This is a genomic window from Pseudomonas sp. TH41 (genome assembly GCF_016650695.1).
Classification (GTDB): Bacteria; Pseudomonadota; Gammaproteobacteria; order Pseudomonadales; family Pseudomonadaceae; genus Aquipseudomonas.
In genome coordinates this window covers 1-115,343 of the sequence record NZ_JAEKFH010000001.1, presented here as the reverse complement: position 1 = coordinate 115,343, position 115,343 = coordinate 1, and the positions used below count along the sequence as shown (strand labels likewise).

The following is a 115,343-nucleotide window of genomic DNA, read 5'->3' as shown; positions in this document are numbered from 1 at the left end:
CAACATCACCACCAGGTAGATCCCCAGCACCGACAGGCCTTTGCCCGAACTCTGGATGCTCAGGGCCACGCCCAGCTGCAACAGGATCACGAAACCGATCGCCAGAATCCGCGCCTTGCGGGTGGGTTCGATGTGCTTGATCGAGTCGACGCAGGTCAGCGTGGTCAGTTTGGCGCTGTAGATGTTCATGGCGATCACCGGCAGGAACGCCAGGATCGTGATGACCACCACCGCGGTGCCGATCAACGGCGACACCGTGTTGCCGACTTGCCCGAGGGCCACCAGCACATCAGTGGAATGCAGGTGATCGGCCAGCCAGCCGCCCACGGAAATCATCCACGCACCGGACAACGACGCGCCCAGAAACACCACCGCGATCAGTTTGCCGCTGGAGGTGTTCTTCGGCAGGTAACGCGAATAGTCGGACACATACGGCGCGTAGGCGATGTTGTAACTCGCCGCCGCGGCGAACTGGGCGATGAAACCGGTCCAGTTGAATCCCAACGGCGCCGGAGCCACTTCACCGGCCGCGAGCACCGGCATTGCTGCATCGGGAACCCAGCCCATCACCACCGCCAACGTCACCAGTCCGTACAGTGGCAGCGACAGGTACAAGGCCCATTTGAAACTGCGGTGCATCCAGTCATGGCCGAGGATCGCCAAAATCGCTGCCGGTATCGTCACGGCCACAGCGATCACGGCGGGGTTGAAGCCGAAGAGCGTGTGCAGGCCCTGCATCATCAACACCAGGTTGACGATGTTGAACCCGGCGAACACAAACAGCGTCGCCAGCAGCACCAGGATCACGCCACGATAGCCGAACTGTGCACGCGACTGGATCATCTGCGGCAGGCCGAGGTGTGGGCCTTGCGAGCCATGAAAGGCCATGAACAGCGTGCCGAACATGATGCCCAGCGTGCCAGCGAGTGTGGTCCAGAGCGCCGTCAGGCCGACGCTCGGACCCACGAAGCCGATGGTCATGGTGAAGAAGGTGAAATTGCCGAGAAACCAGAACGGGCCTTGGCTCGACAGTTTGTCGGTGCGCTCGTTTTCCGGGATGAAATCAATCGAATGGCTTTCGACAACGGGTTTGTCATCGAGGACCGACACGCTCGGGGCGGACTTGGCGTTAGTGTTCATGATGGTCTCTTATTGTTGGAAGATCATGACGGGATAACTGCATCCTTTTGGGTGAGGCGCAAAACCTGTAGGAGCGAGCTTGCTCGCGATGGTGTGTCAGCTACAGGGGTGTCGACTGACACTCCATCGCGAGCAAGCTCGCTCCTACAAGGGGTTGAGTCAGCCATGACTCAGGGCAGCGTGATCCAGACTGCCTTGGTCTCGAGCAGGTAATCGAGCTGCTCCGCGCCCAGGTCCTTGCCGAATCCGGATTGCTTGTAGCCACCGAACGGCATCGACGGGTCGAGGGTGCCGTGGGCGTTGACGTAGACCGAACCCGCTCGCAGCCGTGGAATCAGGCTGTGCACCTTTCCAAGGTCATTGGAATAGAGTGCGGCCGCCAAGCCGTACGGCGAGTCATTGGCCAGTGCCAAGGCCTCCTCTTCATCATCGAACGGCGCGGTCACCAGCACCGGACCAAAGATCTCCTCCTGTACGATGCGCATGTCGTTGCGGCAATGGGCGAAGATGGTCGGCTCGACAAAGAAACCGGGGCCATCGACAGGCTGGCCGCCGTAGACCAGTTCGGCGCCTTCACGCTTGCCGGTTTCGATGTAGTCGGTCACTCGCTGCTTTTGCAACGCCGAGACCAGCGGGCCGATGAAGCAGTCCGGGTCCAGTCCGGGTGCCATTTTCAAGGTACTGGTGTAAGCGATCAGCTCACGGAGGAATTCGTCGTAGATACTCCGATGAACATAGGCACGAGTACCGGCATCGCACACCTGTCCCGAGTTGAAAAACACCCCGTTGGCGACGGCCTGGGCGGCGGCTGGCACGTCGGCATCGGCCAACACGATTACCGGTGATTTTCCTCCGAGTTCGAGGGTTAGTCGCTTCATTTCGTCCAGCGCGGCACGCCCGACGGTACGGCCGACCGGGGTAGAACCGGTGAAGGTCAGTTTGTCGATGCCGGGGTGCGTGGCCATGGCCGCGCCGACGACGCTGCCGCGCCCGGTGACGATGTTGATCACCCCGTCCGGGATGCCGGCTTCCTGCACCAGCTCAGCAAAACGCAGGGCCGACAGCGAGGTCAGTTCAGCCGGTTTGACCACCACCGTGCAGCCGGTCGCCAGCGCCGCGCCGAGCTTCCAGGCCATGGTTTGCAATGGGAAGTTCCAGGGCACGATGGCGCCGACCACCCCCACCGCTTCCTTGCGTGTATAGGCCAGGTAATTGCCCGGCAACGAGGGTTCGACGGTGCGCCCGTGAAGTTTCGTGGCCCAACCGGCGAAATATCGCAGCGTGTCGACGGTGCCCTGGATGTCGACATCCTTGGCGAAGGCCACCGACTTGCCCATGTCGATCGATTCGATTTCCGCCAGCTCAACGGCGTTGTGTTCAATCAGGTCGGCCAGGCGTTGCATCATCCGCTCACGTTCCGCCGGCTTGGCCTGGCGCCAGGCGCCACCGTCGAACTGTGCGCGGGCCGCTTGCACGGCGCGGTCAAGATCCTCGGTAGTCCCCATGGGAATGCGCGTGATCAGGCCCTCGGTCGACGGTTCGATGACCTCGGACGTCTGGCCGTCGCTGGCCTCGACCCAGGCGCCACCGATGAACATCTTCTGCGCTTTGCCGAGGAAGGTCTGGGTGGCTTCGGATATACCGAATTTCTGCAGATACTGCTTAACGATCGTGTCCATTTCTATGCTCTCTGTGCGGCGGTCAAATCACGCCGAAACCGTGGTGGTTTCGCTCATGGCGTGCCGCGCCTGAGCCCGCTCGTGGAAGATGAAACCAATGCTGTTGAGCAGCAGTTGCGCGGCCAGAATCGAGGTCATGCCGGAAGGGTCATATACAGGCGCGACCTCAACCAGGTCCATGCCGACGATGTTGCCTTTGCTGCGCTTGGCCAGGGCCTGGATGATCTCCAGCACTTCGTAATAGAGGAAGCCGCCATGGCTGGGCGTGCCCGTGCCGGGTGCGATGGACGGGTCGAAGCCGTCAATGTCGATGGTGATGTAGTAGTTGATGTTTTGCGGGATCAACGCCAGCACCCCCTCGACGCCAAGGCGACGAACATCGCGTACCGAGAGAATCTTCGAGCCCGCCGCATGGGCCGCTTCGTAGTCATCGCGATTGGAGGAAGACACGTTGCGGATGCCCATCTGGGTCATGCCGACGATGTGGTTCATTTCGGATGCGCGGCGCAGCGGATTGCCATGGCCATAGCGAACACCGTGACGTTCGTCGACGAAGTCCAGGTGCGCATCGAAGTGGATGATGTGGATCGGGCCGCGACCCTCGAAGGCCTTGATCACCGGCGCGTGAACCGAGTGATCGCCGCCGAGCACGACGGGCATGACGCCGGCATCGAGGATCTTGCGCACGGCATACTCGGTGTTCTCGTTACTGGTGACCATGTCGGTGTGCACGATGTCGGCGTCACCGACGTCGACCATGCGCACATCGGCCGCGGTCAGGTACATGACGTCATCTTCGTGGTCGTAGGCGCCGGCATGGCCGAAGGAAAACAGCGTCGATGCCTCGCGAATCCCGCGAGGCCCAAAACGTGCGCCGGAACGCCATTGGGTGCCCATGTCGTTGGGTACGCCAAGGATCGCCACGTCCGCATCCAGTGCATCCCAGTCGGTGCACACCGGGGATTTGCCAAAGGTGCAGTGCCCCACGAAGGGCAGGTTCAGGCGACCGGATTCATAACCATTGTTCGACATTTCAGGCCTCTCCAATTCTTGTTTTCGGCTCAGCGGACATGGAAGGTGACCGCCGTTGAAGTGACTATGGACGCAGGTTTTCGTGGAAAAAATGCTAAACATCAGATACTCATATCGGCATTACCGATGCATCCACACGCAGGAGGTCCAAGGTGATTCAGCTGCACGATGTCGATCTGAAACTGCTCAGGGTGTTTGCCACGATTGTCAGGTGTGGCGGCTTTTCTGCTGCGCAAGCGGCGTTGAATGCCGGCCAGTCGACCATCAGCGAACAAATGACCCATCTTGAAACCCGGCTCGGGGTCAAGCTCTGCCAACGCGGGCGCAGCGGGTTTCGCCTGACTGAGCAAGGCGTGGCCATCCATGAAGCCACTCAGCGCCTGCTCTCGGCGGTGGAGAATTTCTGTATGGACGCCGACGTGCTCAAGCAGCACATCAGCGGCAAGCTCAACCTCGGGATCATCGACACCACCATTACCGACCCGGACTCACCGATCCCGCGCACCACCCAGCGCTTCGTGTCCAGGGGGCATGACGTGCACCTGAACGTGTACGTCGGTACCCCCGCCGAGCTGGAAGAACGCGTACTCGACGGTCGACTGCACCTGGCCATCGGGCACTTCCCGATCTATGTTCCGGGCCTGTTGCACTCACCGCTGTACAAGGAGGCACTGGGGCTGTATTGCGGGCGGCGGCATCCGCTGCATGGCAGCAAGGCCGAGGGTGACGAACTGCTCGAAGAAATTTCCACCAGCCGAATTGTCGTCAGGGGTTACATGCAGCAGTACGACCTGGAACGCCTGGGTGTCAGCAAAGCCGCAGCCACCGTCGACAACATCGAAGCCCTGGCGATCCTGATCATCTCCGGTGCGTACCTGGGCTTTCTGCCCGCGCACTTTGCCGCGCAGTGGATCAAGACCGGCGAGATGCACCAATTGGCACCGGCCAGTTTGCAACTGATGTCTCCGTTCGATGTGATCACCCGGCGCGGCATTGCCCCGCCACCGATACTTGAGGCGTTTCTTGAGGACCTCGCCGCCAGTTCACGCAACACCGGCAACACCAGCAGCACCTGACAGACACGACACGTGCCGGTCATACTCATTCCGTTCGCCACCCTTGCAGGCCACTTATGCGCATCCACGTCACCTTCATCGACCGCGTCGGCATCACCCAGGAAGTGCTGGCCCTGCTCGGTGGGCGCAGTTTCAATCTGGATGCCGTGGAAATGGTTCCGCCGAACGTTTACATCGATGCGCCGACCCTCGGTGCCGATGTGCTGGAAGAACTGCGCGATGCGTTGCTCGGTGTGCGCGGCGTGCAAGCGGTGACGATGGTCGACATCCTCCCGGGGCAACGTAGACGCTTGCAACTGGATGCCTTGCTGGCGGCCAGTTCCGATCCGGTGCTGGCGGTGGATGGCCTGGGTCATGTGCTGCTGGCCAATCCGGCGCTGATCGCCCTGTGTGGTCGTGAACCGGCGGGTGAGCCGCTGAGCGCGTTGTTCGATAATCCTGACCTGCAACACACATTGATCGAACACAGTTTCCGTCTGCCCATGCATGAGGTCACCCTTGGCGGCCAGACCTTGCTGCTCGATGCCATGCCGATCACCGACGCCGGCGCTCTATTGACCCTCTATCAGCCAAGCCGTATCGGTGAACGTCTCTCGGCGCTGCACCACGACCACGCCGAAGGCTTCGATGCATTGCTCGGTGAGTCCCCGGCGATTCGTGCGCTCAAGTCCCGTGCCCAGCGCGTTGCCACGCTCGACGCGCCCTTACTGATTCAGGGTGAAACCGGCACCGGCAAAGAACTCGTGGCCCGCGCCTGCCACGCCATCAGCACACGGCGGGACGCCCCCTTTCTGGCCCTGAACTGCGCGGCATTGCCGGAGAGCCTCGCCGAGAGCGAGCTGTTCGGCTACGCCCCTGGCGCCTTCACCGGCGCGCAACGGGGCGGCAAACTCGGCCTCCTTGAACTGGCCGATCAGGGCTCGGTGTTCCTCGATGAAATCGGTGAAATGTCGCCATACCTGCAAGCCAAGTTGCTGCGCTTTTTGAGCGATGGTTGCTTCCGCCGGGTCGGGGGCGATCGTGAGGTCAAGGTCAATGTGCGGGTCCTCAGCGCGACCCACCGTGACCTGGAAAAAATGGTCGCTGAAGGCCACTTTCGCGAGGATCTTTTTTACCGCCTCAATGTGCTCAATCTGCAAGTGCCGCCGCTGCGCGAACGCGGTCATGACATCCTGTTGATGGCCCAACACTTCATGCAGCAAGCGTGTGCGCAGATCCAGCGGCCGGTCTGTCGTCTGGCGCCAAGCACCTTCCCTGCCCTGCTCGGCAACCGCTGGCCAGGCAACGTCCGCCAGCTGCAAAACGTGATCTTTCGCGCCGCCGCCATTTGTGAAAATCCGCTGGTCGACATCGACGACCTGGACATCGCCCGCACGGCCGTGGAGCGACAGAACGACGGTGAAGTCGGCAGCCTGGAGGAGGCCGTCGAAGGGTTTGAAAAAAACCTGCTGGAACAGCTCTACCGCAGCTACCCCTCCAGCCGTTTACTCGCCGCTCGCCTGCACACCTCGCACAGCGCGATTGCCATCCGACTGCGCAAGTACGGCATTCCCAACAAGCCGTAAGCCTCACTCGATTAACGGTTAACTGTAGGAGCTGCCGCAGGCTGCGATCTTTTGATCTTGATTTTCAGTATCCCAAAAAGATCAAGATCAAAAGATCGCAGCCTGCGGCAGCTCCTACACGTTGCGTTGCGGCACAATTTGTATGCAAATCGATACAGCGTATCGAAATCAAGACAAAACACCGTCACTCGCCTGGCCCGGACTTTTCCACCCTCGCACCCAATGCCTGTATTGATTTCAATACAGAAGCGACTCGCCAACTCTGCCTAAAACAATTTAAGTCTTTGATTAATATCAAATAAATAAATCTGGCACCGCCCTTGCTATCACCTCTGAAGCCACCAGAACAATAAGGAGTTGATATGAGCGAACTGCGTTTTACCACCGACCACGAATGGCTGCGTCTTGAGAGCAATGGCCTGATCACCGTAGGCATTACTCCTTTCGCCCAGCAAGCGCTGGGCGACGTGGTCTTCGTTCAAGTGCCCGAGTTGCGCGCATTCGATGCCGGCGATGAAGTGGCGGTGCTGGAATCGGTAAAGGCGGCCAGCGGCGTGTACATGCCCTTGGACGGCGAAGTGGTTGAAGTGAACTCGACGCTGGAAAGCTCCCCCGAATTGATCAACGAAGACGCGCTGGGAGAAGGCTGGTTTTTTCGCATGCGACCACGCGACGCCAGCGCAATGGCCACCCTGCTTGACCAGACCGCTTATGAGCACCTGATCAACACCGACGCCTGACCACCCGCAAACCACACCATCCCTGTAGGAGCTGCCGAGTGAAACGAGGCTGCGATCTTTTGATTTTTTAGAAGACAAGATCAAAAGATCGCAGCCTCGTTTCACTCGGCAGCTCCTACAGGGGTAACTAACAGAGGGCTTCACCATGTTCAGCAAGCATGACCAGATCAAAGGCTACGACGACGAATTGCTGGCGGCGATGAACGCCGAGGACGCGCGACAGGAGCACCATATCGAGCTGATCGCCTCGGAGAACTACACCAGCCAACGCGTCATGGAAGCGCAAGGCAGCGGCTTGACCAACAAGTATGCTGAAGGCTATCCGGGCAAACGCTATTACGGCGGCTGCGAGCACGTCGACGTGGTCGAACAACTGGCCATCGATCGCGCCAAACAATTGTTCGGCGCCGATTACGCCAACGTCCAGCCGCACTCCGGCAGCCAAGCCAATGCCGCAGTGTATCTGGCGTTGCTGCAGGCCGGTGACACCGTGCTGGGCATGAGCCTGGCCCACGGCGGCCACCTGACCCACGGCGCCAAAGTCAGCTTCTCCGGCAAGTTGTACAACGCCGTGCAATATGGCATCGACACCGCGACCGGGTTGATCGATTACGACGAAGTCGAACGCCTGGCCGTTGAGCACCAACCGAAGATGATCATCGCCGGTTTCTCCGCGTACTCGAAAACCCTGGACTTCCCGCGCTTCCGGCAGATCGCTGACAAAGTGGGCGCTTACCTGTTCGTCGACATGGCCCACGTCGCCGGGCTGGTGGCGACCGGTCTGTACCCGAACCCGCTGCCGTACGCCGACGTGGTCACCACCACGACTCACAAAACCCTGCGCGGCCCACGTGGCGGCCTGATCCTCGCCAGGGCCAATCCGGAACTGGAGAAAAAACTCAACGCAGCCGTATTCCCCGGTGGCCAGGGCGGTCCGTTGATGCACGTGATCGCCGCCAAAGCGGTGTGCTTCAAAGAGGCGCTGGAACCCGCCTTCAAGACCTATCAGGCGCAAGTGATCCGCAACGCCCAGGCGATGGCAAACGTGTTTATCGACCGTGGCTACGACGTGGTGTCAGGCGGAACCGACAACCACCTGTTCCTGGTCAGCCTGATTCGTCAGGGCCTCACCGGCAAAGACGCCGACGCTGCCCTCGGCCGTGCCGGGATCACCGTGAACAAGAACGCGGTGCCGAACGATCCACAATCGCCCTTCGTGACTTCTGGCCTGCGTATCGGCACGCCAGCCATCACCAGTCGTGGTTTCAAGGAAGCCCAGAGCATCGAACTGGCGGGCTGGATCTGCGACCTCCTCGATCACCTCGGCGACGCCGATGTCGAGGCACATGTCGCTAGACAGGCCGCTGCGATGTGCAGTGATTTCCCGGTTTACCGCGACTGATCCACAGCGCACAACACAATCCGTAGGAGCTGCCGCAGGCTGCGTTCGGCCCCGTAGCAGCTGTCGAGCTTGCGAGGCTGCGTTCGGCTGCGCAGCAGTCGTGAAATCAAGCGATGCGGTGTTTCAGAAAAACCTCGCTCTCAGGTTTTACGACTGCTGCGCAGCCGAACGCAGCCTCGCAAGCTCGACAGCTGCTACAGGGCCGGACGCAGGGTTCGATGCGCTGCCGACCCACAACCTCATGGAAGCGAAACGGGTTTGAAGCCATGATGTGGCATCCGCCCTTTCTGGAAGCCTCGCATGCGCCGCCTTCTGTGCAAAATCCTGTTTCTGAGCCTCGCTGCGCCGTGCCTCGCCGGCGCCGAGCCACGGCCTGAGCACATGGTGTATTTGCGCACGGTTGACCCGAGCATTGAGCAAGATATCCGCTATGCCAGCACCCACAATTTCACCGGACACGTCCTCGACGGGTACGCGGCGCCGGAGTGCCTGTTGTCGCTGGAGGCCGCCAAGGCACTGGCTCGGGTACAAACGGCACTGCGCACGCAAGGCTACGGATTGAAGGTGTTTGACTGCTATCGACCCAGCCGGGCTGTCGCGGACATGGGACGTTTTGCAACGGAACCGGGCGACCCACTCAAGGCCGAATTCTATCCGCGCCTGGACAAGAAAGACTTCTGGCGCCTGGGTTATGTAGCCCGGATTTCCAACCATTCCAAAGGCAGCACCGTTGATTTGACATTGACCGGCTCGGGCGCCCTCCCCGCCGAAACCTGGACACCTTCAGCCACACCAGTCGATTGCACGGCACCGTATGGCCAGCGTTGGCACGACGGTGCGCTGGATATGGGAACAGGCTTCGATTGCTTCGATGAGCCGGCGCACACCGACACTCCGACGATCAACGCGGTCGCCCGAAAAAATCGCCAGATGCTCAGCAGCGCCATGGAAAAGGAAGGGTTTGCCGGCTACTCGAAGGAGTGGTGGCATTTCACGTACTCACGGGATGAAACGTTGAAGAACGTCATGGACTTCCCGATCACTCCGCTCGCTTCCGGCGGTGTTCTCGACACCAGCAATCAGCTGATTGTGGTGACCAGCAAAAACTGGACGGACACTCAAGGAACCGCCCAGCGTTATGTACGCCAGGGCAACACGTTTCGAAAATACGAAGCCCCGTTTCCGGTGGTGTTAGGCAAGAGCGGGCTGGCCTGGGGCAAGGGGCTAAACCGCATGGACCCGAGCGAAGGGCCAATCAAACGTGAAGGCGACGCAAAGGCCCCCGCCGGGATCTTCAAACTCGGAACGGCCTTTGGCTACGACACGACGGCCGACACCCGACTGCCGTACCTTGCGCTGACACCCACCATCGAATGCGTGGATGACAGCCAGTCCAAACACTACAACCAGTTGGTCGACGGGGCGACTTTAGTAAAGGACTGGAACAGTTCCGAACACATGCGCAGCATGGATGAGCTGTATCGAAAAGGCATTGTCGTCGAACACAACACCCCGGCGTCTCCCGCCTCTGGCTCGTGCATTTTTCTCCATATTTGGCGTAGCCCGACGTCCCCGACACTGGGCTGCACCGCCATGAACCCGGCGGATATGGCTCGTCTGTTCAGTTGGCTGGACCCTCGCCAGTCCCCGTTATTGATTCAAATGCCCGAGGAGCAATACGAGCACTTTCGCGAACGCTGGAACCTCCCCGGACGTTGATACGTGAGCCGCGTCAGGCCTTTGAACTGCGCTCAACCGACACCGCAAGCGCTGAGTTCCTGGCCAGCAGGTAATAGAGAATCCCCGGCACCACCAGGCCGACGATCCAGGAAATATCAACACCGCCCAACTGCCCGACCATTGGCCCGGAGTAGAAGTGGGTATCGACAAAAGGCAGCTGGATCAACACGCCGATGACGTACACGCTGATCCCCAGCACATTCCATTTGCCATAGCGACCTGTCGGGTCGGACAACGCCGGGATGTCGTAGCGCTCCTTGTTGATGAAGTAGTAATCCACCAGGTTGATCGCGCTCCACGGAGTGAAAAAAGTCAGCAGGAACAGGATGAAGTACTTGAAGCTGTTCAGAAACGAGTACTGCCCCAGCAACGCCAGTGTGGTGGACGCCACGACAATCAACAGCACGAACAGCATGCGTTGCCGGGCGGTAATCTCAAGGCGACTGCGAAAGCCACTGATGATGGTGGCCACGCACATGAAGCTGCCATACGCGTTGAGCGTCGACACCGTGACCTTGCCAAACACCACGCTCAGGTACAGCAGCGACGCCATCAACCCGGTACTGCCCAGCCCGACGATGGTTGCCACCTCATGACCGCGAAAATTTGCGCCGGCCAACGCCGCAGCGAACACCCCCAGCACCATGGAAGCCTGGGCCCCCAGCACCGTGCCCAGACCGACGGCGGCAAAGGTCTTCCAGGATGATGTCTTGCTCGGCAGGTAGCGCGAATAGTCAGCCACGTAAGGGCCAAAGGCGATTTGCCAGGACGCGGACAACGACACGGCCAACAGAAACTCGCTCCAGCCAAAATGGCGATTGTCCAGCAACAGGCCGATATCGTTGAGCGTCATCAGACGGGTAAACAGGTACGCAAAGGCAATGATCCCCAGCACGCTGGCCACCCTTCCCACCAGGTGAATCACCCGATAGCCGAAGATCGTCAGAAACGCGATGCAAGCAGCAAAGATCAGAATCCCGGCACTGTCGCTGACCTGGATCAACTGCGCTATCGCCTGCCCCGACAGTACCGCGCCGGTGGCGCTGAAACCGAGGTACATCAGGCACACCAGCACAATCGGAATCGCCGCGCCATAAACCCCGAACTGCACCCGACTGGAGATCATCTGCGGCAGGCCCAGCTTCGGTCCTTGCGCTGCGTGCAAGGCAACCACCGTGCCGCCGAGCAACTGGCCGATCAGCAAGCCGATGAGGGACCAGAACACATCGCCGCCCAGTACCACCGCCAACGCGCCGGTGACAATTGCCGTGATCTGCAGGTTGGCGCCGAGCCACAGGGTGAACTGGCTGTAGAGACTGCCATGGCGCTCAGCCTCGGGAATGTAATCGATCGAGCGGGTCTCGATCAGGGGACTTCGTTGCTGACTATCGTTGGTCATAACGGTGCTTTCCTTGGAGGAACAGTTCTTGTTGTTCGAGGGTGAACTCAGAAATTCTTGGTGGCGCTGGCCACAACGGTGGCCGTGCACAGATCGCCATATCCGTACCAATCCGCACATTCGCTTTTCGACAGGTCGGTATCGATATAGCTGAGGCCCCAGGTCACGCCGACGAATTCACGGCTCACCTTGGCTTCCCACTCGTAATAGGACTCGCGGTTGTCGCCGCTGGCGGACCAGAACGCCGGGTCTTTCACATCGTTGCGCCCCACACGCAGGTCCAGGCCAACCTCGGCCGGCAGGGCGATTTTGTAGCTGAGGTAGGTGTAGAGGGTGTCCTGGTCTTCGCCAAAGGCGTTCGGCGTGTCCTTTGAGTAGTAGCCGCCGAGTTTCACGCCGTAAACATCAAGGATGGCGTAGACCTCACTCAGGTTGAATTGGCTTTCCTTGGGGTAGTCGTACTTGATGTAGCCCAGATCGAGACTGATTGCCTCCGTCGCCTGCCAGTAGTAACCCGCGTAGTACTCAAGTTCCTGCCGGGTCTTGAAGTCACCGCCGAAATCGACGTTCGAGGTCCAGGCGCCGACATACAGGCCGCTGCTGTGCATCAGCGTGGCACCGGCCTGAACCGCCGGATCGCCCAGGGTTTGCGAGATCCCGCGGCTTCGATAATCGCTGACAGCGGCCAGGCTCATGTCGAGGTTGAAGTCATCGTTGAGGGGCAGTGCTTGCGTGGTCAGGGGGGCCAATACAAAACTGGCCAGGGTGAACAGTGAACGTGCGTTCATACAACTCTCTTATTGTTATGGAGGTACGGGAAATGTCGGGCATGGCGATGCCGAGCCCCTCGCGGTACGAGGAGCCGGCTTTTTTTGGGGGGGCTGCGGTCGTGGTCGTCAGGACGCGGGCGCGTAAACCTCTTTGCCGGCGAAGAAGGTCTTCAGGACTTTGGTCTCGAACAGTTCATCGTCACTGACCTTGAACACGTCGCGGTCGAGGATGATCAGGTCAGCTTGTTTGCCTGCGGCCAACGAGCCAATTTGCTGCTCCAGTCGCAGGGCTTTGGCGGCATTGAGGGTGTAGGCGTAGAACATGGTCTGGCGATCAATGCTTTCCTTGGCATTCAGCACGCCCAGCGGTCCTTTGCGGGTGCTGGCCTGAGCAATGGCGTTCCATGGATTGGGGCTGGACACCGGCCAGTCACTGCCACCGGCGATGACCGCGCCGGCGTTATGCAGGGATCTGGCGGGGTACTGATAACCGTAGGCAAACGCGCTGATGTATGGCTTGACCAATTCCACCGTGTACGTCTCGCCGGTGGCCCACAGCAGCTGCATGGAGGCGATCACACCCAGCTGTTTGAAGCGTGGAAACTCCTTGGGATTGACCAGTTGCAAGTGGGCGATGCTGTGCGCCACCGGCGTTGGATTGAGCTTGCGCGCATAGGCAACACCATTAAGTGACTCCCGCACGGCTCGGTCGCCGACCGCGTGCATGTGCACGATCCAGTTGCGCTTCTCCGCCGCCACCACCAGCTCACCGAAGTGCGCCGGGTCGATCAGCAGTTGACCGTTTTTATGACTGTTCTTGAACGGCACGATCACCGCGGCGGTCTGCCCTGGAAACTCCAGAATACCGTCGGCAAACACCTTGATGCCGGGGAACGTCAGGTTGGGCACGCCCTCGAATTTTTTCATCACCTTGGCCAGGACTTCGAGGTCGGCCGGTTTGCTTTTCGGGTTGGTGATCAGCAGAGCGGCGACGTGGGCGCTGAGTTCGCCCTTCTCGGCCAGTTGGCGGTACAGCGGCAGCACGCCGTAGCTCTGTTCGGTTGCTTTGAAATCGAACAGCGAATCGCCGCTGCCGGCATTCGCCGCGGCGTCCATCCAGGCGGTGACACCGTATTGGTTGTTGACCTTCACTGCCTCGCGGGCAGCCTTCAGCATGGTTTCGTCGCTAGGCGCCGGAATCTGATTGCGGACCAGGTCCCAGCGCGACTCGGCAAAATAGCCATTGGGTGTGAAGTCGGCTTCATGCCCCACATAGCTTCGCTCCTTTTCCGGCAGGCTTTTGACCAGCGCTGCATCGATGTTCAAACGCTTGAGCATGGCGTTGTTGGCCCAACCGGTGTGACCGTCAATCCCGCTCAGCACCAGCGGTTGCTCGGTCCAGCGCCCCTGATTGAAGCGTTTTCCCAGTTCGCGGCTTTTGTCCCAATAGGCTGAACTGACCCCGGCAATGCTGATCACGTCACCGGCCCGTGCACGGCCTGCCTGATCCTGCTCGATGATCCATTGCTCCAGTTCCGGCAACGGTTTTTCTTCGTCCAGCAGATTGGCCCCCATGCTGTCGAAGGCCGCTACCACCGGGTGGCTATGGGTATCAATCATCCCCGGCATCAGCACTTTGCCGGCCAGGTCGATGCGTTGTGTCCGGGCGTCGGCCAAGGCGGTGATCTCGGCATCGCTGCCCACTTTGAGGATCTTGCCGTCTTGCACGGCCACCGCCTGCGCCAGGCCTTGATCGGGTTCGGCGGTGAAGACCTTGCCGTTGAACAGCACAAGGTCGGCGGCGGCCATGGCTTGCATCGAAGCAAGCACCAGTGCGGCGGCCAACAGGTTTGGAATAAATCGTTGCATCGGAACGCTCTCTTGTTTTTATTGGGCGGTTCGGGTGACGGATGCCTGGGCCGTTTGAAGGCCAACGAACGGTGCCTTGGCCCATACGACCTTGCCTCCGACCACGGTGAGCAGCACCTGATTTCGGCCCAGCTCGTCCTCGGGCACTTGCATGAAGTTTTTGTCGAGGACGATCAAGTCGGCGAACTTGCCCACTTCGACCGAACCGACCACGTTCTCCAACTTAAGCTGCTCGGCGGCGTTCAGGGTGATGCTGCGCAACACTTCGCTGCGCGACAGCGCCGGGTCGTTGTTCAGTCGCCCGGCATACTTGGGGCCATAGCTGTGCGGGTTCAGCGGATCGCCCGAACGGGTAACACCGATTTTCAGCGCCAGGAATTCATCCAGCGGGTCGACAGGCCAGTCACTGCCATACGCCACTCGACCACCGGCATTCGCGATGCTGCCCGAGGGTTCCATGCGGGAAAAACGCGCGGCCCCCAGATGATCGCTGGTGCCATCGACCGTGGACGGCGCCTGCTGGGCCCACTGGAAGGACATGGTGGCGGTCACATCAAGGGCCTTGAAGCGCGAATAGTCGGCAGGGTCCACCGACTCGGCGTGAGCGATGGCGGGACGGAATCCATTACCGGGCAGTTCCCGGCGCACATACTCGATGCTGTTCAGCGCATCACGCACCGCGCGTTCGCCGGTGGCGTGCAAGTGCGGGTCGAAGCCGGCCTGGACTGCGTCCAACAGTAACGGGTTGAGGACTTGCGGCGGGAAATACAGCTCGCCAACGTTCTTGCCCGGCGTCCACTTCGGCGCCTTATCAGTGCCGGAATTGTGCAGGTACGGCGTCAACATCGCCCCCGTGTCCGCCGGGGCATTGATGATGCCATCCATGAACAGTTTGACGTGGCGCATGCTCACACCGGGCGCGGGTTTAGCTTCGCCCTGGTCATAGGTGTTGGCCAGTGCCTTGGCCTCGGCGATGGTTTTCGCCGGGTCGGCAGCGGCGGCAGCCGGGTCCAGTTTGATCGCCAACAACGCCCGGGCAGTCAGCTCACCCGACTGCTGCAAGGTGGTGAAGGCTTTGCCATTCTCGGGGCCCGACAAGGCATCGAAGAAACTGGTGATGCCCTGCTGGCGCATGGCGTCGAGCGCCGCACGGGTCTGCGTCAGCTTCTCGGCATCGGTGGCGGGCGGCACCATGGCGGCCATGGTATCGGCAGCGCCGTCTTCGCAGATACCATTCGGGTTGCCGGCGCTGTCGCGCATGTACTTGCCGTCACCGGGATTGGCCGTGTGCTTGTTGATGCCGGCAACGGCCAGGCCACGAGAGTTGGTCAGCACGGTATGGAAATCGGTGGAACGGACCTGAATCGGGCGTTGGGTCTTGAGTGCGTCCAGCGTCGATTTGTCCGGGTCGCCGTCGAGTCCGTCCATGCCTATGCGATCCCAGCTGCCGACTTCGAGCCAGACGTCAGGACCTTTGTCCTTGTCGGCATCCAGGCAGGCCTGAATGGTTTCCTGGAACACCTTGCGCGTCATCGTCTGGTATTTCAGGTCGCACAGGGTCATGGCACGACCGCCGTCCCCCGGGTGCATGTGCGCATCGATGAAGCCCGGCATCAGCATGCGCCCTGCCAGGTCAATCTGCTGTGTCTGCGCGCCGATGTAGGCGGCAACGCCCTCATCGCTGCCGACGTAGACAATCTTGCCCCCGGTCACGGCGATCGCCTGCTGCACCGAATTCTTGCCATCGACGGTGTAGACATAACCGTTGCGCATCACCATGTCAGCGCCTGTCGAACCCTGCGTCTGGCACCCCACCAGCGCCACACCGGAAAATGCCGTTGTCGCTGCAACGGCGATAAATAGCCTGGACAATTTCAACTGCCTCACCCCTGTTTTTATAGTTTTTAAGTGGCCCGAACAGACCGCCGTGCAAGCCCTTGATATGCAGGGCATACCCTATAGGGCGCGGCGGTTGGATGGACCTCCGCAAATGAGGAGGGGTGAGGCAAATAGTTGTCGGAGTTTTGTGTTGGAGCACCCTGTTCGGATTTTAACGGGATGGTTGGATGCAGTTTTCCTGACGCTAGCTTTATCCGCGTCGGCCACGGGGGTTAAAAAACTGAGGATATCGCTGCTGAAGTTCAGCGCGTGTTAAATATTCCAATCCGTTTCTGATTTTATGAATCAGCATGCTAGGCATAACGCCAGGAATGCTGCCTGTCAGTCCGCTATCAATTCTCGCCAATATAAGGCTGGGGTTCTGACTATAAGAAGTAGAAGAAAGTCCTGGAGCTGCAACAGATAGATGGTTATGAATGTTGACTTCTGAATTCCGTTGGTACACCTCCCTTACTGCATCGTGGTAAGGATGGCGTGCATTGCGAAGTGAGTAGTCTAGTTCTGAGCCAGGTGTTGCATCGAATCGCCTCTGGTTTCTCGTGGGATACACTACTCTATGTCTAATGATGCGAGAACTGTATATATGTACTGCGACCTCAGGGGAATCACTATATCTACTTGAAGTGCTTACTATATGGGGTAGACTTTTAGGAATACCGGGATTTTGATTCGGAGCTGGAATCGTGGCAATTCCCAGTTCGTCAATTGCGGATGGTCTAACAAAATAGTTACGGATTATACGCCCTTCGACTGGAAGCGATAAGTTCTCTTTAGCCTTTGCCACCCACCCCGAGACCATGACTTTAACCCTGGATGGAAGTATGACGTTCCCAGTCGGATCGCTATTATTAATGGGATCCCCCGAACAATACGCATACGAATTCACCCCCCCTTCCCCAAACGGACTCAAACTGTCCGGACTGTTAAACCGCATCAACACCGGATTAAACGCCCGATACCCATTACCCAACAAATAATGCCCGGTCAATGGATCCGGCCGTTCGCCGTTAAAGCCCAGCAGACTGGTCAAACCGCTTTCAACGAGGTGGTGGCCGTAGGGAGAGTAAACGATAGCTTTCGGCGCGCTGCCGTTGACGGCAAGCAGAACCGAGCGCTGCTGATCAGTGGCCAGTAAGATGGCGTCTAGGGTGTCACCCTGACGACATTGTTGCGCCAACAACTGATCAGCGTGTTGGAACACTGAACGTTTGATCGCCCCCTGCACCTCAGTAGCCAGGCGATTATTGCAGTAGAAGCGCTGACATTCGGAGGGATCCGGCAACGCATGGCCGACCAACCGATCCAATGCGTCGTAACGGTATTGGCAAAGCAGTCTTTTTCGTAGGCCGGGCATGGGCTATTACTCTCAGCGACCAAGGACTGGGATGGGTTTGAGTATTGATGATTCGGTATGAAAGAGGTACTAGCAGAACTGATAGGTTAGCGACCTGGACCAAGCGGCTTTCCGTCCACGGTCACCTCATCGCGACGTGCCCCGTCCGCCAGCGAACTCGCCGAACGCAGCACAGAACCCAGCTCCACCTTGCTCTTCACACCCAACTGCAAATAGCAGTTGCGCAAATAGGTGCGCACTGTCGCTGGACTCAAGACCAGGATTTTGGCGATCTCTTTGTAGGAATGTCCCGCGGCGAACAGCATCGCAGCCGTGCGCTCTCGTGGCGCCAGCACCGCCCCGCGCGATTGCGCTTCGAGCGACAGGATGACGTGATCGGCGTTAGGACTCAGCGTCAATGCGCAGCGACCCAGGCGGATGACGCAGGGCGCCTTTGGCAGTTGCGCGATTACCTCGACCGGAAGCATTGAACCGCTCCACCCTGGCAACTCGTGCTGAATGGCCGCACACAACTTCGCCCCCACATACAGCAAACTGCCGTCCATGCGCGCGACCCCGAAGTCCGTCGCGCCGTTGCCCATGTCGATCCGGATCATGTCCTGCACCTGAAACCGCCACAACTGCAACAAGTGGTCGCAGAACGCCGAAAACAAATCGGACTCGCTGTCGTTGAATGCCAGTGCGTGCTCACCACGGTAAAGACAGACGAAGAACATCAAGCCACTTTCGGGCAATTCGAAGGTGATGCACATCACATGGTAAAGGTCGTGACGCCGTGCAAAGTCGTTGACCTCCTCGCAGGGGTCGGTGAACTCGCTGTCACGCACGACTTCCCCGAGTTGACTCAAGGTCTGATGAGAAAATCTGTCGCTGACCGCGACCTTGTGCCATTCGGAGGCAAACGACTCGGGCAGATTGATCCGCCCGTGCATCCAGCTTTTGGGAGGAACATTGGCGCCGGACGCGGACATCTCGCCCCACCAGGCTGAAGCGAAGGGCACCAGCTGGCTGAAGGCCTGCAGACCATCGGCAATGAATTGGGAAGCGCCGCGATCTCGAGCCAGCCTTCCCAAATGCAACACACAAAGATTGAACGCCTTCAGCGTCGCCATCGACGTCTTGACGTCGACTTCGTTCCCCTCCTCCATCGCGCTGATCCTGTTTGCTACATGGCGTATTATTTCGACGATGCCATGGTGCAGCGTTGGCGTCCAGTCCGCTGCTCTCGCAAAACACTCACACGACCAATGCGCCGCCAAGCATCCCTCGGCGGCGCTTAGGGTCACTCGCCCAACCGCAACAGAAAGTCCTGAACATAGGGCACAACCGAAATCCCGGCGTGGGCAGTATTCGGCACGATGTCCTGTTGCACACGAATGTCGTGGGCCTCAAGGTTGCGTGCCAATGTTGCATTGCGCTCCACCCTTGTGCGTCCGGCATCGTTGATGCCTTCCTTGTATTGCACGGAACCGGGTGCGTAGTGAATCTCCCAGGTCTCCAGGTCGGCGGCCCCCACTAACAGTTGAACATCCACCTCACGCAGTGCCTCGAGATTCAGGCGCTTGCCGAAAATCGCTTCGATCCCACCGGTACCTACCCACCAATCGCGCCCCTCATCGATCAAGGTCACCGAGCCCGGTGCACCGATAGAAACGGAACGTAGACGTTCGGGGTGCAGGTAGTAAAATCGGTTGGCGAAATGTCCACCGCCCGAATAACCAAACAATGAAAACTTCTCGAACGAAGTGCTCAGCGCCTCGCCGACTTCATCAACCATGGCCAGCAGGACTTCGTCATAACGAATGTACCCTTCCTTGAGGTATTTGAAACCATGCGGGTTGCCATCGCCCAGCGGACCGACCGGAAACAGCGGCGCCAGAATGATGTAGCGATTGAAGCGACCGAATTCGGCAAACGCATCCCGATATTCGACCATCGTGCGCCCGGTACCATGGACCGCGACCAGTAAATGGTGGCCCTCCGGCGCTTGATCGAAGGTGTGCGGGACGTAAAGGCAATAGGCAAAACGCGGATCCTTGCGGCACGAAAAAATGGTCGTGCTACCTCGGTAGTACATCTGACGATGCCGCGCTTCGGGGGTGTCTTGAGGGTTGCTCAACATTGTGAAACCTCGTTGATAATTGTGCCATTATTGAAAACTACTGCGGCGTCGACTCACACGCCCACGTCCAAGTTTTGCGGAAGTCACCCTTGAACAAAAAAACGACTGATCGCAGCCAATTGGTGCTGCTGATTTCAAACGACATAAACGCCGGTGTTCTTCCGACCGGCAGCTGGCTCAAGCAGATCGATCTGGAACAACGTTACGGCTGCACACGGCTGGACATCCGTCGCGCACTGGACCAACTGACACTCAAAAACATGGTCGAACACATCCCCAACCGGGGTTACTACGTCCACACCCCTGACCCGGCCCAGGTGTCCGATACCCGCGAAGTTCGCATCGCACTCGAATGTGCAGCGATCGATCAAACGGTCGTCACCGAAGAGCGTTTGCAGGCGCTGGAGATCGTCGCCCAACGCTTCAGTCGCCTGGTGAACGAAGGCACGATGCAAGAGTGCTACAGCGCGAACCTCGAGTTTCATCGCGGGATCTACGACATGTGCACCAACCGGGTGATGATCGAGTTCATTGAAGAAATTCGCAGCCGTCCCCCATCGTCTCCAGGTGGCACCTGGCGCACCCATCTACGCGCCGAGCAGTCGAGCCGCGAACACTTCCAGATACTGGACGCCCTGCGTAACGGTGACCGCGAACACCTCAAGCGACTGATCGCGGCGCACATCCGTCAAACCCCGCTGGAACCATGAACCTCAAGGCTTGATGCTGACGCCCCACAGGCGCGGCTTCTGCCCGATCCAGGCGTCATAGCCCTCGACTTTCTGATTCAGCGCGACGATGTCGAGGCCGTTGTACATGACGATCATCGGTACTTGATCGATGAAGCGCTCATGCAGTTGATCGAAGATTGACTGGCGCTTGGCGACGTCACCTTCCTTCAGTGCCTGGCCCAGCAAATCGATCGCCACCGGATCCTCCCAGACCTTGCGCGACTCTTTGTCCTTGTTACCCGTCACCTGCTCAAAACTCAGCGCCGGGTCGAAGCGAGCCGAATAGGTGAAGGACATCGCCTGATAACGCCCGCTCTGGTAACGCTCAAGCTGAGTGCCCCATTCCATGACTTCAACCTGCGCGTTAATACCCACCGCTTGAAGCATGGCCTGGGCAATAATTGCCAGGTCGTAACTGGGCACCATCGAGCGCTTGTTGGCGACGATCGTCAGCGGTTGGCCGCGATAGCCCGCTTCCTGAAGCAGTTGCACTGCCTTCTGCGGGTCGTAGGTGAAACCGCGTTGCTCGCTGGGGCCGTAGTAGTTGGAGGCCACGCTGATGATGGAGTTATTGGGCACACCGAAGCCGTTGCTCGTGGTCGCGACCAGTTGTTTGACATCGATGGCGGCCGCAATGGCCTGACGAATCCGCTTGTCCTTGAGCAACGGATCGCGGGTCTGGAACATCAGCACATTCATGGTCGCGCTGGGGTCTGTCGAGACCTTGAGCGTGGCGTGGGTCTTGATTTCGGGCAGGTCCGTTTCGGTGACTTCCGCCATGTCCAGATCGCCCGAAAACAGCGCCGCCTTGACCGTCGCCTGATCGGGAATAATCACAAACCGCACTTCATCGGTCAGCGCGTTTTTGCCCCCGGTGTAACCGTCGCGCGGACCGGGCAAGGTCTGGTAGCCCGTGAACTTGTTCAGCGTGACGTACTGTCCGCGCTTCCACTCACCCAACTGATAAGGACCGGTGCCAATTGGCGCCAGAAACTCGCCCTGAGCGTTGACCGAGGCTTTGTTCAGTACACCGGTGCCGCCGCAATCGGTACGCGCCAGCGTGGCCAGGAACATGCCGCTGGGCTTTTCCAGCTCCATGACCACGGTATGCTCATCCGGCGCCGTTACCTTGGTCACTTTGGTCAGGCCGCTGCCATCGAACTCTGGCAGGCAACGCCACTGAGTCTTGGGGTCCATGTCGCGGTTCCAGCTCCAGAGCACGTCGTTGGCAGTCAACGCCTCGCCGTTATGAAACTTCACACCCGGTCGCAAGGTGAAGGTGTAGGTCAGGCCATCGGCGGAGACATCGACCTTCTGTGCCAGCAGCGGTTTGACTTCGCCCTTTTCCCCGTAGGCGACCAAGCCTTCGGTGATGTGCAACACGACGGCATCGGACCGGTCGTCACGATTGACGCCGGGGTCCAGGCTGCGAATATCGGAGTTCATTGCCAGGCGCAAGGTTTGCGCCTGTGCAGCACCGCAACCGATCATGGTCATCATGCTCAGGGTCAAAGCGTTTACTAAAAAACGATTCATAAGCGAGTCCTTGATAAAAGTTGGAACGGGTTCATGCCGCCACCGGTGTGACGGCCTTAAATGTCCTTCACACAGCAGCACTGCTGCGCAACTGATAACTGCCATCGACCAGGCGCACCAACGGATTGGCGGCAGCCAACAGTCGATGAGTGAAGGCGTGTTGCGGGTTATCGAACACCTGCGCGGTGGTGCCAATTTCTACCAGTCGACCTTGCTGCATGACGGCCACGCGGTGGGCAATGCGTTCCACCGCCGCCAGGTCATGCGAGATGAAGAGACAGGCAAAGCCGTACTGCTTTTGCAGGCGCTCGAACAACTCCAGAATTTGCTTTTGAATGGTCATGTCGAGGGCGGAAATCGGTTCGTCGGCGATGACCAGTTTGGGGTGGCGGATCAACGCCCGACCAATCGCCACCCGTTGCCGCTGACCACCTGAAAGCTGATGAGGGAAGCGGTTGGCGAACAGCGGGTCCAGGCCGACATCGTGCAGAATGGTGCGCACACGCTCGGCACGCTGCTCGCGGCTGAGGCCCGGCACATGACGCAGCGGTTCAGCGAGAATGTCCGAAATTCGGGCACGCGGATCGAGGGAAGATACCGGGTCCTGAAAGATCATCTGGCATTGCAATCGATGCTCACGATTGGCGCTTTTGAGGATGTCGATGCCATCGAAAAAGATCTCGCCGGCAATCGGATTGACCAGCCCGACCACCGACCGGCCCAGGGTGGTCTTGCCCGAACCGCTGCCGCCGACCAGCGCCAGTGTTTCACCGGCGGCGATTTGCAGGCTGACGCCATCCACGGCGCGTTTGGCTTTCCCGCGCCACAGGAAACCCTGACGCCCCGGGTGTTCGATGGTGACGTTGCGCATGTCGACCAATGGCGAGGCCAGTGGTGCGCGGTCCAGGTTGCCTCGGGTGGGCAGTGCTTCGAGCAGTTGCCGGGTGTATTCAGCCTTGGGGCCCAGAAGGATCTGTTCGGTCGGGCCGCTTTCGATCGCTTTGCCATGGCGCATCACCACGACTTTGTGGGCGTGGCGCACCACCAGCGACAAGTCATGACTGATGAACAGGATCGCCGTGCCCTCCTCCCGCGTCAGTTCGAGCATCAGCTCGATAACGTCGGCCTGGGCCAGGGTGTCGAGGGCAGTGGTCGGCTCATCGGCAATCAACAGCGCTGGACGCAACAACATGACCGAGGCCAGCATGATGCGTTGCCGCATGCCCCCGGAGAACTCATGAGGAAAGGCATGCAAACAGCGTTGCGGATCATCAATACCGATCCGTCGCAGCATCTCCAAGGATCGGGCAAGAATGGTTTTTTCATCCAGATCCGTGTGCAGGCGCAACCCTTCCGCCATCTGCTGACCGATCGTCATGGTCGGATTAAGCGAGACCATCGGCTCCTGAAACACCATGCCGATCTTCGAGCCACGCACATCGCGCAATTGATCGTAAGGCAAGGCGCAGAGGTCGGTGTCGGCGAACACAATTCGACCGGACGCGACGCGCATCGGCGGCGGTAGCAGCCCGATGACCGCACGCGCCGCCATCGTCTTGCCGCTGCCGGACTCCCCCACCAGCGCGACAATCTCGCCAGGGGCCATGTCGAAACTGAGGTGGTCAACCGCAAGCGAACCCTCGGTGCCCACTTGAATGCAAAGATTACTGACGCGAAGCAAAGGCTTGACGGTATCCATTAGCGACTCATCCGGGGGTCAAGGCGATCACGCAGGGCGTCACCGAAAAGATTGATGCCGATCAGGGCAATAGAGATCATCAAACCAGGGAAAAAGCCCAGCCACGGTGCCGTCACCAGATGCGGCCGACTGGAAGCCAGCATGTTGCCCCAGGTGGCCGCAGGCGGCGGAACGCCCAATCCGAGAAAGCTCAATGCGCTCTCCGAGAGAATCGCCCAGCCAAACATGCTGGTGGCCAGCACAATCAACGGTGCGACGCAGTTCGGTGCGATATGCCGCCACATGGTGTAGAGCTCACTGTTGCCGATGACCCTGGAGGCTTCGATGAATTCTCGTTCACGCAGTGACAACACGGTGCTGCGCACCACGCGCACCACGGTGGGGATATAAGCCAGGCCCAGCGCCAGCACGATGCCGTACTGACTCGCGCCGACAATCGCGAGCAACCCCAGCGCCAACAACATCCCGGGGAATGCCAGCAAGGCATCGTTGACCATCATCAACAGGCGATCCGTCCAGCCGCGCAAGTAACCGGCGAGCAATCCGAACAGCGTGCCGATGCTGATGGCCAGTGTCACCGTCAGCAGACTGATCCACAGACTGGTGCGGGCGCCGATGACGATGCGGCTGAAGACATCGCGACCGAACTCATCGGTGCCCAGGATGTGTGGCCAGGACGGCGCCATAAACCGGTGGGCCAGATCCAGACGCAGCGGGTCATAGGGTGTCCAGACGATGCCGGCCACCGCGAGCAGCACCAATATCACCAGCAGGCTGCCGCCGATCATCGCGTTGAACGGAAGCGGACGCTTGTGCGCCGAGACCTTCGGCACAGCGGCCGGCGGCGCTGTCACTTCGCTTAAAATCTTCATGCTTTCACCCGAGGATCGAACAGCGGATACATCAAATCTACGAGCAGGTTGACCAACACGTAGACGAACGTAATGAGCAACAGGCAGCCCTGCAGCACCGGATAATCACGGGCATAAATGGAGTCGACCATCAGGCGTCCGATGCCCGGAATGGTGAACACCGTTTCGATGACAGCGATCCCGCCCAGCAGGTTGCCGAGGATCAGGCCGATCAGGGTCCAGGTGGGTGCAAAGGCATTGCGCAACGTATGGCGCCACAGCACTGCACGCTCCGATAAACCCTTGGCTCGCGCATGAGCGATGTAGTCCAGGCGCAAGACTTCGATCGAACTGGCCCGCTGCATCCGGATAATCACGCCGCTTTCATGCAACACCAGCGTTGTCACCGGCAAGATGATGTAGGCCAGCGCCTTGCCAAAATCAGCTGAAAACGGCACATACCCCACCACCGGCAGCCAGCCTAATTCCAGGCCAAACACATACAGCAGCAGTAACCCCATCCAGAAACCGGGAATCGACAGTAACAACGTCGCGGTCGTCACCAGCCCCAAATCAACCAGCGTGTCCTGTTTCCACGCCGCCAGCATGCCAAGCGGAACGGCAATCACCGCCGCCAGCGCGACCGAGGTCAGCACGATGGTCACACTGACGCTGAACCTTTCAAGGACCAGCGGCAAAACGGCCTCATGGCTGGTAATCGAAAAGCCCAGATCCCCCTGGAACACGGCCTTGAGCCAGATCAGGTACTGCGCGATCACCGGTTGATCCAGCCCGAGCGACTGTCGCAACTTGATCAGGCTGGCCGGATCAGCCATGTCGCCCAGCATCAAGAGCGCCGGGTCACCGGGTATCAGCCGGATCATTGCGAAGACCGCAATAGAGATCAGCAATAACGTCGGGACCGCCATGGCCAGACGCTGAACGATCAAACGAAACATGTAGGTTCCTCGGTGTTGATACAGCCCTCAATCGGGCAGGGCTCAATCGGACAGGGCTCAGGCCGGCATCTGATCACTATTTACCAGGTGGCGTACCGCGCGTAATCGGATTCCATCTCGAGACGGTACTGCCCAAATGTCCGGTTGATCGCCGGCAAGGAGGCAATTTCCATGAACCCGCTGCCCGGGCGCATCAAAATCATCGCCACCGTTGCCGACAGATTGTCCTCGCCGCTGGAGCTCGGACGCGGTGGACGGCAGACAGCGAAGGGCTTGCCGAAATCATCGAAAAACGCACTTTTCAGATGTTCCAGCGTCAGGCTGCCATGAAAGGGCTTGAGCAATTTTTCGACACGCAGATCGCGATAAAAGCTTTCGGGTGCGCCACCGATACCGGTGTTCTTCAGTTTGATCTGCGCCACCGGGCTGCGCCAATGGTTGGCATGCACCAACAGGTCGTCGACCTCGAACAGCGGGAACACTTCATCAGGTGCACATTCGTAGTTGATGCCAAACCCGGCCGCATGACTGAGCATCATATTGTTCGAACCCGACTTCGGCGTCACCGCCACGGCTTTCATCGACAGGGCGAAATGATTGGCTTCCAGCGCCTTGCGGCGGATCAGCGGCAACGGCACGCCCAGCGTTTGATAATCACGGTCCGATTCCAGGTTGTTCCCCGTGATCGCCGTGCCGATGGAGTTCATGCCCGCGCGGGCCAGCCCGCCGGCTTCGGTGAACGTCAGCAGATCCGGGCCGTCCTCGCGACGAATATGCAGAACGACTCCGGTCTCCGCGCACTCCATGCGCCAGTCCCAGTTCTGGCCATGCAGCACCTCATTGTTCGCGGTAGCGCCCGGAAGAATGATTGCGCCGGTGCAGCCATCCAGTTCCGGTTTGTCCTGCATCGAACGCCGCCCAAGGTGGATGATCTCGGTACGGGCATTGATGAGCACAATGGCTTCGAAGTCGTGACCGGAGCCTTCGGCAATGCCGCGCATCTCTTCCAGGTACAGCGGCTCGAACGCTTCGATATTAGGAATGAATTGATTGACCAATCGCTTGATACCGGCCCAGTCATAACCCATGTCCAACAGTTGCTGACCGTAGATTTCAATGCTGCGAGCGATGATTTGTGGGCAGGCCTTGCCATATTGCACGCCTCGGGCAAATGGCCCGCCACTCAGTTCGATACACGGAAATTGACCACTCATGCCCTGCCCTCACTTAGGTTGAGCTAGACCTAGAGCAAGGATCAGACCAATTTTGAAAAAACCCAATCATTATTGGCGCCAATTTGAAATCCAATAAATTATTAGCTGCAAAATGCACCGGTTTTGGCCAGGAAATTGGGTAGTAAATTCACGAATGGGTAAAAAGGTGGCACAGGATTGATGTGCTACTTGTGATCCCTGCAATCTGGAAAGGCAGGCTTTGGGCAGGATTGGGTGGGTACAGATCCATCGCTGCGGTAACGACTGCTGGCGGTTTCGCTTTTACGAGTCACTTTCGAAAAGCCGGAATGCCGGCCCGGGCGACAGTAATCAAAGCGCTTTTGCCCTGCCATTCGGCCTCTGGGAAAGGGGCGGCAGATCTGAAGCCAAAGCGAAGCAACGGCAAGATCAAAAGATCGCAGCCTTCGGCAGCTCCTACAGCGCGCACGCATTCCCCTGTAGGAGCTGCCGAAGGCTGCGATCTTTTGATCTTGATGCACCGCCATCGCGAGCAGGCTCGCTCCCACAAAAAGCAGATCGGCGTACACGCTTCGCTTTTCACCACTCAACAGGCCGAGCGTTAGCTCGCCTGCAGCTTTTGATCTCGATGCACCGCCCCCTCGAGAGGCCGAGTGGAGGTTCTGCGCAGTGGGCAACCCGGCATGGATGCCGGGTTAGCCGCGCACGGCCATGGATGGCCGATCGTGGCGGGCCCACGGAGCAGGACCGGAGCGAGGGCATGCCGAGCCCAGGCGAGGCACCGAACGAAAGGGGCAAGAGCCCTTGGTTACTTGGGGCTTTTCCAAGTGACTCGCCGTAAGGGCGAAACCGCCAGCAGCCATCACCTAAAAAACGGATTGAACAGCATTAGCAGCCTATAGGGAGTTCTCTCCTTTATAGGTACCCAGCAAAAATCACACCCCTTGTTTCACCTGCAAAACAAATCCGCTATTTCCCCGCGCCGGACGTTACTTAAAAAAGCATCTCCTCCTCGCTATCCCCCATCACCCGCACAACCAATGTGCAATTTCGTGCCGTATAAGAAACTACGTTTCACCTATGAAACACCAACAAATCAATAAAAATCACGTAACCCATTAATAAAAAAGACTTTTCAAACAAAAAACCACCTTGGCAAAACGCTGGCATTGTTCATGCACTAAACACCGTATCACCTATAAAACAGACCAGAGACCCTTCCCAATGGCTGTGAACGAGATGTACGCCATCGCCCCTCAATGGAATAAACCCGCTCCCAAGGAAGACCAGGAGCCCACCGAAATTGAATTCCGCAATGTCGGTAAATGTTTCCCGGCCAAAGGAAAGTCCGAAGCGCCGTTTGCCATTCGCGACGTCAATTTCAAGATTCGCCGCGGTGAAGTGGTGTCGATCATCGGCCCTTCCGGGTGCGGCAAGAGCACCATTTTGAACATGGGCTCTGGCCTGTACCGGCCGACTGAAGGCGAAGTGTTCGTCGGCGGTGAAGTGGTGACCGGTCCGGTGCGCCGGGTCGCATTCATGCTGCAAAAAGACCTGCTGATGCCATGGCGCAGCATTCGCCGCAATGTCGAACTGGGCCTGGAAATTCAAGGTGTTCCAGCCGCCAAGCGCCAGGCGGTGGCCAAAGATCTGCTTGATCGCTGCCACCTGCAAGGCTTTGCCGACCACTACCCGTTCCAGCTGTCCGGTGGCATGCGCCAGCGCGCTGCCCTGGCCCGGACGCTAGCCATCGACCCGCAAGTGCTGTTCCTCGACGAGCCGTTTTCGGCGCTGGATGCGCAGACCAAGATGATCCTGCAACAGGACTTGGCGCGGATGCTGTTCGATGAAAAGAAAACCGCGCTGTTCATTACCCATGACCTGATCGAAGCCATCGCCATGTCCGACCGGCTACTGGTCATGAGCGCCCGCCCCGGCACCATCATCGAAGAAATCAGCATTGACCTGCCGTTTCGCGACAACCCGCTGGAGCGCCGCAAGTTGCCGGAAATCGGCCCGCTGGTGGGTCGCCTGATGGAGTTGTTGCAAGTCAGCGAAGACACCGAACTGCATTGACCAACCCCCATCGCGGCCATCAACCGATTCAGGAGTACGCATGTTCAAGTCTCTGTTTCAACGCTTCAGCCAGGCCACCGGCCTCGCACTCGGCCTGGGCATGGCATTCACCGCCCAAGCACAGCCGACCGACGTTACCTATTTGTTGCCGGCGCCGCCGAACCTGCCGGCCTTCGCTCCGTGGATCATCGCCCAGCAGAAGGGTTACTACGCGGCCCAGAACCTGAACATGAACTTCATCGCGGCCAAGGGCGGTGTGGACGTGGCGAAACAGATCGGTGCGGGTAACGCCATGCTCGGTGGCGCCCTCGGTGATACACCGATTGTGGTACGGGCTAATGGGATTCCGGTGCGCGACGTCGCGGTGCTGGGCGCCGGCGGCGTCACCATGATTGCGACCAATGCTGCGGAAAATATCAATTCGATCACCGACCTCAAGGGCAAGACGGTGACCGTGATGTCCTACTCCGACACCACTTACTACGCCTTGCTCGCCTCCCTGCGGAAAGCCGGCCTGAGCAAAAACGATGTGAACATTCAGGCCGCCGGGCCTGCCGGTGTCTGGCAGCTGTTCTCGGCCGACAAAGCCGTGGCGATGGCCGGTGTGCCGGACTGGGTGGTCAACGCCGAAGAAGCCGGGTTGAAGATCAAGCTGATCCCGCAAGCGCAGATCTTCGAAAGCATGGCCCAGTCGATCCTCGCCTCCGACGATGCCATCAAGAATCACCCGGATATCGTTCGCGGCACCGTCCAGGCCACCCTGCAGGGTATGCGCGACATCATTCAGGACCCGCGCGCTGCCGCAGTGACCTTTGCCAAGGCTGTTCCCGCCTATGCCGGCAAGGAAGAGTCGCTGGAGAAAATCTTCAAGCTCTACGTCGAGCACGTCTATGCCAACCAGGCCGTACTGGGCCGAATCGATCCGGCGCGACTGGAAGCGGTCCGCCAGTTCTACGTCAGCGAAGGCATCGTCACCCAGGAACCGAAGCTCGACGATCTCTACACCAACCAGTTCATCGACACCCAAACAGCCGCGCAATAACGGCGAGTGACAACAAGGTACCGATACGATGAAAAACCTCAATAACTCCGTGTTTGGCAGCGTCGCCCTGCTGATCCTGTTCCTGGTGCTTTGGCAATGGGGTCCGGGACTGCTCGGCATGCCCGAATTCGTCATGCCGAAATTGAGCCGGGTGGCCCAGGAAAGCCTGGTGATGTGGCATACCGGCGGCTTGCTGCAACACACCCTGATCACCGCATTCGAAATCATTGTCGGCTTTGGCCTGGGCGCCCTGCTCGGTGTCGCGATCGGCGTGTCGCTGGGCCTCTCGCCCGCCGCAGAGGCCATGCTGTCGCCGTATATTCTGGCGCTGCAAATCGCCCCGAAAGTCGCCTTCGCTCCGCTGTTCGTGATGTGGCTGGGCTACACCATCTACCCGAAGATTCTGATCGCCATTTTGATCGTGTTCTTCCCGGTGATGATCAACGTGCTCTCGGCGATCCGCACCGTTGACCCGGACATGATCAACCTGGTCCGGACCATGAACGCCAGCCGCTGGCAGATTTTCCGCCTGGTGGAATTCCCCTCGGCCATGGCCGCGCTGTTCTCCGGCCTGCGCATTGCTTCGACCCTGGCCGTGATCGGCGTCACCGTCGGTGAATTGGTCGGCGGCAACCAAGGCCTGGGCTTCCTGCTGGTCGATGCCGAAGGCCAGGGCAACACCGCGGGTGTGTTCGTCGCCATCGTCATGCTCACGCTGATCGGTGTGCTCGCTTACGGCGCAGTGGTCTGGGCCGAGAAACGCGTCCTGCACTACATGCCCAAAGCCATGCTGAGCACCCAATGATGACGACCCTCAACCGTTTACTCGAAGGCCGTCGCGTACTGGTCACCGGAGGCGCCCGCGGTTTGGGATACGCCTTTGCCCAGGCCATTGGCCGGGCCGGTGCCCACGTGGTGATCGCCGATATTCTCGCCGAGCGCGTCCAGCAATCAGCCGCCGAACTGGTCGCTGAAGGCCTGACCGTGCATGGCGTGACCGTCGATCTTGCGCAACCCGATTCGATCGACGCCTGCATCGCTGAAACCACCCGATTGCTCGGTGGGCTCGACGGTCTGGTGAACAACGCCTCGATCACCAATTCCGGCGGCAAGACCTGCGAAGAACTGAGCCTCGACACCTGGGATCAGGTGATGCAAGTCAATGTGCGCGGCACCTGGTTGATGACCAAAGCCTGTCTGCCGGCCCTGCGCGCCAGCGGTCATGGCGCCATCGTCAACCTGGCGTCCGATACTCCACTGTGGGGCGCACCAAACCTGCTGGCGTATGTCGCCAGCAAGGGCGCAATCATCGCCATGACCCGCAGCCTGGCCCGCGAACTGGGGACCGACAACATCACGGTCAATGCCATCGCGCCCGGCCTGGTGCTGGTCGAAGCCACCGCCTACGTGCCCGAAGCCCGTCACCGTTTGTACAACGACCAACGGGCCATTCAACGCCCGCAACTTCCCGAAGACGTCAGCGGCGCCGTGCTGTTCGCGCTGTCCGACCTCGCCCGTTTCATCACTGGACAAACCTTGCCGGTCAACGGCGGGTTCGTCATGCCTTGACTTGATCTGGAGACAGCCATGACCGATTTATCAGCACAGCAAGACACCCCGAAAAGTTGGGAACAGCCTGCCGGCAGCGACCTCGAAAGCTGGATGAAAACCCGCATCGCCCGCTACGACACGCGCAAGTACGACTGGAACGCACTGAAATTCCAGGCCGACTACGACCCCAAATTCCGTCGCGCGCAAATGCGCTACATCGGCACCGGCGGCACCGGCGTAACGACCGACATGAACACCATCCCGTCGGAGAACTTCACGTTCTCCACCATGGTGATTCCAGCCGGTCACGAAGGCCCGCCACACCTGCACACCGACGTTGAAGAAGTGTTCTTCGTGCTGCGCGGCAAACTCAAGGTCGTGATCGAGAAGGACGGCGAGCGTTTCGAAACCATCCTCACCGACCGTGATGTGATTTCCGTGCCGCCCGGCGTGTACCGCGAAGAGATCAACATCGGCGACGAAGATGCGCTGATGTGCGTGATGCTCGGTGCGAAAAAACCGCTGACCCCAACCTACCCGCCAGAACACCCTCTGGCCTCGATCAAGCGCGGATAAGCCCATGTTGCACGCCATCGATCATCTCGTCCCGCAGCTTACAGCTGACCTTGAAGCACGGCTGGCCCTGCACTTCCCCTTGCGCACGCTGGAGGTCGCCGGCGGGCGCCAGGCCTTTCGCGAATGCGGAACTGGGCCGGCCATTGTGTTGTTGCACGGGATCGGCTCGGGCTCGGCGTCGTGGTTGGAGGTGGCGCAAGAACTTGGCCAGAGCGCTCGGGTGATTGCCTGGGACGCTCCCGGCTACGGTGATTCCACGCCGCTGCGATCGCTGGCCCCCGACGCGTCGGACTACGCCGAACGACTGCTGCAGATGCTAGACGCACTGGGCATCCAGCGCTGTGTGCTGGTGGGTCATTCCCTCGGGGCGATCACTGCCACGGCATTCGCCAGCGGCGTGCACCGACAGCGAGTCAGCCGGCTGGTGTTGATCAGCCCCGCCCAGGGTTACGGTCATCCATCGCGCGCCTTGCTGCGCCAGGAAGTCCGCGGCAAACGCCTGCAGGCCCTGGAACAACTGGGCATTCAACACATGGCCGAGCAACGCAGTGCCTACATGCTGTCACCCACCGCCAGCCCGAAAGCACAGGCCTGGGTGCAATGGAACATGGCGCGGCTCAACCCCGATGGCTATCGCCAGGCCATTGAATTGTTGTGCGGCGACGACCTGCTGCGCCACGCGCCGCTGTCGATGCCTTGCGAAGTGCATTGCGGCGAAGCCGATGGCATTACCGCTCCCGAAAGCTGCCTGACCCTGGCCAAGGCCTTGGGCGGGACGTTCAACCTTATTGCCGATGCCGGGCACGCCAGCCCCATCGAACAACCTTGTGTGGTAGCGGGTCGTCTGGCCTTCGCCATCAAAGAATCCCTGACAGGTGCATCGCTATGAACGATTCAGATCTGCTAAAGGACGCCCAGGACAAATACATCGTGCCAGGTCTGGAGCGCGGCTTGCTGCTGCTGTGCGAGTTCAGCCGGCGCAATCGCACGCTGACCGCACCGGAACTGGCCCGGCGCCTGGCGCTGCCGCGATCGACCATCTTTCGCCTGCTCACGACGCTGGAAACCATGGGTTTCGTCACCCGCAGCGGCAACGAATACCGGCTCGGTATGTCGGTACTGCGCCTGGGCTTTGAGTACCTGGCTTCGCTGGAACTGACCGAACTCGGCCAGCCGCTACTCGCCCGTTTGTGCGACCGCCTCAACTACCCGAGCAACCTGGTCGTGCGCGATGGCCGCTCGATTGTCTATGTCGCCAAAGTCTCGCCGCCCTCCGTGTTCTCCAGTGCCGTGAACGTCGGTACCCGCCTGCCCGCCCACGCCACCGTCCTCGGCCGCATCCTGCTCGAAGACCTGTCGCTGGCCGAGTTGCGCGAGCTGTACCCGGAAGATCACTTGGAACAGTTTTCGCCCTGCACGCCAAAAACCGTGATGGAACTGTTTGACCTGGTGCAAGCCGACCGTCAGCGCGGTTTCGTCAGCAGCGAAGGCTTCTTCGAGTCAACGATCTCGACGGTCGCCGCCCCGGTGCGTGATGAGACGAGCCGGATTGTCGCCGCATTGGGCGTGACCATCCCGACTGCGCAGATCGCTCACGTCAACTTCAACGAACTGCTCTTGCAAGTGCGTCGCAGCGCCGACGAACTGTCGCGCCTGCTCAATTACAACAGCGCTGCTGGCCACGACGGCCAGCACCGCGTGACTGCCTTGATGAGGGATTGAGATGAGTCTCTATCAACTGCACAACAGCACCGCGATTGTCACCGGAGGTTCTTCGGGGATTGGCCTGGCCTGCGTCGAGTTGTTGCTCGAAGCCGGCGCAGCCGTGGCCTTCTGCGGTCGCAACGAAGATCGCCTGCGCAACGCCGAGGCCGGATTACGCCAACGCTTCCCCGAAGCGCGGTTGTTGGCCCACGTCTGCAATGTGCTGGACGCCGATTCGGTCAACGCCTTTGCCGCCGCCAGCCTCGCGGCATTGGGACCGGCCAGCGTGCTGATCAACAACGCTGGGCAAGGCCGGGTGTCGACCTTCGCCGACACCACGGACAGCGCCTGGACCGAAGAGTTGAACCTGAAATTTTTCTCGGTGATCAACCCGGTTCGCGCGTTCAAGGCACAGCTTGAACGCCAAACGAATGCGGCCATCGTCTGCGTCAATTCGCTGCTGGCCAGCCAGCCGGAGCCGCACATGGTCGCCACCTCGGCCGCTCGCGCAGGCGTCATGAACCTCGTGCGTTCGATGGCCACCGAATTTGCCAGTGAGGGCATTCGGGTCAACGGCATCCTGATTGGCCTGGTCGAATCCGGGCAATGGCGCCGCCGTTTCGAAGCCCGTGAAGAGCGGGATCTGGACTGGACCCAATGGACCGCCCAGCTGGCGCAACGCAAACACATTCCCTTGGGGCGCCTGGGCCTGCCGATTGAAGCGGCCCGCGCGATCCTGTTCCTGGCCTCGCCTCTGTCGGCTTACACCACAGGCAGCCATATCGATGTTTCTGGAGGCCTGTCTCGCCATGCGTAATGAAAATACTGTCACCGTTGGCGCTGCCATCACCGCATTTCTCGAACAGTGCGACGTTAAAGCCGCGTTCGGCGTTATTTCGATCCACAACATGCCGATCCTCGATGCGTTCGCCGTGCGTGGCAACATTCGTTTTGTCATGGCCCGCGGTGAAGCCGGCGCCACTAACATGGCCGACGCCTATGCCCGCACCACCGGTGGCCTGGGTGTATGCCTGACCTCCACCGGCACCGCGGCCGGCAACGCTGCCGGCGCCATGGTCGAAGCACTGACCGCCGGCACCCCGCTGCTGCACATCACCGGGCAGATCGAAACGCCGTACCTGGATCAGGAATTCGCTTACATCCATGAAGCCCGCGACCAACTGACCATGCTCAAGGCCGTGTCGAAAGCCGCGTTCCGTGTGCGCAGCGTCGACACCGCGATCAGCACCCTGAAGCTGGCCGTGCAAACCGCGCTGACCGCCCCCACCGGTCCGGTCAGTGTCGAGATCCCGATCGACATCCAGTCGACCTTCATCACGATGCCAACCGACTTGTCGCCGCTGCCGATTCCGGTGGCCGTGCCCGCGCCGGAAGCGCTGGATCTGGTGGCCGAACGTCTGGCCACTGCCACGCGTCCATTGCTGTGGCTTGGCGGCGGCGCGCGGCATGCCGGGCCTCAAGTCAAACGCCTGCTGGACATGGGCGTCGGCGTGATCACCTCGACTCAAGGTCGCGGCGTGGTCAACGAAGATGACGAGCGCTGCCTCGGCGCGTTCTCGCAAAACAAACTGGTCGAACAGTTCCTGCAAAGCTGCGACGCCCTGCTGATCGCCGGCTCACGCCTGCGCAGCAACGAAACGTTCAAGTACGCGTTGAAGCTGCCACGTAATACCTTGCGTATCGACGCCAACCCGGCCATTGAAGGTCGCAGCTATAACAGCGAGCTATTTATCTGCGGTGATTCGGCGCTGGCGCTCGAAGGCCTGGCCGATCGTCTGGAAGGTCGTCTGCACATAGACCCGACGTTCCTCGCCGACCTTAAGGACGTGCGCGAAAAATCCCGCACGCAACTGATCGCCGACCTCGGCCCGTACTCGGCCATGGTCGAACAACTGCAAGCGATGACCGGGCGCAATTTCTCCTGGGTGCGCGACGTCACGTTGTCCAACAGCATCTGGGGCAACCGCTTGCTGACCCTGTTTCACCCGCGCTCCGGCGTGCATGCCCTGGGCGGCGGCATTGGCCAAGGCCTGTCGATGGGCATCGGCGCGGCAGTCGCTGCGGCGGAAACCGCGCCTGAACGCAAAGTCTTCGCCCTGGCCGGTGACGGCGGTTTCATTCTCAACCTCGGCGAACTGGCGACGCTGGTGCAAGAGAACGCCAACGTGGTGATTCTGCTGATGAACGATCAGCGTTACGGCGTGATCCGCAATATCCAGGACGCGGTCTACGGCAGCCGTCATTGCTACGTCGACCTGCACACACCGGACTACTCGAAGCTGGCTGAATCGCTGAACCTGCGCCACGGCCTGGTCACCGACCTGAAGGATTTCGGCAGTGTTGTCGACACCGCGCTCGGTCAACCGGGCCCGTTCCTGCTGGAAGTCGACATGCTCAGCGTCGGCAGCTTCGCCACGCAATTCGCCGGTCCGCCCAACAGCGAAACCAAAGCGCAAAAAGCCACGGCCTGAGGAATTCGTCATGTTGCATATCACCATGATCGGCTGCGGCGCCATTGGCGTCGGCGTGCTCGAACTGCTGGAGAAAGACCCGCAGTTGTGCGTCGACTACGTCATCGCCTCGGCCGGCTCTGAAGAGCTGGTGCGCCAGCGGCTGGCGAGTTTCAAGCAGCCTCCGCAAGTGCTGACCGCGTTGCCGGCCGACGCGCGCCCCGACCTGTTGGTCGAATGCGCCGGTCACCGCGCCATTGAAGAGCATGTGTTGCCGGCGCTGGAGCGTGGCATCGCCTGCCTGATTGTCTCGGTGGGCGCGCTGTCCGAAGTCGGCCTGGTCGAACGTCTGGAAGCCGCCGCCGAACGCGGGCAAACCCGCATCGAGTTGCTGCCCGGCGCCATCGGCGGCATCGACGCGCTGTCGGCGGCGAAAGTGGGCGGGCTGGACTCGGTCAATTACACCGGACGCAAACCGGCGCGCGCCTGGAAAAACACCCCCGCTGAACAGGTCTGTGACCTGGACAGCATTACCGAAGCCACGGTGATTTTTGAAGGCAGCGCCCGCGAAGCGGCACACCTTTATCCAAAAAACGCCAACGTCGCCGCGACCTTGTCGCTGGCCGGCCTCGGCCTGGATCGTACGCATGTGACGCTGATTGCCGACCCGTCGAGCGAAGAAAACGTGCATCACTTCGAAGCGCGCGGTGCCTTTGGCGGTTTCGAACTGAGCCTGCGTGGCAAACCGCTGCTGGCCAACCCGAAGACCTCGGCGTTGACCGTTTACAGCGTCGTCCGCGCCTTGGGCAACCACGCCCACGCGATTTCGATTTAGGGGACAGCGATGACTCTCGAACAGACTTTACCGATTTGCATTGCTGGCGAATGGCGACTCGGTCGCGGCGAGCGCTATGCCACGTGCTACCCCGCTACCGGCGAAGCCGTCGCCTGGCTCAACGCCGCCAGTGTCGAAGACGTTGAAGACGCCGTGCAAGGCGCACACCAGGCGTTTTTGCACAGTGGCTGGGCGCAGCGCAAACCACACGAACGGGCCGGCGTGCTGTACCGCATTGCCGAACTGATCCGTGAACGCGGCGAAGAGCTGGCGCAATTGCAGCGTCAGGACAATGGCAAACCGATTAACGAAACCCGTGCGCTGGTGGCCAGCGCCGCCGGAACCTTTCAGTTCTTCGCCTCGGCCTGTGAAACCCTCGAAGAAACCATCACGCCGTCCCGTGGTGATTTCGTCAGCATGAGCGTTTACGAGCCCATGGGCGTGATCGCCGCGATCACCCCGTGGAACTCACCGATTGCCAGCGAAGCGCAGAAAGTCGCGCCAGCACTGGCCGCCGGTAACGCCGTGGTGATCAAACCGGCGGAAATCACGCCATTGATGGCCTTGCAACTGGCACGCATCTGCGAAGACGCCGGGCTGCCGAAAGGCCTGCTGAGCGTATTGCCGGGCAAGGGTTCGCTGCTGGGCGATGCGCTGACCCGCCACCCGTTGGTCAAGCGTGTGTCGTTCACCGGCGGCACCAAAACCGGCAAACACATCGCCCACATCGCCGCTGACAAAATGATGCCGGTGTCGCTGGAACTGGGCGGTAAATCACCGACCATCGTGCTCCACGATGCGGATCTCGACCACGCCGTGGCCGGGGTGTTGTACGGCATCTTCAGTTCTTCGGGCGAAGCCTGCATCGCCGGTTCGCGGTTGTTTGTCGCCCGCGCGCTGTACGCGCCGTTCATGACGCGTCTGGTGGCGGCGGCCGCTGAGTTGCGCGTCGGTGATCCGGCGGATGAGCGCACGCAAATGGGCCCGCTGATCAGCGCCGGTCACCGTGAATCGGTGGAGCGCTACGTCGCGCTGGGATTGGCTGAAGGTGGACGTTTGCTGCTCGGTGGCCAGCGGCCGACCGGCGGCATTTACGACCAGGGTTATTACTACCCGCCGACCATCCTCGAAGGCCTGAACAACAGCCAACAAGTGTGCCAGGAAGAGATCTTCGGCCCGGTGTTGATCGCCATGCCATTCGATGACGAAGCGCAATTGCTCGAACAGGCCAACGACAGCCTGTACGCCCTCGCCGCCGGAATCTGGACCCGCGACTACAAACGCGCCTGGGCACTGGGTCGAAAAATCCAGGCCGGTACGGTGTGGATCAATACGTACAAACAGTTCTCGATTTCCACCCCGTTCGGCGGCTGGCGCGACAGCGGCCTGGGCCGTGAAAAGGGTCGCCTCGGCATCCTGCAGTACATGGAACAGAAAAGCCTTTATTGGGGCATGAATGAACAGCCACTGGCCTGGGCCGGTGTGCAACGAGAGGTTGGGTTATGAGCGTTTTAGGCATTGATGAAGTCACTTACGGCGTCGAAGACCTCGACACCAGCGTGCGTTTTTTCAGCGACTGGGGCCTGACCAAAGTCAGCGAACAGCCGGACGAGGTGATCTTCGAAACCCTCAACGGCTGCCGTGTGGTGTTGGCCGATATTAACAAGGCGGGTTTGCCGCCGGCCATCGAACCCGGTTCAACCGTGCGCGAAGTGGTCTGGGGCGTCGAGAGCGACGCCGACCTGAAGCTTTACAGCGAGCGAATCGCCAACGATCCAGGCTTCATCGAAGCTGACGGGCGCATCGGTTGCACTGACCCCAACGGCCTGGCGATCCGCCTGCAAGTGACCCGCAAGCGTGAGCTGGACATCGAGTGCAGCGGCCACAACACCTGGCAGACCAAAGGCCGGATCAACAAGGCCGCGCCGGTCTACGAACGCGCCACGCCAATCGAAGTCGGTCATGTGGTGTTTTTCGTCAAGGACGTGAATACCTGCGAAGCCTTCTATCACGAGCGTTTCGGCTTCCAGGCCTCGGACCGTTATCCGGACCGCGGGGCCTTCCTGCGCACCGCTGAAGAAGGTGGCCACCACGACCTGTTCATGCTGCAACTGCCCGCCCCTCGCGCCGGTTTGAACCACGTCGCTTTCACCGTGCGCGATGTCCACGAAGTGTTCGGCGGCGGCATGCACATCTCCCGCAGCGGCTGGGCGACGGAAATCGGTCCGGGACGGCATCCAGTGTCTTCGGCGTTTTTCTGGTACTTCAAAAACCCGGCCGGCGCGCTGGTCGAGTACTACGCCGACGAAGACCAACTGACCGGCGAATGGGAACCACGCACCTTCGAACCCGGCCCGACGGTATTCGCCGAATGGGCGATCGCTGGCGGCATCGATGGCAATACCCGACGCCAGCAACATGTCGAAGCGCCGCAGGGCAAGTTCCTTACCGACAAACCGAAACCCTGAGACGGAGGTCAATGAGATGAGCAATACCGAACCCTACCTCGAGCCGCATCAGGCCCGCAAACGCCCGAATACCCAGTTCGAAGAGTTGCTCGGCGACTCCATCGAGCGCGCCTTTGGCAACGGAGTGACCGAGCTGCCCGCCCTGCTCGCGCACCTGAACATGGCCGGGCCGCCCTGCCCGCTGACCACCGGAGAGTGGACAGAAGACGCCTATAAAACCCTGATGGCTCGGCTGGGCGAATGACCCGCCGGAGGTAAATAAGAAATGAATATGAATACAACCGTCGATCCTGTTGAAAACCTCCTGGCCAATGGGCTGAAGGACCTTTGGTTTCCAGTCCTGCCCTCGGACCAACTGGGCGAAAAGCCGGTGTCGATCCGTCGACTGGGCTACAAGATTGCCCTGTGGCGTGACAACGACGGCAGCGTCCATGCCCTGGAAGATCATTGCCCGCATCGCGGCGCGCCGTTGTCTCAAGGCCCGGTGCTGGGTGACCGGCTGCAATGCCCTTATCACGGCGTCGAAGTGCGCTGCGACGGCACCGTCACCAAAGTCCCCGGCAGCCCGGGTTGCAAACTCGAGGGCAGTCGCCCGACGCGGATGTTCCACACCCGTGAAGCCGCCGGCGCCATCTTCCTCTTCAACGCCACCGATGCGCACATCGACACCCCGCCGGAACTGGTGCTGCCCGAGCAACTGACTTCCCCGGAGTGGAGCAGCTTTGTTTGCTACACCGAGTGGAAAGGCGATTACCGCTACGTAATCGACAACGTCATGGACCCGATGCACGGCACCTATCTGCACAAGATGTCGCACTCCATGAGCGAAGGCGAAGCCACGGCCAAGTTCGTCACTCGCGACACCGACAACGGTTTCTTTTTCGAGAAAGAAGGCCAGCGCGGCGTCAACTTCGACTGGACCGAATTCATGGACAACGGCTGCCACTGGCTGCGTCTGGAAATTCCTTATCCGAAAACCGGTGGCCCGGGCGGCAATTTCACCATCATCGGCAGCTACACGCCGAGCAGCCGCGCCTTGTCGGCGGTGTTCCACTGGCGTTGCCGTCCGCTGACCGGCTGGCAGCGCGACACTTGGCGCTTCCTCTATAAAAACCGCCTGGAAGCACGGCACTGGGCCGTACTGGAGCAGGATCGGGTGCTGCTCGAATTCATGGAACCGGACGCCAACCAGCGGGAAAACCTCTACCAGCACGACCTCGGTGTGGTGCGCCTGCGCCGCTACCTGAAAAACGCTGCCAAGGCCCAACTGGAACTGATCGAAGCGAAGCAGCTGCCATGAACAAAGCTTTGCGTACTGTCGAAAAGAGGTGACCCATGTCCCATTCTTCCCCCATCACCGCTCGCGTGCATACCCTGCGCTATGAAGCCGAAGGCATTATCAGCGTCGAGTTGCGACCGTTTGGCGACACGGTCTTCGCCCCGTTTGAAGCTGGCTCGCACATTGACCTGCATTTGCCCAATGGCCTGGTGCGCAGCTACTCGCTACTCAACTCGCCGAGCGATCAGGGCCGTTATGTGGTTGGTATCCTGCGTGACCGCAACAGCCGTGGCGGCTCGGAATATGTGCACGGGCAATTTCGGGTCGGCATGCAGCTGACGATCTCGTCGCCGCGCAACAACTTTCAGCTCGACCTGAGTGCCAAACACAGCGTGCTGGTGGCTGGCGGTATCGGCATCACGCCGATCTACTGCATGTTCCGCCAGCTGCTGGCGCTGGGAAAATCCGCCGAGCTGATCTACTGCGCCCGTTCGCGGCAGGAAGCCGCACTGGTGGAAGAGCTCAGCGGCCTGGATGCCAAAGTGGTTTACCACTTCAACGACGAAAAAGGCGTGCCGCCCAACCTGACCGCGTATCTGGCGGATCAGCCCGGCGATACGCACTTTTATTGCTGCGGCCCGACGCCGATGCTCGATGCGTTCGAAAGCACTTGCGAAGGCCTCGGTTACCCGCATGCCCACATCGAGCGCTTCGCCGCGGCCGAGCTGCCACCGTCCGAAGACGCGCAGAGTAGCTATAGCGTCGAGCTGAAAAAATCCGGCAAGACGCTGTCGATCGAGCCAGGTTTAAGTTTGCTCGACGTCTTGCTTGAAGCTGGCTGCGACATCGAATACAGCTGCCGCGAAGGGGTGTGTGGTTCGTGCGAAACACGTGTGCTGGAAGGTGACATCGACCACCGCGATGGCGTATTGACCAAAGCCGAACGTGCAGCAAATAAATCGATGATGGTGTGTGTATCGGGATGCAAAAGTCGGCGACTGGTGCTTGATATATAACACTTGGATTTAATTTCACACGTTAAACAGGCCGACATTATTGTCGGCCTTTTTTATGGGCCGTCGAGTAAAGACGCACAGTTAACGTGCAGTTTCGTTACTCGCTGGAGCCCGCGTTTCACGGGCAACACAAGAAAACGTGTTTCCCATATAAACAATTGTTTTATATAGATTTATTATCGATCACAGACCGTACTCAGCAGTTGGCATAGTTTCTGCTCTATAAATAATAAGTTCATATGTCATACGCCGTATCACCTACGAAACAGTAAAAACAAAAACGCACTCAAGTACCGAAACACTGAAAGTCATCCGCCCATTGCCACTTTAAATGGCAGCGGAAAAGTGTTGCCGATCGCTTTGTAGGGCACAACTTTGCAGGGGAGTTCAACATGAAGAAGTACGTTATATGTCTGGGGCTGATGATGAGCAGTTGCGTCAGCTTCGCAGGCGAACCCGGCCCCGCTGCACCCGAGACATCGAGCACCGCTAAAAAGCCTTTTCCGCATATCGCCTGGCGCAGTGATGATGGTGAAAGCAGCCTGGATATCGGCGGTGCCTTGCGGACCAACTACCGCGACGAGCATTGGGACACCACCGAAAACAACGGCAGGTTTCTTTTCGACACCTTTCGCCTCGACGTACAAGCGACCTACAAAAACCTGTTCAGTGACGTCGGCTACTGGTTCCAGGATGACGGCAAACGCTCCATCGACCGCGGCTTCGTCGGCTATCGCCTGAACAGTAATTCAAACCTGCAACTGGGCGCACCGCTCAAGCCATTCGGCCTGGAACCGTACCCACAATTCGGTTGGAGTTATCACCTGCCCTTCTTCATGGGTTACGGCGTCAGCGCCGGTACCGGTTTGAAGTACAGCTACAAGGATCAGGACTGGGATGTGCAACTGGGCTTCTTCCCGCGCATGTTGCCTTCCGATATTCGCTACTCGCCGGAAGTCGGGCGTTTTGCCGACCTCAAGGACAATGCGATCCCCTTCACCCAGTCACGCCAGGACAACGAGAAGCACAACCAGGTCAATGCCCGGGTGGCGCGGACCTTTATCAACGACGGCTGGAAAGCTGAAGTAGGCGCCTCGGTGGCCGCCGCCCAGCTGTACAACGACACCACCAAAGACGATGGCGACTACTGGGCCGGCGGCATTCACGCCATCATCAACGCTGGCCCATGGACCGTCAGCACGCAGGGCATTCGCTACGAGTACGACCCGAAAAACCCCGCCGGTGTCAGCAACGACTCGGTGCTGATGGGCGGTAACGGCCTGACGCCCGCGTACCTGATTGCCGCAAAAGCCACCATTGGCTCGCTGAACGTCAGCTACGACATCCCCACACCAAAACTGGGGCAGTTGAAGAAGATCAGGCTCTACAACGACTACAGCCGCATGATGAAAGACCAGAAAGACTGGGACGACTCGCAGATGTACACCGTCGGCGCACAGTTCCTGGCCATGCCGATCATGGCCTGGGTCGACCTGACCTGGGCGAAAAACGCCAACCCCTACGGCGGCGCGGAAAACGGCACTGGCTTTACCAACACCAGCTCAATTGGCAGCAATAGTTGGTACTACCGGACCAACGTCAACATTGGGTACTACTTCTGACGCCTGAGGTACGAAGGCGATCTATCCATACAACTCGGATCGCCGATCCTGATGTAAGTCATTACGCTCGCTGATGCGTTTATTACGCGCTTCAGCGAGATTCAGCGTCGCCAACAACATCTGCTCGCCGCCCTGCTCGGCCGGTCCTGCGAGCGGATAACCATCGGCGTCGACGATGACTGAGCCCTGCACCCAACTGACCCCGCGCTCGTGACCATGCCGGTCACACGCGGCGATGAACATCCGGTTTACCGATGCATTGGCCTGAACCCGCACGACCTCCGTCGGGCGCTCCGTTGGCGGCCGAGGCCCATCGGGCCAGTTGACCGGCGCGCACAGCAGGTCTGCGCCGGCCAGTGCCGGCAGGCGCACCCACTCGGGGAATTCGAGGTCGTAGCAAATCAGCATGCCGATTCGTCCGTGCACCGTTTCGACAACGGGCGGTGCGTCATTGCCGGCGCTGAAGATTTCATTCTCGGCATCCCACAGATGCGCTTTGCGGTACACCGCGCGCAGGCCTTGGGCATCGATCATCGCGGCGCTGTTGGCCAGTTGATCGCCTTCCAGCCGCTCGCAAAACCCGCCCACCACAACGATGTTCAGTTCTCGAGCCAGCGCCTGCCACAGGCGCAAGGTGGGCCCGTCGGCGGTTTCGGATAAGGACAGCGCTTCATGGCGGTCAGCGAACAGGTAGCCGCTCTGGACCAGTTCGGGCAACACCACCACTTGAGCACCCCGGAGTGCCGCCGAACGGATCGCTCGTTCGGTCAGCGTCCGGTTGAAGGCCAGGTCGCCTATTTTTGGCGCCACCTGGCAGCAGGCGACCACGGTATTTTTTGCAGTGTTCAACGCCCCGCCTCCACAGGTTGATGGGCCATGGCGACAATGTCGCTTTCTGTCATCGAGTCGATGATCCGCCGTTCGTATTCAAGGTCGATCGACCGGCTGAGGAGGTAGTAAGTCAGGCCCGACACCACCAGACCCACCAGCCAGGCGATGTCCACGCCCTCCAGCATGCGCGCCAGTGGCCCGACGAATACCTCTTTGTTGGCGGCGGCATCAAATATGTAGAAGAACGGCACCATCGCAGCGAAACCGATCAGATAGGAAACGATGCCGCGAAATTGCCAGGCGCCATAAATACCCTTCGGCGTGAAGAAGTGCGGGATCGCGTAACGGCCTTTGCGCACGAAGAAGTAGTCGACCAGATTGACGGCAGTCCATGGCACGAGGAAGTACAACAGCAGTACCAGGAAGGTGTTCAACAGGGCGATGCCGTCGCCTTTGATCGACAGCACGCAGGTCAACAGAATGGCGCTGATCACCGAGATCGACATCACTCGGGCGCGAGGGGTCGGCGTGATTTTTTTGATCGAGTCGGCACCCGTCAGCAACGTCAGCATGGCGCTGTAGGTGTTGAGCGCGATGATCGGCAGGAAGCCCGCCACCGAGACAATCACCAACACGTTGCCCAGGCCAGGAATCATCGAGGAACCAACCTGATTCAGTGCCACCAGCGCATCCGCCGCTTTCAACTGCTGTGCGAGCCAGGCGCCGAGGCCGATCATCCAACTGCCCGACAACGATGCCCCGATGAACACCGCGGCGATCAGTTTCGGCCGGCTGGTGTTTTTCGGCAGGTAACGGGAATAGTCAGAGACATAGGGCGCATAGGAGATGTTGTAGCTCGCGCCGATGGCAAACAGGGTGGCAAACGCAACCCAATTGAAACCCAGGTCGGTCGCGGGCGTAACGCCCTCCTGGCCTGCGCCGAACATCAGCGCAATGGTGACCAGCGCATACAGCGGCAAGGTGGCGAGCAACGCCCACTTGAAGGCTTTGTGCATCAGGTCATGACCGTAGATCGACAGCAGCGCACCGATCAGCACCACCGCCACGGCAACAACGGTCGGATCGATGCCAAACACATGCTCGAGGCCGTTCATGATCAACGAGATGTTCACCACGTTGAAACCGACGAACACGAACATCGTCGCCATCAAGGCCAGGATCACCCCGCGATAACCAAACTGGGCACGGGACTGGATCATTTGCGGCAAGCCCATTTCAGGGCCTTGCGAACCGTGGAAGGCCATGAAAATGGTGCCGAACATGATACCGAGCGCACCGGCCAACATCGTCCACAACGCGGACAATCCGAGGCTGGGGCCGACAAAACCGATGGAAATGGTGAAGAAGTGAAAGTTGCCTAAAAACCAGAAAGGGCCCTGGCTGCTGAGCTTGGCGTGACGTTCATTTTCCGGGATGTAATCGATCGAGTGGCCTTCGATGGCCAACCCGCTGCTCGCCTCGGCGGCTTGCGCAGAAAGAGGGGACCCTGACATAGGATTTTTCCTGTGTGAATAATTGTTTTTTTTGGGGGTGAAGCTGCCAGTTCGACGTTCAGATCAGGTGAAACTCCAGAAAAAGCTAACGATGACGCTGGTTTCACTGCAATGTATGGCGTTGGTCAGGGCTGTAAAATATCGCAGGCGCACTGTTTACATAGATTAGCGTCTATGTGATTGAGCATCGGAGGAACGCATGCTGGGAACGGTATCGGAACTGGATCTTCGTTTGATCCGGGTATTTTTGACCGTCGTTGAGGCGGGCGGGATCTCGGCCGCGCAGAACGCGCTCAACACCACCCAGCCGACCATCAGCGCGCAGTTGGCGACGCTGGAAGCGCGAGTCGGATTTCGTCTGTGCGAGCGTGGGCGCGGCGGATTTTCGGTGACGCCCAAGGGTGCCCAGTTTGTCGACGCAGCCCGTCGGTTACTGGCGGCTGCAGAAGGCTTCCGGGTAGAAGTCCAGCACATCAATCGTAAAGTCTCCGGCAACATCAACATTGGCCTGCTCGGTCAAATCGATCCGGCTGCCAACGAGAAAATCGCCCTGGCCATTGCACGTTTAAGGGCCCGGCATGAGGGCTTGTATTTCCACTTCACGGAGCTGTCGTCATCACTGCTGGAAGAAAAAATCATCAACAGCCACATCGATCTGGCAATTGGTTATTTCTGGCACCGCTTGCCCAGCATTGATTACTTTCCGTTGTTCCAGGAAACCCAGATCGCCTATTGCGCCCCCACTCACCCGCTGTTCGGCCACGTCGGTGACCTGACCCGAGAGGATGTCGGTGAATACGACTGGGTATGGCCCAGCCACCCCCTGCCGGAAATGCCTGCACCCGCGTCCATCGAGCGCTTGACGGTACTGACCGACAGCATGGACGGTGCCGCCCTGCTCATTCTGTCGGGCCAGCACCTGGGCTTTTTGCCGCAGCACTATGCGGCGAAGCATGAGCAGCTTGGGCAATTGCACCCGCTCAACCCTGAACGGCTGCGCTATGAGGTCGGCTTTCATGCGGCCGTCAGGCATTCGGCGCGCCAGCGGGATCTGGTGAGCGCTTTCCTGACTGAATTGATCGATGTTTTCGGACCCGCGTAACGGTGCAAACGACTGACTTCACTGCTACGCAACCCGGTGCGAGCAAGCTCGCTCGCCACAGAGCTCCCTCGCCACAGGGGTTGGTGGTGATTTCAGAGGCGGATTTCCTTGGCGGGCATCACGTCAATTCGTGATACGGCGCCTGTCAGGTGCGCCAAATCCTTGTTGTGCTCGGCAATGATGTCTTCGGCGGTGAGGTTGCCGTTATCGACGGTGGAATGCGCGTCAGCCGCGAGTACCACGTCGTACCCCAGTTGGAGCGCCTGTCGCACGGTAGCGTTAATGCAATAATCGGTTTGCAGGCCGCAGATGATCAGGCGTTCGACCTCTTCCTTGAGTAACAGCTTTTGCAGGTCGGTCCGGTAGAACGAATCCGGGGTGGTTTTGCGCACACGTAAGTCTATAGGTGACGTTTCCAGGCCTCCGGCCAGTTGCCAGTCTTCGGAACCGTGCTTCAGCAGGTCATCCTCCTCGTGCTGGATAAAGATCACCGGAACGCCGGCTTCGCGGGCCCTGGCGCTCAGGCCATTAATGTTTTCTATGACGCGCCGGATATCAAAGCATTCGTATTTGCCAGCGCACAAACCTTGTTGGACATCGATGATCAGCAGTGCGGTAGTCATGGTTCCTTCCTTGATAGGTCGGTGGATCGGAAACGGATTTCGAATCCGTTCCGCTTTTAACGTGTAGGAGCTGCCGCAGGCTGCGATCTTTTGATCTTTAGCGTCTTCAAGGGCACCAAAAACCAAGATCAAAAGATCGCAGCCTCGCAGGCTCGGCAGCTCCTACAGGATCAGGGCCATCCTCACGAATTTGGGTGGCCCCGGATCTGCCTCAGTAACCGAGTGACAACCCGGTATTACGACGCGGATCGTTCGCACCATAGAAACGGTTCTTGCCCACCGGTTTGCCTTCCAGCGAAGGCGCTCCGACGAGAATCGCCGCCACATGGTTGGCGTCTTGGGGACCGGCAAACTTGTGGCCCCAGCTTTCCAGAATTTTCACCGTATCCGGACTGGTGGTGAAGGTTTCCAGGTTGGTTGTTTCCGGCAACCATTGCTGGTGGAAACGCGGTGCATCGACCGCTTCCTGGATGTTCATCCCGTAGTCGATCACGTTAAGCATGGTCAGCAAGGTGGCGGTGATGATGCGACTGCCGCCGGGAGTGCCGACGACCATCACGACTTTACCGTCCTTGGTGACGATGGTCGGACTCATGGACGACAGCGGTGCCTTGCCGGGAGCGATGGCATTGGCCTCGCCTTGCACCAGGCCGTACATGTTCGGCACGCCGATTTTCGAGGTGAAGTCGTCCATTTCATCGTTGAGGATCACCCCGGTTTTGCTGGCCATGACGCCGGCACCGAACCAGTCGTTGAGGGTGTAGGTCATCGACACCGCATTCCCCCATTTGTCGACGATGGAGAAGTGCGTGGTGTTGCTGCCCTCATGCGGCGCTACGCCGGGTTTGATCTCGCGGGACACGCCAGCCTTTTGCGGTTGGATAGCGGTACGCAGTTTGGTGGCGTAGTTTTTGTCCAGCAGGTGCGCGATCGGGTTTTTGACGAAGTCCGGGTCGCCGAGGTAGCTGTTGCGATCCACATAAGCGTGGCGCATGGCTTCGATCTGGTAGTGCATGCCCTGGGCCGAGTGGTAACCCAGGTCTTTCATCGGGTAGCCATCGAGGATGTTCATGATCTCGCAGATCACTACCCCGCCGGAGCTTGGCGGCGGTGCCGAGACTACGTGGTAGCCACGGTAATCGCACTCAATCGGCGCCAGTTCGCGGGTCTTGTATTTGTCGAGGTCAGCCTGGGTGATGATGCCCTTGTTGGCCTGGCTGGAGGTGACGATAGCGTCGGCGACCCAGCCTTTATAGAAACCATCGGCACCCTTCTCGGAGATTTCCCGCAGGGTTTTGCCCAGGTCCTTTTGCACCAGTTTCTGGCCGACCTGCATCGGCTCGCCGTTGTTCAGGAAGATCGCGCCGGAATCCTTGATGTCTTTCTTGAACACGTCGGTGGCGTAATCCAGCAAATCGACATCGCCTTGTTCCAGCACGAAGCCGTCTTCGGCGAGCTTGATGGCCGGGGCGATCACATCTTTGCGAGGTTTAGTGCCGTATTTCGACAGCGCCAGTTCCATGCCAGACACGGTGCCCGGCACACCGACGGCCAAATGGCCGCGCGTACTCAGGTCCGGGACGACGTTGCCCTCCTTGTCGAGGTACATGTTCGCGGTTGCGGCCAGCGGCGCTTTTTCGCGGAAGTCGAGGAAGGTCTTGCGTCCATCCGCCAACTGAATGGTCATGAAACCACCGCCACCCAGGTTGCCCGCCGCGGGGTATACCACCGCCAACGCATAAGCCACCGCGACGGCGGCATCGACGGCGTTGCCACCGTCTTTGAGCACATCCACGCCCACGTGGCTGGCCAGATGCTGGGCGGTGACCACCATGCCGTTTTCGGCGGCGACCGGGGCCACAGAGGCCGCGTATGTACTGAGGCAGCTGAGCGCCAATGAGGTCGCAATCAGGGATTTGGCAAAAGGTTCGAACGTCATGAGTCGGTCTCTTTTTGTTTTTAGGCTCTGTACAAAAACAGAGGGAACGGTTCAAGAGCAGAGGCAAGTATGGCTCGGATTGCGTATTGCGCCTCCCCGTCGAGGCAGTATGCTTGCCCCATTCAGCACTTCTGCGGAGTCCGCCGGCATGTCTTTCACCTACACCTTCCTCGCCTCCCCGGTGGGTGAGCTAAAGCTGGTAGCGAATGGCTCGAGACTGGTCGCCATCCTCTGGGAAAACGACAAACCGAACCGGGTACGGCTTGGCCCGATGAGCGAGGCCCCGGAGAACCCGATCCTGGTGCGCACCGCACAACAGTTGAAGGAGTACTTCGCCGGAACGCGCGATTGTTTTGAACTTGAACTGGATTTTGCCGGGACGGATTTTCAGAAAAAGGTCTGGGCGGCGCTGCTGACGATTCCGTTCGGCGAGACCCGCAGTTATAGCCAGATTGCCGAGCAAATCGGCAACCCCGGTGCGGTCCGGGCGGTGGGCGCGGCGAATGGCAAGAATCCGATTTCGATTGTTGCACCCTGTCATCGGGTGATTGGTGCGTCGGGGAAGTTGACAGGGTTTGCCGGGGGGCTTGAGGCGAAAGCGTTGTTGCTGACGCTGGAAGGCGGGCAACAGGGCGAAACCGGCCGCCTGGAAGGCTTTTGATCTTTGTGTAGGAGCGAGCTTGCTCGCGATGGACGTCAGGGCGCGGCGTTCATCCAGGCAGTAACCGTCATCGTTTACGTCCATCGCGAGCAAGCTCGCTCCTACAGGTAACGGGAGTATCAGGTTCAGGCAAAGATGTTTTTCATCGCCGCGTACTGCAGCAACATGATGGTCTTGGCATCGCAGATTTCCCCGCGATAAAACGCTTGAAGCGCTTCATCGAAGGTCCACTCCAGCACCTCCAGCTCTTCTGTTTCCTCCTCCAGCCCGCCCCCTTCGCTGACCTTCGAAGCGGCGTCGTATTCGGCGATAAAAAAGTGCAGCTTTTCGGTCACCGAACCCGGGCTCATGTAGGCCTCGAATACCTTCTGCACATGGTGCACGCGGTAACCGGTTTCCTCCTCCGCTTCATCGCGAATACGCTCTTCAGGCGCGGCCCCCTCGAGCAGCCCCGCCGCCACTTCGATCAGCAATCCGTCGTCGCCGTTGACGAACACCGGCAATCTGAATTGCCGGGTCAGGACGACGGTTTTCTGTTCCCGGTTGAACAACAAAATCGCCGCGCCATTGCCTCGGTCGTAGACCTCACGGGTCTGACGTTGCCATTCGCCGTTGTTGCGCTGGTAATCAAAGGTGATTTTCTTGAGCAAGTACCAGTCGTGGGACAACACCTGAGACTCGATGAGGTTGACCCGCTCGGCTGTGTTCGACATGACAACGCGTCCTTATTTCGTCAGAAGGCCCGAATAGTAAGCGAAAAACGCGCTCAAGAAAGCTGCGCCTTGTACTCCTTCACATACTGCCCGGCGAGCGTCTCCTTCTGTTTGTCGTCGAGTAACTTGCCAGCCATTTGGAAGAACTTCTGTTCTTCCTCTTTCAAGTGGTGATGAACCTTTTCGGACAGCTTCTTCGCCGTCGCCAGCCAGGCCGGGCTGGACATCTCGGTCTCGTCCAGTTCTTCCATCATTTCGTCCATCTCATGATGCTCGGAAATCCCATGGCGACTGAGGTCGACACCGTTATCGAACTCCATCAGCGGGATGTAGAAATGCCGTTCTTCAGCAGTTTCGTGAGCCTGGAGTTCGGACTTGAGTTGTTTATAAGCCTCGACCCGTTCCGGGGTGTCGCCGCTGGTCTGGATCAGCGCATCGGCGTAGGAGCGTTGGCGGTCATGGCTTTCGCGCAGAGCTTCAAAAATATTCACGGGATGTCCTCGTTGGCCGCGTTCTGGAATGACGCTGTAAAGGCTAGACATCTGCGCGTGAACGGCGGTTCCGCCAGAGAGACTGGAACAACGACCGCTGGCCGCGATAGGCTTGGGAATGTTGTCCCCTCATAGCCATAAGGATTTAGCTGATGAACCTGCGAATCGAACAGTCGCAAGATCCCACGGATGAAGAGCGGCAAGCGATCCTGCTGCCATTGCGTGCCTATAACACCTCAAAAGCCGGCGTCACCGTCCCAGAGCCGATTGCCTTGCTGGTCCGCGACGAACACGACGAGATTCTCGGCGGTCTGTATGGCCGGGTGTTTTACCAATGGCTGTTTATCGAATTGCTGTCGGTGCCGGAACAGGGCCGTGGCCAGGGCATAGGCTCGAAGTTGATGCAGATGGCCGAAGCGCTGGCGCGGGAGAAGGAATGCGTCGGGATCTGGCTCGACACCTTCGACTTCCAGGCGCCAGGGTTTTACAAGAAACTCGGCTACAGCGAGCTGGGCCAGATCGTTGACTATCCGCCGGGGCACAAGCGCTTCTTTTTCCAGAAGCGTCTGACCAACGACGCATAACCTCTGTAGGAGCGAGCTTGCTCGCGATGGTGTGTCAGTCGACTGCTATGTGTCTGACACACCATCGCGAGCAAGCTCGCTCCTACAATGGTTTAGAGACAGGTCGCGAGGGCCGCCAATCGGCGCTTGGCGACAAAGTCATCGTGCTGTGCGTAGTAGCTCAACACCGTGCCTGAAGCATCGGTGGTCACGTCCACAAAAGATTCTGCCGAACGCGTGTAAACGGTGGAGCCGCCCTTCTTGCCCGGTTGCAAGTACGCGCCTGCATCGACGCCAAACACTGCCTCGTCCTGCCAGGAAAACTGCACGCACTGAGCGACGTCTTTTTCCGGCTTGTCCGAGTTCAGGGTTTTGTACGGGGCTCCAGTGCGGGCACTATCCATCACCGAACCCGCACATCCCGCCAGCAACGTTACGGCCAGCGCCACCATCAGAATTCGCATTGCGTTCGCTCATCAATAAAAAAGCGGACTGTATCACCGTGGCACGGCGTATCGTTCTGCTTTACTTCATTTATACCGCGACACCGCGTGACGATTCGCGCACCCTGTTGCGCCATTAATGCCACATCGCCCATTTTCCCGGGCTCATTTTTCTGGAAAGGCCATGACACCCAACGCCGAGTTTTACAAACCGACTGCTGAATACGCTGACAAGCTGATCAGCCAAATCGGTCAGACGCCTTCCTGGATCGCCAAGCGAATCGGTGTCACCGACAAGCGGATTCGTTACATCCTCGACGGCGAAAGAACCGTCAAAGGCGAAACTACCCCGATCCAGATGACTTACCCCGAGCAGTTTGCGCTCGAGTGCCTGGCCGCTGCAGCCAAAGCCAAGAAGCAATCTGCGTAACCCGGGCCTCAAGGAGCGACCATGGCGGCAACCGAACAGCAACACGAGCAGGCGCTGAAGACGTTTCTCGATGCGCGCCCTGAGCTGCGCGCTGAGCTCGACAACCTCAATCCGCTGTTGGCTCAAGCCAAGGGCGAAACGGCGGCGCAGTACCGCGACGAGCGCTTGCACGAAGCCTTCGAAGCCGAGGCCGAGCGTCTGGGCTTGTTTGCCTGGGAACTGACGCTGCAGCTGACGGCGACCACGGCCGAGGACTATCAGGCCCAACGCCTGGAAGTGCACAAGGAAGTGGCCGAAATGGCCGGCATGGACTGGCTGGAGTATTGCGAGTTATATGGACTAAGCAAGTAACCGTCACCGCTCAAGGATGCCAACACCGATGCTGCCTTCACTCTCCAGTCACCGCGCCAGTCCGGGTCATCTGCACACGCAGAAATGGCGCGGACGCATCGGCCTGTCGCTGGTCGCCAGCCTCTCGGTGCTCGCCGGCATGACCGACGCCATCGGTTTCATGGCCAGTGGCGATTTCGTTTCGTTCATGAGCGGCAACACCACGCGCCTTGCTGTCGCGATCAGCGACGGCAACGTCGGGCTGACCTTGCGCCTGCTGGTCCTTGTGGCCACTTTCATCATCGGCAATGCCGTGGGCATCGTCGTCAGCCGTCTCGGCGGGCGGCGCGCGCTGCCCTTGTTGCTGTGCATCGCCACGCTGCTCTGCGGCGCTGCAGCCTGGCCTTATGACGAACAACTGCCGGCGTTGCTGGCGGCGATCATTGCCATGGGCATGCTCAATGCGGCGGTGGAAGAAGTGAACGGCCTGCCGGTCGGCCTCACTTACGTCACTGGCGCCCTGTCGCGCTTCGGCCGTGGACTGGGGCGCTGGATGCTCGGCGAGCGGCGCAATGGCTGGCGGGTTCAGCTGATCCCCTGGACGGGCATGTTTGCCGGCGCGGTGCTTGGCGCTGTGCTGGAACATCACCTTGGGCTCAAGGCGTTGTTTGCCAGCGGGTTGCTGGCGGGTGCACTGGGGTTGCTGTCGCTGAAGATTCCGCGGCGTTGGCAGTTGGGCTACATGCCGCGTTAAGCGGAGACTACCAGTCCCCTTTGTAGGAGCGAGCTCGCTCGCGATGGTCGTCAACGATAACGCTGCAAACCTGACACCCCCAGGCGTTCTCAGGGTTTTCGCGAGCGAGTTCGCTCCTACAGGGGATGGTGTACAGCAGGTAGATTGCCTTCACGGCAAACACCCCTTCGCCGCGTTGGCGATAAAGCTTTATCATGGCCGCAGTTTTGCTGATCGAGTCCGTCATGAAGTTCGCCATCGCGCTGTTTTCCGCCGCCCATGCGCCCTCCTCGCGCCGCGCCTTGTTGTTCGCCCAGGCCGCGCTGGCCGGCGGGCATGAGATTGTCCGGCTGTTTTTCTATCAGGACGGCGTCTACAACGCCTCCGGTAGCGTGGTCACGCCTCAGGATGAGCTGGACCTGCCCAAGCAATGGCGTGCCTTTGTCATCGAACACCAACTGGACGGCGTCGTCTGCATCGCTGCCGCCCTGCGCCGAGGCGTATTGAATGAAGAGGAAGCCGGACGTTATCAGCGTGAAGCCGTTGCGGTGAGCGCGCCGTGGGAATTGTCCGGCCTCGGCCAGTTACATGACGCGGTGCAGGACGCTGACCGCCTGATCTGTTTCGGAGGCGCTTGAAATGCCTAAATCCTTGCTGATCATCAGCCGTCAGGCGCCATGGTCCGGGCCGAACGCACGGGAAGCGCTGGACATCGTGCTGGCCGGCGGCGCCTTCGATTTGCCGATTGGCCTGCTGTTTCTCGATGACGGGGTGTTCCAGCTCGCCACGAAACAGGACGCCAAGGCCCTGCAACAGAAGGACCTGAGCGCCAACCTGCAAGCCTTGCCGATGTTCGGTGTTGAAGACCTGTTTGTCTGTGGCGACAGCGCTGCAGCCCGCGGTCTGGACCCGAAAGGTTTGGCGCTCGAAGACGCTCAAGTGTTGGCCGCCCTCGAAATCACTGCACTTATTGACCGCTACGACCAGGTGATCACCCTCTGATGTCGACTTTGCATGTGTTGTCTCATTCCCCGTTCGGCGACGATCGCCTGACCAGTTGCCTGCGCGTCATTGGCGCAAACGATGCCCTATTGCTGACGGGCGACGCGGTGTATGCCTTGCAACCGGGCACCGCCCCCTTCAATGCGCTGAACGCCCGGCGCCCGACGTTGTTCGTACTGGCCGAAGACGCCCAGGCTCGCGCTCTGGATATTCCTGACACGGCCAAGGCTATCGATTACCCGGCCTTCGTCGAGCTGTCGATTCACTACGACAAGGTCAACAGTTGGCTATGAATTCCCTCACGGTCGGCGCTCGCGCCATCCCGTTGGACAAGGACGGATTTCTGGTCGAACTCAGCGACTGGTCTAACGACGTGGCCACCGCCCTGGCCGCCGCCGAAGGCATCGAATTAAGCCCCGAACACTGGGAAATCCTCGAACTGCTGCGCAGCTTCTACGCCGAATTCCAGCTGTCCCCGGCCACCCGCCCGTTGATCAAGTACACGGCAACGAAGCTGGGCCCGCTCAAAGGCAACAGCCTGCACCTGAACCGACTGTTCAAAGGCACCCCTGCCAAACTCGCCGCGAAACTGGCGGGCCTGCCCAAACCGACGAATTGTTTATGACCGACTATCCCGCACTGACCCTCGAAACGCCCGCCGAGCACCCGTTCGCCCAGTTCGTGCGGATCCTCGGCAAAGGCAAACGCGGCGCCCGCGACCTGACCCGCGAGGAAGCCCGCGAAGCCATGGGCATGGTGCTCGACGAGAAGGTCGAGGACACCCAGCTCGGCGCGTTTCTGATGCTGTTGCGGCACAAGGAAGAAAGCGCCGAGGAAATGGCCGGGTTCACCCAAGCCTTGCGTGAGCGTCTGCACGCCCCCACGCTAAATGTCGACCTGGACTGGCCGACGTACGCCGGCAAGAAGCGCCACTTGCCGTGGTATCTGCTGGCCGCCAAGTGCCTGGCGCAAAACGGCGTGCGGATTTTCATGCACGGCGGCGGCGCGCACACGGCGGGTCGGCTGTACAGCGAACAACTGCTGGACGAATTGAAGATCCGGTTGTGCCGTAACTGGCAACAGGTCGGATCGGCACTCGATAACGGGGGGCTGGCGTTCATGCCGCTGGTGGATTGGGCGCCGCAACTGCAGCGCATGATCGACTTGCGCAATACCCTGGGCCTGCGTTCGCCGATTCATTCGCTGACGCGGATTCTCAATCCGTTGAACGCTCGCTGCGGCCTGCAAAGCATTTTCCACCCCGGCTATCAGGCTGTGCATCGCGATGCCAGCGGCTTGCTCGGTGACACCGCGATTGTGGTGAAAGGCGATGGTGGCGAGATCGAAATCAATCCGGACACCGACAGCCACTTGTACGGCACCACCGGCGGCGAAAGCTGGGATGAGGAATGGCCGCAGCTGTCGAGCCAGCGCCACGTCAAACCCGCCTCGCTTGAGCCTGAGCATTTGAAAGCCGTGTGGCGCGGCGATGTGGTCGACAGCTACCCGCAAATGGCGCTGATTTCGACCATCGCCCTGGCCTTGCGCGGCCTTGGCCAGGCTCGTGAACAAGCCTTCAAAACCGCGCAGCAGTATTGGGACGCCCGAGACAGATCGATTTAACCGATCATAACCGCCCAACCTTTGCGCTATTTGTTCGAACCTATGCGCATAGACTCGGTTCCAACGCTTATCGGTTGAGGAGTCTTGGACATGGGTTTGTTAGTTGAAGGTCGCTGGCATGACCAGTGGTACGAAAGCAGCAAAGATGGCGCGTTCCAGCGTGAACAGGCGCAGCGTCGTAATTGGCTGACCGTCGACGGCGCGCCTGGCCCGAGCGGCGTCGGTGGCTTTGCCGCCGAGGCCGGTCGCTATCACCTCTACGTGTCCCTCGCCTGTCCGTGGGCCCATCGCACGCTGATCCTGCGCAAACTCAAAGGCCTCGACAGCCTGATCGACGTCTCGGTGGTCAGCTGGCTGATGCTGGAAAACGGCTGGACCTTCGACCAGAACCTCGGCTCGACCGGCGACAAGCTCGACCACTTCACTTTCATGCACCAGCGCTACACCGCCGATACCGCCGACTACACCGGTCGCGTCACTGTGCCGGTGCTCTGGGACAAACAGCAGAATCGCATCGTCAACAATGAATCGGCGGAGATCATCCGCATGTTCAACAGCGCGTTCGATGGCCTGACCGGCAATGAACTGGACTTCTACCCTGCCCCCCTGCGCGGCGAAATCGACGCACTGAACGAACGGATTTATCCGGCGGTGAACAACGGTGTCTACCGTGCCGGGTTTGCGACCTCGCAGAAGGCGTATGAAGAGGCATTCGATGGGTTGTTTGCAGAACTGGATCGACTGGAAGCGCTGCTCGGCGCCAATCGCTATCTGGTGGGCGAATACCTGACCGAGGCGGACATTCGGCTGTTCACTACGCTGATTCGCTTTGATGCGGTGTATCACGGGCACTTCAAATGCAACCTGCGGCGGATTGTCGATTATCCGAACCTGTCGAATTGGCTGCGGGAGATCTATCAGTGGCCGGGGATTGCCGAGACAGTGGACTTCACCCACATCAAGCATCACTACTACGGCAGCCACAAGACCATCAACCCGACCGGGATTGTGCCGAAAGGGCCAGCGCAGGATTTCTCGGCTACCCATGATCGGGCGCGGTTGAGCGGGAAAGGGGTTTGGCGCAGGGCCTGAGAGGTGTGCAGGTTTTGAGGGCCTCTTCGCGAGCAAGCCCGCTCCCACATTTGATTTGTGTCGTTCACAAATCCCTTGTGGGAGCGGGCTTGCTCGCGAATGAGGCGACCCGGTTTTCAGACTTGCGCCTGAGCCCCTTCAAACCACGCCAATTTTTCGCGCAGTTGCACCACTTCCCCAACAATCACCAACGTCGGCGCATGCACTTCATGCTCCGCCACCAGCCGTGGAAGGTCGGCCAGGGTGCCGGTAAACACCCGCTGATTAACCGTGGTGCCCTGCTGAATCAACGCCGCCGGGGTATCCGCCCCGCGACCATGCTTGATCAACTGTTCGCAAATAATCGGCAAGCCCACCAGCCCCATGTAAAACACCAGGGTTTGCGCAGGCGCGACGAGGTCTGCCCACGGCAAATCAGTGGAGCCATCCTTCAAGTGCCCGGTGACGAAACGCACGGACTGCGCGTAATCACGATGCGTCAGCGGAATTCCGGCATACGCCGCGCAACCGCTGGCCGCCGTGATACCCGGCACGACCTGGAACGGGATGCCATGGGCCGCCAGCTCTTCGATCTCTTCACCGCCACGGCCGAAAATGAACGGATCACCGCCCTTCAACCGCACGACGCGCTTACCCTGTTTGGCCAGATCCACCAGTTGCTGGTTGATCTGATCCTGAGGCACGGCGTGATCGGCGCGACGCTTGCCGACATAGACCCGCTCGGCATCGCGACGGCACAAATCCAGAATCGCGGGCGCCACCAAGCGGTCGTATAGCACCACATCGGCTTGCTGCATCAACCGCAAGGCGCGGAAGGTCAGCAGATCCGGATCGCCCGGCCCGGCGCCCACCAAATAGACTTCGCCCGTGGAGACAGGGGCTTCGCCGTTGATTTTTGCCAGCATCAAACGCTCGGCTTCAGCGCCCTGCCCGGCCAGTTGCCGGTCGGCAATCGGGCCCTGGAACACATCTTCCCAGAATGCCCGACGCTGCTGCACATCCGGAAACAGGCGTTTGACCTGGCTGCGAAAACGCGCTGCCAGCCCCGCCAGTTGCCCGTATGAGGACGGAATCCAGGTTTCCAGTTTGGCGCGGATCAACCGCGCCAGCACCGGCGCATCGCCGCCACTGGAGACGGCAATAATCAGAGGGGAACGGTCGACGATCGCCGGGAAGATCACGCTGCACAGCGCAGGCGCATCCACCACGTTGACCGGCACGCAACGCCGATGAGCATCGGCGGACACCTGCGCGTTCAATGGCTCATCGTCGGTGGCGGCAATGATCAGCCCGCAACCGTCCAGATCCGCTTCGACGTAGCCACGCAACAGGCACTCGCCACCGCTGCCGACAACCAGCTCACGCAGTTGCGGTTCGATTTCAGGTGCGACCACCCGCAGCAGCGCACCGGCTTCGGCCAGCAGGCGGGATTTGCGCAAGGCAATCTCCCCCCCACCGACGACCAACACACGACTGCCGCGAAGGTTATGAAACAGCGGCAGATAGTCCATTTAGCCGATGACCTCAAGGCCACCCATATACGGTTTCAGCACGTCTGGCACACGGATCGAACCGTCGGCCTGCTGGTAGTTTTCCAGCACGGCGACCAAGGTACGACCGACGGCCAGGCCGGAACCGTTCAGGGTGTGAACCAGTTCTGGCTTACCGGTTTCCGGGTTACGGAAACGAGCTTGCATACGACGGGCCTGGAAATCGCCGCAGTTGGAGCACGACGAAATCTCGCGGTACTTGTCCTGGCTCGGGACCCACACTTCCAGGTCGTAAGTCTTGACCGCGCTGAAGCCCATGTCGCCGGTGCACAGTGCAATCGTGCGGTAAGGTAATTCCAGCAGTTGCAGGACCTTCTCGGCGTTGGCGGTGAGGCCTTCCAGCGCTTCCATCGACGTCGACGGTTCCACGATCTGGACCATCTCGACTTTGTCGAACTGGTGCTGACGAATCATGCCGCGCGTATCGCGACCCGATGCACCGGCTTCACTGCGGAAGCACGGCGTGTGCGCAACGAACTTGATCGGCAGCAGTTTCGAATCGACGATCTCGCCCGCCACGATGTTGGTCAGCGACACTTCAGCCGTCGGGATCAGGTACAGATCGGCTTCGCCTTCGCGAGCAATCTTGAACAGGTCTTCTTCAAACTTCGGCAGCTGCCCCGTACCTTGCAGCGCCGGCGCCTGGACCAGATAAGGCGTGTAAGCCTCTTCGTAACCGTGTTCGCTGGTGTGCAGGTTGATCATGAACTGCGCCAGGGCGCGGTGTAGACGGGCGATAGGGCCACGCAGCAGCGAGAAGCGTGCGCCGGACAGCTTGGCGGCGGTTTCGAAGTCCAGCCAGCCGAACTTCTCGCCCAGGGCGACGTGGTCCTGAACCGGGAAATCAAACGTGGTCGGGGTGCCCCAACGGCGTACTTCGACGTTGTCTTCTTCATCTTTGCCGACCGGCACGGATTCGTGTGGCAGGTTCGGGATGCCGAGCAGGATCGAATCCAGTTCGGTCTGGATGGCGTCCAGCTCGACTTTACCGGCACTCAGTTCGTCCGCCATGCGCTCGACGTCAGCCATCAACGGCGCAATGTCTTCGCCGCGCTGCTTGGCCTGACCGATGGATTTGGAGCGTGCATTACGTTCAGCCTGCAATGCCTCGGTGCGGGTCTGGACGGTCTTGCGCTGTTCTTCCAGCGCTTCGATGCGCGCAACATCCAGGGCAAAGCCACGGGATGCCAGGCGGTCCGCTACGTCCTGAAGGTTGCTACGCAACAGTTTGGAATCGAGCATGTCGGTCTCTCGTTATCAAAGTTTGGTCAAGGATAGGCCAGCCCAGGTGGCGAGCAGCCCGCCGAATACGCTAATGGCCAGATAACCGAAGGCTATCGGTGCCTGCCCGCTTTCCAACAGGCGCAGCGTATCCAGTGAAAAGGATGAAAAGGTCGTCAGACCGCCTACAAAACCGACAATCAGACCGGCGCGGATTTCGATCGGCACTTCCGGGCGCGTCAGAAACAGCCCGTAGAGCAAACCGATGATCAAGCAGCCCACCAGATTGACAGCCAGCGTCGCAAAATAAAAATGCCGGGGCCAGTTGGCGCTGACCCAGTTGCTCGCGGCGAAACGCAATAATGTACCAGCGATACCGGCCACGGACACCGCAAGAATAGTTCGAATCACTATTTTCTCCGCTGCCGGGGGCTTAAACGGTCAAGTTGTGCGAGGTGGTTAAGCTTCTCGCCAATCTTCAGCTCCAGGCCACGGGGCACCGGCTGATAAAACGGTTGTGGCTCAAGTTCTTCCGGGAAATAGTCTTCGCCAGCGGCGTAGGCATCCGGCTCATCATGGGCATAACGGTACTCGTCGCCATAACCCAGCTGTTTCATCAGCTTGGTCGGCGCATTGCGCAGGTGCAGCGGCACCTCCAGTGATCCGTGTTCGGTGGCGCTGCGCATTGCCGCTTTGAATCCCATGTACACCGCGTTGCTTTTCGGCGCGCACGCCAGGTAAGTGATGGCCTGGGCCACCGCCAGTTCACCTTCGGGGCTGCCGAGGCGCTCCTGCACTTCCCACGCGGCCAGGCACAGGCTCAGGGCCCGTGGGTCGGCATTGCCGATGTCTTCGCTGGCCATGCGCACCACGCGCCGGGCCAGGTACAGCGGATCGCAGCCGCCGTCGATCATCCGCGCGAACCAGTACAACGCGCCGTCGGGATTGGAGCCGCGCACCGATTTATGCAGCGCGGAAATCTGATCGTAGAACGCTTCGCCGCCCTTGTCGAAACGCCGGCGGGTATCACCGAGCAGACTTTGCAGCAAATCGACGCCGATCTCGCTGTTGTCCTCCGCCAGATCCGAAGCGTTTTCCAGCAGGTTGAGCAATCGGCGGCCATCGCCATCGGCGGCGGACAGCAGCATCTGGAAACCTTCATCGCTGAGGGTCAGTTGCCGCTTGCCCAGGCCGCGCTCTTCGGTCAGCGCGCGATGCACCAACTTGCGCAGCGCCGCTTCGTCGAGACTTTTGAGCACGTAAACCCGGGCCCGGGAAAGCAAGGCGTTGTTCAGTTCGAACGACGGGTTTTCGGTGGTCGCGCCGATGAAAATCAGCGTGCCGTCTTCAACGTAGGGCAGGAACGCGTCTTGCTGCGACTTGTTGAAGCGATGCACTTCATCGACGAACAGGATGGTGCGCTTACCGTACTGACCGGCCTGTTGCTTGGCGATTTCCACCGCCTGACGGATTTCCTTCACACCGGCCAGTACCGCCGACACCGTTTCGAAGTGCGCGTCCGAGACTTCCGCCAACAGGCGCGCCAAGGTGGTTTTACCCACGCCCGGCGGTCCCCAGAAAATCATCGAATGCAGGGCACCTTGCTCCAGCGCTTCGCGCAAAGGCTTGCCGCGAGCGAGCAGGTGTTCCTGACCGACGTACTCGTCCAGATTGGCCGCACGCAAACGGGCGGCCAAGGGCTGAGCTATCGGGGCACTGCGAAACAGGTCCATCACTGCTTATGAAACCTCACTGGGGTCCTGATGCCGATCGGTGTAGGAGCGAGCTTGCTCGCGATGAACCTGAGCACGCCGCGGGGTGTCAGGCTCGCAGTGTTATCGTTGACGACCATCGCGAGCAAGCTCGCTCCTACAGGTATTATTCCTGGATCACGTCGGCACCCTTGGGGATGTCGAACTTGAACTTGGACGCCGGAATCGGCTCGTTGGCCTTGACCCCGGTGAACAGGATATTGGTGCGCTGGCCGACGCTGTCGATCAGTTGCATGTCATTGACCAGGCCATTGCGGAACGACAGGCGCAGGCTGTCGAACAGGGTGTCCTTGGTTTTCGGCTTCAAGGTGAAGTCGATCACACCGCCCGCTTCCTTGGCGCTGATATCGAAGCTCTGGCTTATCTTGGACACGTCGCCGGACAGCAGCAGTGCCGGCGTCTGGGTCAGGCGCTGATCGAGGTTCTTGATGGTGACCTGCTCCAGATCCGGGTCCCACAGGGTCACTTTCTTGCCGTCGGAGACCATGGTTTGTTCAGCCGGCGCATTGGTGTGCCAGTAGAACAGTCCCGGACGCTGCAGCGACATGTCGCCTGCCGTTTCCTGCAACTGAGTGCCGCTGCCATCGAGCGTCAACTGCGAGAAACGCGCCGTCAGGGTCTTGGATTTTTCCAGCAGTTGGGTCAGACGTGCCACGTCCTTGTCATCGGCGTGGGCCGAGAGCGTGGTCAAAGCCAGTACCGGCAGCAACAGCATGCGGATAAGACGCATGGGAGTCCTCATAACATTCGTGGGAGTGCGGGCAGCGCATGGGCGCCACCCTTTTTCAATTCAAATCAGTCGCGCACCGGGCCAGGGGCCAGGACTTCACGCGAACCGTTGGTATTCATGGACGTCACGACCCCGGCCATTTCCATGGCTTCGATCATGCGCGCGGCGCGGTTGTAACCGATCTTCAGTTTGCGCTGAACCGCAGAGATGGACGCACGACGGCTTTCCAGAACGAACTGCACCGCTTCGTCGTACAGGGCATCGGTTTCGGCATCGTCATCGCCGCCACCGCCGCCATTCTCAAAGCCACTGCCCGCCTCTTCGACACCGGCGAGGATCTCGTCGTTGTATTCCGGCGCACCGCGCAGTTTCCAGGCTTCGACCACCCGGTGAACCTCGTCATCGGAGACGAAAGCACCGTGGACACGAATCGGCAGACTGGTGCCCGGTGGCATGTAGAGCATGTCACCGTGGCCCAGCAATTGTTCGGCGCCGCCCTGGTCGATGATGGTCCGGGAGTCGATCTTGCTCGATACCTGAAATGCCATGCGCGTCGGAATATTCGCCTTGATCAGACCGGTGATCACGTCCACCGACGGACGCTGGGTCGCGAGGATCAAGTGGATACCGGCAGCACGGGCTTTCTGGGCGATACGGGCAATCAGTTCTTCAACCTTCTTGCCGACGATCATCATCATGTCGGCGAATTCGTCGACCACCACGACGATGGTCGGCAGCTTGGTCAGCAGCGGCGCTTCGTCGTGAATGCTTTCGCGCTTGTACAACGGGTCGGTCAGTGGCGTGCCGGCGTCCTGGGCTTCCTTGACCTTGGCGTTGAAGCCCGACAGGTTACGCACGCCCATTTTCGCCATCAGCTTGTAACGACGCTCCATCTCCGCCACGCTCCAGCGCAGGGCGTTGGCCGCGTCCTTCATGTCGGTCACGACCGGGCACAGCAAGTGCGGAATGCCTTCGTAGATCGACAGCTCAAGCATTTTCGGGTCGATCATGATCAGCTTGGCGTCTTCCGGGCCGGACTTGAACAGGATCGACAGAATCATCGCGTTCACACCCACCGACTTACCGGAACCGGTCGTACCGGCCACCAGCAAGTGCGGCATTTTCGCCAGGTCGGTAATGACTGGTTTGCCGCCGATGTCGTGGCCCAGGGCCAAGGTAACCGGGGACTTGAAGTTGTCGTACTCCGGCGTCGACAGCACTTCAGAGAAGCGCACGATCTGGCGGTCTTCGTTCGGAATTTCGATACCGACGGTGGTCTTGCCCGGAATCACTTCCACCACCCGCACGCTGGTCACGGCCAGGGAACGCGCCAGGTCTTTCGCCAGGTTGGAAATGCGGCTGACCTTGACGCCGGCCGCCGGCTGAATCTCGTAGCGGGTAATCACCGGGCCCGGGTGAATCGAATCCACCGAGACTTCGACACCGAATTCCTTGAGCTTGATCTCCAGCAAGTGGCCAACCGCAGCCAGCGATTCAGGCGAATAGTTGAGTTGTTTCTTTTCGGCCGGGTCGAGAATCGAGATCGGCGGCAAGGTGCCTTCGACGGCGCTGTCGACGAACAACGGCGCCTGTTTCTCTTGTTCCACACGTTTGCTGGGAGCGGCGGGCTTGGGTGGCGCGGGCGCAATGACTGGCGGCACCTGTTTCTCGCGCTCGGACATGTGCTTGCTCAGCGCTTGCTCACGCTCGATCAGGCGCTCCTTGACCTTGGCCTGCTCCCGTTTGTCGGTAACGGTAGGGGCCACCACGTCATGGACGCGGTCGTCGACTTCACGCAGCTGTGCAACAAGCTGCTTGCGCTCGACACGGGCCGCCCACCAGCGGTTGGCCGCGCCCTGGAACAGTTCGAACAGGTCGAGGGTGATCTTGCCGGTGACGTCCATCACCTTGAACCACGACAGGTCGGTGAACACCGTCAGGCCGAACAGGAACAGGGCGATGAACAGCAGCGTGCTGCCCTGAATATTCAGGGCGTTCTTGGCCAGGTCGCCGAGGCTTTCGCCCAGCGCGCCGCCCGCGCCGGCCGGCAGGCCCGTGGCAGCATGAAAGTGGATATGCGCCAGCGCCGCGCCCGAGAGCACCAGGAACACCAGGCCGATCAGGCGCCAGGAGAACAACCAGCCGCTCCACTGCCACTGCTCGTGGCGTTGACGGAAGATCTGCCAGGCCTTGATCGCCAGCAACAACGGGAAGATGTAAGCAAAGTAACCCAACACCATGAACAAAATATCGGCGCTGTAGGAGCCGACCGGTCCACCGAAGTTCTGCACATCGTCGATTTTGCTGTTATGGCTCCAGCCCGGATCGTCCTTGCCGTAGGTCAACAAAGCCATCATCAGGAACAGGCACAAGCCGCCGATGGCGATCAATGCACCTTCCTTGAGTCGGTAGTGCAATTGTTGACGCCAGAGCGGGACGACGACTGTTTTAGGTGCTGCGGTGGATTTCTTCAAAACGCTTCTTTTCCTGCGCCTGTGGCGCGTCCATCTGTTGAATGACTATAAAAAACTGCCCAATCCAGGCAGGTAAAAAAAGTTAACAGGCGTAACTGGGACTACTTTTAACACTGCACCCCGGTTTTTATAAACACGGTGCGCACTGAATATTGCATAACAAGCGGCATTGTACGGGTTTGTTCGTCCGATGCCATGCTTGAAGCCTTGGGCGTAGCATAACCAACAGCGCATTACGCACAGCTCAATTTGAGCATGCATTCTCTTTTGTGACAAAGGCTTATGAGGTGTTTTTATGAGCGAAGCGAAGCATTCCCGCCTGATCATTCTGGGCTCCGGCCCTGCCGGTTACAGCGCAGCCGTTTATGCCGCACGCGCCAACCTCAAACCGGTTGTCATCACCGGCATACAGGCAGGTGGCCAGCTCACCACCACCGTCGAAGTCGACAACTGGCCAGGTGACGTCGAAGGCCTCACCGGCCCGGTGCTGATGGAACGCATGCAAAAACACGCCGAGCGCTTTGACACAGAGATCGTTTACGACCACATCCACACCGCCAAGTTGCAACAGCGCCCCTTCGAACTTATCGGCGACAGCGGTACTTACACTTGCGATGCGTTGATCATTGCCACCGGTGCCTCGGCGCAATACCTGGGGCTGCCATCGGAAGAAACGTTTGCCGGCAAAGGGGTTTCAGCCTGCGCTACTTGTGATGGCTTCTTCTATCGCAATCAAGTGGTGGCGGTAGTCGGTGGCGGCAATACAGCGGTTGAAGAAGCCCTGTATTTATCAAACATTGCCAAGGAAGTTCACCTGATTCACCGTCGCGACAAATTGCGCTCGGAGAAAATCCTTCAGGACAAACTCTTCGAAAAAGCCTCCAACGGCAATATTCGCCTGCACTGGAATCAGCACCTGGACGAAGTGCTCGGCGATGCCAGCGGCGTGACCGGCGCCCGCCTGCGGGACAGCCACACGGGCGAAACCCGTGACTTGGCGCTGGCCGGCGTGTTCATCGCCATCGGCCATAAGCCCAACACCGATCTGTTTGTCGACCAGCTACCCATGCGCGACGGCTACCTGCTGGTCAAAGGCGGCAGCGAAGGCGATGCCACCGCCACCGAAATCCCGGGGGTGTTTGCCGCAGGCGATGTGGCCGATCACGTTTACCGCCAGGCCGTCACGTCTGCCGGCGCCGGTTGCATGGCCGCACTGGACGCAGAAAAATACCTCGACGACATTCCAACCGTTTGACGGCACACTTCACGGTGGGCCGATCAGCCCACCACTGCCCTCCCCTTTTGTAAGCCCGGATACCATGCTGACTTGGTTACAACGCAACACGCTGACGTTCCCACCGCTGGAAAAAGCCATGCGCGATCCCAACGGACTGTTGGCTGCGGGTGGCGATCTATCCGCCGACCGCCTGATTCAGGCCTATCGCCACGGCTGCTTTCCATGGTTCTCGGAAGGCCAGCCAATTCTCTGGTGGTCACCGGACCCGCGCACCGTGCTGCTTCCCGACGAGTTGCATATTTCACGCAGCCTGAACAAGTTACTGCGCCAAAAACGCTATCAAGTGACCTTTGATCAGGATTTTTCCTCGGTCATCCGCGCCTGCGCCGCTCCCAGGGAGTACGCTGACGGGACCTGGATCACCGAAGCGATGCAGAACGCCTACCTGGATCTGCACAGGCGCGGTTACGCGCATTCTGTGGAAGTCTGGGACCAGGGAGAACTGGTTGGCGGGCTCTATGGTCTGGCGATGGGTCAGCTGTTTTTCGGCGAATCCATGTTCAGCCGCGCCGACAACGCCTCGAAATATGGCTTTGCCACCTTGGTCCGACACCTGAAAGAATCGGGTTTTGTGCTGATCGACTGCCAAATGCCTACCGATCATCTGCACAGTCTCGGCGCTCGTGCGATTCCGCGCCGCACGTTTGCCGGCTACCTTGCGCAGCATCTGGACCAGCCCAATAGCGCCACCTGGGTTTGCTGAGCGACATTTGCGCGAGTGGCTTACACTTAATTCAAAAGCTTATCCCGAGGGTTGATCATGACCGAGTTGGCGCGTTTGAAGTTCTATGCCACTCAGCCCCACTCTTGCAGTTATCTGCCCGAGGAGCAGGCCACCACGCTGTTCCTCGACCCTAGCCAGCCCATGGATGTGCATGTCTACGCAGACCTGTCCGAAATGGGTTTTCGTCGCAGCGGCGATCATCTTTACCGGCCTCATTGCCAAAATTGCAATGCGTGCGTCCCGGCGCGTATCCCTGTGGCGCAATTTGAACCCAACCGCCAGCAGAAGCGCATTTTCAAACGCAATGCCGACTTACAGGTGCGCCCGACCAAACCGCAGTACAGCGAAGAATATTTCGATCTTTATCAGCGCTACATCGAACAGCGCCATGCCGATGGCGATATGTACCCGCCCAGTCGCGATCAGTTTTCGACGTTCCTGGTACGTGACCTGCCGTTTTCCCGATTCTACGAATTCCGCCTCGAAGGCCGGTTGCTGGCCGTTGCCGTCACTGACCTGCTGCCGAATGGCCTCTCAGCTGTTTATACCTTCTACGAACCTGCCGAAGAACGCCGCAGCCTGGGGCGTTACGCGATTCTCTGGCAAATCGCCGAGGCCCAGCGGCTGGGGCTGGAAGCGGTCTACCTGGGCTACTGGATCAAAAACTGCAAAAAGATGAGCTACAAGACTCAATATCGCCCCATCGAACTGCTGATTAATCAGCGCTGGGTCATCCTGAACTAGAGCACGCCCTAAACCCCTTGGCTTAAACCCCATTTTTCGGGCACAATGCACGCCGCTTTTGCCTGGCGCAGTTGCACCGGGCCATTCATTGGACACCGAGGGCTTTACTGCATGTCGAAAGAAGACAGCTTCGAAATGGAAGGCACTGTCGTCGACACCCTGCCCAACACCATGTTTCGTGTGGAGTTGGAAAATGGGCACGTCGTAACCGCGCATATCTCCGGCAAGATGCGCAAGAATTACATCCGTATTCTTACCGGTGACAAAGTGCGCGTCGAGCTGACGCCCTATGACTTGAGCAAAGGGCGCATCACTTACCGCGCTCGCTAAGGTAGGAGCGAGCTTGCTCGCGAAAAACCTGAGGGCACCGCGTCAAGTCAGACTCCCCGCATCATCGTTGACGACCATCGCGAGCAAGCTTGCTCCTACAGACATAGGGCCTGCTCGCTGATCAAGTCGATACAAAACGCCCGGTTTATGCCGGGCGTTTTTGTTTGCCTGCGATTTAACGGCCGCCGGACATCTGCCGTTGTAGGAGCTGCCGAAGGCTGCGATCTTTTGATTTTGATTTTGCCTGTGACTGGTAAAAGCAAAATCAAAAGATCGCAGCCTTCGGCAGCTCCTACAGTGCTCGGTGTACAACGGATAGACAGCAAAAAGGCGCCTTTCGGCGCCTTTTGCTTTGTAGCGGTTAACGTCAGGCCATTTCAGCCGTGGTCTCGAACTCAAAGGTCAACTCGCCATCTTTGAGGTCGATGTGCACCACCCCACCATGGTCAGCCAGTTCGCCAAAGAGAATCTCTTCCGCCAGCGGACGCTTGATCTTATCCTGAATCAAACGCGCCATCGGGCGAGCGCCCATTGCCGAGTCGTAGCCCCCAGCGGCCAGCCAGCTGCGCGCAGCGTCTGTCACTTCCAGCTGCACGCGCTTGTCTTCCAGCTGCGCCTGAAGCTCGGTAAGGAACTTGTCCACCACGCTTTTGATAACCTCATGACTGAGGCGACCAAACTGGATAATGGTGTCCAGACGGTTGCGGAACTCCGGCGTGAAGCTCTTCTTGATCACTTCCATCGCATCGGACGAGTGGTCCTGATGGGTGAAACCGATCGAAGCACGCGCTGCCGTTTCGGCACCGGCGTTGGTCGTCATGATGACGATCACGTTTCGGAAATCCGCCTTGCGCCCGTTGTTATCGGTCAGCGTACCGTGATCCATGACCTGCAGCAGCAGGTTGAAGACTTCCGGATGCGCCTTTTCGATCTCATCGAGCAGCAGCACGCAATGAGGCTGCTTGGTGATGGCTTCGGTCAGCAGACCGCCCTGATCGAACCCGACATAGCCTGGAGGTGCACCGATCAGACGCGATACGGTGTGGCGCTCCATGTATTCGGACATGTCGAAGCGAACCAGCTCGATCCCCAACGCCTTGGCCAACTGACGCGCCGCTTCGGTTTTACCGACACCGGTCGGCCCTGCGAACAGGAACGAACCGACAGGCTTGTCAGGCGACTTGAGGCCGGCACGGGACAGTTTGATCGCGGTCGACAATGAGTCGATCGCCGCATCCTGACCAAATACCGTCAGCTTCAGGTCACGCTCTAGGTTACGCAGCAGCTCTTTGTCGGAGCTGGTGACGTGCTTTGGTGGAATCCGCGCGATTTTCGCAACGATGTCCTCAACCTGAGGCACTTCGATGCGTTTCACACGCTTCTCGATCGGTTGCAGGCGCTGGTAGGCACCCGCCTCGTCAATCACGTCGATAGCTTTGTCCGGCATATGCCGGTCATTGATATAACGCGATGCCAGCTCGGCAGCGGCACGCAACGCTTCATCGCTGTATTCGATGTTGTGGTGCGCTTCGAAACGACCTTTCAGGCCGCGCAGGATGCCGATGGTGTCTTCCACCGACGGCTCCGACACATCGACCTTCTGGAAGCGCCGAGCCAGAGCACGGTCCTTCTCGAAGATCCCACGGAACTCCTGGAACGTGGTTGAACCGATGCACCGGATATCGCCCGACGACAGCAGCGGTTTCAGCAGGTTCGAGGCATCCATGACGCCACCCGACGCAGCACCCGCACCGATAATGGTGTGGATTTCGTCGATGAACAGGATGGCCTGCGGACGTTTTTTCAGTTCATTGAGCAACGCCTTGAAGCGTTTCTCGAAATCGCCACGGTATTTGGTCCCGGCCAGCAAGGCGCCCAGATCGAGGGAGTACACCACGCTGTTGGCCAGCAGGTCTGGCACCTGGTTGTCGACAATGCGTTTGGCCAGGCCTTCGGCAATCGCGGTTTTACCCACGCCTGCCTCGCCTACCAGCAGCGGATTGTTTTTGCGACGACGCGCCAGGATCTGCGCGACACGCTCGACTTCGAGTTCACGGCCTACCAACGGATCGATTCGACCCTGGCGCGCGAGTTCGTTGAGGTTGCTGGCATAAGCATCCAGTGGATTGCCTGAGGAAGAAGACTCACCGCCCTCGTCGTCCTGCATATCTTGCTCACCTTCAGAGTGATCGCCATGCCCCGGCACTTTGGAAATGCCGTGGGCGATATAGTTGACGACATCGATGCGCGCAACGCTCTGCTGTTTCAGCAGGAACACTGCCTGACTCTCTTGCTCACTGAAGATCGCAACCAGCACGTTGGCGCCAGTCACTTCGCGTTTACCCGAGCTCTGTACGTGAAAGACAGCACGCTGCAGAACACGCTGGAAGCCCAGGGTTGGTTGGGTCTCGCGATCCTCGTCATGAACGGGGATCAACGGCGTGGTGGAGTCGATGAACTCCTGCAGATCATGCTTGAGTTTGTCGAGGTTTGCGCCGCAGGCACGCAAAACGGTGGCGGCAGCCTCATTGTCCAATAGGGCCAGCAAAAGGTGTTCGACGGTCATGAACTCATGACGTTTCGAACGAGCCTCCTTGAAGGCAAGATTGAGGGTGACTTCGAGCTCGCGGTTTAACATAGCTTCACCTCATACCCAAGTGGTCGGCGATTAACCGTCCTTCTCGATTTCACAGAGTAGCGGATGCTGGCTTTCCCTGGCGTACTGGTTGACCTGCATGGCCTTGGTCTCGGCGATGTCGCGGGTAAACACTCCACATACTGCCCGCCCTTCTGTGTGGACGGCCAGCATGACCTTGGTCGCCAGCTCGCGATTCAGGTTAAAAAACACCTCGAGCACTTCGACGACGAAATCCATCGGTGTGTAGTCATCATTGAACAAAACCACCTTGTACATCGGCGGCGCCTGTAAAGCAGGCTTAGCCTCCTGAACAGCAATGCCTGCGGAATCGTCGTCGTGTGAATCAGGGCGATCCTGATTGAATGTTAGTCGAATCTGGCTGATTGCATGCATGGAAAGAAAGGTTCGTCAGTTGTGCGAATACAGTAGTGGGGACGTCTATGAACGATTTCAACTCCGACTGCCTGGTCACCTTGACTATCGGCAAAACGGTGTTACAACCAATAGAGCCCACAGTGGGTAAAAAAGGTCCGCGGAGTCAATCTTATTTGTGAGATTCGACTGCGGATGTACTGGATGATACTCCAGTGATGGAGTCTGTTGCAGAGGGATATGGGTATGTCAGGTGTCAAGGTGAGCGGCAAGGTCAAATGGTTTAACAACGCCAAGGGTTATGGATTCATCAACGAGGATGGCAAGAGCGAAGACCTGTTCGCCCACTACTCGGCTATCCAGATGGACGGCTATAAAACCCTGAAGGCCGGGCAGGCTGTCGTCTTTGAGATCATTCAAGGACCAAAAGGCTTGCACGCCGTCAACATCGGCGCACCTCAAGACACTCAACAAGTGCTCGCACCCACCGGACAACAAACCGTTACCGCTTAAATTTCGCAGTAACCTCCCGGTCATAAAAAACCCGCCTGACTCATTGAATGAGTCAGGCGGTTTTTTGGTTATTACGTTCCGCTTACATGTGCGAAATCAGTGCATCACCAAACCCGGAAGACGACACCAGCTTCGCGCCCTCCATCAGACGCTCGAAGTCATAGGTCACGGTCTTGGCCGAAATCGCGCCGTTGGTGCCCTTGATGATCAGATCGGCCGCTTCGGTCCAACCCATGTGACGCAGCATCATCTCTGCAGACAGGATCAGCGAGCCCGGGTTGACCTGGTCCTTGCCGGCATATTTCGGCGCGGTACCGTGGGTCGCCTCGAACATGGCAATGGTGTCGGACAGGTTGGCACCCGGCGCGATACCGATACCGCCCACTTCGGCCGCGAGGGCGTCGGAGAGGTAGTCGCCGTTCAGGTTCAGGGTCGCGATGACATCGTATTCGGCCGGGCGCAGCAGGATCTGCTGGAGCATGGCGTCGGCGATAGCGTCCTTGACGATGACGTTCTTGCCGGTTTTCGGGTTCTTGAACTGCATCCACGGACCGCCATCGAGCAGGGTCGCGCCGAATTCTTCAGCCGCCACTTCGTAGGCCCATTCCTTGAAGGCACCTTCGGTGAACTTCATGATGTTGCCTTTGTGCACGATGGTCAGCGAGTCGCGGTCGTTGTCGACCACATACTGCAGCGCCTTGCGTGCCAGACGCTTGGTGCCTTGCAGCGAAACCGGCTTGATGCCGATACCGCAGTTTTCGTCGAAACGGATCTTGGTGACGCCCATTTCATCTTTAAGGAACTTGATGACCTTGGTCGCTTCCGGCGAACCGGCCTTCCATTCGATACCGGCATAAATGTCTTCCGAGTTTTCGCGGAAGATCGTCATGTCGACGTCGCCAGGTTTCTTGACCGGGCTTGGCACGCCTTCGAACCAGCGCACCGGGCGCAGGCAGACATAAAGGTCGAGTTGCTGACGCAGGGCCACGTTCAGGGAACGGATGCCGCCACCGACCGGTGTGGTCAGAGGACCCTTGATGGAAACCACGTAGTCCTTGACCGCGTCCAGGGTTTCCTGAGGTAGCCAGGTGTCCTGATCGTAAACCTGAGTTGCTTTTTCCCCGGCATAGACTTCCATCCAGGAAATTTTGCGCTCGCCGCCGTAAGCCTTCTTAACAGCAGCATCGACAACCTTGATCATGACCGGGCTGATATCAACGCCAATACCATCGCCTTCGATGAAGGGAATGATCGGGTTGTTAGGAACATTGAGAGAATGGTCCGCATTGACGGTAATTTTTTCGCCGACGGCTGGAACCTGAATCTTCTTGTATCCCATGCTGAACTCCATTGTTTGGATTGAACATCTGGCTGCGCTCGAGCGTACCCCAGTTAAATCGGCAGGCAAACCCTCTGTTCCATCCATCTGCCGCTAAGCTGCGCAGCTCGCGACGTACAAGCCTGAAAGCAAAGGGAAAAGCGCCAAACTCAAGCACGGTGCAAGACTCTACGCCGCACGCTCCCCTGCGACCTTTAGACCAATGGACGATATTCGTTGTGCATGAACCATCGGCAGATTGCCAGCTACCTATGTATAATGCCGCCCGCTGACCGCAGAGTCACGACGGCCGACTTCTCCATGACGAGATTCTGAGCCCGAAAAAGCAGGATTGTTACCGCAGTCCACCCGCTTACCGCTCGACTGATGCACCCAACATCACCGCGCATAAATCTCGACATTCGGCTCATGGATGACTTTGAACGAACGCGCGCTTACCCGGCGCCCCTCGAGTTTCTGCGCACTCTTTAGCAAAGAAGAGAGAGTTAATCCGAATATGCCCACCCGCTCGAAGATCATCTACACCTTCACCGACGAAGCCCCAGCCCTCGCCACCTATTCACTGTTGCCTATCGTAGAGGCATTCACCGCCTCGGCTGATATCGCCGTGGAAACCCGCGATATCTCCCTTGCAGGGCGCATCCTGGCCAGCTTCCCTGAGCAATTGGGCGACAAAGCCGTAGCCGACCACCTCGCCGAACTGGGCGACCTGGCCATTACGCCTGAAGCCAACATCATCAAGCTGCCGAACATCAGCGCCTCGGTTCCGCAACTGCAGGCCGCGATCAAAGAACTGCAGTCGCAGGGCTTCAACATTCCGGACTACCCGGAAACCGTCACCAGCGATGCCGACAAACTCGCCAAGTCGCGTTACGACAAAATCAAGGGCAGCGCCGTAAACCCGGTTCTGCGCGAAGGCAACTCTGATCGTCGCGCACCCCTGTCGGTCAAGAACTACGCGCGCAAGCACCCGCACAAAATGGGCGCCTGGGCTGCGGACTCCAAGTCCCACGTCGCGCACATGAGCACCGGCGATTTCTACGGCAGCGAGAAAGCGGCCCTGATCGACGCCGCTGACGCCGTCAAAATCGAACTGATCGCTCAAGACGGCACGACCACCGTCCTGAAAGAAAAGACCACCGTGCAAGCCGGTGAGATCCTCGATTGCGCGATCATGAGCAAAAACGCTCTGCGTAGCTTCATCGCTGCCGAGATCGAAGACGCAAAAGCCAAAGGCGTGCTGCTGTCGGTTCACCTGAAAGCCACCATGATGAAGGTCTCCGACCCGATCATGTTCGGCCAGATCGTCGCCGAGTTCTATAAAGACGCACTGGCTAAACACGCTGACGTGCTGGCACAGATCGGCTTCAACCTGAACAACGGCATCGGCGACCTGTACGCTCGCATCAAAGCCCTGCCGGCTGAACAGCAAGCGCAGATCGAAGCGGACATCCAGGCGGTCTACGCCGTTCGTCCGTCGTTGGCCATGGTCAACTCCGACAAAGGCATCACTAACCTGCACGTGCCGAGCGACGTGATCGTCGACGCCTCGATGCCAGCCATGATCCGTGACTCCGGCAAGATGTGGGGCACTGACGGTCAGCTGCACGACACCAAGGCTGTGATCCCGGATCGCTGCTACGCCACCATCTACCAGGCGGTGATCGAAGACTGCAAGCTGCACGGCGCTTTCGATCCGACCACCATGGGCAGCGTGCCAAACGTTGGCCTGATGGCGAAGAAAGCCGAAGAGTACGGCTCGCACGACAAGACCTTCCAGATCAAGACCAACGGCGTGGTTCGGGTTTCCGACAGCGCTGGCCGCACCTTGCTGGAGCAGTCGGTTGAAGCCGGCGACATCTTCCGCATGTGCCAGACCAAAGACGCGCCGATCCAGGACTGGGTCAAACTGGCCGTCAATCGTGCTCGCGCCAGCAGCACCCCAGCGATCTTCTGGCTGGACCCAATGCGCGCCCACGATGGCGTAGTGATCGAGAAAGTTCAGGCTTATCTGAAGGATCACGACACTTCGGGCCTGGACATCCGCATCATGTCGCCCGTCGACGCGATGGCCTTCACCCTGGGCCGTACCCGCTCCGGCCTCGACACCATTTCGGTGACCGGCAACGTACTGCGCGACTACCTGACCGACCTGTTCCCGATCATGGAACTGGGCACCAGCGCCAAGATGCTGTCGATTGTTCCGCTGATGAATGGCGGTGGCTTGTTCGAAACCGGCGCTGGCGGTTCGGCTCCGAAGCACGTTCAGCAGCTGCTGGAAGAAAACTTCCTGCGCTGGGATTCCCTGGGTGAGTTCCTGGCCCTGGCCGCGTCCCTTGAGCACTTGGGTGTGACTTACAACAACCCTAAGGCGCTGGTGCTGGCCAAGACTCTGGATCAGGCCACCGGCCAGTTCCTGGACAACAACAAGTCGCCATCGCGCAAAGTCGGCAACATCGACAACCGCGGCAGCCACTTCTACCTGGCGCTGTACTGGGCTCAAGCCCTGGCCGCCCAGACTGAAGACGCTGCACTGCAAGCGCAGTTTGGCCAACTTGCAAAAACCTTGACCGAGAACGAAGCGACCATCGTCGCCGAGCTCAATGCCGTTCAGGGCAAGCCAGTGGACATCGGCGGTTACTACCACGCCAATGCCGAGCTGATCAGCAAGGCCATGCGCCCAAGCAACACGTTCAACGCCGCGATCGCTGCGCTGGTTTAAGGTTGTAAGGATGCAAAGAAGCCCCGGCCCTGTGCCGGGGTTTCTGTTTGTGGTCTGCATACAAATCTACCGACCAAAACAAAACCCTGTGGGAGCTGGCTTGCCTGCGATAGCGGTTTATCATTCACCGTTGATGTTGACTGCCCCACCGCTATCGCAGGCAAGCCAGCTCCCACAGGTCCTGTGTTCCAATATTCAAAAATCGAGGAAGCTTTATGGATTGGCTACCCCACATCACTGTCGCCACCATCGTCGAAGACAATGGCCGTTTCCTGATGGTCGAAGAACTCAAGGGCGGACGAACGGTACTCAACCAGCCGGCCGGCCACCTCGATCCGAACGAAACCCTGATTGACGCCGCCGTGCGCGAAACCCTCGAAGAAACCGGCTGGGACGTCAGGCCGACAGGTGTCGTGGGCATTTACCTTTACACCGCCCCGAGCAACGGCGTGACTTACCAACGCGTCTGCTTCATCGCAAAACCCCTTAAACACCACCCCGACTATCAGCTGGACGACGGCATCGTCGGCGCAAAATGGCTGACACGTGACGAACTGCTGGCACAGCGCGCAAACTGGCGCAGTGAGCTGATCATCCGCTGTATCGATGATTATCTGGACGGCCAACACTTCGGTCTCGAACTGATCCGCCCTTCTCTTTAGCCTTGCGGGCTTCGGCCTGTTAGAATCGCGTCCTTTTTCAAGACACTCATTGAATCCCTATGCGTGATCCAGCCCCTTCTGACACACAAAAGAAGCGCGTCATTGTCGGCATGTCCGGCGGCGTGGACTCTTCCGTTTCCGCTCTCCTGCTGATCGAGCAGGGTTATGAGGTGGAAGGCCTGTTCATGAAGAACTGGGAAGAAGACGATGGAACGGAATACTGCACCGCCATGGATGACCTGGCGGATGCCCAGGCCGTGTGCGACAAAATTGGCATCAAGCTGCACACCGCCAATTTCGCTGCCGAGTACTGGGACAACGTGTTCGAGCATTTCCTGGCCGAATACAAGGCCGGTCGCACGCCGAACCCGGACATCCTTTGCAACCGCGAGATCAAGTTCAAGGCGTTCCTCGACTACGCCATGATGCTCGGTGCCGACCTGATCGCCACCGGCCACTACGTGCGCCGCCGCGACATCGACGGTCGCACCGAACTGCTCAAGGGCCTGGACCCGAACAAGGACCAGAGCTACTTCCTGCACGCCGTCGGCGGCGAACAGATCGCCAAGACCCTGTTCCCGGTCGGCGAGCTGGAAAAACCCGAAGTGCGCGCGATTGCCGAGAAACACGAGCTGGCCACCGCGAAGAAAAAGGATTCCACCGGGATCTGCTTTATTGGCGAACGCCGTTTCAGCGACTTCCTCAAACAGTACCTGCCGGCTCAACCCGGCGAGATCAAGACCACCGAAGGTGAAGTCATCGGCCGCCACCACGGCTTGATGTATCACACCATCGGCCAGCGCCAGGGCCTGGGCATCGGCGGCCTGAAAGACGCCAGTGACGAGCCGTGGTACGTGCTGATCAAAGACCTGGAACACAACGAGCTGATCGTTGGCCAGGGCAACGACCATCCTTATTTGTTCTCCCGCGCCCTGCTCGCCTCGGACATCTATTGGGTCAACCCGATCGACCTTACCGAGCCACGCCAGCTGACCGCCAAAGTCCGCTACCGTCAAAGCGACCAGCCTTGCACGCTGGAAAAAACCGCCACCGGCTACCGTGCGACCTTCGATGACCCGCAACGCGCGGTGACCCCAGGCCAATCCGTGGTGTTCTACGACGGTGAAATCTGCCTGGGCGGCGGCGTCATCGAAATTGCCAAACCGTGGACCAGTAAAGGCCAGCAACAATGAGCCCGACCCAGGAGCAACTGACGGCGCTGGGCGGCGTTTTTCTCGCCGCCGTACTGGTCGACAAGATTGCCAAGACCGGCCAGACCACCGAAGCCGGTTTGAGCTGCATGCTCGGCAGCCTGCTGATTCGCGATCCCAAGGACACGCTGGAAGTGTACGGCGGCGACGATATCAATCTGCGTGAAGGCTACCGCGCATTAATTGGCGCCCTGGAACGCGACCCGAATGCCCTGCAACGCGAGCCGTTGCGTTATGCCCTGGCGATGCTCGGCCTTGAACGACAACTGGCGAAACGCAACGACATGCTCGACGTGATCGGCAAGCGATTGCCGCAAATTCAGTCCCAGGTCGAGCACTTCGGCCCGGTGCACGAAAACGTGATCGCCGCCTGCGGTGCGCTGTATCAGGACACCCTGAGCACCCTGCGCCAACGGATTCAGGTCCACGGCGACATGCGCAACCTGCAGCAGCCGAGCAACGCCTCGAAAATCCGCGCGCTGTTACTGGCCGGGATTCGTTCGGCACGCTTGTGGCGGCAGTTGGGCGGCCATCGGTGGCAGTTGGTGGTCAGTCGTCGCAAATTGTTGAAAGAGCTTTACCCGCTGATGCGCAGCAGCTGAACCGCGCCCGCAACATCGTTTTTAGTCTGTAACGCGTAGTACGCCGGTCAGTTGGCAACGGACCGGCGGATTTTTTCATGTATGATACGCGCCCCATTTCGTTGCCCGACTGTCCGAGAACACCCCATGCAGCTTTCTTCGCTCACTGCGGTTTCCCCTGTTGACGGCCGCTACGCCGGCAAAACCCAGGCCCTGCGCCCAATTTTCAGCGAATACGGCTTGATCCGTGCTCGCGTTCTGGTTGAAGTACGCTGGCTCCAGCGCCTGGCCGCTCACCCAGGCATCAGCGAAGTGCCGGCGTTCTCCGCCGAAGCCAATGCTGTGCTCAACACCCTGGCGGAAAACTTCGCCCTGGAACACGCCGAGCGCGTGAAAGAGATCGAGCGCACCACCAACCACGACGTCAAAGCCATTGAATACTTGCTCAAAGAGCAAGCGGCCAAGCTGCCGGAACTGGCCAAGGTCAGCGAATTCATCCACTTTGCCTGCACCAGCGAGGACATCAACAACCTGTCCCACGCCCTGATGCTGCGTGAAGGCCGTGATGACGTCATGCTGCCACTGATGCGCCAGACTGCCGACGCTATCCGCGAACTGGCCATCCGCTTCGCCGACGTCCCGATGCTGTCGCGCACCCACGGTCAACCGGCCTCGCCGACCACCCTGGGCAAAGAGCTGGCGAACGTGGTTTACCGTCTGGAGCGTCAAATCGCTCAAGTCGCGGCCGTTCCGCTTCTGGGCAAAATCAACGGCGCTGTCGGCAACTACAATGCCCACCTGTCGGCCTACCCTGAGATCGACTGGGAAGAAAACGCCCGCGCCTTCATCGAAGATGAGCTGGGCCTGGGTTTCAACCCATACACCACGCAGATCGAACCGCACGACTACATCGCCGAGCTGTTCGACGCGATTGCACGCTTCAACACCATCCTGATCGATTTCGACCGTGATATCTGGGGCTATATCTCCCTGGGTTATTTCAAACAGCGCACCATCGCTGGCGAAATCGGTTCGTCGACCATGCCGCACAAGGTCAACCCGATCGACTTCGAAAACTCCGAAGGCAACCTGGGTATCGCCAACGCACTGTTCCAGCATTTGGCGAGCAAGCTGCCGATCTCCCGCTGGCAGCGTGACCTGACCGACTCCACCGTCCTGCGTAACCTCGGTGTCGGCTTCGCCCACAGCGTGATCGCGTACGAAGCCAGCCTCAAAGGCATCAGCAAGCTTGAGCTGAATGCCCAGAAGATCGCTGCTGACCTGGACGCGTGCTGGGAAGTTCTGGCCGAGCCGATCCAGACCGTGATGCGCCGTTACAACATCGAAAACCCGTACGAAAAACTGAAAGAATTGACGCGCGGCAAGGGCATCAGCCCAGAAGCACTGCAGACTTTCATCGACGGCCTGGACATGCCAGCCGCCGCCAAGGCCGAGCTGAAATTGCTGACCCCGGCGAACTACATTGGCAACGCCGTAGAGCAAGCCAAGCGCATCTGATCGACCGTTTTACCCGTTTGAGACGCCCGGCAGCGCCGGGCGTTTTTATTCCCGTCTGAAAAGTGCTTTTTTTCAATAGGTTACACATGAATCCTGACATTCCTCTTCAACTTCTGGGCGGCATCACGGCGCGCGAATTCCTGCGTGACTACTGGCAGAAAAAACCGCTGCTGATCCGTCAGGCGATTCCTGATTTCGAAAGCCCGATCGACGCCGACGAACTGGCCGGCCTGGCGCTGGAAGAAGAAGTCGAATCGCGCCTGATCATCGAGCACGGCGAGCGTCCTTGGGAATTGCGCCGCGGCCCGTTCGCCGAAGACGAATTCAGCAAATTGCCGGAACGCGAGTGGACCCTGCTGGTTCAAGCCGTTGACCAATTCGTGCCGGAAGTCGGCGAGCTGCTGGAGCACTTCCGTTTCCTGCCGAGCTGGCGCATCGACGACGTGATGATCAGCTTCGCCGCCCCCGGTGGAAGCGTCGGTCCGCACTTCGACAACTACGATGTATTCCTGCTGCAAGGTCACGGCAAGCGCAACTGGAAAATCGGCCAGATGTGCGATTCCGAGAGCCCACTGCTGCCACATGCAGACCTGCGCATCCTGGCTGATTTCGAAGCCACCGAAGAGTGGGTCCTGGAACCGGGCGACATGCTTTACCTGCCGCCGCGACTGGCCCACTGCGGCGTGGCCGTCGATGATTGCATGACCTACTCCGTGGGTTTCCGTGCGCCGAGCGCGGCTGAAGTGCTGACCCACTTCACCGACTTCCTCAGCCAGTTCCTGCCGGACGAAGAGCGTTACACCGACGCCGACGCCCTGCCTGCGGTCGATCCTCATCAGATCCAGCATGACGCCCTCGACCGCTTGAAAAGCCTGCTGGCCGAGCACATGAGCGACGAACGCCTGCTGCTGACCTGGTTCGGCCAGTTCATGACCGAACCGCGCTACCCGGAACTGGTGGTGGGCCCGGAAGAAATCGCCGAAGACGATCTGCTCGCCAGCCTCGAGCAAGGCGCAGTACTGATTCGCAACCCAAGCGCACGCCTGGCCTGGTCCGAAGTCGATGACGACCTGCTGCTGTTCGCCAGCGGCCAGAGCCGTTACCTGCCGGGCAAACTGCGCGAGCTGCTGAAAATGATTTGCGCCGCCGACGCGCTGCACGTCGACAATCTGGGCGACTGGCTGAGCGACGAAGACGGTCGCGGCCTGCTGTGCGAGCTGATCAAGCAAGGAAGCCTGGGGTTTGCTGATGAATAAAATTCACGTACGTGTCGCAGACTGGCAAAAGGACAACGCCGAGATCCGGCGCATTCGTGAGACGGTATTCATCGCCGAGCAATCTGTTCCGCCTGAGCTGGAATGGGATGCTGATGACGCAACGGCGGTGCATTTTCTGGCCTTCGAAGGCGACTTCCCGATTGGTACCGCCCGCCTGCTGCCCGACGGGCATGTCGGCCGGGTATCGGTGCTGAAAGACTGGCGCGGCCTGAAGGTCGGCGATGCGCTGATGCAAGCGGTGATCGGTGAAGCCGAGAAGCGCGGGTTGAAGCAGCAGATGCTCAGCGCGCAGGTGCAGGCCACGGCGTTCTACGAGCGCCTGGGTTTTCACATTCTCAGCGAGGAATTCCTGGAAGCCGGGATTCCGCATGTGGACATGGTGCGTCACTCGGCTTGATCCCCTGTGGCGAGGGGATTTATCCCCGTTCGGCTGCGCAGCAGTCGCTAAACCTGCGCATGCGGTGTGCCTGAAGCAAATCCATAGCAGGATTCAGGACTGCTTCGCAGCCCAATGGGGATAAATCCCCTCGCCACAAAAAGCCCGCAAGAACACCACAAAACGCCCCGCCATTTTCGGATGCCGGGGCGTTTTGCTGTCTACGATTCAACTTGCCCCACGTCGAGCCGACAAACTGGCAATATCAAGACCTGTAGGAGCGAGCTTGCTCGCGATGGTCGTCAACGATTGCGCATGTTTTTATTGGATAACCGTGGCGCTCTGAAGCTCATCGCGAGCAAGCTCGCTCCTACAAAATCAAGACATCAGAAGTCGGAGATAACGGACATGTCCCTACGCACCCTGCTCACCACGCTGCTGCTGACCTGCAGTTTTTCGGTCATGGCCGCTACCGAGATCGTGCCGCTGAACTACCACACCAGCGCCGACATGTTACCGATGGCACAACAATTCATCGGCAAGGAAGGCCAGGTCAGCGCCTACGGAAACCAGCTGATCGTTAATGCCGATCAGCGCAAGATCGACGAACTTAAAGCACTTATCGCGCAACTCGACACGCAACCCAAGCGCCTGCTGATCACCGTCGACACCAACGAAAACAACTTCCAGGGCGATCAGGGTTACTCGGTGAACGGCGCCAAACCGAGCCAGACCCGGATCATCAATCGCAGCACCGACAGTCGTGATGGCGGCATCCAGCAGATTCAGGCCAGCGAAGGTGCGCCCGCGCTGATTCAGGTCGGCCAGAGTGTTCCGCTGACCAGCAGCCAGACCGATTCCTACGGCGATCTGCGCCTCCAGACCGAATACCGCAACGTCACCCAGGGTTTCTACGTCACAGCCAGCATTACTGGCGAGATCGTTCACCTGTCGATCAGCACCAATCGTGACCGCATGAGCCAGGAACGTCCCGATGTAGTGAACGTGCAAAGTACCGACACAACTGTCACGGGCCGTCTCGGTGAATGGATCACTCTGGCGGGTATCAATCGCCAGACTCAGACCGACAAACAGGGCCTGACCCGCAACTACGCGACTCAGGGCCGGGATGACATGACGCTGCGGGTGAAAGTCGATACTTTGGACTAAACCACCGGAAACTGACTGATTAGTCGTATTAGACCAAAGATGTAGTGCTCGAAAAAAAGCACTACAAAACATTTGACGATCGAAAAAAGCAAAGGCATGATGGCCTCGCTCCCGCTAATCAGGGGCCCTGGCAAGGGCCTTCGAGGCGATGCTCGCACCTACCCCGCGAGCCGTTTCGTGTCTGTACCGCCCATAAGGTGTGTTTGACGAGGTTGCCGACTGGAACGAAGTTGTCCCGAGGGACGGAAGCGTAATTAGGTAACCCGGCTCCACACTGATGTTCGCACCAAGGCCCACGACGCCCGAATGCGCTCGCCAGTTTGCCCTTACCTGCTCACTTCCCCTCGAGCCCATCGTTCATCCCGTCGCCTTCCCCGCCGAACCCGACTTGACCACCTAAGCTTCTGGTCAGCGAGCGCATGAATTTTCCACCGCAGAACAACTTTCCGTAAAAGACGCGACGAGGTTTATCTCCATGGCACTGACACGCGAACAGCAAATTGCAGCCCTCGAAAAAGATTGGGCTGAAAACCCACGCTGGAAAGGCGTGACTCGCGCTTACTCCGCTGCTGACGTCGTCCGCCTGCGTGGCTCGGTTCAACCTGAGCACACCTTTGCAAAACTGGGCGCCGAGAAACTGTGGAACCTGGTAACCCAGGGCGCCAAGCCGTCCTTCCGTCCCGAGAAAGATTTCGTCAACTGCATGGGCGCCCTGACCGGCGGCCAGGCTGTACAACAAGTTAAAGCCGGGATCCAGGCGATCTACCTGTCGGGCTGGCAGGTTGCTGCGGACAACAACTCCGCCGAATCGATGTACCCGGACCAGTCGCTGTACCCGGTGGACTCGGTTCCAACTGTGGTCAAGCGCATCAACAACTCGTTCCGTCGTGCTGACCAGATCCAGTGGAAAGCCGGCAAAGGCCCGGGCGACGAAGGCTACATCGACTACTTCGCACCGATCGTGGCTGATGCTGAAGCCGGTTTCGGCGGCGTACTGAACGCTTACGAGCTGATGAAGAGCATGATCGAAGCAGGCGCTGCCGGCGTTCACTTCGAAGACCAACTGGCTTCCGTGAAAAAATGCGGCCACATGGGCGGCAAGGTACTGGTTCCTACCCAGGAAGCTGTACAGAAGCTGACCGCTGCCCGTCTGGCTGCTGACGTTGCCGGCACTCCGACCATCATCCTGGCCCGTACCGACGCTAACGCGGCTGACCTGCTGACGTCCGACTGCGACCCGTATGACCAGCCATTCGTGACTGGCGAACGTACCCAGGAAGGCTTCTACAAAGTGCGCGCCGGCCTGGACCAGGCAATCGCTCGCGGCCTGGCTTACGCTCCGTACGCCGACCTGATCTGGTGCGAAACCGCCAAGCCGGACCTGGACGAGGCTCGTCGCTTCGCTGAAGCGATCAAAAAGGAATACCCGGACCAACTGCTGTCGTACAACTGCTCGCCTTCCTTCAACTGGAAGAAAAACCTGGACGACGCGACCATCGCCAAGTTCCAGCGTGAACTGTCCGCCATGGGTTACAAGCACCAGTTCATCACCCTGGCCGGCATTCACAACATGTGGCACAGCATGTTCAACCTGGCGCACGACTACGCCCGCAACGACATGACTGCCTACGTGAAACTGCAAGAGCAAGAGTTCGCTGACGCTGCCAAGGGTTACACCTTCGTGGCTCACCAGCAGGAAGTGGGCACCGGCTACTTCGACGACATGACCACCGTGATTCAAGGTGGCTCGTCTTCGGTGACCGCGCTGACCGGTTCGACTGAAGAAGAACAGTTCCACTGATCGGCTTCGCCTGAGCAAACGGCCGCTGCGGAACGGATAGAAAACTAACCGCAACGTCGCACATCTGACGCCCCGACTGGTTCGGGGCGTTTTTTTGCCCGCAATTTCACCAACACCACAAAAACCCTGTAGGAGCGAGCTTGCTCCGGGCGGCGTTCCGACGATGGACGTGAACGATGACGCGTACCGCCTGGAAAAATGCGCCGCCTTCGAATTCATCGCGAGCAAGCTCGCTCCTACAGAAAAACATTGACCCAGGGCCGTACCCACGGCAAAAAATCAGCTAAAACAGACGCCGTCGCTACTTGCAGTAAGGCGCATATAAGACAACTTCATGAACACTTGCCCGTTAAGCAGATTAAAAACCAAGCCAAACAATATTGATTATCATTTAGCGCCAAGTATGTTCGTTACATTCCCTACAAAACATAATTGACGAAATGCCGCCTAATGCCCGCATCGCAAGGGCTACGGCGCTTTTGCCGTTCGCTATGTCCTTATTCCTATAAATAAATTCGCTATCTGAATTTTACTTGCACGGTGTTTAGCCATAAAATCAGCGGGATTGATTGCTGCGACATATCGTCACTGCGTTGTTTCTTTTTCAAGCTCAGAGACCTTTGCTCTCTGTTAAGGATTACCAGCATGCCCGAAGCGACAGGACTCATGGCCCACAACTGGGGCTTTGCCATTTTCCTTCTGGGCGTTGCCGGCCTCTGCGCCTTCATGCTTGGCGTTTCCAGCCTCCTTGGGTCAAAAGCCTGGGGCCGCAGCAAAAACGAACCGTTCGAATCCGGCATGCTACCTACAGGTGGCGCCCGCTTGCGGCTCTCAGCCAAATTCTATCTGGTCGCGATGCTCTTCGTGATCTTCGATATCGAAGCCCTTTTTCTCTTTGCCTGGTCTGTGTCCGTCCGCGAAAGCGGCTGGACCGGATTCGTCGAAGCTCTCGTTTTCATAGCAATTCTGTTGGCAGGTCTTGTCTACCTATTTCGAGTGGGCGCCCTTGACTGGGCTCCGGCAGCTCGTCTTAAGCGGCAAGCGAAGCTGAAACAATGAGGCTTTGGCAATGCAATACAATCTCACCAGGATCGACCCCGATGCTCCTAACGAGCAGTATCCGATTGGCGAACGGGAAACCGTTTCCGATCCGTTAGAAGATCAAGTCCACAAAAACATCTTCATGGGCAAGCTCGAAGACGTGCTTAACGGCACGATCAACTGGGGGCGCAAGAACTCCCTATGGCCGTATAACTTCGGTCTTTCGTGCTGCTACGTGGAAATGACCACCGCCTTCACGGCGCCCCACGACATCGCGCGCTTTGGCGCCGAGGTCATCCGGGCATCGCCGCGTCAGGCGGATTTCATGGTTATCGCCGGTACCTGCTTCATCAAGATGGCGCCGATCATTCAGCGTCTCTACGAGCAAATGCTCGAACCTAAATGGGTCATTTCCATGGGTTCGTGCGCCAACTCCGGTGGCATGTACGACATCTACTCTGTCGTTCAAGGGGTGGACAAGTTCCTGCCCGTGGACGTCTACGTGCCTGGCTGCCCGCCCCGCCCTGAAGCTTTTCTGCAAGGCTTGATGCTGTTGCAGGAGTCGATTGGACAGGAGCGTCGCCCACTTTCCTGGGTCGTTGGTGATCAAGGCGTTTATCGCGCCGAGATGCCTTCCGAAAAGGAAAAGCGCCGCGAACAGCGAATCGCAGTCACCAACCTGCGCAGCCCCGACGAAGTCTGATCCAGCTCTGCTTCTTTAATAGAACAAGAAACTGGCTTCATTCTTTACGTTGACCGAAAGCGATAAATAACCATGACTACAGGCAGTGCTCTGTACATCCCGCCTTATAAGGCAGACGACCAGGATGTGGTCGTCGAACTGAATAACCGTTTTGGCCCCGAGGCGTTTACCGCCCAGCCTACCCGCACCGGCATGCCGGTGCTTTGGGTTGCCCGTGCCAAACTCGTCGAAGTGATGACCTTCCTGCGCAACCTGCCCAAGCCGTACGTCATGCTCTATGACCTGCACGGCGTGGACGAGCGTCTGCGCACCAAGCGTCAAGGGCTGCCAAGCGGCGCCGACTTCACTGTGTTCTATCACTTGATGTCGATCGAACGTAATAGTGACGTGATGATCAAGGTCGCCTTGTCCGAGAGCGACCTCAGCGTGCCAACCGTTACCGGCATCTGGCCGAACGCCAACTGGTACGAGCGTGAAGTGTGGGACATGTACGGCATCAACTTTGCCGGCCACCCGCACCTGACCCGTATCATGATGCCGCCGACCTGGGAAGGTCACCCGTTGCGCAAGGACTTTCCGGCCCGTGCCACCGAGTTCGACCCGTTCACCCTGAACCTGGCCAAGCAACAGCTTGAGGAAGAAGCCGCGCGCTTCAAGCCTGAAGACTGGGGCATGAAGCGTTCCGGTGCGAACGAGGACTACATGTTCCTCAACCTCGGCCCGAACCACCCTTCCGCGCACGGTGCGTTCCGCATCATCCTGCAGCTGGACGGTGAAGAGATCGTCGATTGCGTGCCTGACGTCGGTTACCACCACCGTGGTGCCGAGAAGATGGCCGAGCGTCAGTCCTGGCACAGCTTCATTCCGTACACCGACCGTATCGACTACCTCGGCGGCGTGATGAACAACCTGCCGTACGTGCTCTCGGTCGAGAAGCTGGCCGGCATCAAGGTGCCCGAGAAAGTCGACGTCATCCGCATCATGATGGCCGAGTTCTTCCGGATCACCAGCCACCTGCTGTTCCTGGGGACGTACATCCAGGACGTCGGCGCCATGACCCCGGTGTTCTTCACCTTCACCGACCGCCAGAAGGCGTACACGGTGATCGAAGCCATCACCGGTTTCCGCCTGCACCCGGCCTGGTACCGCATTGGTGGCGTCGCCCACGACCTGCCGCGCGGCTGGGAAAAACTGGTGAAAGACTTCGTCGAGTGGATGCCAAAGCGTCTGGACGAATACCAGAAAGCCGCCCTGGACAACAGCATCCTCAAAGGCCGGACCATCGGCGTCGCCGCCTACAACACCAAAGAAGCCCTGGAATGGGGCGTCACCGGTGCAGGCCTGCGTTCGACCGGTTGCGACTTCGACCTGCGTAAAGCGCGTCCGTACTCGGGCTACGAGAACTTCGAATTCGAAGTCCCGCTGGCAGCCAATGGCGATGCCTACGACCGTTGCATCGTGCGCGTCGAAGAAATGCGCCAGAGCCTGAAAATCATCGAGCAGTGCATGCGCAACATGCCGGAAGGCCCGTACAAGGCGGATCACCCGCTGACCACGCCGCCGCCGAAAGAGCGCACGCTGCAGCACATCGAGACCTTGATCACGCACTTCCTGCAAGTTTCGTGGGGCCCGGTCATGCCGGCCAACGAATCCTTCCAGATGATCGAAGCGACCAAGGGCATCAACAGTTATTACCTGACGAGCGATGGCGGCACCATGAGCTACCGCACCCGGATTCGTACTCCAAGCTTCCCGCACTTGCAGCAGATCCCTTCGGTGATCAAAGGCAGCATGGTCGCGGACTTGATCGCGTACCTGGGTAGTATCGATTTCGTTATGGCCGACGTGGACCGCTAAGCATGAACAGCACGCTTATCCAGACAGACCGTTTCGCCTTGAGCGAAACCGAGCGCTCGGCCATCGAGCACGAGCTGCATCACTACGAAGACCCGCGCGCGGCGTCGATCGAAGCCCTGAAGATCGTCCAGAAGGAACGTGGCTGGGTGCCTGACGGCGCGCTCTACGCCATCGGCGAGATCCTCGGCATTCCGGCGAGCGACGTTGAAGGCGTGGCGACGTTCTATAGCCAGATCTTCCGTCAGCCAGTCGGCCGCCACATCATTCGCGTCTGCGACAGCATGGTCTGCTACATCGGTGGCCACGAGTCCGTGGTCAGCGAAATCCAGAGCAAGCTCGGCATCGGCCTGGGTCAGACCACCGCCGACGGTCGTTTCACCCTGCTGCCGGTCTGCTGCCTCGGCAACTGCGACAAGGCGCCAGCGCTGATGATCGACGACGACACTTTCGGTGATGTGCAGCCTGCCGGCGTTGCCAAACTGCTCGAGGGCTACGTATGACCCTGACTTCCTTCGGCCCTGCCAACCGCATCAAGCGTTCGGCGGAGACTCACCCGCTGACCTGGCGTCTGCGTGACGACGGCGAAGCCGTGTGGCTCGACGAGTACCAGGCCAAGAACGGTTACGCCGCTGCGCGCAAAGCCTTCGCCGACATGGCTCAGGACGACATCGTCCAGACCGTGAAGGATTCGGGCTTGAAAGGTCGCGGCGGTGCAGGCTTCCCCACGGGTGTGAAGTGGGGCCTGATGCCCAAGGACGAATCCATCAACATCCGCTACCTGCTGTGCAACGCGGATGAAATGGAGCCGAACACCTGGAAAGACCGCATGCTGATGGAGCAACTGCCCCATCTGCTGATCGAAGGCATGCTGATCAGTGCTCGCGCGCTGAAAACCTACCGTGGCTACATCTTCCTGCGTGGCGAATACACCACCGCCGCCAAGCACCTGAACCGTGCCGTGGAAGAAGCCAAGGCAGCCGGCCTGCTGGGCAAGAACATCCTGGGCAGCGGCTTCGATTTCGAACTGTTCGTCCACACCGGCGCCGGGCGTTATATCTGCGGTGAAGAAACCGCACTGATCAACTCCCTCGAAGGCCGCCGCGCCAACCCGCGCTCCAAGCCGCCCTTCCCGGCTGCCGTTGGCGTGTGGGGCAAGCCGACGTGCGTGAACAACGTTGAAACCCTGTGCAACGTGCCGGCAATCATTGCCGACGGCGTGGACTGGTACAAATCGTTGGCCCGTGAAGGCAGCGAAGACATGGGCACCAAGCTCATGGGCTTCTCTGGCAAGGTCAAGAACCCGGGCCTGTGGGAACTGCCGTTCGGCGTCACCGGCCGCGAGCTGTTCGAAGACTACGCCGGTGGCATGCGCGACGGCTTCAAGCTCAAGTGCTGGCAGCCAGGCGGCGCCGGTACCGGCTTCCTGTTGCCGGAACACCTGGACGCACAAATGTACGCCGGCGGCATCGCCAAAGTGGGCACCCGTATGGGTACCGGCCTGGCCATGGCGGTGGACGACAGCGTCAACATGGTGTCCTTGTTGCGCAACATGGAAGAGTTCTTCTCCCGCGAATCCTGCGGTTTCTGCACCCCGTGCCGTGACGGTCTGCCGTGGAGCGTCAAGCTTCTGCGCGCGATCGAGAACGGTGAAGGGCAAGCCGGCGATATCGAGACCCTGCTGGGTCTGGTCGGTTTCCTCGGCCCAGGCAAGACCTTCTGTGCTCACGCACCGGGCGCCGTGGAGCCGTTGGGCAGCGCAATCAAATACTTCCGTCCAGAGTTCGAAGCCGGTATCGCGCCCACCAGCGCCGCCGTCCCGCCTCTGGCAAGGCCGATCGTAGTCGGCGCGTAAACGCTTAAAAAAGGCGAAGGGTCCGTGCCCTTCGCCTTCTCGTGTGATGACGCCTTGAACGGCTGTGTTGATTCACGCGAATAACAAGATTCCATTAGCCACGCCCGCTGACACCGGGCCAACGAAGAACTTTGAACCATGGCCACTATCCACGTAGACGGCAAAGAGCTCGAAGTCGATGGGGCAGACAACCTGTTACAGGCATGTCTGTCGCTAGGCCTCGATATCCCGTATTTCTGCTGGCACCCCGCCCTTGGCAGCGTTGGCGCTTGCCGCCAGTGCGCGGTCAAGCAGTACACCGACGAAAACGACAAGCGTGGTCGGATCGTCATGTCCTGCATGACCCCCGCCACCGACGGCAGCTGGATCTCCATCGACGACGAAGAAGCGAAAGTATTTCGCGCCAGCGTCGTTGAATGGCTGATGACCAACCACCCCCACGACTGCCCGGTCTGTGAGGAAGGCGGTCACTGCCACCTGCAAGACATGACCGTGATGACCGGCCACAACGAGCGCCGTTATCGCTTCACCAAGCGTACCCACCAGAACCAGCAACTGGGCCCGTTCATTTCCCACGAAATGAACCGCTGCATCGCCTGCTATCGCTGCGTGCGCTTCTATAAGGACTACGCCGGCGGCACCGACCTCGGTGTGTTCGGCGCCCACGACAACGTGTACTTCGGTCGCGTTGAAGACGGCACCCTGGAAAGCGAGTTCTCCGGCAACCTCACCGAGGTCTGCCCGACCGGTGTGTTCACCGACAAGACTCACTCCGAGCGCTACAACCGTAAGTGGGACATGCAGTTCTCGCCGAGCATCTGCCATGGCTGCTCCAGCGGTTGCAACATCTCCCCGGGCGAGCGCTACGGTGAACTGCGTCGTATCGAAAACCGTTTCAACGGTTCGGTAAACCAGTACTTCCTGTGCGACCGTGGCCGTTTCGGCTATGGCTACGTCAACCGCGAAGACCGCCCTCGTCAGCCATTGCTGGCCAACGGCGCCAAGCTGAGCCTCGACGAAGCGCTGGATAAAGCCGCTGACCTGCTGCGCGGTCGCAACATCGTCGGTATCGGTTCGCCCCGTGCCAGCCTCGAAAGCAACTACGCGTTGCGCGAACTGGTCGGCGCCGAGCACTTCTACTCGGGTATCGAAGCCGCTGAGCTGGATCGCATTCGCCTGGTCATGCAGGTGCTGAACGACAGCCCGCTGCCGATCCCGAACATGCGCGACATCGAAGACCACGACGCCATTTTCGTCCTCGGTGAAGACCTGACCCAGACCGCTGCCCGTATGGCGCTGTCCCTGCGTCAATCGGTCAAAGGCAAAGCCGAAGACATGGCCGACGCCATGCGCGTCCAGCCTTGGCTCGACGCGGCGGTGAAGAACATCGGTCAGCACGCGCTGAACCCGTTGTTCATCGCCAGCCTGGCTGAAACCAAGCTCGACGACATCGCTGAAGAATGCGTTCACGCCGCGCCAGACGACCTGGCCCGCATCGGTTTCGCCGTGGCTCACGCCCTCGACGCCAGCGCCCCGGCGGTTGAAGGCCTCGATGCTGAAGCCCTCGCACTGGCCAAACGCATTGCCGACGCCCTGCTCGCGGCCAAGCGTCCACTGATCATTGCCGGCACCTCGTTGGGTTCCAAGGCGCTGATCGAAGCGGCGGCGAACATTGCCAAAGCGTTGAAGCTGCGCGAGAAGAACGGTTCCATCAGCCTGATCGTGCCAGAGGCCAACAGCCTCGGCCTGGCCATGCTCGGTGGCGAATCGGTCGACGCCGCGCTGCAAGCCGTGATCGAAGGCAAGGCCGACGCCATCGTCGTGCTGGAAAACGATCTGTACACCCGTACCGACAAAGCCCGTGTCGATGCTGCCCTGACCGCCGCGAAAGTGGTGATCGTTGCCGACCATCAGAAGACCGCCACCAGCGATCGCGCGCACCTGGTTCTGCCAGCCGCCAGCTTCGCTGAAGGCGACGGTACGCTGGTCAGCCAGGAAGGTCGCGCCCAGCGCTTCTTCCAGGTCTTCGACCCGACGTACCTCGATGCAAGCATTCTGGTTCACGAAGGCTGGCGCTGGCTGCACGCCCTGCGTGCCACCCTGCTGAATCAGCCGATCGACTGGAGCCAACTGGACCACGTCACCGCTGCCTGTGCTGCAAGCAACGCGCAACTGGCTGGCATCGTCAGCGCCGCACCGTCTGCCGCGTTCCGCATCAAAGGCTTGAAACTGGCCCGCGAACCGCTGCGTTACTCCGGTCGTACCGCCATGCGCGCCGACATCAGCGTGCACGAACCGCGTACTTCCCAGGACAACGACACCGCGTTCTCGTTCTCCATGGAAGGTTACTCGGGTTCGGTCGAACCGCGTCAGCAAGTGCCATTCGCCTGGTCGCCGGGCTGGAACTCGCCGCAAGCCTGGAACAAGTTCCAGGACGAAGTCGGTGGTCACATCCGCGCTGGCGACCCGGGCACCCGCCTGATCGAAAGCACCGGTGACTCGCTGAACTGGTTCGCCGCTGTTCCGCGCGCATTCAACCCGGCTCCGGGCACCTGGCAGGTTGTGCCGTTCTTCCACCTGTTCGGCAGCGAAGAGAACTCTTCCAAAGCCGCGCCGGTTCAGGAACGCATCCCGGCCGCCTACGTGTCACTGGCCAAATCCGAAGCCGACCGCCTGGGTGTCAATGACGGCGCCATGCTGAGCTTGAACGTGGCTGGCCAGACCTTGCGTCTGCCGCTGCGCATCAACGAAGAGCTGGGTGCCGGTCTGGTCGCTTTGCCGGCCGGTATCGCCGGCATTCCACCCGCGATTTTTGGCAAATCCGTTGACGGTCTGCAGGAGGCAGCTCAATGACCTGGTTCACGCCTGAAGTGATTGACGTGATCATCGCGGTCCTCAAGGCCATCGTGATTCTGCTCGCCGTCGTGGTGTGCGGCGCACTGCTGAGCTGGGTCGAGCGTCGTCTGCTCGCCCTCTGGCAGGACCGTTACGGTCCGAACCGCGTCGGCCCGTTCGGCGCGTTCCAGATTGCGGCCGACATGATCAAGATGTTCTTCAAGGAAGACTGGACGCCGCCGTTCGCCGACAAGGTGATCTTCACCTTGGCACCGGTCGTGGCCATGAGCGCCTTGCTGATTGCCTTCGCAATCATCCCGATCACCCCGACCTGGGGCGTGGCGGATATCAACATCGGCATCCTGTTCTTCTTCGCCATGGCTGGCCTGTCAGTCTACGCGGTGCTGTTCGCCGGCTGGTCGAGCAACAACAAGTTCGCCCTGTTGGGCAGCTTGCGGGCCTCGGCACAAACCGTGTCGTACGAAGTGTTCATGGGCCTGTCGCTGATGGGCATCGTGATCCAGGTTGGCTCGTTCAACATGCGCGACATCGTTGAATACCAAGCGCAGAACCTGTGGTTCGTCATTCCGCAGATCTTCGGTTTCCTGACCTTCTTCATTGCCGGCGTCGCCGTGACTCACCGTCACCCGTTCGACCAGCCGGAAGCAGAGCAGGAACTGGCCGACGGTTACCACATTGAATACGCCGGCATGAAATGGGGCATGTTTTTCGTCGGTGAGTACATCGGCATCGTGTTGATTTCGGCGCTGCTGGTGACCTTGTTCTTCGGTGGCTGGCACGGCCCGTTTGGCATTCTGCCGCAGATCCCGTTCATCTGGTTCGCACTGAAAACCGCGTTCTTCATCATGTTCTTCATCCTGCTGCGCGCCTCGATTCCGCGCCCACGGTATGACCAAGTGATGGACTTCAGCTGGAAGTTCTGCCTGCCGCTGACCCTCGTCAACATGCTGGTGACCGCTGCGATCGTGTTGCTCAACACGCCCGCCGTCGCGGCTCAGTGAGGATAGAGAATCATGAAGTATATTTTTGACATCGTGCACGGCTTCTTCACTCAGCTTCGCAGCCTGGTGATGATTTTCAGCCATGCCTTCCGCAAGCGCGACACGCTGCAGTACCCGGAAGAAGCCGTGTACCTGCCGCCGCGCTTTCGTGGGCGCATCGTCCTGACCCGCGACCCCGATGGCCAAGAGCGTTGTGTAGCCTGCAACCTGTGCGCCGTGGCGTGCCCGGTCGGCTGCATCTCGCTGCAGAAAGCTGAAACCGAAGACGGTCGCTGGTACCCGGACTTCTTCCGCATCAACTTCTCGCGCTGCATTTTCTGCGGCCTCTGCGAGGAAGCCTGCCCGACCACCGCGATCCAGCTGACACCGGATTTCGAGATGGCCGAGTTCAAACGTCAGGACCTGGTTTACGAGAAAGAAGATCTATTGATCTCCGGCCCCGGCAAAAACCCTGATTACAACTTCTATCGTGTTGCAGGTATGGCGATTGCCGGGAAGCCGAAAGGCTCCGCGCAGAACGAAGCCCAGCCGATCAACGTGAAGAGCTTGCTGCCTTAAGGAAGAAAGATGGAATTCGCTTTCTATTTCGCATCGGGTGTCGCTGTTGTGTCCACGCTTCGCGTGATCACCAACACCAACCCTGTGCACGCCCTGCTCTACCTGATCATTTCGCTGATCTCCGTGGCGATGACGTTCTTCGCCCTCGGCGCGCCGTTTGCCGGTGTGCTGGAAGTGATCGCCTACGCTGGCGCCATCATGGTGCTGTTCGTGTTCGTGGTGATGATGCTGAACCTGGGCCCGGCCTCGGTTCAGCAAGAGCGCGTCTGGCTCAAGCCCGGCATCTGGCTCGGCCCGGTCATTCTTGGCGCCCTGCTGCTGGCTGAATTGCTGTACGTGCTGTTCAGTCACTCCAGCGGTCAGGCCCTCGGCCACACCACCGTAGACGCCAAGGCCGTGGGCATCAGCCTGTTCGGTCCTTACCTGCTGGTGGTCGAACTCGCCTCGATGTTGCTGCTCGCCGCAGCCGTCACGGCGTTCCACTTGGGCCGCAACGAGGCGAAGGAGCAATAACTATGCCTGCTATCCCCTTGGAACATGGCCTGGCCGTTGCCGGCATCCTGTTCTGCCTCGGTCTGGTCGGCCTGATGGTCCGGCGCAACATTCTCTTCGTGCTGATGAGCCTGGAGGTCATGATGAATGCCTCCGCGTTGGCGTTCATCGTTGCCGGTAGCCGCTGGGCGCAGCCGGATGGACAGATCATGTTCATCCTGGTGATCAGCCTGGCAGCCGCCGAGGCCAGTATTGGCCTGGCGATTCTGTTGCAGCTGTATCGCCGCTTCCACACTCTCGATATCGACGCTGCCAGCGAGATGCGCGGATGAATCTTCTCTATCTGACTTTCGTATTCCCTCTTATAGGTTTCCTGCTGCTGGCGTTTTCGCGCGGCCGCTTCTCGGAAAACCTGTCGGCGCTGATCGGCGTCGGTTCCATCGGCCTGTCTGCCATCGTCGCGGCTTACGTGATCTGGCAATTCAACGTCGCGCCACCGGAAGGTGGCCACTACACCCAGGTGTTGTGGCAGTGGATGGCGGTGGAAGGCTTTACGCCGAACTTCGCGCTGTACCTGGATGGTCTGTCCGTGACCATGCTCGGTGTGGTCGTCGGCGTCGGCTTCCTGATCCACCTGTTCGCGTCCTGGTACATGCGCGGTGAAGCCGGTTACTCGCGCTTCTTCGCCTACACCAACCTGTTTATCGCCAGCATGCTGTTCCTGGTCCTGGGCGATAACCTGTTGTTCCTGTACTTCGGTTGGGAAGGCGTGGGCCTGTGCTCGTACCTGTTGATCGGTTTCTACTACAGCAACCGCAACAACGGTAACGCGGCGCTCAAAGCCTTTATCGTCACCCGCATCGGCGACGTGTTCATGGCGATCGGCCTGTTCATCCTGTTTGCGCAATTGGGCACGCTGAACATCCAGGAACTGCTGGTCAAGGCACCTGAGCACTTCAAGGTCGGCGACTTCTGGATCGTTCTGGCGACCCTGATGCTGCTGGGCGGCGCTGTCGGTAAATCCGCACAACTGCCGCTGCAAACCTGGCTGGCGGATGCGATGGCCGGTCCTACTCCGGTTTCGGCACTGATCCACGCCGCGACCATGGTGACCGCTGGCGTTTACCTGATCGCCCGTACTCACGGCCTGTTCGCCCTGGCGCCGGACATCCTGCACCTGGTCGGCGTCGTGGGTGGCGTGACCCTGGTGCTGGCAGGTTTTGCCGCACTGGTGCAGACCGACATCAAACGTATCCTCGCCTACTCGACCATGAGCCAGATCGGCTACATGTTCCTGGCGCTGGGCGTCGGTGCCTGGGATGGCGCGATCTTCCACCTGATGACCCACGCCTTCTTCAAGGCGCTGCTGTTCCTTGCGTCGGGTTCGGTGATCGTTGCCTGCCACCACGAGCAGAACATCTTCAAGATGGGCGGCCTGTGGAAAAAACTGCCACTGGCCTACGCCAGCTTCATCGTCGGCGGCGCGGCCCTTTCGGCCCTGCCACTGGTGACCGCAGGCTTCTACTCCAAGGACGAAATCCTCTGGGAAGCCTTCGCCAGCGGCAACCACGGTCTGCTGTATGCAGGTCTGGTCGGTGCGTTCATGACTTCGCTGTACACCTTCCGCCTGATCTTCATCGCGTTCCACGGTGAAGCGAAGACCGAAGCGCACGCCGGTCACGGCATCGCTCACTGGTTGCCACTGTCGGTGCTGATCGTGCTGTCGACCTTCGTCGGCGCCATGATCGTTCCGCCGCTGCACGGCGTGCTCCCGGAAAGCGTCGGCCATGCCGGTGGCGAAGCCAAGCACAGTCTGGAAATCGCCTCGGGCGCCATTGCCCTGGCCGGGATCCTGCTGTCCGCGCTGCTGTTCCTCGGCAAGCGTCGGTTCGTCACTGCAATCGCCAACAGCGGCATCGGCCGCTTCCTTTCGGCCTGGTGGTTCGCTGCCTGGGGCTTCGACTGGATCTACGACAAACTGTTCGTCAAGCCATACCTTGCGATCAGCCACGCACTACGCAGAGACCCGCTCGACCAGACCATCGGTCTGATCCCGCGTATGGCCAAAGGCAGTCACTCCGCCCTGAGCCGTACCGAAACCGGTCAACTGCGTTGGTACGCGGCATCGATGGCAGCCGGCTCCGTGCTGGTCATCGGCGCCATCGTGCTGGTAGCGGTCTGATATGAACCTTGCGAACTTGCGAAAGGAATTGAGCCCGTCATGATTCTGCCTTGGCTAATCCTGATCCCCTTCATCGGCGGCCTGCTGTGCTGGATGGGTGAGCGCTTCGGCGCTACCCTCCCCCGCTGGATTGCGCTGTTGACCATGACCCTGGAACTCGCGCTCGGCCTCTGGCTGTGGGCCCACGGTAATTATTCATTTGCTCCGGCACCTGGCGCCGATCCGACCTGGGCGCTTGAGTTCAAGCACATCTGGATCGAGCGTTTCGGCATCAGCGTGCACCTGGCCCTCGACGGCCTGTCGCTGTTGATGATCCTGCTGACCGGTCTGCTGGGTATCCTCTCGGTACTCTGCTCGTGGAAAGAGATCCAGCGTCACGTTGGCTTCTTCCACCTGAACCTGATGTGGATCCTGGGCGGCGTCGTCGGCGTGTTCCTCGCCCTCGACCTGTTCATGTTCTTCTTCTTCTGGGAAATGATGCTGGTGCCGATGTACTTCCTCATCGCGCTCTGGGGTCACAGTTCTTCGGACGGCAAGAAAACCCGGATCTACGCGGCGACCAAGTTCTTCATCTTCACTCAGGCGTCCGGCCTGATCATGTTGGTGGCGATCCTGGGCCTGGTACTGGTCAACTTCAACAGCACCGGCGTGATCACGTTCAACTATTCCGACCTGCTGAAAACCAAGATGTCGCTCACTACCGAGTACATCCTGATGCTCGGCTTCTTCATCGCTTTCGCGGTGAAACTGCCAGTCGTGCCGTTCCACTCCTGGTTGCCTGACGCTCACGCCCAGGCACCGACCGCGGGTTCCGTCGACCTGGCCGGTATCTTGTTGAAGACAGCGGCTTACGGTCTGCTGCGATTCGCCCTGCCGCTGTTCCCGAATGCCTCGGCCGAGTTTGCGCCGTTTGCCATGACCCTCGGTCTGATCGGGATCTTCTACGGTGCGTTCCTGGCTTTCGCCCAAACCGACATCAAGCGCCTGATCGCCTACTCCTCCGTTTCCCACATGGGCTTCGTGTTGATCGGCATCTACTCCGGCAGCCAACTGGCGCTGCAGGGCGCGGTGATGCAGATGCTGGCTCACGGTCTGTCGGCCGCGGCACTCTTTATCCTGAGTGGTCAGCTGTACGAACGCACCCACACCCGCGATATGCGTGAGATGGGTGGCCTGTGGTCGAAGATCGCTTACCTGCCGGCCATCAGCCTGTTCTTTGCGGCCGCGTCCCTGGGCTTGCCGGTCACCGGTAACTTCGTCGGCGAGTTCCTGATCCTGATCGGCACGTTCGCCGCTGCGCCATGGATCACCGTGATCGCGACGTCGGGCCTGGTGTTCGGTTCGGTCTACTCGCTGATCATGATCCACCGTGCCTACTTCGGCCCGTCCAAATCGGACGCGGTGTTGCATGGCATGGATGGTCGCGAACTGATCATGGTGGTCGGGCTTGCGGCGCTGCTGATTTACATCGGCGTGTACCCGCAACCGTTCCTCGATACCTCTGCCGCGACGATGCATGGCGTGCAGCAGTGGCTCGGCTCCGCCTTCACTCAACTCGCTTCGGCCCGGTAAGAGCGCTATGGAATTCACGACTCAACACTTTATCGCGCTTGCGCCGTTGTTGATCACCAGCGCCACGATCATCGTGGTGATGCTGGCAATCGCCTGGCGCCGCAACCACTCGCAGACCTTCCTGATTTCCGTGGCAGGTCTGAACCTGGCGTTGCTGTCGATCCTGCCAGCGCTGAAAGTCGCGCCATTGGCGGTGACCCCACTGCTGCAAATCGATAGCTTCGCGTGTCTGTACATGGCGCTGATCCTGGTCGCCACCCTCGCTTGTGTGACCCTCGCCCACGCCTACCTCGGCGATGGCGGTTCGGGTTACCCCGGCAACCGTGAAGAACTTTACCTGCTGATCCTGATGGCCGCCGCAGGTGGTCTGGTACTGGTCAGCGCGCAGCACCTGGCCGGGTTGTTCGTCGGTCTGGAACTGCTCTCGGTACCGGTTTACGGTCTGGTGGCTTACGCGTTCTTCAACAAACGTTCGCTGGAAGCCGGCATCAAGTACATGGTGCTGTCGGCCGCCGGTTCCGCGTTCCTGTTGTTCGGTATGGCCCTGCTCTACGCCGATTCCGGCAGCCTGAGCTTCGTCGGTATCGGCCAGGCCCTAGCGGCCACCGGGCTGCCAAGCTCGCTGGCTCAAATGGGCCTGGGCATGATGCTGATCGGTCTGGCCTTCAAGCTGTCGCTGGTGCCATTCCACCTCTGGACCCCGGACGTTTACGAAGGTGCTCCGGCACCGGTGGCCGCGTTCCTGGCGACCGCGTCGAAAGTCGCTGTGTTCGCGGTGATGGTGCGCCTGTTCCAGATTTCGCCAGCGGCGAGCAGCGGTGTACTGAGCGACGTACTGACCATCATCGCCATCGCGTCGATCCTGTTCGGTAACTTGCTGGCACTGACCCAAAGCAACCTCAAGCGTCTGCTGGGTTACTCGTCCATCGCTCACTTCGGTTACCTGCTGATCGCCCTGGTGGCGAGCAAAGGCCTGGCCGTGGAAGCCATCGGCGTGTACCTGGTCACCTACGTGATCACCAGCCTCGGTGCGTTCGGCGTGATCACGCTGATGTCCTCGCCGTACAACGGCCGTGACGCCGATGCCCTGTACGAATACCGCGGCCTGTTCTGGCGCCGTCCGTACCTGACCGCCGTACTGACCGTGATGATGTTGTCCCTGGCCGGCATCCCGCTGACCGCGGGCTTCATCGGCAAGTTCTACATCATTGCTACCGGCGTCGAGTCGCACCAATGGTGGCTGGTCGGTTCCCTGGTACTGGGCAGCGCCATCGGCGTCTTCTACTACCTGCGCGTCATGGTCACCCTGTACCTGATCGAGCCGAACCTGCGTCGCCACGATGCGCAACTGCACTGGGAACAACGTGCTGGCGGCGTCATGCTGCTGGCCATCGCCGTACTGGCGTTCTTCCTGGGGCTGTATCCACAGCCATTGCTGGTTTTGGTTAAGCAGGCCGTACTGGCGGGTTGATCGCTTAAGCAGTTGTAGGTAGAAAACAGAAACGGCACCTTCGGGTGCCGTTTTTGCTTTTTGGGTTTCAAGATCAAAAGATCGCAGCCTGCGGCAGCTCCTACAGGGAAATGCAAATCCCGTGTAGGAGCTGCCGCAGGCTGCGATCTTTTGAGCTGTATGCAGGCAAGCGGTCAAAAGTCATCGGTTGTCTGGGATGACCTCTTCGTCGGACCGCTTTCGCTCTCCGCTCCTCTCGAATTTCCAGAATACCCTTGCTTGTATATCCGCCTCGTCCTACAGCCTTCTGCCCGTGTTCGAATTTATCGTAATGGCTTGACCGAATTGGCAGGAACACACGCCTTGACCTATTCGATTCTTGTGATAGAAATATACGCAGGTAACGTACAGAACATGGACGCTCTTTTTATCGAATTACCTGGATTTCAAAAGAACAGAAATGACTACCTGGACGACGAACTGTTTCGCAGCTTTCAACTGGAGCTGCTGAAAAACCCGGAAGCGGGCGATCTAGTGGAAGGTATGGGCGGGTTGCGAAAAATCCGTTTCTCCGACCAACGACGAGGCAAAGGCAAGCGCAGCGGATTAAGGGTGATTTATTACTGGTGGTCGGGTTTTGATCAATTCTGGCTGTTCACCGTATATAGCAAAAACGAGCAAGACGACCTGTCACCTTCCCAGAAGAAACTTTTCAGACAAGCTCTAGATAGCGAAATCAACACGAGATCCCACTATGAAACGTGACATTTTTACCGAACTGATGGAAGGCCTTGAGGCCTTGGCCGACGAGCGCCAAGGCAAGGTCACGCTGCGAACTCACAAGGTCAAACTGCCAAAACTGGTACCAATCACTGCTGAGGAGGTGGTAGCCATACGCCAACAGCTCAACCTTTCCCGTTCGGTATTCGCGATGTATTTGCGTACGAATACCCGGACGTTGGAAAACTGGGAGCAAGGACGGGCCAAACCTAATGCTCAGGCAACGACGCTGATTCGGTTGGTTGAGCGTTTTCCGGAGACGGTAGAACAACTGGCAGCGCTAAGCTGAATCCACTGTTATGTCCGATGATGCCATCGCGAGCAGGCTCGCTCCCACAGGTGATCGAGTTCGCTCAAGGGAATACGGTCAAATGTGGGAGCGAGCCTGCTCGCGAAGAGGTTGGATCGGGCACTAACAAAAACGGCACCTTGCGGTGCCGTTCGCCGTTCACAGTCCAGTCATTACTTGCGTGCGTCCGCCCACGATTTCAGCAGTTCGTTGTAGCTCACGGTTTCACCCTTGGGCTTCTCGTTCGCCAGTTTCGGTTTCGGTGCACCCGGCTGGTCGAACCAGTACTGCGCATCGCGCTCGGGGTTCATTTTCGGCGCGCAGACGGCTTGCGCCTTCGAGCGTTCCAGGCGGGACATAATCGCGTCCTGATCCTTGGCCAGACCATCCAACGCCTGTTGCGGGGTTTTATCGCCGCTGGCGGCTTCGGCGATGTGGCTCCACCACAGTTGCGCCAAACGCGGATAGTCCGGCACATTGGTCCCGGTCGGGGTCCATTGCACGCGGGCCGGGCTGCGGTAGAACTCCACCAGGCCACCGAGTTTTGGCGCCAGATCGGTCATCGCTTGTGAGTTGATGTCCGACTCGCGGATGGGTGTCAGACCGACGATGGTTTTCTTCAACGACACGGTTTTCGAGGTCACGAACTGCGCATAAAGCCAGGCCGCCAGTTTCTGTTTCTCAGGCGTGGACTTCATGAACGTCCAGGAACCCACGTCCTGATACCCAAGCTTCATGCCCTCCTCCCAATACGGCCCTCGTGGCGAAGGCGCCATGCGCCATTTCGGTGTGCCATCGGCGTTCACCACGGGCAGCCCTGGCTTGGTCATGTCAGCCGTGAACGCGGTGTACCAGAAGATCTGTTGGGCGATATTGCCCTGGGACGGCACCGGGCCGGATTCGGAAAAGGTCATCCCTGCCGCTTCCGGTGGTGCATAGGCCTTGAGCCAGTCGACATATTTCTGTGTGGCAAAGACTGCCGCGGGGCCGTTGGTGTCGCCGCCGCGAGTCACGCTGGAGCCCACCGGATGGCAATCCTCCACCCGAATGCCCCACTCGTCCACCGGCAAGCCATTGGGCAGCCCCTTGTCGCCACCACCGGCCATGGAGAACCAGGCATCGGTGAAGCGCCAGCCCAGGGAAGGGTCTTTCTTGCCATAGTCCATGTGCCCGTAGACCCGCTTGCCGTCGATTTCCTTGACGTCTTCGCTGAAGAATTTGGCGATGTCTTCATAGGCCGACCAGTTCACCGGCACGCCCAACTCGTAACCGTACTTTTCCTTGAATTTGGCTTTCAGCTCCGGCCGTTCGAACCAGTCAGCACGGAACCAATAGAGGTTGGCGAACTGTTGATCGGGCAATTGATAGAGCTTGCCATCGGGAGCGGTGGTGAAGGAAATGCCGATGAAATCCTTGATATCCAGGGTGGGCGACGTGAAGTTTTTACCTTCATTGGCCATCAGGTCGGTGATGGCTTCGGTCTTGCCATAACGGAAATGTGTACCGATCAAATCGGAGTCGTTTACCCAGCCGTCATAGATGCTCTTGTCCGATTGCATTACGGTCTGCAGTTTTTCCACCACATCGCCTTCTTGCAGCAAATCGTGGGTCACTTTGATCCCGGTGATCTCGGCAAAGGCCTTGGCCAACACCTTGGACTCATACTCGTGAGTGGTCAGGGTTTCCGAAACGACCTTGATGTCCATACCGCGAAACGGCTCGGCGGCCTTGATGAACCACTTCAGTTCCGCGAGCTGCTGCTCTGGCGTCAGGGTGGACGGTGTGAACTCGCTGCCAATCCATTTCTTCGCAGCCTCTTCATAGGCATCGGCCCACGCCGCAGCGCTCAACCCGCTGAGTGCCAGCATGGCTGCCAATGAAACGCTATGTCGCAGCTTATTGTTTTTATCGAACATAGAAACCTCCTGTTTAGATTTCGGAGCAACATTGCCGAGCGATTCGACTAGCCCCAACGCATCACAGCCAACAGCCACACCAGGGACAACGCGGACGCCACCCAGATGCTCCAGTCGGTGACGCCAATGACCAGCAAATGCAGGTAGGCGCTGCCGAGAAGACCGATAAACAGCCGATCGCCACGGGTGGTGGCAATAGGCAACAAACCACGCCGGAGGATGCTCGGCGAACGCAACTCCCAGGTCGTCATGCCGACCAGGATCATGCCAATGACGATGAAGAACGCGGCGGTGGGGGTGGTCCAACTCATCCATTCCATCATCAGTTCCTCATACCCGGCCGAGGGCAAAGCCCTTGGCCACGTGGTTACGGACAAACCAGATCACCAGCATGCCCGGCAGGATGGTCAACACCCCCGCCGCCGCCAGCACGCCCCAATCGATGCCGGAAGCCGAGACCGTACGCGTCATGACCGCTGCAATCGGCTTGGCGTTGACCGACGTCAGGGTTCGCGCCAGCAGCAGTTCGACCCAGGAGAACATGAAGCAGAAAAACGCCGTCACACCGATCCCTGAACCAATCAGCGGAACGAAAATCTTCACGAAGAACTTGGGAAAACTGTAGCCGTCGATGTAGGCCGTTTCGTCGATTTCCTTGGGAACACCAGACATGAACCCCTCAAGAATCCACACCGCCAACGGCACATTAAACAAACAGTGGGCTAAGGCCACGGCGATGTGCGTGTCAAACAAGCCAATCGAGGAATACAGCTGGAAGAACGGCAGCAGAAACACCGCCGGCGGTGCCATGCGGTTGGTCAACAGCCAGAAGAACAGATGCTTGTCGCCCAGGAAGCGGTAACGCGAGAACGCGTAGGCCGCCGGCAACGCCACGCTCAGGGAGATCACTGTATTCAGGCTCACGTAATACAGTGAGTTGAGATAACCGGTGTACCAGGCCGGGTCAGTGAAAATCACCTTGTAGTTGCCGAAGGTAAAGTTCTGCGGAAACAGGGTCAGGCCACTGAGGATTTCGGTATTGCTCTTGAAGGACATGTTCAGCAGCCAGTAGATCGGCACCAGCAGGAACAGGATGTAGATCAGCAGCGGAACCAGCTTTCTCTTACTCATGGGCAGACCTCAGCGGTTGGCGTCAGAGTGAGTCATGGCGGTGTAGAACAGCCAGGACACCAACAGGATGATCAGGAAGTACACCAGCGAGAAAGCCGCCGCAGGACCGAGGTCGAACTGCCCGATCGCCATTTGTGTCAGGGTCTGACTCAGGAAAGTCGTCGCATTCCCCGGACCGCCACCCGTCAGCACGAAGGGTTCGGTGTAGATCATGAAACTGTCCATAAACCGCAACATCACCGCGATCAGCAGCACGCTCTTGAGCTTGGGCAACTGGATGTGTCGGAAAACGGCCCAGGCCGATGCCCGATCAATCCGCGCGGCCTGGTAGTACACGTCCGGAATCGCCCGCAGACCGGAGAAGCACAACAGCGCCACCAACGACGTCCAGTGCCAGACGTCCATCACCAGCACCGTGACCCAGGCGTCCATGGTGTTGGCCGCGTAGTTGTAGCTGATGCCCATCGCCTTGAGGCTCGACCCGAGCAGGCCGATATCGGCGCGGCCGAAGATTTGCCAAATGGTGCCCACCACGTTCCACGGAATCAGCAGCGGAATCGCCAGGATAATCAGCACCAGCGATGACCAGCGGCCCTTGGTCGGCATGGTCAGGGCGATGGCAATGCCCAACGGTATTTCGATCAGCAACACACAGCCAGAGTAGATAAATTGCCGCAGCAGCGAGTCGTGCAAGCGAGGATCAAGCAACACCTGTCGGTACCAGTCGGCCCCGACAAAGTAGCGGCTGGACTGGTCGAAGATGTCCTGCACCGAGTAGTTGACCACGGTCATCATCGGGACCACCGCACTGAACGCCACCAGCAAAAACACTGGCAGGACCAACCACCAGGCCTTGTTGTTCTGCACCTTGTTCATGGCTGAACCTCATTCCGGGTTAGCGCTGGCAGCCAATAATCATCGGCGTACACCATCAACCATTGCGCCGGGAAACTGATGTAGGCGATGCCTTCGGGCACAGGCTTGTCTTCGGCGAGGCGCACCTTCAACGGCACGCCATCGAGGTTCAGAGTCATGATCTTGTAGGTGCCGAGGTCTTCGACGTGTACGACCTGTGCCTGCATCGCGTCATCAAAAGGCTCTTCCCAGACGTGCACGAACTCCGGACGAATCCCGACCTTCAGGGTTTTCCACTCGGACTCGGCAATGCGTACCTGTTGCGCGTCAGACAATGGCAAATGAGTCGACGCGAAACCGACGCCGCCCGGTTGTGGTTGCACCTCGATCAGGTTCATCCCCGGACTGCCGATGAAATAACCGACAAAGGTATGGCTCGGCCGCTCGAACAACTCACGTGGGGTGCCGAATTGCACGATCTGCCCGCCATACATCACCGCAATCTTGTCAGCAAAGGTCGAGGCCTCCAGCTGATCGTGGGTGACGTAGACCATGGTGATGTTGAATTGCTCATGGATCTGCTTGAGCTTGCGCCGCAGCTTCCACTTCAGGTGCGGGTCGATCACCGTCAGCGGCTCGTCGAAGAGGATCGCCGACACGTCATCGCGCACCAGCCCGCGGCCCATGGAGACTTTCTGCTTTTCGTCGGCGGTGAGATTGCGCGCCTTCTTGCTCAGCAGCGCCTGGAGGTCGAGGACCTCGGCAATTTCCTGCACCTTGCTGTGGACTTTCGCCTCGGCCATGCCCTGATTGCGTAGCGGAAAGGCCAGGTTGTCGAACACCGTCATGGTGTCGTAGACCACCGGGAACTGGAAAACCTGAGCGATATTGCGCTTCTCCGGGGTCAGGTCGTTGACCACTTTGCTGTCGAACAGCACCTGCCCCTGAGACGGACTGAGCAGCCCGGAAATGATGTTGAGCAACGTCGACTTGCCGCAACCCGATGGCCCGAGCAAGGCATAGGCCCCGCCCTGTTCCCAGACGTGGTCCATCTCGCGTATCGCGTAATCCTCGGGGCCGGTTGGCGTACGGGTGTAACTGTGGGCGAGGTTCTGTAAACGGATTTCGGCCATCAGGCAACCCTCGCGATACGACGACCGGGTGCCTGAACCAGCCGCCCCTGCGTATCGAACACAAACAGTTTATGGGTCGGGATATAGATGCGAATCGGCGCATCGACGTCGTATTCGTGCACACCAGGCAAGTGCAGCACCAACAGGAAATGCTCGTTGCGCACATGCAGGAAGGTCTCCGAACCACTGATTTCCGCCACCTCGACGGTCACCGCCAGTTCGAGGTCATCGTCATTGCTCGGCACCAGTGAAATATGGCTTGGCCGCACGCCGAAGCGGAACTCGCCCTCGCCCACCGGGCGCAAATCAACGTTCAACGGAAAGTGCACGAAATTGGCGAAACTGACTTCATTACCGGCAATCCGCCCCGGCATCAGGTTGATCGGCGGCTCGGAAAACAGCTCTGCGGCCAACACGGTTTGTGGCTGGTGGTAAACCTCGGAAGACTTGCCGCTCTGGATCACCCGGCCTTCGTGAAGAATGGTCGTGGAACCGCCCAGTGCGAGGGCTTCGTTAGGTTCGGTGGTGGCGTAAATAGCAATGGTGTGGCGCGCCTTGAACAGCTCGCGCATTTCCTGGCGCAGTTCTTCACGCAGTTTGTAGTCGAGGTTGACCAGCGGCTCATCGAACAGGATCAGCTCGGCGTCCTTGACCAGCGCCCGGGCCATGGCCGTGCGCTGTTGCTGGCCACCGGAAAGTTCGAGGGGATGGCGCTGCAGGAATTTCTCGATGCGCAGCATCTTCGCGGTTTCCAGCACTTTGCTCTGGATCTGCTCGTTGGAAACACCGCCCTGGCGCAATGGCGAGGCGATGTTTTCGAAAACGGTCATGGTCGGGTAGTTGATGAACTGCTGATACACCATCGACACGTTGCGCAACCGCACCGGGCGTCGGGTGACGTCGACGCCGTTCATCAGGATGCGGCCGCTGTCGGGCTTGTCCAGACCGGCCATCAGGCGCATGAGGCTGGTTTTGCCGGACAGCGTGCGCCCGAGCAAGACGTTAAAGGATCCGGGTTCGAAACTCAGGCACGCATCGTCGATCCAGGTCTGGCCCTCGACGGTGCGGCTGACGTGCTCCAGGGTGAGTGACATGGCTCGGCCTTTTTTATTTTTGGAATCAAGCGACCGGAGCTACAGAGCGACTTTCGTGCCAAAAACTTCAAGCCATTGATCTTGCTTAAAAATCTTCGAAACGCAGGAAAAATCACTTTCGTTGCTGAACAGAAATGAACAACCACGACTGAACAACTGAACAATTCGCTGGTTGACAATGAACAATAGTGAACAACACTCTACGGATGCTTTTGCCTGGCCCCGCAAACCGTGTGCACCGCGGTCACTGTAGGAGCTGCCGAAGGCTGCGATCTTTTGATCTTGGCGCCCGTGACGATTTCGAAATCAAGATCAAAAGATCGCAGCCTTCGGCAGCTCCTACAGGGGGTCGTGTGTACCTATAAAAACAATAAAAGCTTGCTTAGAGATCGACTGCCATGGCCGCACCTGCCTCGCCGCTCTCCCACGACGCGATCATCCAGGACTCCTGGTCACGCTGCCGCGCGTTCGGCCTCAATCATCAAAGCGCCCCGGCGTTCGATCAGCTGCCGGCCGCGGGCATCGCCCACTTGTTGGAGAGCCAGCATTCACTGGTGCAGACCACGCACCAGGAAGTCCTGCCGTATTACGAAAACATCCTCAGCAATTCCAATTGCCTGATCATGCTCGCCGACAATCAGGGCCAGGTGCTGACGTCATGGGGCACCCAGCGCTTTATTGAGCCGAGCCTGACTCGCGGTTTCAGCGCCGGCGCCAGCTGGATGGAGTGTTGCAGCGGCACCAATGCGATCGGCACCGCACTGGCCTGCGAGCAAGCAGTGCACATTGAACACGATGAACATTTTCTCAAGGCCAACCGCTTCATGACCGGTTCCGCCGCGCCGATTTTCGACGCCGAGCGCAAGATGATCGCGGTACTGGACGTGTCCAGCGACAGCTACCTGCCGCCGTCCCACACCCTCGGCATGGTCAAGATGATGAGCCAGACCGTGGAAAACCGGCTGATCCTCAACCTGTTCCATGGCCAACACTTTCAACTGACCTTCAACACCGGGCTGAACAACCTCGACAGCCAGTGGGCCGGGTTGTTGATCTTCGATGAAACCGGTCAGGTGCTGTCCGCCAATCGCCGGGCCGACAATTTGTTGGGCATCAGCCTGTCGCGGGTGAACATCGAGAGCCTGTTCAAGGTGTCCCTGATGGAGTTGCTGAACCAGCCCGATGGCTTGCCGTTCGCCTTGCAAGCCTCTGGACGCAACCGGTTCCAGTGCCTGTTGAAACGACCGAAACAGGCACCGATTCAGGCGCGGCTGTTCTCAGAAACAAAGAGTGCTGAACCCAAGGGCGCCGACCCCGCCGTGACCGCGCCCGCCGCTATCAGCCTCACCACGCTGCACTTCGGCGACAGTCGCGTGGAAAAAGCCGTGCGTCAGGCCGAGCGACTGCTGGAAAAAGACATTCCGCTGTTGATTCACGGTGAAACCGGGGTCGGCAAGGAGGTCTTCGTCAAAGCGCTGCACCAGGCGAGCTCTCGGAGTAAACAACCGTTCATTGCCGTCAACTGTGCGGCGATCCCCGCCGAACTGGTGGAGTCCGAACTGTTCGGCTACGAGAAAGGCGCGTTCACTGGCGCGAATCAGAAAGGCAGCATCGGGCTGATTCGCAAGGCTGACAAGGGCACGCTGTTCCTCGATGAAATCGGTGATATGCCGCTGCCGACCCAGGCTCGACTATTGAGGGTGTTGCAGGAGCGGTGTGTGCAACCCGTGGGTAGCAGCGAGCTGTTCCCGGTGGACATTCGCATTATCTCGGCGACCAACCGCTCCTTGCGTGAGCAGGTCCAACTCGGGCGGTTTCGCGAGGACCTTTATTACCGGATCGGCGGTTTGACACTTGAGTTGCCGCCGTTGCGAGAACGCAGTGACAAACAGGCGTTGTTCAAGCGCTTGTGGGAACAGCACCGTGAACCGAGCCAATGGGCCGGATTGAGCCGGGAAGTCATGGAGTTGTTCAGCCGTCATCCGTGGCCGGGGAATTTGCGCCAGGTCAGCAGCGTGATGCAGGTGGCGCTGGCGATGGCTGAGGAACAACCAGTGCGGCCGGAGCATTTGCCGGATGATTTTTTTGTGGACCTGGAGATGGAACCGGTGGATTCGCCGGACACGCTGGCGATGGATTTGAATGATGCCGAGGCATTGAATCGGCAGTTGCAGGCGGCCGGGGGGAATATTTCGCACCTTGCTCGGCGACTTGGGGTTAGTCGCAATACCCTTTACAAGCGATTGCGCCAGGCTGAGGATTAATGGCCCAAGATCAAAAGATCGCAGCCTTCGGCAGCTCCTACATTGGTTCGGCGTACCCTCTGTAGGAGCTGCCGAAGGCTGCGATCTTTTGATCTTAAAAAACAAAAACCCGCACAAGGCAGGTTTCTGTTTTTGTAAAAGGCGTAGCAAACGCAGCAATCAGTCAGCCAGACGCCAGGTCGTACCGCCCTTGCCGTCTTCCAGCACCACGCCCATGGCGGTGAGCTGGTCGCGGATGCGGTCCGATTCTGCCCAGTCTTTAGCCGCACGAGCCGCCAGACGCGCCTGAATCAGCGCATCAACCTCAGCGGCATCGACACGCCCTTCAGCGCCGGCCTGCAGGAAGTCATCGGCTTCAAGCTGCAACACACCCAGCAGGCTGGCCAGTTCCTTCAAGCGCGCCGCCAGTCCCGCCGCCGCGTCGAGATCGCTCTCGCGCAGGCGGTTGATCTCGCGAACCATCTCGAACAGCACCGCGCACGCTTCCGGCGTGCCGAAGTCGTCGTTCATCACCTGGGTGAAACGCTCGACAAAGGCTTCGCCACCGGCCGGTGCCACGTTCGGCAGGCCTTTGAGCGCGTGGTAGAAACGCTCGAGTGCGCCCTTGGCGTCCTTGAGGTTGTCTTCCGAATAGTTGATCGCGCTGCGGTAGTGGCTCGACACCAGCAGGTAACGCACGACTTCCGGGTGGTACTTTTCCAGCACGTCGCGAATGGTGAAGAAGTTGTTCAAGGACTTGGACATCTTCTCGCCATTGATGCGAATCATGCCGCAATGCATCCACGCGTTGGCGTAGGTCTTGCCGGTGGCCGCTTCGCTCTGGGCGATTTCGTTTTCGTGGTGCGGGAACTCAAGGTCGCTGCCGCCGCCATGAATGTCGAAGGTCTCACCGAGGCAGCAGGTCGACATCACCGAGCACTCGATGTGCCAGCCCGGCCGTCCGTCGCCCCACGGCGACGCCCAGCTCGGCTCGCCTGGCTTGGCGCCTTTCCACAGCACGAAGTCCAGCGGGTCCTGCTTGGACTCGTCGACTTCGATCCGCGCGCCGATGCGCAGGTCTTCGATTTTCTTGCGCGACAGCTTGCCGTAGCCCATGAACTTGGCGACGCGGTAGTACACGTCGCCATTGCCCGGCGCGTAGGCGTAACCCTTGTCGATCAGGGTCTGGATCATCGCGTGCATGCCGGGAATATGGCCGGTGGCGCGCGGTTCCATGTCCGGCTTCTTGATATTCAGGCGCGCTTCGTCTTCGTGCATCGCCGCGATCATGCGCTCGGTCAGCGCTTCGAACGACTCGCCGTTCTCGTTGGCCCGATTGATGATCTTGTCGTCAATGTCGGTGATGTTGCGCACGTAGGTCAGGTCGTAACCGCTGAACCGCAACCAGCGGGTCACCAGGTCGAACGCGACCATGCTGCGGCCGTGGCCGAGGTGGCAGTAGTCGTACACGGTCATCCCGCAGACGTACATGCGCACCTTGTTGCCATCCAGAGGCTTGAAAACTTCTTTGCTCTTGGTGAGCGTGTTGTAGATCGTAAGCACGTTAGTTCCTTGACGCTAAATCACTGGCCCCACGAATCACGCAGGGTCACGGTACGGTTGAATACCGGAGCGCCCGGTTTCGAGTCCTTGATATCCGCGCAGAAGTAACCTTCGCGCTCAAACTGGAAACGGTCTTCCGGCTGTGCATTGCCCAGCGAAGGCTCGGCACGACAACCGGTGAGGACTTGCAGCGAGTCAGGGTTGATGTTGTCCAGGAACCCGGCGCTGTCTTCAGCCTTCTCCGGGTTCGGCGAACGGAACAGACGATCGTACAGACGCACTTCACACTCGACGCTGGCAGCCGCCGGCACCCAGTGCACCACGCCTTTGACCTTACGGCCTTCAGGGTTCTTGCCCAGGGTTTCCGGGTCATAGGAGCAACGCAGCTCGACGATGTTGCCATCGGCGTCCTTGATCGCTTCGTCGGCACGGATCACGTAGCTGCCGCGCAGACGCACTTCACCGTTCGGCTCCAGGCGCTTGTAGCCTTTTGGCGGCTCTTCCATGAAGTCTTCACGGTCGATGTAGATCTCACGGGCGAACGGCAGAACGCGCACGCCCATGTCTTCTTTCGGGTGGCACGCCAGTTCGAGGTTCTCGACCTGGCCTTCCGGGTAGTTGGTGATCACGACTTTCAGCGGACGCAGCACGCACATGGCACGCGGGGCGCTGTGATCGAGGTCGTCACGGATGCTGAATTCGAGCATGCCGAAGTCGACCACGCCGTCGGAACGGTTGGTGCCGACCATGTCGCAGAAGTTGCGGATCGATTTCGGCGTGTAGCCACGGCGGCGGAAGCCCGACAGCGTAGACATGCGCGGATCGTCCCAGCCATTGACGTGTTTCTCGTCCACTAGCTGCTTGAGTTTGCGCTTGCTGGTGATGGTGTAGTTCAGGTTCAGACGGCTGAACTCGTACTGACGCGGTTGCGCCGGCACGGGCAGGTTTTCGAGGAACCACTCGTACAGCGGACGGTGGCTTTCGAATTCCAGGGTGCAGATCGAATGGGTGATGCCTTCGATGGCGTCCGACTGACCGTGGGTGAAGTCATAGTTCGGGTAGATGCACCACTTGTCACCGGTCTGGTGGTGGTGAGCATGACGGATCCGATACATGATCGGGTCGCGCAGGTTCATGTTCGGCGAGGCCATGTCGATCTTGGCCCGCAGCACGCGTGCGCCGTCCTGGAATTCACCGGCCTTCATGCGGGCGAACCAGTCCAGGTTCTCTTCGACGCTGCGGTCACGGAACGGGCTGTTCTTGCCGGGTTCCGTCAGGGTGCCACGGTATTCCTTGGCTTGCTCCGGGCTCAGGTCATCGACGTAGGCCTTGCCGGCCTTGATCAGCTCGACGGCCCAGTCGTGCAACTGGTCGAAATACTGCGAGGCGTAGCGCACTTCACCGGACCATTCGAAGCCCAGCCACTTGATGTCGCTTTCGATCGCGTCGATGTATTCCTGCTCTTCCTTGGCCGGGTTGGTGTCGTCGAAACGCAGGTGGGTGACTCCGCCAAATTCCTGGGCCAGGCCGAAGTTCACGCAAATCGACTTGGCGTGACCGATGTGCAGGTAGCCGTTGGGCTCAGGCGGGAAACGGGTGACGATCTGCGTGTGCTTACCCGAGTCCAGGTCCGCCTGGATGATCGGGCGCAGGAAATTGACCGGCACAGCAGGGCCGGTCTTGGAATTCGAGGTAGGGTCGACAGTGGGCTTGCTCATAGGATCCTTGAACGTACAAGTGCGCGGCCGGGAGACGGGCCTGACAAAACAAAGGCGCTATCATAGCCGATGCCGTCAAGTCGCTGACAGAGCAGGCCCGAAAACGGCTGCATTTAATCGGATGCAAATGAAAAACAGCCTCGAAATTCGCGCCTGTCGCGCTAAACTGCGCATCTTGGCCATTGCTGGCCAGACCGGTTGGGGGCCGTAACGCCCCGAAACCCACGAATTCCTAGAAAACGCATCTCCTAAAGAGAGTCCCCGATCATGACCCAAGTCAAACTGACCACCAACCATGGCGACATCGTCCTGGAACTGAACGCTGAAAAGGCACCGCTGACCGTTGCCAACTTCATCGAGTACGTCAAAGCCGGTCACTACGAAAACACCGTTTTCCACCGCGTCATCGGTAACTTCATGATCCAGGGCGGCGGTTTCGAGCCTGGCATGAAAGAAAAGAAAGACAAGCGCCCAAGCATCCAGAACGAAGCCGACAACGGTCTGCCGAACGTGAAGTACAGCGTGGCCATGGCGCGCACCATGGAGCCGCATTCGGCTTCCGCCCAGTTCTTCATCAACGTGGCTGATAACAGCTTCCTGAACCACAGCGGCAAGACCACTCAGGGCTGGGGCTACGCCGTGTTCGCTAAAGTGGTTGAAGGCACCGACGTGGTCGACAAGATCAAAGGTGTTTCCACCACCATGAAATCCGGCCACCAGGACGTTCCAGCAGAAGACGTGATCATCGAGAAAGCCGAGATCATTGAGTGATACTGCTGATTTCAGACTTGCATCTGGAAGAGGAGCGCCCGGACATCACCCGGGCGTTTCTGGATTTGCTCGCCGGACGCGCCCGCTCGGCGAGTGCGTTGTACATTTTGGGCGACTTTTTCGAGGTGTGGATTGGCGACGACGCCATGACGCCCTTTCAGCGCTCCATCTGCCAGGCCCTGCGCGAACTTAGCGACAGCGGCACGGCCATTTTTCTGATGCACGGTAATCGCGACTTCATGCTGGGCCAGGCCTTCTGCAAGCAGGCCGGCTGCACGCTGCTGAAGGACCCGAGTGTCGTGCAGTTCAACGGTGAGCCGGTGCTATTGATGCACGGTGACAGCCTCTGCACCCGCGACGAAGCCTATATGAAGCTGCGTCGTTACCTGCGCAACCCGATCACCCTGTTCATCCTGCGCCACCTGCCCTTGCGCACTCGCCATAAACTGGCGCGCAAGCTACGCAGCGAAAGCCGTGCGCAGACGCAGATGAAGGCCAATGACATTGTTGATGTCACGCCGGACGAAGTGCCACGGATCATGCAGGTCTATGGCGTGAAAACGTTGATTCATGGGCACACCCATCGCCCGGCCATTCACAAGTTGCAGATCGGCGAACAAGCGGCCAGGCGCATTGTGTTGGGGGATTGGGATCGTCAAGGATGGGCGTTGCAGGTGGACGAGCAAGGGTTTGCGTTGGCGCCTTTTGATTTCGCCCCGCCACCGCAGTTGGCAGCACCCGCTAACTGACTACCCAACACCAAACCCTGTAGGAGCGAGCTTGCTCGCGATGGTGTGTCAGGCGACTCAATGTAGCTGACCCACCATCGCGAGCAAGCTCGCTCCTACAGGGGCTGTGTTTAGTGACCGGCCGCTTCCGGCCCGGCCTTCGCCGCAAACGGCGGTTTCGCCAGCCATACAATCAGTATCAGCCCCATAAACCCCCACCCCAGCAACGTGAAGTAATCCACGGTGGAGAGCATGTACGCCTGGCTGGTCAGCACATGATCCAGCTGGGCATACGCCGGATTCCCCGCTCCGCCCAGGGTGTTCAAGGCATCCCGGGGCGCCGGGTCAAAGGTGGTGATGCTTTCACTCAAATACGCATGATGTTGATCCGCCCGACGAATCCAGATCCACGTCGTCAGCGACGCCGCAAAACTACCGCCCAACGTCCGCAGGAACGTTGCCAGGCCTGCGCCGTCGGCGATCTGGCTCGGTGGTAAATCAGACATCAAAATACTCAGGGTCGGCATGAAGAACAGCGCCACGCCGATCCCCATAAATAGCTGCACCGCATCGATCGGTTTTAAGACCCTTTCGGCAACTGCTACAGGGGCGGAGCTCCGTTTCATACCTGCCAGGCCTTTCATGGACCGTTGTTTTCTTAATGGTGGAAAGCAATGGATAGCCTGTAGGAAAAGGTTTACAAACTTTTAGGATAAGTACTTCACTGATTTGGGAGTCGTATTTCAGTTTCTGTAAGTAACTTCTGAAACTTTTATAAATTCTTGCGAGCTGTCTAAAACCCTACTAGTTTTGCAGTGTCAGCGTTCATGGCGAGTACCAATGCTCTACCGAGATGCTAGTACATCCGAGATACCCGAATGAGTAAATTAAAATGCTGTGAATTTGCCAGGAACTTTTATGAACATTCTACAAAAATCAGGAACGATACCACTTCGCCTCCCTTCGGCTAGGTTTTCTTGAGATGACCCGCTTATTGGCTTACCAAAAAAGGCCTTGAAGTTTTTTTGAAATTAAAAATATATGATTCCA

105 protein-coding genes and 1 pseudogene (1 of these 106 running past the window's edge) are annotated in these 115,343 nt (G+C 59.3%); 66 read left to right on the top strand and 40 right to left on the bottom strand.

All coding sequences use genetic code 11. The features are described 5' to 3' along the window. The 3 genes from JFU37_RS00530 to speB form a co-directional block, all read right to left on the bottom strand. Window positions 1-1,140, bottom strand: the 5' portion of a protein-coding gene (locus JFU37_RS00530) for a purine-cytosine permease family protein (protein WP_201111824.1). Its footprint begins 429 nt before the window's first position; the window shows 1,140 of its 1,569 coding nt (coding positions 1-1,140); the start codon lies at window positions 1,138-1,140; its stop codon lies off the left edge, out of view. 170 nt (window positions 1,141-1,310) lie between these two features. Next, the gene (locus JFU37_RS00525; protein WP_201111822.1) at window positions 1,311-2,819 is read right to left on the bottom strand and encodes an aldehyde dehydrogenase family protein; all 1,509 of its coding nucleotides are present in this window, start codon (window positions 2,817-2,819) and stop codon (window positions 1,311-1,313) included. A 27-nt stretch (window positions 2,820-2,846) separates the two neighbouring features. Beyond that, window positions 2,847-3,851: an agmatinase gene (gene speB, locus JFU37_RS00520; protein ID WP_201111820.1), complete on the bottom strand. Its 1,005-nt coding sequence runs from the start codon at window positions 3,849-3,851 to the stop codon at window positions 2,847-2,849. Between the two features lie 152 nt (window positions 3,852-4,003). Between speB and JFU37_RS00515 the strand changes: the two genes are divergently transcribed. The 5 genes from JFU37_RS00515 (at window position 4,004) to JFU37_RS00495 (ending at window position 10,353) form a co-directional block, all read left to right on the top strand. Next, window positions 4,004-4,927 carry a LysR substrate-binding domain-containing protein gene (locus JFU37_RS00515; RefSeq protein ID WP_201111818.1) on the top strand — a complete coding sequence of 308 codons (924 nt, stop codon included), beginning with the start codon at window positions 4,004-4,006 and terminating at the stop codon, window positions 4,925-4,927. A gap of 56 nt (window positions 4,928-4,983) precedes the next feature. Further along, complete coding sequence (locus JFU37_RS00510) at window positions 4,984-6,492, top strand: sigma-54-dependent transcriptional regulator (protein WP_201111816.1); 1,509 nt, start codon at window positions 4,984-4,986, stop codon at window positions 6,490-6,492. A gap of 362 nt (window positions 6,493-6,854) precedes the next feature. Further along, window positions 6,855-7,232, top strand: a complete 378-nt coding sequence (gene gcvH / locus JFU37_RS00505; protein ID WP_201111814.1) for a glycine cleavage system protein GcvH — start codon at window positions 6,855-6,857, stop codon at window positions 7,230-7,232. 145 nt (window positions 7,233-7,377) lie between these two features. Next, complete coding sequence (gene glyA, locus JFU37_RS00500; RefSeq protein WP_201111812.1) at window positions 7,378-8,634, top strand: serine hydroxymethyltransferase; 1,257 nt, start codon at window positions 7,378-7,380, stop codon at window positions 8,632-8,634. 300 nt (window positions 8,635-8,934) lie between these two features. Next, entirely contained in the window at window positions 8,935-10,353 is a 1,419-nt protein-coding gene (locus JFU37_RS00495; RefSeq protein ID WP_201111810.1) for a M15 family metallopeptidase, read from the top strand. A 13-nt stretch (window positions 10,354-10,366) separates the two neighbouring features. On the opposite strand, the gene JFU37_RS00490 is transcribed toward JFU37_RS00495, so the two are convergent. The 7 genes from JFU37_RS00490 to JFU37_RS00460 all read right to left on the bottom strand — a co-directional run bounded on the left by JFU37_RS00490 (window position 10,367) and on the right by JFU37_RS00460 (window position 19,787). Further along, a complete protein-coding gene (locus JFU37_RS00490; protein ID WP_201111808.1) occupies window positions 10,367-11,773 on the bottom strand; it encodes a purine-cytosine permease family protein in 1,407 nt (468 codons plus the stop codon). 47 nt (window positions 11,774-11,820) lie between these two features. Continuing rightward, complete coding sequence (locus JFU37_RS00485) at window positions 11,821-12,561, bottom strand: TorF family putative porin (protein ID WP_201111806.1); 741 nt, start codon at window positions 12,559-12,561, stop codon at window positions 11,821-11,823. Between the two features lie 108 nt (window positions 12,562-12,669). Then, the gene (locus JFU37_RS00480; RefSeq protein WP_201111804.1) at window positions 12,670-14,412 is read right to left on the bottom strand and encodes an amidohydrolase; all 1,743 of its coding nucleotides are present in this window, start codon (window positions 14,410-14,412) and stop codon (window positions 12,670-12,672) included. A gap of 18 nt (window positions 14,413-14,430) precedes the next feature. Continuing rightward, a complete protein-coding gene (locus tag JFU37_RS00475) occupies window positions 14,431-16,290 on the bottom strand; it encodes an amidohydrolase (RefSeq protein WP_201111802.1) in 1,860 nt (619 codons plus the stop codon). A gap of 211 nt (window positions 16,291-16,501) precedes the next feature. Beyond that, window positions 16,502-17,665, bottom strand: coding sequence for an RHS repeat-associated core domain-containing protein (locus JFU37_RS00470; RefSeq protein WP_201111800.1), 1,164 nt, complete (start codon window positions 17,663-17,665; stop codon window positions 16,502-16,504). 86 nt (window positions 17,666-17,751) lie between these two features. Beyond that, window positions 17,752-18,813 (bottom strand): helix-turn-helix transcriptional regulator, encoded by a 1,062-nt coding sequence (locus tag JFU37_RS00465; protein ID WP_201112595.1) that lies wholly within the window; start codon window positions 18,811-18,813, stop codon window positions 17,752-17,754. A 134-nt stretch (window positions 18,814-18,947) separates the two neighbouring features. Beyond that, a complete protein-coding gene (locus JFU37_RS00460; protein ID WP_201111798.1) occupies window positions 18,948-19,787 on the bottom strand; it encodes an alpha/beta fold hydrolase in 840 nt (279 codons plus the stop codon). 89 nt (window positions 19,788-19,876) lie between these two features. Here JFU37_RS00460 and JFU37_RS00455 point away from each other — a divergent pair, with 89 nt between their 5' ends. After that, window positions 19,877-20,497, top strand: coding sequence for a GntR family transcriptional regulator (locus JFU37_RS00455; protein WP_242485679.1), 621 nt, complete (start codon window positions 19,877-19,879; stop codon window positions 20,495-20,497). 3 nt (window positions 20,498-20,500) lie between these two features. Here JFU37_RS00455 and JFU37_RS00450 read toward each other — a convergent pair whose 3' ends face one another. The 5 genes from JFU37_RS00450 to JFU37_RS00430 all read right to left on the bottom strand — a co-directional run bounded on the left by JFU37_RS00450 (window position 20,501) and on the right by JFU37_RS00430 (window position 26,777). Next, entirely contained in the window at window positions 20,501-22,054 is a 1,554-nt protein-coding gene (locus JFU37_RS00450; protein ID WP_201111793.1) for an ABC transporter substrate-binding protein, read from the bottom strand. A 67-nt stretch (window positions 22,055-22,121) separates the two neighbouring features. Then, on the bottom strand, window positions 22,122-23,753 hold the full coding sequence (locus tag JFU37_RS00445; RefSeq protein ID WP_201111791.1) for an ABC transporter ATP-binding protein: 1,632 nt from the start codon (window positions 23,751-23,753) through the stop codon (window positions 22,122-22,124). Further along, complete coding sequence (locus tag JFU37_RS00440; RefSeq protein ID WP_201111789.1) at window positions 23,753-24,625, bottom strand: ABC transporter permease; 873 nt, start codon at window positions 24,623-24,625, stop codon at window positions 23,753-23,755. The genes JFU37_RS00445 and JFU37_RS00440 overlap by 1 nt, the downstream gene beginning before the upstream one ends. Then, window positions 24,622-25,563 carry an ABC transporter permease gene (locus tag JFU37_RS00435; RefSeq protein WP_201111787.1) on the bottom strand — a complete coding sequence of 314 codons (942 nt, stop codon included), beginning with the start codon at window positions 25,561-25,563 and terminating at the stop codon, window positions 24,622-24,624. The genes JFU37_RS00440 and JFU37_RS00435 overlap by 4 nt, the downstream gene beginning before the upstream one ends. 80 nt (window positions 25,564-25,643) lie before the next feature. Next, window positions 25,644-26,777 (bottom strand): C45 family autoproteolytic acyltransferase/hydolase, encoded by a 1,134-nt coding sequence (locus JFU37_RS00430; protein ID WP_201111785.1) that lies wholly within the window; start codon window positions 26,775-26,777, stop codon window positions 25,644-25,646. Between the two features lie 1,218 nt (window positions 26,778-27,995). Between JFU37_RS00430 and JFU37_RS00425 the strand changes: the two genes are divergently transcribed. The 16 genes from JFU37_RS00425 to JFU37_RS00350 all read left to right on the top strand — a co-directional run bounded on the left by JFU37_RS00425 (window position 27,996) and on the right by JFU37_RS00350 (window position 43,396). After that, a complete protein-coding gene (locus tag JFU37_RS00425; RefSeq protein WP_242485695.1) occupies window positions 27,996-28,832 on the top strand; it encodes an ABC transporter ATP-binding protein in 837 nt (278 codons plus the stop codon). A 40-nt stretch (window positions 28,833-28,872) separates the two neighbouring features. Next, the gene (locus JFU37_RS00420; protein WP_201111781.1) at window positions 28,873-29,874 is read left to right on the top strand and encodes an ABC transporter substrate-binding protein; all 1,002 of its coding nucleotides are present in this window, start codon (window positions 28,873-28,875) and stop codon (window positions 29,872-29,874) included. Window positions 29,875-29,902: 28 nt separating this feature from the next. Further along, window positions 29,903-30,679, top strand: coding sequence for an ABC transporter permease (locus JFU37_RS00415; protein WP_201111779.1), 777 nt, complete (start codon window positions 29,903-29,905; stop codon window positions 30,677-30,679). Further along, window positions 30,676-31,443, top strand: a complete 768-nt coding sequence (locus tag JFU37_RS00410; RefSeq protein ID WP_201111777.1) for an SDR family oxidoreductase — start codon at window positions 30,676-30,678, stop codon at window positions 31,441-31,443. Before JFU37_RS00415 ends, JFU37_RS00410 begins: the two co-directional genes overlap by 4 nt. Before the next feature lie 18 nt (window positions 31,444-31,461). Continuing rightward, a complete protein-coding gene (locus JFU37_RS00405) occupies window positions 31,462-32,001 on the top strand; it encodes a cupin domain-containing protein (protein WP_201111775.1) in 540 nt (179 codons plus the stop codon). 4 nt (window positions 32,002-32,005) lie between these two features. Continuing rightward, window positions 32,006-32,890: an alpha/beta fold hydrolase gene (locus JFU37_RS00400; protein ID WP_201111773.1), complete on the top strand. Its 885-nt coding sequence runs from the start codon at window positions 32,006-32,008 to the stop codon at window positions 32,888-32,890. Further along, window positions 32,887-33,723 carry an IclR family transcriptional regulator gene (locus tag JFU37_RS00395; protein ID WP_201111771.1) on the top strand — a complete coding sequence of 279 codons (837 nt, stop codon included), beginning with the start codon at window positions 32,887-32,889 and terminating at the stop codon, window positions 33,721-33,723. Before JFU37_RS00400 ends, JFU37_RS00395 begins: the two co-directional genes overlap by 4 nt. A gap of 1 nt (window position 33,724) precedes the next feature. After that, window positions 33,725-34,522: an SDR family oxidoreductase gene (locus JFU37_RS00390; RefSeq protein WP_201111769.1), complete on the top strand. Its 798-nt coding sequence runs from the start codon at window positions 33,725-33,727 to the stop codon at window positions 34,520-34,522. Beyond that, complete coding sequence (locus tag JFU37_RS00385) at window positions 34,515-36,197, top strand: thiamine pyrophosphate-binding protein (protein WP_201111767.1); 1,683 nt, start codon at window positions 34,515-34,517, stop codon at window positions 36,195-36,197. The genes JFU37_RS00390 and JFU37_RS00385 overlap by 8 nt, the downstream gene beginning before the upstream one ends. Before the next feature lie 10 nt (window positions 36,198-36,207). Continuing rightward, window positions 36,208-37,011, top strand: a complete 804-nt coding sequence (locus tag JFU37_RS00380; protein WP_201111765.1) for an aspartate dehydrogenase — start codon at window positions 36,208-36,210, stop codon at window positions 37,009-37,011. A gap of 9 nt (window positions 37,012-37,020) precedes the next feature. After that, entirely contained in the window at window positions 37,021-38,517 is a 1,497-nt protein-coding gene (locus JFU37_RS00375; RefSeq protein ID WP_201111763.1) for an aldehyde dehydrogenase, read from the top strand. Then, on the top strand, window positions 38,514-39,479 hold the full coding sequence (locus tag JFU37_RS00370) for a VOC family protein (RefSeq protein ID WP_201111761.1): 966 nt from the start codon (window positions 38,514-38,516) through the stop codon (window positions 39,477-39,479). Before JFU37_RS00375 ends, JFU37_RS00370 begins: the two co-directional genes overlap by 4 nt. 16 nt (window positions 39,480-39,495) lie before the next feature. Continuing rightward, window positions 39,496-39,723 carry a recombinase-like helix-turn-helix domain-containing protein gene (locus tag JFU37_RS00365; RefSeq protein WP_201111759.1) on the top strand — a complete coding sequence of 76 codons (228 nt, stop codon included), beginning with the start codon at window positions 39,496-39,498 and terminating at the stop codon, window positions 39,721-39,723. 21 nt (window positions 39,724-39,744) lie between these two features. After that, window positions 39,745-40,779, top strand: a complete 1,035-nt coding sequence (locus tag JFU37_RS00360) for a Rieske 2Fe-2S domain-containing protein (RefSeq protein ID WP_201111757.1) — start codon at window positions 39,745-39,747, stop codon at window positions 40,777-40,779. Between the two features lie 35 nt (window positions 40,780-40,814). Continuing rightward, window positions 40,815-41,774, top strand: coding sequence for a PDR/VanB family oxidoreductase (locus tag JFU37_RS00355; RefSeq protein WP_201111755.1), 960 nt, complete (start codon window positions 40,815-40,817; stop codon window positions 41,772-41,774). A 392-nt stretch (window positions 41,775-42,166) separates the two neighbouring features. Next, window positions 42,167-43,396, top strand: a complete 1,230-nt coding sequence (locus JFU37_RS00350; protein ID WP_201111753.1) for a hypothetical protein — start codon at window positions 42,167-42,169, stop codon at window positions 43,394-43,396. Window positions 43,397-43,417: 21 nt separating this feature from the next. On the opposite strand, the gene JFU37_RS00345 is transcribed toward JFU37_RS00350, so the two are convergent. Continuing rightward, entirely contained in the window at window positions 43,418-44,245 is an 828-nt protein-coding gene (locus JFU37_RS00345) for a nitrilase family protein (RefSeq protein WP_201111751.1), read from the bottom strand. Next, a complete protein-coding gene (locus tag JFU37_RS00340; protein ID WP_201111749.1) occupies window positions 44,242-45,741 on the bottom strand; it encodes a purine-cytosine permease family protein in 1,500 nt (499 codons plus the stop codon). The genes JFU37_RS00345 and JFU37_RS00340 overlap by 4 nt, the downstream gene beginning before the upstream one ends. 199 nt (window positions 45,742-45,940) lie before the next feature. On the opposite strand from JFU37_RS00340, the gene JFU37_RS00335 reads away from it, so the two are divergent. Continuing rightward, window positions 45,941-46,843: a LysR family transcriptional regulator gene (locus JFU37_RS00335; RefSeq protein ID WP_201111747.1), complete on the top strand. Its 903-nt coding sequence runs from the start codon at window positions 45,941-45,943 to the stop codon at window positions 46,841-46,843. A 92-nt stretch (window positions 46,844-46,935) separates the two neighbouring features. Here the strand turns inward: JFU37_RS00335 and JFU37_RS00330 are convergent, their stop codons facing one another. Continuing rightward, window positions 46,936-47,466 (bottom strand): cysteine hydrolase family protein, encoded by a 531-nt coding sequence (locus tag JFU37_RS00330; protein WP_201111745.1) that lies wholly within the window; start codon window positions 47,464-47,466, stop codon window positions 46,936-46,938. A 211-nt stretch (window positions 47,467-47,677) separates the two neighbouring features. Next, a complete protein-coding gene (ggt, locus tag JFU37_RS00325; protein ID WP_201111743.1) occupies window positions 47,678-49,405 on the bottom strand; it encodes a gamma-glutamyltransferase in 1,728 nt (575 codons plus the stop codon). A gap of 148 nt (window positions 49,406-49,553) precedes the next feature. Between ggt and JFU37_RS00320 the strand changes: the two genes are divergently transcribed. Continuing rightward, window positions 49,554-50,066 (top strand): methylated-DNA--[protein]-cysteine S-methyltransferase, encoded by a 513-nt coding sequence (locus tag JFU37_RS00320; RefSeq protein WP_201111741.1) that lies wholly within the window; start codon window positions 49,554-49,556, stop codon window positions 50,064-50,066. Window positions 50,067-50,191: 125 nt separating this feature from the next. Here JFU37_RS00320 and JFU37_RS00315 read toward each other — a convergent pair whose 3' ends face one another. Then, entirely contained in the window at window positions 50,192-50,779 is a 588-nt protein-coding gene (locus JFU37_RS00315; protein WP_201111739.1) for an NUDIX domain-containing protein, read from the bottom strand. Between the two features lie 53 nt (window positions 50,780-50,832). Further along, on the bottom strand, window positions 50,833-51,270 hold the full coding sequence (locus tag JFU37_RS00310; RefSeq protein WP_201111737.1) for a hemerythrin domain-containing protein: 438 nt from the start codon (window positions 51,268-51,270) through the stop codon (window positions 50,833-50,835). A gap of 152 nt (window positions 51,271-51,422) precedes the next feature. On the opposite strand from JFU37_RS00310, the gene JFU37_RS00305 reads away from it, so the two are divergent. Next, window positions 51,423-51,854, top strand: coding sequence for a GNAT family N-acetyltransferase (locus JFU37_RS00305; protein WP_201111735.1), 432 nt, complete (start codon window positions 51,423-51,425; stop codon window positions 51,852-51,854). A gap of 92 nt (window positions 51,855-51,946) precedes the next feature. On the opposite strand, the gene JFU37_RS00300 is transcribed toward JFU37_RS00305, so the two are convergent. Further along, on the bottom strand, window positions 51,947-52,297 hold the full coding sequence (locus JFU37_RS00300) for a hypothetical protein (protein WP_201111733.1): 351 nt from the start codon (window positions 52,295-52,297) through the stop codon (window positions 51,947-51,949). 163 nt (window positions 52,298-52,460) lie between these two features. On the opposite strand from JFU37_RS00300, the gene JFU37_RS00295 reads away from it, so the two are divergent. The 9 genes from JFU37_RS00295 (at window position 52,461) to JFU37_RS00255 (ending at window position 57,486) form a co-directional block, all read left to right on the top strand. Beyond that, on the top strand, window positions 52,461-52,706 hold the full coding sequence (locus JFU37_RS00295; RefSeq protein ID WP_092269990.1) for a hypothetical protein: 246 nt from the start codon (window positions 52,461-52,463) through the stop codon (window positions 52,704-52,706). Between the two features lie 21 nt (window positions 52,707-52,727). Next, complete coding sequence (locus JFU37_RS00290; RefSeq protein ID WP_201111731.1) at window positions 52,728-53,057, top strand: DUF6388 family protein; 330 nt, start codon at window positions 52,728-52,730, stop codon at window positions 53,055-53,057. Between the two features lie 28 nt (window positions 53,058-53,085). Continuing rightward, window positions 53,086-53,790 (top strand): YoaK family protein, encoded by a 705-nt coding sequence (locus JFU37_RS00285; protein ID WP_201111729.1) that lies wholly within the window; start codon window positions 53,086-53,088, stop codon window positions 53,788-53,790. A 224-nt stretch (window positions 53,791-54,014) separates the two neighbouring features. Then, window positions 54,015-54,407: a sulfurtransferase complex subunit TusD gene (gene tusD / locus JFU37_RS00280; RefSeq protein WP_201112593.1), complete on the top strand. Its 393-nt coding sequence runs from the start codon at window positions 54,015-54,017 to the stop codon at window positions 54,405-54,407. A 1-nt stretch (window position 54,408) separates the two neighbouring features. Beyond that, window positions 54,409-54,771, top strand: a complete 363-nt coding sequence (tusC, locus tag JFU37_RS00275; RefSeq protein ID WP_201111727.1) for a sulfurtransferase complex subunit TusC — start codon at window positions 54,409-54,411, stop codon at window positions 54,769-54,771. Then, window positions 54,771-55,064, top strand: coding sequence for a sulfurtransferase complex subunit TusB (gene tusB, locus JFU37_RS00270; protein WP_201111725.1), 294 nt, complete (start codon window positions 54,771-54,773; stop codon window positions 55,062-55,064). Before tusC ends, tusB begins: the two co-directional genes overlap by 1 nt. Further along, on the top strand, window positions 55,061-55,396 hold the full coding sequence (locus JFU37_RS00265) for a TusE/DsrC/DsvC family sulfur relay protein (RefSeq protein ID WP_201111723.1): 336 nt from the start codon (window positions 55,061-55,063) through the stop codon (window positions 55,394-55,396). The genes tusB and JFU37_RS00265 overlap by 4 nt, the downstream gene beginning before the upstream one ends. After that, complete coding sequence (locus JFU37_RS00260) at window positions 55,393-56,394, top strand: glycosyl transferase family protein (RefSeq protein WP_201111722.1); 1,002 nt, start codon at window positions 55,393-55,395, stop codon at window positions 56,392-56,394. The genes JFU37_RS00265 and JFU37_RS00260 overlap by 4 nt, the downstream gene beginning before the upstream one ends. 90 nt (window positions 56,395-56,484) lie before the next feature. Continuing rightward, window positions 56,485-57,486, top strand: coding sequence for a glutathione S-transferase family protein (locus JFU37_RS00255; protein ID WP_201111719.1), 1,002 nt, complete (start codon window positions 56,485-56,487; stop codon window positions 57,484-57,486). Between the two features lie 116 nt (window positions 57,487-57,602). Here the strand turns inward: JFU37_RS00255 and cysG are convergent, their stop codons facing one another. The 6 genes from cysG to JFU37_RS00225 form a co-directional block, all read right to left on the bottom strand. Then, window positions 57,603-58,997 carry a siroheme synthase CysG gene (gene cysG, locus JFU37_RS00250; RefSeq protein ID WP_201111717.1) on the bottom strand — a complete coding sequence of 465 codons (1,395 nt, stop codon included), beginning with the start codon at window positions 58,995-58,997 and terminating at the stop codon, window positions 57,603-57,605. Next, window positions 58,998-60,278, bottom strand: coding sequence for a serine--tRNA ligase (gene serS, locus JFU37_RS00245; protein ID WP_201111715.1), 1,281 nt, complete (start codon window positions 60,276-60,278; stop codon window positions 58,998-59,000). A 15-nt stretch (window positions 60,279-60,293) separates the two neighbouring features. Next, window positions 60,294-60,668, bottom strand: coding sequence for a fluoride efflux transporter CrcB (gene crcB / locus JFU37_RS00240; protein ID WP_201111713.1), 375 nt, complete (start codon window positions 60,666-60,668; stop codon window positions 60,294-60,296). Then, on the bottom strand, window positions 60,668-61,990 hold the full coding sequence (locus tag JFU37_RS00235) for a replication-associated recombination protein A (RefSeq protein ID WP_027925133.1): 1,323 nt from the start codon (window positions 61,988-61,990) through the stop codon (window positions 60,668-60,670). The genes crcB and JFU37_RS00235 overlap by 1 nt, the downstream gene beginning before the upstream one ends. A 145-nt stretch (window positions 61,991-62,135) precedes the next feature. Further along, a complete protein-coding gene (gene lolA / locus JFU37_RS00230) occupies window positions 62,136-62,759 on the bottom strand; it encodes an outer membrane lipoprotein chaperone LolA (protein ID WP_201111711.1) in 624 nt (207 codons plus the stop codon). Window positions 62,760-62,824: 65 nt separating this feature from the next. After that, entirely contained in the window at window positions 62,825-65,233 is a 2,409-nt protein-coding gene (locus JFU37_RS00225; protein WP_201111709.1) for a DNA translocase FtsK, read from the bottom strand. Window positions 65,234-65,528: 295 nt separating this feature from the next. Between JFU37_RS00225 and trxB the strand changes: the two genes are divergently transcribed. From trxB to infA, 4 genes are all read left to right on the top strand, one after another. Next, window positions 65,529-66,488, top strand: a complete 960-nt coding sequence (trxB, locus tag JFU37_RS00220; protein ID WP_201111700.1) for a thioredoxin-disulfide reductase — start codon at window positions 65,529-65,531, stop codon at window positions 66,486-66,488. 64 nt (window positions 66,489-66,552) lie between these two features. Then, on the top strand, window positions 66,553-67,233 hold the full coding sequence (gene aat / locus JFU37_RS00215) for a leucyl/phenylalanyl-tRNA--protein transferase (protein ID WP_201111698.1): 681 nt from the start codon (window positions 66,553-66,555) through the stop codon (window positions 67,231-67,233). Window positions 67,234-67,290: 57 nt separating this feature from the next. Further along, window positions 67,291-67,998, top strand: a complete 708-nt coding sequence (locus tag JFU37_RS00210; RefSeq protein ID WP_201111696.1) for an arginyltransferase — start codon at window positions 67,291-67,293, stop codon at window positions 67,996-67,998. A 111-nt stretch (window positions 67,999-68,109) separates the two neighbouring features. Continuing rightward, window positions 68,110-68,328, top strand: a complete 219-nt coding sequence (gene infA, locus JFU37_RS00205; RefSeq protein WP_002553999.1) for a translation initiation factor IF-1 — start codon at window positions 68,110-68,112, stop codon at window positions 68,326-68,328. A 367-nt stretch (window positions 68,329-68,695) separates the two neighbouring features. Here infA and clpA read toward each other — a convergent pair whose 3' ends face one another. Next, window positions 68,696-70,966, bottom strand: coding sequence for an ATP-dependent Clp protease ATP-binding subunit ClpA (gene clpA / locus JFU37_RS00200; protein ID WP_007946437.1), 2,271 nt, complete (start codon window positions 70,964-70,966; stop codon window positions 68,696-68,698). Window positions 70,967-70,996: 30 nt separating this feature from the next. After that, window positions 70,997-71,359, bottom strand: a complete 363-nt coding sequence (clpS, locus tag JFU37_RS00195; protein ID WP_046032480.1) for an ATP-dependent Clp protease adapter ClpS — start codon at window positions 71,357-71,359, stop codon at window positions 70,997-70,999. 225 nt (window positions 71,360-71,584) lie between these two features. On the opposite strand from clpS, the gene cspD reads away from it, so the two are divergent. Further along, a complete protein-coding gene (gene cspD / locus JFU37_RS00190) occupies window positions 71,585-71,851 on the top strand; it encodes a cold shock domain-containing protein CspD (RefSeq protein ID WP_201111694.1) in 267 nt (88 codons plus the stop codon). Window positions 71,852-71,933: 82 nt separating this feature from the next. On the opposite strand, the gene icd is transcribed toward cspD, so the two are convergent. Continuing rightward, a complete protein-coding gene (gene icd, locus JFU37_RS00185) occupies window positions 71,934-73,190 on the bottom strand; it encodes an NADP-dependent isocitrate dehydrogenase (RefSeq protein WP_201111692.1) in 1,257 nt (418 codons plus the stop codon). 496 nt (window positions 73,191-73,686) lie between these two features. Here icd and JFU37_RS00180 point away from each other — a divergent pair, with 496 nt between their 5' ends. The 24 genes from JFU37_RS00180 to JFU37_RS00065 all read left to right on the top strand — a co-directional run bounded on the left by JFU37_RS00180 (window position 73,687) and on the right by JFU37_RS00065 (window position 101,141). Then, complete coding sequence (locus tag JFU37_RS00180) at window positions 73,687-75,912, top strand: NADP-dependent isocitrate dehydrogenase (RefSeq protein ID WP_201111690.1); 2,226 nt, start codon at window positions 73,687-73,689, stop codon at window positions 75,910-75,912. A 215-nt stretch (window positions 75,913-76,127) separates the two neighbouring features. Next, complete coding sequence (locus JFU37_RS00175; RefSeq protein ID WP_201111688.1) at window positions 76,128-76,574, top strand: NUDIX hydrolase; 447 nt, start codon at window positions 76,128-76,130, stop codon at window positions 76,572-76,574. A 59-nt stretch (window positions 76,575-76,633) separates the two neighbouring features. Further along, complete coding sequence (gene mnmA, locus JFU37_RS00170) at window positions 76,634-77,767, top strand: tRNA 2-thiouridine(34) synthase MnmA (RefSeq protein ID WP_201111686.1); 1,134 nt, start codon at window positions 76,634-76,636, stop codon at window positions 77,765-77,767. After that, a complete protein-coding gene (hflD, locus tag JFU37_RS00165) occupies window positions 77,764-78,387 on the top strand; it encodes a high frequency lysogenization protein HflD (RefSeq protein ID WP_201111684.1) in 624 nt (207 codons plus the stop codon). Before mnmA ends, hflD begins: the two co-directional genes overlap by 4 nt. Window positions 78,388-78,513: 126 nt before the next feature. Further along, window positions 78,514-79,884, top strand: coding sequence for an adenylosuccinate lyase (gene purB, locus JFU37_RS00160; RefSeq protein ID WP_201111682.1), 1,371 nt, complete (start codon window positions 78,514-78,516; stop codon window positions 79,882-79,884). 86 nt (window positions 79,885-79,970) lie between these two features. Beyond that, window positions 79,971-81,140 carry a ribosomal protein uL16 3-hydroxylase gene (locus JFU37_RS00155; RefSeq protein ID WP_201111680.1) on the top strand — a complete coding sequence of 390 codons (1,170 nt, stop codon included), beginning with the start codon at window positions 79,971-79,973 and terminating at the stop codon, window positions 81,138-81,140. After that, on the top strand, window positions 81,133-81,558 hold the full coding sequence (locus JFU37_RS00150; protein ID WP_201111677.1) for a GNAT family N-acetyltransferase: 426 nt from the start codon (window positions 81,133-81,135) through the stop codon (window positions 81,556-81,558). The genes JFU37_RS00155 and JFU37_RS00150 overlap by 8 nt, the downstream gene beginning before the upstream one ends. 387 nt (window positions 81,559-81,945) lie before the next feature. Further along, on the top strand, window positions 81,946-82,707 hold the full coding sequence (locus JFU37_RS00145) for a secretin N-terminal domain-containing protein (RefSeq protein WP_201111675.1): 762 nt from the start codon (window positions 81,946-81,948) through the stop codon (window positions 82,705-82,707). A gap of 475 nt (window positions 82,708-83,182) precedes the next feature. After that, complete coding sequence (gene aceA, locus JFU37_RS00140; RefSeq protein ID WP_008032724.1) at window positions 83,183-84,508, top strand: isocitrate lyase; 1,326 nt, start codon at window positions 83,183-83,185, stop codon at window positions 84,506-84,508. Window positions 84,509-85,153: 645 nt separating this feature from the next. Further along, the gene (locus JFU37_RS00135; protein WP_201111673.1) at window positions 85,154-85,567 is read left to right on the top strand and encodes an NADH-quinone oxidoreductase subunit A; all 414 of its coding nucleotides are present in this window, start codon (window positions 85,154-85,156) and stop codon (window positions 85,565-85,567) included. A gap of 10 nt (window positions 85,568-85,577) precedes the next feature. Next, window positions 85,578-86,252 (top strand): NuoB/complex I 20 kDa subunit family protein, encoded by a 675-nt coding sequence (locus JFU37_RS00130; protein ID WP_007946424.1) that lies wholly within the window; start codon window positions 85,578-85,580, stop codon window positions 86,250-86,252. A gap of 72 nt (window positions 86,253-86,324) precedes the next feature. Beyond that, on the top strand, window positions 86,325-88,109 hold the full coding sequence (gene nuoC / locus JFU37_RS00125) for an NADH-quinone oxidoreductase subunit C/D (RefSeq protein WP_201111671.1): 1,785 nt from the start codon (window positions 86,325-86,327) through the stop codon (window positions 88,107-88,109). A 2-nt stretch (window positions 88,110-88,111) separates the two neighbouring features. Next, entirely contained in the window at window positions 88,112-88,609 is a 498-nt protein-coding gene (gene nuoE, locus JFU37_RS00120) for an NADH-quinone oxidoreductase subunit NuoE (protein ID WP_007970445.1), read from the top strand. Further along, window positions 88,606-89,961, top strand: a complete 1,356-nt coding sequence (gene nuoF, locus JFU37_RS00115; protein WP_201111669.1) for an NADH-quinone oxidoreductase subunit NuoF — start codon at window positions 88,606-88,608, stop codon at window positions 89,959-89,961. Before nuoE ends, nuoF begins: the two co-directional genes overlap by 4 nt. 138 nt (window positions 89,962-90,099) lie before the next feature. Then, window positions 90,100-92,814 (top strand): NADH-quinone oxidoreductase subunit NuoG, encoded by a 2,715-nt coding sequence (gene nuoG / locus JFU37_RS00110; protein WP_201111667.1) that lies wholly within the window; start codon window positions 90,100-90,102, stop codon window positions 92,812-92,814. After that, a complete protein-coding gene (gene nuoH / locus JFU37_RS00105; protein WP_008146046.1) occupies window positions 92,811-93,818 on the top strand; it encodes an NADH-quinone oxidoreductase subunit NuoH in 1,008 nt (335 codons plus the stop codon). The genes nuoG and nuoH overlap by 4 nt, the downstream gene beginning before the upstream one ends. Window positions 93,819-93,830: 12 nt before the next feature. Then, entirely contained in the window at window positions 93,831-94,376 is a 546-nt protein-coding gene (nuoI, locus tag JFU37_RS00100) for an NADH-quinone oxidoreductase subunit NuoI (protein ID WP_201111665.1), read from the top strand. 9 nt (window positions 94,377-94,385) lie between these two features. Beyond that, entirely contained in the window at window positions 94,386-94,889 is a 504-nt protein-coding gene (gene nuoJ / locus JFU37_RS00095) for an NADH-quinone oxidoreductase subunit J (protein ID WP_201111663.1), read from the top strand. Between the two features lie 2 nt (window positions 94,890-94,891). Further along, window positions 94,892-95,200, top strand: coding sequence for an NADH-quinone oxidoreductase subunit NuoK (nuoK, locus tag JFU37_RS00090; RefSeq protein ID WP_007940879.1), 309 nt, complete (start codon window positions 94,892-94,894; stop codon window positions 95,198-95,200). Next, entirely contained in the window at window positions 95,197-97,050 is a 1,854-nt protein-coding gene (gene nuoL, locus JFU37_RS00085) for an NADH-quinone oxidoreductase subunit L (protein WP_201111661.1), read from the top strand. The genes nuoK and nuoL overlap by 4 nt, the downstream gene beginning before the upstream one ends. A 39-nt stretch (window positions 97,051-97,089) precedes the next feature. Beyond that, the gene (nuoM, locus tag JFU37_RS00080; RefSeq protein ID WP_201111659.1) at window positions 97,090-98,622 is read left to right on the top strand and encodes an NADH-quinone oxidoreductase subunit M; all 1,533 of its coding nucleotides are present in this window, start codon (window positions 97,090-97,092) and stop codon (window positions 98,620-98,622) included. Window positions 98,623-98,629: 7 nt separating this feature from the next. After that, entirely contained in the window at window positions 98,630-100,093 is a 1,464-nt protein-coding gene (nuoN, locus tag JFU37_RS00075; protein ID WP_201111657.1) for an NADH-quinone oxidoreductase subunit NuoN, read from the top strand. Window positions 100,094-100,486: 393 nt separating this feature from the next. After that, window positions 100,487-100,837, top strand: coding sequence for a toxin (locus tag JFU37_RS00070; RefSeq protein ID WP_201112591.1), 351 nt, complete (start codon window positions 100,487-100,489; stop codon window positions 100,835-100,837). Further along, window positions 100,827-101,141, top strand: a complete 315-nt coding sequence (locus tag JFU37_RS00065) for a helix-turn-helix domain-containing protein (protein ID WP_201111655.1) — start codon at window positions 100,827-100,829, stop codon at window positions 101,139-101,141. Before JFU37_RS00070 ends, JFU37_RS00065 begins: the two co-directional genes overlap by 11 nt. 173 nt (window positions 101,142-101,314) lie before the next feature. Here the strand turns inward: JFU37_RS00065 and JFU37_RS00060 are convergent, their stop codons facing one another. The 6 genes from JFU37_RS00060 to JFU37_RS00035 are packed head-to-tail and all read right to left on the bottom strand — an operon-like array spanning window position 101,315 to window position 107,270. After that, the gene (locus JFU37_RS00060; protein ID WP_201111653.1) at window positions 101,315-103,057 is read right to left on the bottom strand and encodes an ABC transporter substrate-binding protein; all 1,743 of its coding nucleotides are present in this window, start codon (window positions 103,055-103,057) and stop codon (window positions 101,315-101,317) included. A 47-nt stretch (window positions 103,058-103,104) separates the two neighbouring features. Beyond that, window positions 103,105-103,377, bottom strand: a complete 273-nt coding sequence (locus JFU37_RS00055) for a DUF2160 domain-containing protein (RefSeq protein ID WP_201111651.1) — start codon at window positions 103,375-103,377, stop codon at window positions 103,105-103,107. A gap of 10 nt (window positions 103,378-103,387) precedes the next feature. After that, window positions 103,388-104,188, bottom strand: a complete 801-nt coding sequence (locus JFU37_RS00050; RefSeq protein WP_201111649.1) for a carbohydrate ABC transporter permease — start codon at window positions 104,186-104,188, stop codon at window positions 103,388-103,390. A 9-nt stretch (window positions 104,189-104,197) separates the two neighbouring features. Then, entirely contained in the window at window positions 104,198-105,064 is an 867-nt protein-coding gene (locus JFU37_RS00045; RefSeq protein WP_201111647.1) for a carbohydrate ABC transporter permease, read from the bottom strand. Beyond that, window positions 105,061-106,176 carry an ABC transporter ATP-binding protein gene (locus tag JFU37_RS00040; RefSeq protein ID WP_201111645.1) on the bottom strand — a complete coding sequence of 372 codons (1,116 nt, stop codon included), beginning with the start codon at window positions 106,174-106,176 and terminating at the stop codon, window positions 105,061-105,063. The genes JFU37_RS00045 and JFU37_RS00040 overlap by 4 nt, the downstream gene beginning before the upstream one ends. Further along, window positions 106,176-107,270 carry an ABC transporter ATP-binding protein gene (locus tag JFU37_RS00035; RefSeq protein WP_201111643.1) on the bottom strand — a complete coding sequence of 365 codons (1,095 nt, stop codon included), beginning with the start codon at window positions 107,268-107,270 and terminating at the stop codon, window positions 106,176-106,178. The genes JFU37_RS00040 and JFU37_RS00035 overlap by 1 nt, the downstream gene beginning before the upstream one ends. Window positions 107,271-107,668: 398 nt before the next feature. On the opposite strand from JFU37_RS00035, the gene JFU37_RS00030 reads away from it, so the two are divergent. Next, a complete protein-coding gene (locus tag JFU37_RS00030) occupies window positions 107,669-109,534 on the top strand; it encodes a sigma-54-dependent Fis family transcriptional regulator (RefSeq protein WP_201111640.1) in 1,866 nt (621 codons plus the stop codon). A gap of 159 nt (window positions 109,535-109,693) precedes the next feature. Here the strand turns inward: JFU37_RS00030 and cysS are convergent, their stop codons facing one another. Together cysS and JFU37_RS00020 are read right to left on the bottom strand one after the other, a co-directional pair. Further along, window positions 109,694-111,076, bottom strand: coding sequence for a cysteine--tRNA ligase (cysS, locus tag JFU37_RS00025; RefSeq protein ID WP_201111638.1), 1,383 nt, complete (start codon window positions 111,074-111,076; stop codon window positions 109,694-109,696). A 20-nt stretch (window positions 111,077-111,096) separates the two neighbouring features. Then, a complete protein-coding gene (locus JFU37_RS00020; protein WP_201111636.1) occupies window positions 111,097-112,794 on the bottom strand; it encodes a glutamine--tRNA ligase/YqeY domain fusion protein in 1,698 nt (565 codons plus the stop codon). A 267-nt stretch (window positions 112,795-113,061) separates the two neighbouring features. On the opposite strand from JFU37_RS00020, the gene JFU37_RS00015 reads away from it, so the two are divergent. Further along, entirely contained in the window at window positions 113,062-113,565 is a 504-nt protein-coding gene (locus JFU37_RS00015) for a peptidylprolyl isomerase (RefSeq protein ID WP_201111634.1), read from the top strand. Further along, window positions 113,562-114,314 (top strand): UDP-2,3-diacylglucosamine diphosphatase, encoded by a 753-nt coding sequence (lpxH, locus tag JFU37_RS00010; protein WP_201111632.1) that lies wholly within the window; start codon window positions 113,562-113,564, stop codon window positions 114,312-114,314. Before JFU37_RS00015 ends, lpxH begins: the two co-directional genes overlap by 4 nt. A 110-nt stretch (window positions 114,315-114,424) precedes the next feature. Here the strand turns inward: lpxH and JFU37_RS00005 are convergent. Further along, a pseudogene (locus tag JFU37_RS00005) lies at window positions 114,425-114,868 on the bottom strand (MFS transporter); the annotation flags it as partial. Between the last annotated feature and the right edge of the window lie 475 nt (window positions 114,869-115,343).

Bases quoted from the DNA above. Each gene is read 5' to 3' on its own strand.
- JFU37_RS00525 (WP_201111822.1), bottom strand. From the start codon at position 2,819: ATGGACACGATCGTTAAGCAGTATCTGCAGAAATTCGGTATATCCGAA.
- speB (WP_201111820.1), bottom strand. From the start codon at position 3,851: ATGTCGAACAATGGTTATGAATCCGGTCGCCTGAACCTGCCCTTCGTG.
- JFU37_RS00510 (WP_201111816.1), top strand. From the start codon at position 4,984: ATGCGCATCCACGTCACCTTCATCGACCGCGTCGGCATCACCCAGGAA.
- gcvH (WP_201111814.1), top strand. From the start codon at position 6,855: ATGAGCGAACTGCGTTTTACCACCGACCACGAATGGCTGCGTCTTGAG.
- glyA (WP_201111812.1), top strand. From the start codon at position 7,378: ATGTTCAGCAAGCATGACCAGATCAAAGGCTACGACGACGAATTGCTG.
- JFU37_RS00495 (WP_201111810.1), top strand. From the start codon at position 8,935: ATGCGCCGCCTTCTGTGCAAAATCCTGTTTCTGAGCCTCGCTGCGCCG.
- JFU37_RS00490 (WP_201111808.1), bottom strand. From the start codon at position 11,773: ATGACCAACGATAGTCAGCAACGAAGTCCCCTGATCGAGACCCGCTCG.
- JFU37_RS00485 (WP_201111806.1), bottom strand. From the start codon at position 12,561: ATGAACGCACGTTCACTGTTCACCCTGGCCAGTTTTGTATTGGCCCCC.
- JFU37_RS00480 (WP_201111804.1), bottom strand. From the start codon at position 14,412: ATGCAACGATTTATTCCAAACCTGTTGGCCGCCGCACTGGTGCTTGCT.
- JFU37_RS00470 (WP_201111800.1), bottom strand. From the start codon at position 17,665: ATGCCCGGCCTACGAAAAAGACTGCTTTGCCAATACCGTTACGACGCA.
- JFU37_RS00465 (WP_201112595.1), bottom strand. From the start codon at position 18,813: ATGGAGGAGGGGAACGAAGTCGACGTCAAGACGTCGATGGCGACGCTG.
- JFU37_RS00460 (WP_201111798.1), bottom strand. From the start codon at position 19,787: ATGTTGAGCAACCCTCAAGACACCCCCGAAGCGCGGCATCGTCAGATG.
- JFU37_RS00450 (WP_201111793.1), bottom strand. From the start codon at position 22,054: ATGAATCGTTTTTTAGTAAACGCTTTGACCCTGAGCATGATGACCATG.
- JFU37_RS00445 (WP_201111791.1), bottom strand. From the start codon at position 23,753: ATGGATACCGTCAAGCCTTTGCTTCGCGTCAGTAATCTTTGCATTCAA.
- JFU37_RS00440 (WP_201111789.1), bottom strand. From the start codon at position 24,625: ATGAAGATTTTAAGCGAAGTGACAGCGCCGCCGGCCGCTGTGCCGAAG.
- JFU37_RS00435 (WP_201111787.1), bottom strand. From the start codon at position 25,563: ATGTTTCGTTTGATCGTTCAGCGTCTGGCCATGGCGGTCCCGACGTTA.
- JFU37_RS00430 (WP_201111785.1), bottom strand. From the start codon at position 26,777: ATGAGTGGTCAATTTCCGTGTATCGAACTGAGTGGCGGGCCATTTGCC.
- JFU37_RS00425 (WP_242485695.1), top strand. From the start codon at position 27,996: ATGTACGCCATCGCCCCTCAATGGAATAAACCCGCTCCCAAGGAAGAC.
- JFU37_RS00420 (WP_201111781.1), top strand. From the start codon at position 28,873: ATGTTCAAGTCTCTGTTTCAACGCTTCAGCCAGGCCACCGGCCTCGCA.
- JFU37_RS00415 (WP_201111779.1), top strand. From the start codon at position 29,903: ATGAAAAACCTCAATAACTCCGTGTTTGGCAGCGTCGCCCTGCTGATC.
- JFU37_RS00410 (WP_201111777.1), top strand. From the start codon at position 30,676: ATGATGACGACCCTCAACCGTTTACTCGAAGGCCGTCGCGTACTGGTC.
- JFU37_RS00405 (WP_201111775.1), top strand. From the start codon at position 31,462: ATGACCGATTTATCAGCACAGCAAGACACCCCGAAAAGTTGGGAACAG.
- JFU37_RS00400 (WP_201111773.1), top strand. From the start codon at position 32,006: ATGTTGCACGCCATCGATCATCTCGTCCCGCAGCTTACAGCTGACCTT.
- JFU37_RS00395 (WP_201111771.1), top strand. From the start codon at position 32,887: ATGAACGATTCAGATCTGCTAAAGGACGCCCAGGACAAATACATCGTG.
- JFU37_RS00390 (WP_201111769.1), top strand. From the start codon at position 33,725: ATGAGTCTCTATCAACTGCACAACAGCACCGCGATTGTCACCGGAGGT.
- JFU37_RS00385 (WP_201111767.1), top strand. From the start codon at position 34,515: ATGCGTAATGAAAATACTGTCACCGTTGGCGCTGCCATCACCGCATTT.
- JFU37_RS00380 (WP_201111765.1), top strand. From the start codon at position 36,208: ATGTTGCATATCACCATGATCGGCTGCGGCGCCATTGGCGTCGGCGTG.
- JFU37_RS00375 (WP_201111763.1), top strand. From the start codon at position 37,021: ATGACTCTCGAACAGACTTTACCGATTTGCATTGCTGGCGAATGGCGA.
- JFU37_RS00370 (WP_201111761.1), top strand. From the start codon at position 38,514: ATGAGCGTTTTAGGCATTGATGAAGTCACTTACGGCGTCGAAGACCTC.
- JFU37_RS00365 (WP_201111759.1), top strand. From the start codon at position 39,496: ATGAGCAATACCGAACCCTACCTCGAGCCGCATCAGGCCCGCAAACGC.
- JFU37_RS00360 (WP_201111757.1), top strand. From the start codon at position 39,745: ATGAATATGAATACAACCGTCGATCCTGTTGAAAACCTCCTGGCCAAT.
- JFU37_RS00355 (WP_201111755.1), top strand. From the start codon at position 40,815: ATGTCCCATTCTTCCCCCATCACCGCTCGCGTGCATACCCTGCGCTAT.
- JFU37_RS00350 (WP_201111753.1), top strand. From the start codon at position 42,167: ATGAAGAAGTACGTTATATGTCTGGGGCTGATGATGAGCAGTTGCGTC.
- JFU37_RS00340 (WP_201111749.1), bottom strand. From the start codon at position 45,741: ATGTCAGGGTCCCCTCTTTCTGCGCAAGCCGCCGAGGCGAGCAGCGGG.
- JFU37_RS00335 (WP_201111747.1), top strand. From the start codon at position 45,941: ATGCTGGGAACGGTATCGGAACTGGATCTTCGTTTGATCCGGGTATTT.
- JFU37_RS00330 (WP_201111745.1), bottom strand. From the start codon at position 47,466: ATGACTACCGCACTGCTGATCATCGATGTCCAACAAGGTTTGTGCGCT.
- ggt (WP_201111743.1), bottom strand. From the start codon at position 49,405: ATGACGTTCGAACCTTTTGCCAAATCCCTGATTGCGACCTCATTGGCG.
- JFU37_RS00320 (WP_201111741.1), top strand. From the start codon at position 49,554: ATGTCTTTCACCTACACCTTCCTCGCCTCCCCGGTGGGTGAGCTAAAG.
- JFU37_RS00315 (WP_201111739.1), bottom strand. From the start codon at position 50,779: ATGTCGAACACAGCCGAGCGGGTCAACCTCATCGAGTCTCAGGTGTTG.
- JFU37_RS00305 (WP_201111735.1), top strand. From the start codon at position 51,423: ATGAACCTGCGAATCGAACAGTCGCAAGATCCCACGGATGAAGAGCGG.
- JFU37_RS00300 (WP_201111733.1), bottom strand. From the start codon at position 52,297: ATGCGAATTCTGATGGTGGCGCTGGCCGTAACGTTGCTGGCGGGATGT.
- JFU37_RS00295 (WP_092269990.1), top strand. From the start codon at position 52,461: ATGACACCCAACGCCGAGTTTTACAAACCGACTGCTGAATACGCTGAC.
- JFU37_RS00290 (WP_201111731.1), top strand. From the start codon at position 52,728: ATGGCGGCAACCGAACAGCAACACGAGCAGGCGCTGAAGACGTTTCTC.
- JFU37_RS00285 (WP_201111729.1), top strand. From the start codon at position 53,086: ATGCTGCCTTCACTCTCCAGTCACCGCGCCAGTCCGGGTCATCTGCAC.
- tusD (WP_201112593.1), top strand. From the start codon at position 54,015: ATGAAGTTCGCCATCGCGCTGTTTTCCGCCGCCCATGCGCCCTCCTCG.
- tusC (WP_201111727.1), top strand. From the start codon at position 54,409: ATGCCTAAATCCTTGCTGATCATCAGCCGTCAGGCGCCATGGTCCGGG.
- tusB (WP_201111725.1), top strand. From the start codon at position 54,771: ATGTCGACTTTGCATGTGTTGTCTCATTCCCCGTTCGGCGACGATCGC.
- JFU37_RS00265 (WP_201111723.1), top strand. From the start codon at position 55,061: ATGAATTCCCTCACGGTCGGCGCTCGCGCCATCCCGTTGGACAAGGAC.
- JFU37_RS00260 (WP_201111722.1), top strand. From the start codon at position 55,393: ATGACCGACTATCCCGCACTGACCCTCGAAACGCCCGCCGAGCACCCG.
- JFU37_RS00255 (WP_201111719.1), top strand. From the start codon at position 56,485: ATGGGTTTGTTAGTTGAAGGTCGCTGGCATGACCAGTGGTACGAAAGC.
- cysG (WP_201111717.1), bottom strand. From the start codon at position 58,997: ATGGACTATCTGCCGCTGTTTCATAACCTTCGCGGCAGTCGTGTGTTG.
- serS (WP_201111715.1), bottom strand. From the start codon at position 60,278: ATGCTCGATTCCAAACTGTTGCGTAGCAACCTTCAGGACGTAGCGGAC.
- JFU37_RS00235 (WP_027925133.1), bottom strand. From the start codon at position 61,990: ATGGACCTGTTTCGCAGTGCCCCGATAGCTCAGCCCTTGGCCGCCCGT.
- lolA (WP_201111711.1), bottom strand. From the start codon at position 62,759: ATGCGTCTTATCCGCATGCTGTTGCTGCCGGTACTGGCTTTGACCACG.
- trxB (WP_201111700.1), top strand. From the start codon at position 65,529: ATGAGCGAAGCGAAGCATTCCCGCCTGATCATTCTGGGCTCCGGCCCT.
- aat (WP_201111698.1), top strand. From the start codon at position 66,553: ATGCTGACTTGGTTACAACGCAACACGCTGACGTTCCCACCGCTGGAA.
- JFU37_RS00210 (WP_201111696.1), top strand. From the start codon at position 67,291: ATGACCGAGTTGGCGCGTTTGAAGTTCTATGCCACTCAGCCCCACTCT.
- infA (WP_002553999.1), top strand. From the start codon at position 68,110: ATGTCGAAAGAAGACAGCTTCGAAATGGAAGGCACTGTCGTCGACACC.
- clpA (WP_007946437.1), bottom strand. From the start codon at position 70,966: ATGTTAAACCGCGAGCTCGAAGTCACCCTCAATCTTGCCTTCAAGGAG.
- clpS (WP_046032480.1), bottom strand. From the start codon at position 71,359: ATGCATGCAATCAGCCAGATTCGACTAACATTCAATCAGGATCGCCCT.
- cspD (WP_201111694.1), top strand. From the start codon at position 71,585: ATGTCAGGTGTCAAGGTGAGCGGCAAGGTCAAATGGTTTAACAACGCC.
- icd (WP_201111692.1), bottom strand. From the start codon at position 73,190: ATGGGATACAAGAAGATTCAGGTTCCAGCCGTCGGCGAAAAAATTACC.
- JFU37_RS00180 (WP_201111690.1), top strand. From the start codon at position 73,687: ATGCCCACCCGCTCGAAGATCATCTACACCTTCACCGACGAAGCCCCA.
- JFU37_RS00175 (WP_201111688.1), top strand. From the start codon at position 76,128: ATGGATTGGCTACCCCACATCACTGTCGCCACCATCGTCGAAGACAAT.
- mnmA (WP_201111686.1), top strand. From the start codon at position 76,634: ATGCGTGATCCAGCCCCTTCTGACACACAAAAGAAGCGCGTCATTGTC.
- hflD (WP_201111684.1), top strand. From the start codon at position 77,764: ATGAGCCCGACCCAGGAGCAACTGACGGCGCTGGGCGGCGTTTTTCTC.
- purB (WP_201111682.1), top strand. From the start codon at position 78,514: ATGCAGCTTTCTTCGCTCACTGCGGTTTCCCCTGTTGACGGCCGCTAC.
- JFU37_RS00155 (WP_201111680.1), top strand. From the start codon at position 79,971: ATGAATCCTGACATTCCTCTTCAACTTCTGGGCGGCATCACGGCGCGC.
- JFU37_RS00150 (WP_201111677.1), top strand. From the start codon at position 81,133: ATGAATAAAATTCACGTACGTGTCGCAGACTGGCAAAAGGACAACGCC.
- JFU37_RS00145 (WP_201111675.1), top strand. From the start codon at position 81,946: ATGTCCCTACGCACCCTGCTCACCACGCTGCTGCTGACCTGCAGTTTT.
- aceA (WP_008032724.1), top strand. From the start codon at position 83,183: ATGGCACTGACACGCGAACAGCAAATTGCAGCCCTCGAAAAAGATTGG.
- JFU37_RS00135 (WP_201111673.1), top strand. From the start codon at position 85,154: ATGCCCGAAGCGACAGGACTCATGGCCCACAACTGGGGCTTTGCCATT.
- JFU37_RS00130 (WP_007946424.1), top strand. From the start codon at position 85,578: ATGCAATACAATCTCACCAGGATCGACCCCGATGCTCCTAACGAGCAG.
- nuoC (WP_201111671.1), top strand. From the start codon at position 86,325: ATGACTACAGGCAGTGCTCTGTACATCCCGCCTTATAAGGCAGACGAC.
- nuoE (WP_007970445.1), top strand. From the start codon at position 88,112: ATGAACAGCACGCTTATCCAGACAGACCGTTTCGCCTTGAGCGAAACC.
- nuoF (WP_201111669.1), top strand. From the start codon at position 88,606: ATGACCCTGACTTCCTTCGGCCCTGCCAACCGCATCAAGCGTTCGGCG.
- nuoG (WP_201111667.1), top strand. From the start codon at position 90,100: ATGGCCACTATCCACGTAGACGGCAAAGAGCTCGAAGTCGATGGGGCA.
- nuoH (WP_008146046.1), top strand. From the start codon at position 92,811: ATGACCTGGTTCACGCCTGAAGTGATTGACGTGATCATCGCGGTCCTC.
- nuoI (WP_201111665.1), top strand. From the start codon at position 93,831: ATGAAGTATATTTTTGACATCGTGCACGGCTTCTTCACTCAGCTTCGC.
- nuoJ (WP_201111663.1), top strand. From the start codon at position 94,386: ATGGAATTCGCTTTCTATTTCGCATCGGGTGTCGCTGTTGTGTCCACG.
- nuoK (WP_007940879.1), top strand. From the start codon at position 94,892: ATGCCTGCTATCCCCTTGGAACATGGCCTGGCCGTTGCCGGCATCCTG.
- nuoL (WP_201111661.1), top strand. From the start codon at position 95,197: ATGAATCTTCTCTATCTGACTTTCGTATTCCCTCTTATAGGTTTCCTG.
- nuoM (WP_201111659.1), top strand. From the start codon at position 97,090: ATGATTCTGCCTTGGCTAATCCTGATCCCCTTCATCGGCGGCCTGCTG.
- nuoN (WP_201111657.1), top strand. From the start codon at position 98,630: ATGGAATTCACGACTCAACACTTTATCGCGCTTGCGCCGTTGTTGATC.
- JFU37_RS00070 (WP_201112591.1), top strand. From the start codon at position 100,487: ATGGACGCTCTTTTTATCGAATTACCTGGATTTCAAAAGAACAGAAAT.
- JFU37_RS00065 (WP_201111655.1), top strand. From the start codon at position 100,827: ATGAAACGTGACATTTTTACCGAACTGATGGAAGGCCTTGAGGCCTTG.
- JFU37_RS00060 (WP_201111653.1), bottom strand. From the start codon at position 103,057: ATGTTCGATAAAAACAATAAGCTGCGACATAGCGTTTCATTGGCAGCC.
- JFU37_RS00055 (WP_201111651.1), bottom strand. From the start codon at position 103,377: ATGGAATGGATGAGTTGGACCACCCCCACCGCCGCGTTCTTCATCGTC.
- JFU37_RS00050 (WP_201111649.1), bottom strand. From the start codon at position 104,188: ATGAGTAAGAGAAAGCTGGTTCCGCTGCTGATCTACATCCTGTTCCTG.
- JFU37_RS00045 (WP_201111647.1), bottom strand. From the start codon at position 105,064: ATGAACAAGGTGCAGAACAACAAGGCCTGGTGGTTGGTCCTGCCAGTG.
- JFU37_RS00040 (WP_201111645.1), bottom strand. From the start codon at position 106,176: ATGGCCGAAATCCGTTTACAGAACCTCGCCCACAGTTACACCCGTACG.
- JFU37_RS00035 (WP_201111643.1), bottom strand. From the start codon at position 107,270: ATGTCACTCACCCTGGAGCACGTCAGCCGCACCGTCGAGGGCCAGACC.
- JFU37_RS00030 (WP_201111640.1), top strand. From the start codon at position 107,669: ATGGCCGCACCTGCCTCGCCGCTCTCCCACGACGCGATCATCCAGGAC.
- JFU37_RS00020 (WP_201111636.1), bottom strand. From the start codon at position 112,794: ATGAGCAAGCCCACTGTCGACCCTACCTCGAATTCCAAGACCGGCCCT.
- JFU37_RS00015 (WP_201111634.1), top strand. From the start codon at position 113,062: ATGACCCAAGTCAAACTGACCACCAACCATGGCGACATCGTCCTGGAA.